Source organism: Clostridium sp. CTA-19 (genome assembly GCF_054767855.1).
Genome location: NZ_BAAABH010000014.1, coordinates 1 through 96,401, shown reverse-complemented (window position 1 = coordinate 96,401; position 96,401 = coordinate 1). Strand labels below are relative to the sequence as shown.

The following is a 96,401-nucleotide window of genomic DNA, read 5'->3' as shown; positions in this document are numbered from 1 at the left end:
CAAGCTCCAATTTAAACTTATTCAATAACTTTAAAATATTTTCATACAAGATTCAGCATTGAATTCTAGGTGATTCGGAACATGTCTCACTATTTTAGGTATACAAGTTTTGGAATGGATAATTTTAAGAGTCAACTTGGAACCCTATATAACAATATATCTTTCTCTAACTAATTATTTATTATAAACTAAGTGATTTAATATATACTTTATATTAAACCACTTAAAGATTTTACAGAACTGTTTAAATAAAAAAAGGTTGTCTCAACCTTTTTTAAGTTAAAAACAACCTTATTATTTACAATCTATAATTAAGCAACATTCTTTCCAGAACCTGTTTCTTTTGTGTCCTTTTTCTTTAAGTATAAGAATACTGGTAATCCTACTAATGTTAAAACTGTTCCTACAACAGCGTTAGTAAAGCTTGAAGTTAAACAGCTTATTACTATATATATACCTCCAATTATACCTACTAATGGTATTATTGGGAATAAAGGCACTTTATAACTTGCGTTCATTTTTCTCTTTCTTACTAAGAATACTCCAAATACTCCCATTACGAAGAATACCCATAATACGAATACTATCATATCAGTTAATGCTTGGAATGATCCACTTGCAACATATACTAATGCTATTACACTTAGTAATATTATTGAATTTATTGGAGTACCAAATTTAGGATTAATTTGTTCTAAAACAGCACTAGCTGGTAATTTTCTTTCTTTAGCCATAGCTACTGGCATTCTTGATCCAGCCATCATGTTTCCATTTAGAGCTCCAAAAACAGAAATCAACATACCAAGTGAAATAATAACTCCACCAATTGAACCAAATAACACTGATGCTGTATCAGCTGCAACTGCACTTGAACCTATAACCTGATCCATCGGTAATGTTTTTATTATACCAACACTGAATAGTACGTACACAGCCATAACTATTGTCAATCCGCCAATTATAGCTTTTGGTAAGTTCTTTTCTGGCTCTTTTATTTCACCAGCTAAAGTACCAACACTTATCCAACCATCATAAGCCCATAAACATCCTATTAACGCAGCTCCAAATCCGCCTGCTGTAAATCCGTTAAATGAAATTGTAGAAAGTTCTCCACTTTTACCGTTGATAATACCAAATATTATAATAGCTGCTAATGGTAAAAGTTTTCCAACTGTTGCTATAACTTGAACTTTACCTACTAACTTAGTTGACACCATATGTACTAATGCCATAAAAATTATTAAACCAACTGCTAATAATTTTTGTTGTGTTGCGCTTAATCCACCTAATAATGGTGATGCAGTTTCTGCTAAAACAATTGCGCTAGCTGCAATTACTGCTGGGAAATATATAACAACTTGAACCCATCCATACAAGAATCCAACAACGTCGCCATATAATTCTGTTAAATAAGCGTAAAGCCCACCTTCTTTTGGTATTGCTGATGCTATTTCTGCAACAGTTAATCCTGCACAAATAGTTATAAGACCAGCAATTAACCATGCTAAGATACCTAACAATGGTGATCCAGCTTCTTTAAAAACTACAGATGCTTTAAAGAACACACCTGAACCGATAACTACCCCTACAACAATTGAGATAGCTTCTTTTAAGCCCATACTTCTTTTGTTTTCTTGTGACATTAATTTCTCTCCATTTCTGTAAAAGATTTTTGAATAATTTTTTGACTAATTTGATTAATTAGTTATTTTGAATTGCAATGTTATTGTACTCGAAAATTGTCGATGATGCAACACATTTTTCAAAAAAATAATGATTTTTTGTTATTTTTTTATCTAACTTTTTAATGAAATTATCAAAATATTTATTCTTTATCTGTAGCGTTCTTAACCCCATATTCTATTTTATAAATAACATCTTTCTTTAGTAATAAATTTCTTAATAATGAAAATTTTAAATTAAATTTAAATGTTTATTATATTTTTTTTGCATATTTTTATTATTTTGAAATTTTGAAGTGGATATAAGAAAATTTTTAATTTTGTTTTTAGAACTTTATTCTATTTATTTTTTGTTTTTTCTTAGTTATTACTATTTTATATTGTTTCCATAAAAAATATAACAAGGTATTTACCCCATTAAAGTCAATAAATTTTTAACATACATATTTTTGACGTTTTTTGAAATTATTACACTATTATTGTCTTTTATTATTCTTACATAATTACTATTAAAAATTTATTTTAATAGTAATTATGTATTTTTTATACTTTTATAATCAACTCAAAATACTTCCAATATACAATTGCAATGATATTATCTTTTCATATTATTTTTCTGAATATTTCTTTTCAAAATTTAAATTTTTAATTTTTATCTTCACATATAAATCTATATAATAATTTTATTATTTTTGTAAACAATAAGAGTACAAAATTAAACTATACATTTTTAAACTGAACTTCAATCACTATATAAAGATTATTAAAATATAATACAGAAAGGAGATTGTTAGTACTCTAAGATAAAAATTATAACTTTAATTTTATTTTAAAGCATTAACATGTGTTTTATTATGGATAATAATAAAAATAGAATGAAAGAGGATTGGAAAACTCAATCTGAACTTAGAAAAATGTATCCTAAAGATGGTGCTGATGTTGGTATAATAAATGGTCATAAAATATCAAATCCTAAAGGCAAAAAAACAAATCAATAAAATTAAATTTAAAAAGAATATCTTAACTAGTTTAGATATTCTTTTTTAATTTAATTCCTACATTTATATAACACTTAAATAACAAGCTTTTTACACCTATTGAAAATTTAAAATAATATATTTAAACTCTAATTCTATTAAATAGTTTTATACATTTTCACTTGAAATTTAATGATAAATTGTACATAATAGTATTGATTATTATTTTCATCTACAAAGAAAGGACATTTTAATATGTGTAATATAAATAAAGGAATACTATTTATAATTTTATCTGCATTTGGTTTTGCAATGATGTCAGCTTTTGTTAAACTATCAGGCGACCTACCATCTTTTCAAAAAACTTTTTTCAGAAATTTAATTTCTTGTATAATATCTTTTTTTATAATCATAAAAAATAAGGAAAGTTTTTTTGGAAAAAAGGAAAACCAAAAAACTCTTTTATTAAGATCTGCATTTGGAACTATTGGAATAGTTTTAAACTTTTATGCAATTGATCATCTAATACTTTCAGATGCAAACATGCTTAACAAACTTAGTCCATTTTTTGTTATAATTTTTTCTGCTATATTTTTAAAGGAAAAAATTAAAACTAATCAAATACTAGCAGTTATTATTGCATTTTTAGGTGCACTATTTATTATAAGACCTGCATTAAGCATAGATTTGATTCCATATATTATAGGTATATTTTCAGCTATATCTGCTGCAGCCGCCTATACCTGTGTAAGATTCCTTGGTGGAAAAGAAAAATACTATACTGTAGTATTTTATTTTTCCTTCTTTTCTTTAATAGTACTTTTCCCCTTTTTAGTCTTAAGTTATAAACCTATGACAGTTATTCAACTTTTTTATTTATTGATGGCTGGTACTTTTGCAACTATAGGTCAATTCGGAATAACTCTTGCTTATAAATATGCACCTGCCAAAGAAATTTCTATATTTGATTATTCAAATATAGTATTTTCAGCTATAATTAGCATGATTGTATTTAATCAAACTCCAGATAAGTTCAGTTTGTTTGGTTATATAATAATATTTATATCATCATTTTATATGTTTCTATATAGTAAGAAGCTAGACAAATTAAATATTAAATAAAAAAACAGAGGTATACCTCTGTTTTTTCCCTTTAAAATAGCTACTATTCATATAATTTTATTTTAATGACTATGATTTTCACCATGATGGTTGCATATAACTTTTTTATCTTTAAGGTTTCCTAATATAAAAGATGCTATAACATCATTTACATTGCCATTAACTCCTCTTATAACTTCTAATCCCTTTTCTTTTAAAGCATTATAGGCACCTTGTCCAATTCCACCTGTTATAACAACTGAAACTCCTTCATTTACAAGTAGTTCAGATAAGCCACCATGATTATGTTGCAAGTCTTTTGAAGATATTTCTTTACATTCTTTAATATTAGAACCATCTAAATCTGCTATAAAAAAACTTTCACTTTTACCAAAATGCTGATTTATATATTCTCCATTCTTAGGCATAGCAATTTTCATAAATTCTTCCCCCTAACTAAAATCGTATACATAATCTAATTTATAATACACACAATTTATATAATATCATGTTACTTTACTCTAACTCCAACTTCATTACACACTTTTTCAGTTTGTATTTTAATATATCCTACCAATTAACCGTATTATATATATTAACCGTATATTATCTAAACTTTTCTAAGAAATTCTTTTATATCTATCATATCTACACTTCTATACTACAAACTAAAACTTTAACATTCTTTTTATTCTCTAGTAGAATTGTCAACTTCTCAGTTTTATCATTTTTTATTACTATGGCATTATATTTTTCTAATATTATGGAACTCTCGTTGATTTTTATAACAACGTTATCATCTATGGTATAAAGTACAAATACTTGTGCTGTATTAGGTTTACTTATTAGAATATTCTCTTCATTTCCTTTTAAAACACTTATATCTCCACTAGCATCACCCATTAACATCAAATTAAAATCTGTGACTTTACCAAAACTTTTAATTTTTAATTCTCCTGAAAACCTATAAATCTCATATGGTTTTAAATTTATAATAGCCCCATCTTCATGAAGTAATTTTAAATCATTATCTAATGTTGTTATTAATCTTTTTACATTTTTTAATTTCGTAAATGTAGATGTTTCTAGCTCGATAGTAGCTGAGCTTACCCTAAATTTAAAATTTCTTTCTTTATAGTCCCCATTTTCAGGATAAATATATATTTCTTTAGTTTTACCACCGCTCCAATTAGATATGTTTTGTTTATGTGGTTTTATAATTTTAATATCCACTTCTATACCTCGCCTCTTAACTAAGCTATATTTATGATAGAACTAATTATATAATTAGTTCTATCTTTTTTAATAAAATTCTATATTTTTAAAATTTAAAAAAATTTATATAAAAACAAAATTCTTGCATATATAACTTAAGAAGTAATTTTTACTCCTTATAATTTAATATCATCTACTTTTTCTAGCCAATCTCCTATTTCTTCTATTATAGAACTTACACAACCCTCTTCAAATGGAGATTTTAAATTAGCATACTTTACAAGATTTAAAAATGATTTAGTCCCCCCTATGTTACAAAGTCTTACATAATCTTTCCATGCGCTTTTTCTATCTTCTATCATTTTTTTCCAAAATTGAAGAGCACATATTTGTGCTAAAGTATAATCTATATAATAAAATGGCGTTTGGAATATATGACCCTGTTGCATCCACCAGCCACCTCTCTCTAAAAAATCACATTTTTCATAGTTTTTGTGTGGCAAATATTTTTTCTCTATATTTCGCCAAGCTTCTTTTCTTTCCCTTGGTGTTGCATTTGGATTTTCATATACATAATGTTGAAATTCATCTACTGTTATTCCATATGGTATAAATTTAATTGCTCCACCTAAATGAATAAACTTATATTTTTCTGTATCTTCTTTAAAAAACAATTCCATCCAAGGCCAAGTAAAAAACTCCATACTCATAGAATGTATTTCACAACTTTCATAAGTTGGAAAAGTACACTCTGGCATTTCAATCCATCTTGATTGATAAACTTGGAAAGCGTGACCTGCTTCATGTGTTAAAACATCTACATCACCAGAAGTACCATTAAAATTCGAAAAAATAAACGGTGCCTTATAATCTGGTATATAAGTACAGTATCCACCACTTTTTTTATGTTTTTTTGTAACAAGATTTAAAAGATTACCCTCTACCATAAAATCAAAAAATTCTTTTGTTTCATCTGAAAGCTCTGAGTACATTTTCATTCCATTGTGTATTATCCATTGTGGGTCCCCTTTTGGTGTTGCATTTCCACTTAGAAACTCAAATTTTTCATCAAAATATTCAAGTTTATTAATACCTAATCTCTTTCTTTGCCTTTCATAAAGCTTATTAGCAACAGGAACTATATAATCTAGTACTTGTTTTCTAAAAACTTTAACCATTTCTGGATTATAATCACTTCTCATCATTCTAATATATCCAAGTTCTACAAAATTTTTAAACCCCAATTTTTTGGCAATCTTATTTCTAACTTTAACTAACTTATCATATATGGCATCAAATTCTTCCTCGTGCTCTACAAAAAAATTATATTTTGATTTTCCAGCTCTTTCTCTAATATCTCTATCTTTTGAAATTAAGAATGGCCCCATAGATGACAAGTTTCTTTCTTCACCCTCAAAATTTATTTTACAAGATGCAATAAGCTTTGCATATTTTGAGCTTAATTTATTTTCAAGTTGTAAGTCTTCTATAATTTCACTCGAAAAAGCTTTTAATGAAAACTCTGCTAAATTTAAAAATTGAGTTCCAAATTCCTTTTCTAATTCTACTCTAAACTTAGAATTAACTATAGCTTCATAGAAACTTGAATTTATTTCTTCATATAACGGACCATAACTATCCCAATAATCTCGCTCTTCATCATAAAATTTATCCTTAGTATTAACATCATGTCTTATAGATGCTATAGTACTCATACTTTCCAAATTATTTCTCATTTTATTTATTTTTCTTACTATATTTAACTGATTGTCACTATTTTTTTCAATTTTAAATTTTTCTATTAAATTCAAAATATTATTTTTATACATTTCGTAATTAGGTCGTTCATATTTGTATTGTTCAAATTTCATAAAATTACCTCCAAACTTTACTTTTGATATAAACTGCTAAATCATTACTAAATAAACTTCTTTTATTATATAATACTCTAAATTTTATATAATTCAAATTTTATTTTATAAATTTTTTAAATATTTTATTAATTCAGTTAATTGTTAAACCTATTCAAATGCACTTTATTCTAGAAGCTACAAAACCCTCTTTCAACTTATATATTGTAAATTTAAAATAAATTTTTTTAAAATTCATAGATAAATTTAAATTGGTGTTGTTTAACTATATTTTTAAGATTCATGTTAAAATGGTATTAATTTATTATTTATAGTATTTTAAGGAGGTATATTAATGTATTTTGAAAAAACAGGAAAAGAAAACACAATAAAAACACTAGAATTAGCTCTTGAAACTGCTCGAAGCAGGAATATAAAACATATAGTTTTGGCATCAAGTAGTGGTGAGACCGCTTCTCTTCTTTCAAATGTAAAAGATATAAACATAATTTGTGTAACCCATGCTTATGGATTTAAAAATGGCGGAGAAAATGATATGTCTGACGATGTTAGAAAAAACTTAATCAAAAAAGGTGTAAAAGTTCTTTCTACTACACATGTTTTAAGTGGTGCTGAAAGAGGAATTTCTAAAAAATTTGGTGGCATATCTCCAGTTGAAATAATAGCATCTACTTTAAGAATGTTTGGTCAAGGAACAAAAGTTGCTGTAGAAGTTGCCATTATGGCTGCAGATAGTGGTTTAATCCCTTATGCAGAACCAATTATTTCTATAGGTGGTACTCATTATGGTGCAGATACTGCAATTATTATTAAACCAGACCATGCTAATAATATATTAGATACTAAAATAGAAGAAATAATTTGCAAACCTAGTTCTATCTAAATAATAAAGTATAAAAAATACAAGACATATGAAATAAAATAATGATCAAATTACTTGATCATTATTTTATTTCATATGTCTAATCTATATTAAAAGTTATTTATAACCTTTAATCTTTTTTACTATTTTTTATTATTTCTTGTTTCAAAACTTCCAAATCATCTTTTGTGTATTCATAAAATTCAGATTTTTCTGTTTCCAGTATAATTTTTTCAGCTTCCTCATACTCTCCACTAACGCAAAATTTTTTTGCTCTAATATATCCATTAGTTACATGCCATAATCCTTTTGCTATGTCTTTATCATCTTGTTTTTTCAATCTATTTGATGCTATAGCAAAAGATTCTAATGCTTCAACATAGTTATCCTCTTTTAAATATTTTTTCCCCTTATTTAAAGTTTCCATCCCTTCATCTGAAAAACACCCTGTTAAAAAAACACTTAAAAGAATGCATAAAGAAAGAAAAAAATTCTTCAAAGAACTCCCCCCTATCCATCTTTCTTAATATCTCATACTATAATTTTACAATATATATAATAAAAGTTAAAGCAAACTTTCTTTTAACTATTATTTCTAAAGTAACAATTCTATAGTAAATACATAAATTAAAGTATAGAAAGTGAAAGAAAATAATTGTTTTCTTTCACTAAAGCAACGAAATTGAATGAAAACTTTGAAATTTATTTCTAAATTGACTTATTCATATGTTTATACTTCAAGAAAAAAAAAGGGGGAACTATAAATGTCAATACCAGAAAATATATTATTAATAAGTAGAAAAGCAAGTGAAATTACAGATTTATTATATGAAAAAATGTGTGCTAAAACTGAAGAAGATAAAAATGAAATAGCTAAAAAAATAGAACTGGCTAAAGAAGATTTGGAGATCATAAAGAATAAAAGAGGGTAAATTTACCCTCTTTACTTTTTTTACATCATTCCTGGCCCACGTCTACATTGGTCAGCACAATCCATATCACAATGTGCTTTGCATCCTCTACCACATTCATAGCTGCATGATTGCATACAATAAGATTGACAATCTGATCCTAACGGTTGATCTTTTTTATTTTCTTCAAATAAATAATTCATAAAAAATCCTCCTTTTAATTTGAATCTTTTTATATAAAAACTAATTTTACTTTTGTTTTTAATAATAAATTTGTCCAAAGTTACAAATTAAGTTTTACTACTTACCTGATCACCTCCTTTAATAAATATAAAGAATATTTAAGTTATTGCTTTTCTATTAAAAATACTTCATTCGTAATAAAGTCTATTGTCCAATTACTGTTTTTACATGATTCCCATTTATATTTATCTATTTTTTCACTCCACCATATATTATATTTAGAATTCGCTTTTTCCTTTTCTATATCTATTTTATTTTGAAAACCTTTCTTTTCATAATCTGTTATTTTAAATGTATCTAAAGTTAAACTAAGTTCTTTTAATCCCATTATTCTTTCATATATAATTAGAATTTCTCTTTTTTCATCTTCATTTATATTTCCTAATTTTATCATTTTGCTAAACTCCTTTTTTAGATATTTTCTCTAACGGATCTAAATAATTTATTTTAGGTATAAGATTACAATCCTTTAAAACCCCAAGACTAACAAGCTCATTTTGTATTTCTCTTGACATGTTTCTTTCTAAATGACTTATTGTGCACTGGATTTTAGATGGAATGTTATATTCATTAGTTAATTTTTTATTTAAGTATTTACAATTTCTACACTGATAGGCATCGCATTGCTGACATATTCCTGCAGTTTCAGATTTCATTAAATGATTATTTTTAATATTTATCCCCTTTTCTAGATCACCAATAAAATTTTCTGGATTATCATAATAAAATGCTGGGCATATATATATTTTCCCATTTGGTGCTAATGCAAAAGTATCCTCTCCAGCTGTACAATTACACATATCTTCTCTATTCATTCTATCTGTTAATATATTCAACTTAGGCTCTAATCCATCTTTATATTGTATAATTATATTTTCTTTTAGCTTTTCTAATTCCATTTTGTATTTTTCTAACTCCACCTTACCCCATTCCTCTATATTTTCAAGTATTAAATTTATTCTTTTGTAACCTTCACATAATTCCGAAAACATATTGTTTATATTATCAATATTATCTTTATTTACAAGTAAAATAGCTATATCACCACAATCATTTTTCACTTTAGAATTATTATCATATACTATTATGTTATATCCTTGATTTTTCTTTTCCTCACTTCCAATAATAGATAATGCTTGCATATTACTCTTACTCTTACCTAAAATCACCGTATCAAAATCATTTTCTTTAGCAAATTTAAAAGCTTTATTTAATGTTTCATCGCTTGTAAATTTATTTTCTGATTTTAAATTTCTATATCCACAATGTGGCGTTACATTATCTGACATCATTATTTGTAAATATTTTGGCTTTCTATAGTATGTTCTATTAGCTTTTTTACGTTCTGATTCTATTCCTGTAGTATTTTCAAATTTTTTCCAAAAGTACTTATTTGCTCTTACATTAGCTTTATGCATTTTGCATATAAACGTAGCCCTTTGATAAACTGTATTAGTATCTGCACTATCATAATTAAACCCTGTACACCATGCACATCCACTAGCTACATCACAATCTACACATTCCTTAGGACTTTGTGATTCTAATGATAGTACACTAAATGGTCTTAATTTATCATAATTTATACCACTATCAACATCACCTATGCATAATCCGGTTTTATTATTAAGTGTAAAATCTACAAATCTTATACAGGGATAATATTTTCCATCAGCACTTATAGCTAACATCTTTCCCGCACCACAAAAGTTAGATTTTTTAGCTTCTTTATCTATAGGAAACCCTATCTTAGGATCAAAAAATCTTACTGAATATTCATTCCAAAGCTTATTTTCAATAATATAATCGGCAAGTTCTTTAAGTTGAGCTTCAAAAATATCATCATCACCTTGTTCCCAAACATCTTCAAATATAACATTTGCAGACACTGTTTTAATTCCTAAATTCCAAAGACTTATCACACTATCTTTTATATACGGCAAATCATCATGGGCAAAAGTAGCCTTAGTTTCTGATTTTGGAAACTGTTTTAACCATAATGGAACTCTCTTTACAACCTCATCATAAGAACCAGTATCGTTTGGAAAAACTCTTTGCATATCGTGTTTTGTTTTGTTTCCATCTACACTTATTCCTATAGATATGTGATTTCTGTTTTTTTCTATATATCTTTGAACCTCTGAAGAGTCATATAATAAACCATTTGTGGAAATACTAAATCTATATGAATTAAACCATGGATGGTCTAATAAAAACATTTGTTGCTTTATATAATCTGAAATTTTGTCAATCAAGTTTATTTCCAAAAGAGGTTCCCCCCCTATAAAATCCCAAACTACTGAACTAGAATTAAAATTTTTTCTATCATTTAATATATAGTCTACGGCTTTTTTTGCAGTATCAAAAGACATTTTCTTGAAGTTGTTTTTTTTAGACATATAACAATATTTACATCTTAAATTGCAATCCTCAGTTACAGAAAAGGTTATAGTTTTTGCATTTCCATCAAACCCTCTCCATGCTTTTTCTAATTGACCCATCTTAATTGATGAATTCTCCATTTCCATCACTCCCCATTTTTTTATTTAACTGTTTTAATAACAACTATGCTTACTACTTTGAACTACGTATTATATTAAGTAATTGCATTAATATTTTTTATTTCATCATCGTAAAGTTTTTTATAATAAATATTTTCATTTATTAGCTGTTTATGATTACCACATCCAACAACCCTTCCATTACTTAAAACAATTATTTCATCACAATCTATGATTGTTGATAATCTATGAGCTACAATTATTATTGTTCTATTTTCACTTAGTACATCTATAGTTTTTTTTATAAATTGTTGTGATTGATTATCTAATGATGACGTAGCCTCATCAAATAATAAAATTTTTGACTTTTTTATAATTGCTCTTGCTATAGCCAACCTTTGTTTTTGTCCGCCTGATAAATTAACTCCATTTTCTCCAACTATAGAATCATATTGATTGGGTAAACTCATTATAAAGTCATGAATATACGCCAATTTACAAGCATTGTATATTTCATCTTCTGTACAATTTAAAATTCCTATTTTTATATTTTCTTTTATAGACATATTAAATAGAAAGGGCTCCTGCCTAACTATTGAAATATTAGTTGTTATTGAATCTTCATCTAATTCTTTAATACTTATACCATCTATCTTTATATCTCCATTATCATAATCATACAATCTTAAAATTAAACTTAATATAGTGCTTTTTCCAGAGCCACTTTTACCTACAATTGCTAGTTTTTTATTAGGTTCAGTCTTAAACGTAATATTATCTATAACAGTATTTATATCATCATAGCTAAAGATTACATTTTCAAAATTTATATTTCCTTCTACAGTATTTAATTTCACTTGTCCAAATTTCTGTATTTTATAATTAAAGTTATCCATCAAACTAAATATTCTTTCTAAAGAAGCTAACCCTTGTTGAATTTTAGAGTTCATCCTCGTTACATTCATAAGCGCTGCTGAAAATTGTTTAGAATAAGCTATAAAGGCTATAAATAGTTCTAATGATAATTTATTTTTTAAAACAAACCAACTTCCAATTCCAATTACCGCCATTGATGTTCCTATATTAATCGCTAATGATATATTTTGTGATTTAGCGTTTAACTTTGCCATTTCAATGTCTTTAACTTTTATTTTTTCAGTAATATTATTAAATTGAGTTAAATTATATTTTTTTAATCCTAATGCTCTTATTTCTCTAATTCCCGAAAAAGACTGATTTATATTAGATATATATACATCTCCTATTTTTTTTAGTTCTCTGCTTTTATTTTTTAATTTTTTTCCAAAATATAAAAAAACATAATATGAAATAGGAAAAGCTACCATAACTATTATTCCTAACGTTATATTAATACTAAATACAATAACTCCTATAATTAATCCATTTAAAACATCAATTATTACACCGATAAAATCACCAGTTATTATATTTGTTAATGTAAAACAATCATTTTGCAATCTCGATATAAACTCACCTATAGGAATCTCATCAAAAGCTTTTATAGGAAAGTTAATTATTTTTTTATACATATCATTTTGTAAGTTTTTAACTATATTTGAATTTATATATGTTTCTTGAACTAATTGAAAATAACTTACCACTAGCTGTACACAAGATGTAACTATTAAAATACTAATATATTTAAATATATTTTTACCTTCATTTTTAGCTATTGCGGATATTATAAGACCATACATATATGGACTTATAAGTCCTAATAATATTATTGCTACAATAGACAAAAATAATATTATTAATGAATTTCTATATGGGTTTGAATAAACAAATGCTTTTTTCAATAAGTTAATATCATTTTTATCTAAATTTTTTAGCTTCATATGATCTCCTTTCCATGCTTTTGTCTATCTTCTTTGTCAGCTATTTTTACTATATGAGAGTTTTTTTTATTTTATAACTTTTACTTTTCACAAAATTTTTACATAAAATAAGTTAGATTCATAAACTTTTAAATTTTTTAATATCACTGTTAGTCATATACAATTAAGCAATATTATATTTTTCCTAATTGTTAACAGGATTTCACAATAATAAAAAGGCATTATTTCATGTAAGAAATAATGCCTTTTTATTTTAATTTAATACTCTTTCTAACCCAATTAAAGCAGCACCTATAGCTCCGCATATTTGTGCTTCTTTAGGTACTATTAATTTACTGTTTAATTTTTCTTCTATAGCCAAAACTACACCATAATTTTTAGAAACTCCTCCAGTTATCATAAATAAATCATTTAATCCAATCCTTTTTACAAGTGATAATACTTTACAGGCCACAGATTTATTTATACTATGCACTATATCCTCTATATTTTCATTTTGAGCTATTAACGCTATAACCTCCGATTCAGCAAACACACTACACATACTAGAAATTGTAAGTTCTTTATTCCATTTAACTCCCACTTCACTCATATAATTTAAATCCAAATCTAGAGTTCTTGCCATTAATTCCAAAAATCGTCCTGTTCCTGCAGCACATTTATCATTCATTACAAATTCTTCTACATCTCCATTACTATTTATTCTTATAGCCTTGCTATCTTGCCCTCCTATATCAATTACAGTTCTTATATTTTTGTTTAAAAAATTTGCACCCTTTCCATGACAAGTTATCTCAGTTACTTTTTCATCTGCAAATGGAACTGAGATTCTCCCATATCCAGTAGCCACAATAAAACTTAATTGGCTTTTTTTTAAGTTTGCATTTTTCAAAACATCTTCTAGTGCCATATTAATACTGTTTAAGGATTTTGCCCCTGTTTTTAAAATAGTTTCTCCTAAAATTTCTTTCTTCTCATTTAATATAACTGCATTTGTAGATGTTGATCCACTATCTATTCCACATACATAAATATCACTTTTTATTTTTTTCTCACTAACTTCTTCTTTTTTAATGTGCATACTTTCCATCAATCCCTCAATCCTCGTTGATATTTGTCCATGACAACTTTTAGTATAGTCTGTTTCTATTTTAACTATAGGAACATCAACTTTTTCTTTAATATCAACATATTCAAAATTATAATAGTCGCAAAATTTAACTGTATTATATATAATCCCTTTAATATTAGGTTCCTTTAAAAGATTTTTTCTTTTTTCTATATTCTCCATTCTCATACAAGGATTTTTATTTAAAATTTCTTTGCTATATAAATAAATTATTTCATCTAATTTGCTTATATTTTTAATCTTTAAATAAAAATTTTCCGTCTGTGAGCATGTACAATTTCTTACATTTAAAGATGAAATTTTTTTTATATAGTTTTCATCTTCTTTACTCAATCTATTTCCTAATATAGTTACACATGAATCATCTTCATCTTTTGCTTTAACTTCTTTAAACTGATTTTTGAATTTTTCAATATTAAAATCCTTCTTAGAAAAATCCTCATATGCTTTTATAAACTTTAACAGTTCATCTTTAAATAAATTTATAGAATATTCATTTATTTTTTTAGGTAAATCTATAATATAACAAAACTCTACTTTTTTATCCTTATCTAATATATCTTTTGTTCTTCTTAATGAATCACAACAATTCATAAAAACTATTTCTTTTATCTTAAGTAATTTTATATTTTCCATTATAGCTTTAGAATAACTACATAAATTATTATGACCTACTGTATGTGCTGTTTCAAAATCATTCACAGAAGAATTTAATTCCGTGCAATGCATATCAAAACCTTCAAATATTTCTTTAGGTGTATATTTACAAACATATCCTATCATTCTATTTTTTCACCGCCTTTACTATATCTAGAAAAGCCTCAACTCTTGTTCTTATCTGTTCTTCTTGAGAATTACGTTTGTCTATACCATCTCCATCTAAAATTAATGTTTTAATATTATTTTCCTCAAGTTTAGACTTTAATAAATTAGCTCCACCTAAAGATTGCTTACATCCCATATGACAAAAATTTATAACTCCATCTATATCTAATTTGTTACAAAAGTCTAATATATTACCAGCCCTTCTTTCATATGCACCGTTAAACTTATTTAAAATCAATTTTTTTGCAATTGATTCGTAAGGTTTATTGCTATCTAATTTTATAATATTATTAAAGTTAAAATCACATATTACAAGTTGGTTACTTAAATTAAAGTTAAATATATCTTTTAATGGTTTTGAGTAAATCGGAATTAAATGTGTCCAAAGAATTCTGTTTCCACTACATTTTTCACATCTAAATTTTATGTCATCCACAAGCATTTTATAATATTTTAGTGATTTTGAATGTCCTAAAAAAACATGTGTTACAAATATTCTATACATCTCTAATGTTAATGTATTTGGATAATACTTCATTTTAAGTTCTTTTAAAAATTCATCATAATATTCTAAACATTTATTTTCTCTAACAATAACTTCTTTAAGTTTTTCCTCATTTAATTTACGTTTAAAATTATCTTCTAAAAAAGTAACTAGCTCTTTCAATTGAATGATTACGTATTCTATACTTTCATTTGAATAATTATAAGGTACATCTATAATATATTTAGGAATATCATAACTTTTAGATATCCTCCTAAAAGTATTTATATTAGCATCACAAGCAATAGTTGTAGTTATAGCACATTTGGGCTTTTTTAAAACCTTAGACTCACTAGCTCCTAAAAAGGTCTTATGATATGAACAATAACTTTCGCTTAGCCCTGCATTTTCTATAAATTCAATAAACCCTCTTTCACAATCTGCGCCTGAAATATATGATGAAATTCCCTCTATAAACATAGGTGTTATATTCATAGCATGTAGGAATTCACATGGTGTAAATATATTTACTATGGCAGAATTATCATTATCATTCATAGCTTGCAAGATAAAGTCCATTGATATCTTTGTTAAATATTTTTGAGATGGTAAAAAACTTTTCTCTTTAAATTTACTTAAAATATTTCCTTCTACCCAATATCCTAATTTAAGAACATCAAAGCTTTTTCTCGGGTTATTTTCTATATTATCGCAAACTAAATTGCTGTAAGTTTCAAATAAATTCATAATATCCCCTCATAAATAAAATAATAATATATATATTATATTCTTTACACTTAACCTTTCCCCTTCTTGATATAAAATTTTTTACACTTAATAATTTCTAAATTCCATATTACTTCTACTCTAATTTTTCATAACAAAAAGGCAATTTTAAAATTGCCTTTTACTTTTCTAATTTTATTTTTCTTTTTTTCTGTCTTCATAGAACGGCTTAAAATCTGGATCTACTTTTCCTATACCTAAATATCTAGCCTTATAATCCTTTAATAATTCAAAAAATCTCTTACTTAAAATCAATATTACTATAACATTTATAAATGTAGGTATAGCAGATGTAAAATCACCAAATAACCATACTATTTGTCCTGGCAATCCTTTCACTACCGCCATCACAACCATTAAAAATCCTGGTATTGGATAACAATATTTATAAAATTTTAATATAGCTTTTTTCGCTTTTACATTATCCTTACTTGCGTGTCTTAAAAGAATTTCATAATATGTGTACCATCCTGTTGTAGTTGTTATTCCAAACAAAAATACCCCTATACTTAAAATCACTCTGCCTAAGTATCCCATTCCAGATTCAAAAGCTGAAAGTGTTAATGTAGCACTTGTTGCACCGGAACACCAATTTCCAGTTATTATTATTATCAATGCCGTTATAGTACATACTATCCCTGTATCAACAAAGACTTCAAAAGCGCCCCAAAAGCCTTGTCTTATCGGATGATCTGTTTTTGCTGTTGAATGTATCATAGGAGATGTTCCCCATCCAGCTTCATTGCTGTAAACCGATCTTGACATACCTATTTTTAAAACCTGCATAAAAGCAGCCCCTGCAAATCCACCTACAGCTGCAGTGCCTGTAAATGCACCTTCAAATATTAATGCTATTGTTTCTGGTAAAAACGTTATATTTTTTAAAATTATAAATAACCCTGAAACTATATAAAATAAACACATAAATGGAATTGTTTTACTAGCTATTTTCCCAAGTCCTGGTATACCACCATTAATCATTATATAAACTAAAATTGCATAAATAAATGCCACTAATATCATACTAACATCAAAAGTACTTGATATAGCCTCAGATACTGTATAATTCTGAAGTGTTATAAAAAATGTTGATAATATTCCTCCACCAAATAATATTGCAGGAACAATCCATAACTTGAGTTTTTTTTCTTCTCCTAGACCTTTTTCCATATAAAAAGATGGACCTCCATAAGGATTCCCCTCTTCATCAATAGTTCTATAATGAACAGCTAATGTAACCTCTACCATTTTTATTATAGTACCTAAAAGTGCAGCTACCCACAGCCAAAATACAGCACCTGGTCCACCTACAGCTATTGCTGTAGCTACACCACCAATATTACCTACTCCTACACTTCCTCCTATGGCTATGCTTATTGCTTCAAATGGTGATAGAATTCCCTTCTCACCTTTACTTGTTTTGTCTTTTTTAATTAATTTTCCAAAAGTTTCTTTCATTATGTGTTTAAAAAACCTAATTTGAAAAAAACCTGAAGCTACAGTAAAAAATAGCCCTGTACCTAGAATTGTTACTATTAAAGGAGTTCCCCACAATAAGCTTACAGCCTTTTGAATAAATTCCTCCATTTAATCCCCACCTTTGCACTATTCAACCATAAAATTATTAGACATTATACTAATTATCATCTTTAAACTCTATAATAAGAATAATTCTAGTAACTAAATTGTTCTTATTATGAAGTTATATTAATTTTACAGCTTAATAAATCTATATTCCGAAAATTGTGATTTTATTTAAAACATTTTTTATATTTTATAAAACTTTATTAAAATATATTAATAATTTTAAATAGCGAATATTTTTATAGATTTAGTTGTTTTCCTTCGATTTTTTCTTTGTTTTTAATGCATTTTTATATGATTGTTTTTATTTTAAATATTTCATTTTTCACTCATTTCTAGAAGATGAAAAAGTTTTAAATTGAAATAAATAGACCAATGAGAAATTTTACTTTTTTTTCATTCATTTTATATGTTTTTTTAATTAAAATAAATATTTTTTCCTTTTTGTATTTACTTTTTATATTTCGTGTTTTATAATTATTAAAAATATTGTAAAGGCTAATTTCCTATTTATTTCAAATTTTACTTTTGAGAATATAGTCCAAGCACTTAAATTAAATATCAATTATACAATTTAAATTTTAAATATTGTTTATATTTAAATAATATTTAATTGTCGGAACATTTTTCTATGTTCTCTTTTTTATAAATAAATTTTGAGTAAATAATATAATTTATTTTTTATTAGCAATTAACAATTTTAATACGGAGGTTTTTTTATGAAAAATAATTTAATTTATACAATACCAAAGGAAATGCACAGCAAACAAAACATCAAAAATATTCTTTTGGCTCACCCAGAAATAAAATTTGTTTCTTTATGTGGAATTGATTTACTTTTTAATGATATAGATGAAAAAATACCTGTAAATTTATTTTTAAATGATTTAGACAAATTTCTAGATGGAATCGCTGTAAAAACTGATGGTTCTTCAGTTAATCTGCCTGGCATAGCTACTCTTAACAACGCACAAGTAGATATAAAAGTTGATTTAAATTGCAGTTGGTACATAGACTATAATTATGAACATATTGATGAAATTACAAATCTTCCTGTAGGAACACTAACAATACCATCTCTTCTATTCCATGAAGGTGTTGCTGTTGACTCAAGAAGCGTTTTAAAAAGCACTTTAAAACATTTTAAAAATTCTTTAATAAGTTTATTTGAAACTTCTAATGTTCTTGATTGTTTTGGAATAAAATTTTATGATATAGCAGATGTAAACATTACATTGGCTACAGAATTAGAGTTTTGGGTTAAAACACCAAATGAACTTGCAGATGTTGAAGAACTTTGTACTTCTGAAGTTCTGAAAGAACAATATTGGAAAAGAACTAAAGGTTCTGTAAGAACATCACTTGAAAAATCTCTTTTACTTCTTGAGAAATATGGACTTAACCCTGAAATGGGACATAAAGAAGTTGGCGGTGTAAAAGCTCAACTTACAACCACAGGATCTTTAACTCACATAATGGAACAATTAGAGATTGATTGGACCTATAGTGATGCTATAAGTTGTTGTGATAATGATCTTTTAGTTAGAAATTTAGTAAAAGAAACTTTCAGAAAAAATGGATTAGATGTTACATTTATGGCAAAACCAATTGATAATATTGCTGGTAGTGGTAAGCATCTTCATATTGGTGTACTATTACATTTAAAAAATGGAGAAAAAATAAACTTATTCCATAGTAATAAAGATTTTATGAGTGTCCTTGGTTATGGAGCTTTAATGGGAATTTTAAAAAATTATGATATAATAAATCCATTTGTATCTAACTCTATTGATTCTATAAAAAGATTACAACCTGGATTTGAAGCCCCTGTTTGTACATGTACTTCATTAGGTTTAAACAAAGATATGCCATCTAGAAATAGAACGGTTCTTTTAGCTCTTATTCGAGAGGAAGACAATCCTTATAGCACAAGATTTGAACTAAGATCTCCATGCCCTCACACTAATAGTTATTTAACTACAAGTGCATCAATTTTATCTATGTTAGATGGATTAACATATGTTATTAAAAATAATAAAACTACTGAAGATTTATTGATGGAAATTTCAAAAGAATATGGTGAAGAGGCATCTTATTTAGAAAATAACCGTAAATATAGAAGTGAAAATAACATCTTTACAGATTACTCAAAAGAAGAACTTGAAAAATACTTTGGCAAAGCACCAAAAACAGTATTGGAAAACTTAAAATCTTTTGATAATAAAAGTAAAGTTTCAACAATTAATTGTGGTACTATACTAAATGATAAAATTATTAATAGTTATAGAATGGGTGTTACAGAAAGATACTTAAATGAGCTTACTGGACGACTAATTCCTCAATATATAAAGGTAGTACGTAACTGTAAAAAACTAAATCATAATGAAGATTCTAAGATTGATGTTACTAATTGGGAAAATATTCAAAGCTTAAGAAATTACATTATGAAAGATAATGATGAAAATTCCTCATTATTTACTAAAATTAAAACTTCAATTAATGATTATGATTTAGATGAGGTTTCTAATTTACAAATAGAATTAGATGAAAAAATTTCACTTTTAAAAAGTTTATATAATAAATATAAACAAAATTTAATTGAACTATAAAGAAATTTATTTTAAATATTATAATAGGGAAGCAAAAATAGCATGCTATTTTTGCTTCCCTATAGTTATTTCTTATTTTGATTTTCATTTTTAAATTCTTCTAAAATTATTTCTATTTCCTCATCTGTCTCTAATGACAATACTTTTTTACAAAGCTTTTCACATTGATATATATCATATCTGGACATGTATCGTTTAACTCTACATACATATGATGGGTTTACACTAAATTCATCCAGTCCCATTGCCATAAATATTGGTATTAAATTAACATCTCTAGCAGCCTCACCGCACATACCAACATATATTCCATTCTTATGTCCATTTTCTATAACCATTTTTATGAGTCTCAAAACTGCTAAATTGTAATTACTATACAAGTCTGAAACATTATTGTTTAACCTATCTACTGCAACAGTATATTGAATTAAATCATTAGTACCTATACTAAAGAAATCAACCTCTTTTGCTAAAATATCAGAAATTATTGCTGCTGATGGTACTTCTATCATAATTCCTATTTCTATATCTTCATCATATTTTATTTTTTCGTAATCTAACTCTTTTTTACACTCCTGAAGTAAATTTTTAGCCTCTCTTATTTCCTTTAAAGATGAAATCATAGGAAACATTATCTTTACTTTTCCAAAATTACTAGCCCTTAAAATTGCTCTTAATTGGGTTTTAAAGAATTTTTTTTCTTTTAAACAATACCTTGTAGCTCTAAGTCCTAAAAACGGATTTTCCTCTTTAGGTATATTAAGATACGAAATTTCTTTATCTCCCCCTACATCCAATGTTCTGATAATAACAGGTTTTTCTTTCATTTGTACAGCTATATCTTTATATATTTCAAATTGAATATCTTCTGTAGGTGCATTTTTTCTATCCATATATATGAATTCGCTTCGTAAAAGCCCTATTCCTTCACCATTATTCTTTACTATTTCATCTAATTGAGTAGGAACTTGAAGGTTACACGCTACTTGAAATCTTTTCATATCTTTAGATAAAGGTATTTTATCTAAAAAATCTTTGTCTAAATTTTCTTCAATGTGCATTATTTTTTTCTTTTCGTTAAAACTTTCTATATCATATTGAGTTGGATTTATTATAAATTGTCCATTACCTCCATCCATAGCTATAATAGACTGATTATCTACCATACTTAAAATATTTTTTGCCCCAACAATAGCAGGTATACCTAACATTCTTGCTACTATAGCAACATGAGAAGTTTTCCCACCAATCTCTGTTATAAATCCTATTATTTTATTTTTATCAATCTTTACTGTTTCAGATGGTGTTAAATCATGAGCTACAAGAACAAATTTACCTTCAATTTTTTCATAGTTTAATTCTTCTTTTTTTAACAACTTATTTGTAGCTCTATTAATTATATCTATAAGGTCAATACTTCGTTCTTTAAAGTATTCATTATCAAATGAATTAAAAAGCTCAACAAAAAACTGTTTTCCTTTTTCTAATGCCCATTCGCTATTTATTTTATCTGTTTTTATTTTTTCTTCAACAAATCGTAAAAACTCTTCATCTTTAAGCATACATATATGTGCATCAAAAATTTCCATCTCTTCTTTAGCTAATTTTTCATTTAATATTAGATTTTCTATATCTTTTATGCTGTCTTCCACAGCAGACTTAAACCTTAATATTTCAGCACTTATATCTTCTATACTATATCTAGGTATTTCTTCTTTTACATCTTTTATTAAAACTTTACTAATTTCAATACCGTTAGATACTCCTATACCCTCCATAATATCACCACCTAATAATTATGAGCATTTTATAAAAATTTTGCACCTTTTTTATCCACTATAACAGTAACATTTGGATGTAATTGAAGTACAGATGCAGGAACACTCTCTGTTACATTTCCATATACAGTTTCATAGATAGCTTTACTTTTATCTTCACCTGACACTAAAAGTAATATCTCTTTAGCATTCATTATAGTTTTTATTCCCATAGTAATAGCTTTTTTAGGCACTTCTTCTATATTTCTAAAAAATCTAGCATTAGCTCTTCTTGTATCTCCATCTAGTGATACAACATGAGTTGTAGATCCAAATTTACAATGAGGTTCATTGAATCCAATATGTCCATTTCTTCCTATTCCTAAAATCTGAATATCTACTCCTCCACAACTTTCAATTTTACTTTCATAGCTCTCACATTCTTTTTCTAAACTTTCTGCTAATCCGCTTGGAATATTGATATTTTCTTTTTTTATATCAATGCTACTAAAAAGATTCTTGTTCATAAAATAATGATAGCTATTAACATTTTCATAGTCTAAATCATAATACTCATCTAAGTTAAAAGTTATGGTTTCATTAAAACTAATAATTTTTTCGTTGTATAATCTAATAAGCTCTTTATATGTTCCTATAGGAGTTGACCCAGTAGCCAACCCAAGAATTGATTTAGGCTTTAAAATCAATTTGCTAGCTATTATCTTAGCTGCCTTTTCACTTAACTCATTATAATCTTCTGTTGTAATAATTTTCATATTTTCCAACCTTTCTGTCACTTTGTTTTGCCTCTTCTAATTTAATGCCCATTGAAAATTCACCTATCTAGCATATAATTAGCTTTCTTCAAATTTAAACTTTTGCCATGGCCTTATATAATCTAAAAGGTATATTTCCTCTTCTGCTATTCTACCAACTACACTAGTTTTGCCGCTATTTTCCATATCTTTCAATGCAATTTGAAGTTCGCCACTATATCTTTTATAAAGAGAACTCTCTATTAATATATCTCCTTTTTTTATTTCTCTAATATTTAAAGGCTCAAAGTACTCATTTCTATATTTAACTCTACTTTGAGTAGATCTTATCATATATTCTGAAACATCTCCTCTATTAAAATGTTCTTCATCTAATAGGATTTTCCTTTGAATATAAGATATATTTTCATATAAATTTACTTTTAAACTTACCAAATTTCTATTTAAGTTAGATAACTTTTTAAGTTCTTCCTCTGTTGCAAAACAATTTCCTATTATTACATCATCTATAAATTCAGTGTTAAATAAATCTTTTGCTTGAACTTCTATTGGTAAAAATCTATGTTCTTCCAGCGTACAAAGTCCTTCATTTACAGGCCATGGTCCAAATTCTCCATTTTGGGAAGTTACAAAAGCTGCTGTCCTTACTCCATTTTCTTTAAAAACCTTTGAACAATTGATAAAATATTTTCTTGAAAGCCCTGTATATCTGTGAGGGTAAAAATTATGGCATCCTATTATATTTTCTTTATTAGGTTGAAAAGCTAATATATTTTCTATCTGCTTTGTTCCATTACTCATATTAATTTCTATTTTAAAATTTTCTTTATTAAAACTCATTAAGGATTCTTCAACACCACCGAATCCTTCATCTAATCTTATACCAGTTAAATTCAATTCATGTAGTTGTTCCAGATTTTTATAGTTTATACCTATCTTTTTTAATGCATCCTTATTTACATCTGCAATAACTTCCATACCAAGTTTTGTTGCCACCTTAGTTATTTCTTTAAATTGAAGTATATGACTATCATCTGTAGAAATAAGACATGTAAAGACCCTTGAAAATCCATAACTAGATGCTAATTCTAAGTACTCTATATATCTATCTATAGTTGCATTTCCAGGATATACAGATATCCCCAAACTTCTCATTTAATTCACCCTTCCATTATTTCAAGTAAATCTTTTCATATAAATCAATAAATTCTTCAGCCATATCTTTAACAGTTATTGCATTCATTAAATGATCTTGAGCATGAACCATAAGTAAGGATACTTCTATTTTATTATTTTGAGCTTCACTTTGTATAAGTTTTGTTTGTTGAACATGAGCTTTTGTTAGACTTTCTTCTGCACTTTTCAATGCTTCTTTAGCTTTTTCAAATTCCCCTTCCTTAGCATAGCTTATAGCTTCCATGGAAAAGCTTTTTGCTTCTCCACCACAGGATATTAAATTTATTATAATTTCTTCCATAACAGTCCTCCTAATTTTGAATAATTATATATTAAATCCTTGTAAATATTTCTTATTTTCTAAAAATATATCTTCTAATACAGCTTTAGACTTCTCTATAGAACCTACTAACGGATTATTTATAAGTGCAAGCAGTGCACAATCATAATCTTTTTCCACTGCAGCTTTTATAGTAAACCTTTCATAATTTTTTATAGATATTATTAACCCCTTTATTTTTTCATCTAATTCTCCAACATCTAAAGGTATTGCACCATCCTTATTTATTATTGAATTCACTTCTATAACAGAGTCCTTTGGTAGCTCTTTAATAGCCCCATTATTTTTTACATTTACTGTATGAATTTCATTCTTATCATTATATATAGCATTTATAAGTGAAATAGCTACAGTAGAATAATATGCACCACCTCTATATTCTAATTCTTTAGGTTTTTCTTTTGTATTTTCCATCATATATATATCAAATAACTTATTTTCAATCTCCATAACCTGTATAGCCCTGGTACTTTTGTTTTTCTTGAAACTACTTAATTCTTCTTCTAACATTCTATCTTTCATATAAAAATATCTATGATAAGGACATGGCACCATACCCATCGCTCTTAAAAAACTTTCATCCCATTTTAAATCTGGTATATTGCTTATATTTATACTTTTACCGCTACATAAAATTTCAACTACTTTTTTTGTTATATCCATATTGTCTAAATATACTTTTTTGCCAAAAACCAAGTGATTGAGCCCTATAAAATCTATATTTAATCTTTCATTTTCAACTTCAAGTATTTTGCTAATGTTGATTTTCATATTATATGGAACATTACAAAGCCCAATAACTTTGACCTTTGTATATTGCATAATTGCCTCAGTTATAATTCCAGCGGGATTTGTAAAATTAATCAACCAGCTATTTGGAGCTACCTGTTCAATATCTTTACATATATCTAGCATAACTGGTATCGTTCTCAGTGCATTGGCAAATCCACCTGCACCTGTGGTTTCTTGACCTATTAAATTATTTTTCAATGATATTAATTCATCTTTTTCTCTAGCCCTTAGTCCTCCAACTCTTATTTGACTAATTATAAAATCTGAATTTTTTATTCCTTCCTTCCTATTACAGGTTGTCCAAACTTTTATATTTATAGTGCTTTTTTTTAGCATTCTTTTTGTAAGGTTAAATATTATATCTAATTTTTTTCTACCTGTTTCTATGTCAATCAAAACTATTTCTGTTATTGGTAATTCATCTATTTTATTAATAATCCCTTCTATAAGTTCTGGTGTATAACTACTACCTGCTCCTATTATTGACATTTTTATGCCCTTCATTTTCTCACTTCCATCTAATTCTTATTGTATTAACAAATATTTAATCCTCTTTTCAATATTTCTACATTTTACTATATAGAGTTCTAAACTAAATTCTAAAGTTATTCATTTATCAAATGAATAATTAAGAATTGTTGTGATTATCAATCACTATGTTCCTAATACTAAACTTTATTTTTTAAATTTGGAGTATAAAGAAATAACAGCCTTATACTCCAAATTAATAATATTTAAATTTCTAATTTTTTGTCTTTAGAATTTTCAATTTTTGCAGTATTGGTTAAGGATTTTTTTGCATCTATTCTTTCTGCCATTATTATAAATGGATAATATATTAATAAACCAATTGTTAAATTTATTATTTGAAGTAATACACCCATTAAAGATCCACCAGTAACAAGCCATCCACTGATAATTGGTGGTGTTATCCAAGGAACCATCGCTACTGTTGGTGGTACTATTCCACTTGCTATAGCTAAATAACTAATAATAGTTAAAACTAACGGTGCTAATATAAATGGTACTAAGAATATAGGATTTAAAACTATTGGCAATCCATAAATTATAGGTTCATTTATATTAAATATGCCTGGTGCTGCTGATATATTAGCCATACTTTGGTAAGCTTTGTTTTTGCTTTTTCTTCTATAAGAAGCTATAAAAATTGCACCTATTAAGCAAATAGTTACACCTGATCCACCCATATATACAAAACAATCAAAGAAAGGTTTTGTAACTATATTAGGTATAGCTGCACCTGTTTGGAAAGCTTTTATATTTGCATCAAGTGCTGGAAGATATATCGCTTGCATAACTGGCTCTAATATATTGGAACCATGAAGTCCAAAGAACCATGCGATATGATTAAATAATACAATAGCTATTGCTGACCCTAAAGTATTTGCTACTCCTGCAAGAGGTTTTTGAAGCACATCATAAATTAATGCTTGAATATCAGTAATACCAACTAAACCTAGTAATACTTTTATCATTGATATAACTGCAACTGTAATCATCACTGGGAATAAAGCTGCAAATGATTTAGAAACTGCTGGTGGTACTCCATCTGGCATTTTTATTATTAATTTTTCGGATTTAGAGAACTTAACAAATATTTCTGTAACTACTAAAGCTACTATAATTGCTACAAATAAACCAGTTCCGCCAGCCCATTTAAATGGTATACCTGAACCATCTTCTGTTGGATTTGTTAACATTATTAAAGAGCCTAAAGCCATTACTGCAGCAATTACTCCATCTGCATCATAAGATTTAGCTAAATGATAACTTATTGTTATTACTACTAATAAAGACATTATTGCAAAAGATGCAGTCCATATATTTCCTCCAAACACAGTCCATGTTTCGCCAAATACACTAGCCATAAATTTTTGATATACTGGTATAGGTAATCCATTTATTAAAACTGCAAAAGCTCCAGCAATTACCAACGGCATTATAGATACAAATCCATCCCTTATTGCTACTAAGTGTCTTTGCGAGCCTAACTTACCTGCAATAGGTACAAAATATTTTTCCATTTTATTTAAAAAACTGTTCATAGTGAACCTCCTATTTCAACCTATTTACTATTATTTATTAATTCCATAGCTTTTTTTAATACTTTTTCACCATTCATGGTGCCATACATCATACTATCGATTACATCCACTGGTATTCCTTTTGGCTCCATAGTTTTTCTAATTTTATTTAAAAGATATCTTACCTGTGGTCCTAATAAAACAACGTCTACATCCATATGATTTTTAAGGTCTATTTCCCCTACAGCAAATATCTTAACATTAATATTATCTTTTGCCGCAGCCTTTTCCATTTTTTCTACTAATAAACTAGTAGACATTCCAGCACAACATACCAGCATGATTTTTTTCATATTTCTCCCCCCCAAATTTTAACTATTTTCAAGTGCTAATATTAAAGCTCCGTATGCCCCATCGTTATAAGAATCATGAATTACTATTTGAGGCAACTCTTTTTTTATTCTTTTTTCTAATAATTCTCTTATTAAAGGTGATTTTAATAACACACTACCACTAAAACTTAAAGGAAAGTTATCACAATTCATTTTTTCAGAAAGAGTTTTAACAATAATAAATAAATCTTCTACAGCTTTATCTATTATTTCTTTTGCCACATCATCTTCTAGATAAGAATTAATTACAATAACTGCAATTTCTGCTATGTTATTTTTATTAGTTTTAGGATTATATATATAAGAAATAAGTTCATCATGAGACTTTATCTGTAATTTTGTACTAACCTTTTCCCAAAGTATAGTTTGTTTACGCCTTCCATCATAACTCTCCATTATTTTAGATAATGCATCTTTTCCAATTGCAAATCCACTTCCTAAATCGTCTATAAAATGTCCCCATCCACCTACTCTAATAGGATTGTTATCTAAATCTATTCCATAAGCTACTGATCCTGTTCCGCTAATTAAAATTGCACCCTTTTTCCCACCATTTGCACCAACCAAAGTTGTAACTGAATCATTATAAATTAAAATTTTATTTTTATATCCTAAGGAATAGAAAATGTTTTTTAAAATTTCTTTATCTTTTTCAAAGTCCACTCCTGCACCACCTAGACATAGTGATTTAATTTCTTTTAGTGACACTTTATCCCTTGAAAAAAAGTATTTAAACATACTCCAAAATTCATCCTTTGTTTTTTCAATTCCTACTCCTTTATAATTAGTAGGTCCCATTCTCGCTGTATCAACAATTGTTCCATCATCTTTACTAAGTATTGCAACAGTTTTTGTTCCTCCACCATCGATTCCTAGATAATAACTCATACCACCCTCCCTTTATTTTAAATTTTAATATTTTATAGCAAATAAACTCTGAATTGTTTTTAAATATTTTAAATTTTCAAAATATTCAAAGCCTAGTTTACCCAGTTTAAAATAAAATTTTTTAATTATAAAATAGTTCTTTTAAAGAATCATATGCTTCTAATTCATCTTCACCTTCTATAATAAATGAAATAGTTTCTCCCATAGATGCACCTATACTTAATATTCCAATTATACTTTTACAATTAGCTTTCACTCCATTTTTTTCTATATCTATATTAGATTTAAAGTTTTGAGCCACTTTCACTAAATTAGTTGCCGGTCTAGCATGAAGCCCAACTTTATCTTTTATAACAATATCTAATTTTTTCATTATTTTCTCCTTTCATTTATCAAAACAAACTTTTATTTACACTTATATATAAAGCAATATGCATGCCAACTTTTAAATTAGAAATATTATCCATACCCCTTTTATTGTGCTAATAACTAAATAAAAACTGTGTAATTAGTGTGTATTTTTACCTGCACACTATATTACACAGTTTTTATTGTGTAATATTTTTTAAAAAACATTACACTTAAAGTTAATTTTTCTCCCTAAATCCATTATATTAATTATTCTAAACCCTTTCTATTTTAATATATTAATTAAGTTGTTGATAATGAAAAAGGACTTTCTTTGCTATTGCACAAAAACATTTTACAAATATATGCTAATTCATTCATTCCAATTTTTATCTCATAAATTTCTTCTAATGGTTTTATAGCTTCTTCTATAAGTACTAATTCTCTACTATATTGTTTTTTAAACTCATCAATCAATTCAAATTTAGTTTCATTATAACCTTTTATTAATTTATCAACCAAAAAACATATATGAAGAACAACACCTAACTCTACTTCCTTCATGATTTCTATTGATAAATCACATTTTATTTTATCAATAACACTTTTTACAATATTTAAAAGTTGATGACAATCTTTAACTACCAAATGTTCTTTTAATGTTTCACTAATATTGTTATAAATATTTTCTTCTTTTAAGCGAGTCTCTAACTTTTTAATACCCTCTTTTTGCAATATTTCAATAGCAGATATAAACAATATATCCTTAATGTAAATAGGTATTGTTCCTACAATAGCAATTATATTATAATTTTCTTTATAATAATCTATAGCAGTTAAAAACTCTATTCTATTTATTATATTCATTGAAATTATATCTACGTTTTTATCTATATGGATCTTATCTTTAATGATTCTTTTTAATCTTTCTGCTGCACCATCGCCAGTAAAACATGCTGTTATTATAATGTTTTCTTTATTTAAATTCATTTTAGTATCCATGTTGTTATCATAAATTGTTTTATTTACAATGGCTTTATAAATACTATCTAAAGACTCACAAAAGATAGCTTTTCTGCATGTTTCTATAACTGTTGATGTAGTAACACCATCTATAGATTTTACAATTATGCCTGTTTCCTCATATATCATATCTGCAAAATTTACTAAGGGACCCATATCAACTAACAATAATGTTCCTTTGTCATTTGCTATTTTTTCCACGATTCCCTTTACAATACTATATATTCTCTCACCTTCCATATTTAATGGCATATCTATAGGTATTATGTGATTTACCCCTATTAGTTCATTTACAACATTTGCCATACTTGTAGCAGTACTTTCTCCATGCAATACTAAAACTATATTTACCTTTTCATCTGCAGCTTGCTCTAAATATAAATAGTTTTTAACTAAAAATAATGTAATATATCCTATTTCATCTAATGGTAATTGAATTTTAAAATTACATTCTATTTTTTTAGTAATTTCCATAGCAACTAAAAATTCATTATTATAATTAGCCCTTATAAAATCTAATTTAGGATTGTAGATTTTCTTGCCTTTATTTATTCTTTTTATTGTTTCATTAATATGCAATGCAAATGCAACATATATATTTTCACCATAATTTCTTTTTAATTTTTTTTCTGCAAAATTTAGGATATAATCTACTAAATTTAATATTTCTTCACCTACTATTTTTTTTACACTGCTTTTCTCTGCCTCTTTAGGAACTTGTCCAACATAGCTTTTAAAGTGACTTTCTATACCTATATTTATTATTTCATTTATTTCATCTTCATCAAGTCCTTTGTTTTTCAATTCAATAAATTTTCTTTCTATTCCATCATAGAAATCTATATCATCTTCTATTTTTATATAATTTTCAATAGTCTCTTCATCATTTTCTTTATAATAAAAACTAATAACATCCCCTTTAATTTTCAAAACGTCATATACTTTTTTTATATAATTATTAGTATCTAACAATTCTTTTTTTACTTCACTTGAAACATCTTCTTGAGTTATCAATACATATTTCTTTTTATTTAGTTTATAATTCAAAAAACTTTTTGCACATGCTAACTGTATATCGCTTTTTAATTGCCCTATATTACTTAAACACTGATAACTTAAAAATGCAGCTAATGCCTTATGAGTTATATAAATATTTTTATTAATTCGCTTTGATTCCTCTTTTATAAATAACTCTATAAGCTTATATCTCTCATTTACCCCTCTATTTTTTAACGTTGGTAAAGTAATAGTCATAGGTATTCTTCGCACAAAAGTTTTAAGTAGATTAGAGCTTGGGTCTTCTGTGGTAGCTGCTATAATTTGAACTGATGCTTTAATAACTTTTTCTGTTTCTCCTAAAGGTCTAAAATAACCTTTATCCATAAATGTAAAAAGCAATTCTTGACCTTGTGGTGGTAATCTATGAACTTCATCTAAGAATATTATTCCTCCATCTGCTTTTTTAAGTAATCCTTCCCTATCATTATTAGCTCCAGTATATGCTCCTTTTTTTACTCCAAAAACGTTACTTATAAGTAACTGAGGATTATCTGCGTAATCAGCACAATTAAATGTTATAAATGGTGACTTATTATTAAACCTCTTACTTTCAATCCCATAAGTATACATAAGTTCTGCAAAATAAGATTTTCCTACACCAGTTTCTCCTAATATTAAAGTATGCAGTCCATTAGGTGGATATATAATTGCTGCTTTAGCCTGTTGTAACGATAATTTCAAACTGCCAGTTGCTCCTATTATTTCATCAATAGAAGAATTTTTATTTTCTACATTATAATTGTAAGTTTTCTTCAATTCATCTTTAAACTTAAACAAAACAGGTCTTCCATGAATTTTTTCAAGCTTATCTTCTTCTACTAATTCATTCAAGTATCTACTAACATTCGCCCTATTCATTTTTAAACTATTACTTATATCTATTGCCGATACTCCTACATTGTTTTTCTTATAATTATTAACTACTGCGCTTAGTACAATTTCCTTTACCCCAAAATAACTCCCCCTATCTATATTAAAAAGGCAAAGCTAAATTTTAAATTCAACTTTACCACTACTTCTATAAATTTAATTTTTCACCTTATAATTATATTATATCTCTTTTAATAAAAATATAATTTGATATAGTATAGCAAATCACTATCCACAAAATAGAAATTATTGTGAAACACTCAATTGTTGCTATTGGATTCAACATACTTTTAGCTAATTGTCCCGTAAAAATAGAAAAAGTGTCATAATATGATCCAAACACATACGGTAATATTTTTTGGATTATACTTGGGCGTAAACGGGATGAAAATATGTCTGTCGAATTAAAAGTTACTATAAATGATATAACTAGTAAAAAAAAGCCTATTGATGTTGATGCTATACTATTTTTGCATATAGTTGATATTAAAAAACAAAAACTTATGGTTGCCGTTACTAAAATACTTTGAGCTAAAATCATGCTTATAATAATTTTCCATGCCGGCATTATATAGCTACTTCCTATAATTGATGATATTGCCCTTTTTCCATTAGAAATTAAATTATAATCTATACTATATTTACCTCCTACTAAAAATGGTGTACTTAAATCACCAAAACCATATAAAACTCCAAACACCAAAAACCCCAAAAATTGTATTCCTATAATAATCATGTTCGTAACTAATATTGCAGTGAAAAACTTTGATAACAATATCTTACTCCTTGAAACTGGTTTTGATAAAAGTACTTTTATTGTCATTGCATCCATTTCATTTGAAACTATGTCACAAACAAATATTGCTACTATTAAAAGTAAAAATATTCTTTGAACATAATATATAACAGAAGGATAATTATAAAATGCTGTCGGTTTTTTATCTATTTCATATTTTACATTCCTATTTAGGCAATAATCTTTATAGAGAAATTCTCTATTTACTTCCTCAATAACGTCATTTACTCCTTCTTTTTCAACTAATATTTTCTTTTCTTTTATAAGTTCTAAATCATTTTCTAAAAGCTCTCTCCACTTAATTTTTGAACATTTCATATCATTAGCTATACTCTGTTGCTTTTCCAATATTTCCATTTGTTTTTCTAAATTCTCTTTTTTATATAAATTTTCTTCTCTATTTTGAATCTTACTTACCTCATCTATTCTAAACTGAGTATCCATCATTTGTTGTTTTATTGATGGTTCATTTATATATAATTTTATCTTATCAGAATTTGTATTTTTAACTGATGCATATAAAGCAAGAATTTCCAGTATAAATATTAATAATATAACTATAATGAATTTTTTCTTACATTTCATTTTATTAAATTCATTTAAAATTAATCCACCCATAACTTATCACCTCTTTAAATAAATTTTTATAAATTATAAAATATCTTCTTTTGTAAACACCCTATATCCTATAACAAATGAAACTATTATCCAAATGGTCATAACTATAATGCTTAAATTTAAATTAATGCTATTATTTAGTAATATAGCTTTTAATTCTCCAGTCAATATATACATTCCATTACTATAAGTTGTAAAAATTGCAAGTAATATCTTTCGTATAAAAGGCAGTGGTATATAAAATGTAATAAGTGAAATCAATGCTACCGCTATGGAACTTACACTTAAAGAAGTTACAGTACTTTTTAAAAATGTTGAAACCATCATTTGAACTGAAACAATAGTTAATATAAAAATAATTTGTATAATCCATACTAAAACTATAACTTTCCATGCTTCAATTATATTTGTACTTCCAATTTGTTTTTCTAAAATATCATTAACTAATTCATATTTTGTTCCTACTAAAATTGGATATTTATAACTTCCAAACCCCAGCTTTAATCCTATCAATATAAAATTAACTATTTCTATAAACGTTACAGTTCCTATAATAGCTATACTCGTACTTATAAACTTTGAAATAAATATCTTACCTCTAGGTACTGGTTTAGCTAAGAGTTGCTTTATTGTCAGGTTATCATACTCTGAAGATATACAATCACAACTTGCAAGAATTATAAGTATAGGTAACAATATTATACTTACCTTTCCAATTATTTTAGTTATATCACCAAATGCAGTAATCTCATAATTTTTTTGTAAAAGCAAATCATTTGATAATATATATTCATAATATTTTAACTCTGATTTTATATCCTCTTTTTCTGTATTCGATAAATTCATTATGTCATTACTTTTTAATAAATCTATTTTTCCTTTAATATATTCTCTATTTTCAGTAAATTCATTAGCACTTTCTATTTCTAATGCTCTATTTTCTTCCTCTAACTTTTCTATAGCTACATTTAATTCATCTTCTCTATGTTTTGATATATTTTCATTTTTCAGTTCATCTTTAATTGAAAATATTACCCTTGTATTTTCATCTATCTTAACATCTGGCCTATTTTTTTTTGCATCATTCAATACAATAAAAGTTCCATAAAAAAATATTATTATGAGAGAAATGCAAAAAATAATGAATCTTTTACTTTTAAAAAACTTCAACCATTCATTTTGTAATAGCCCTAACATAATTATTTATCTCCTTCTATAATTTTCATAAATTTTTCTTCTAAAGTATCATGCACTTTATACACGCCGTCTAAATAAATTTCACCTTCAAGCAATTTTGAAATTATATTTAAAAAATTATCTTTTTCTACAACAATAGTTAATCCATCTTTTTTTTCGCTAAACTCCTTAATATATACTTCCTTTGAAAAAAGTTTTTTACAAGCTTCTATTTCATGTGTCTTTATAAAGATTTTTTCTATATTATTCATAGTATCTTCCTTATTTAATTCATCTATAGATTTAATAATTCCATTCTGTATAAATGCAACCCTATCACAAACTTGTTCTATCTCAGCCAATATGTGTGAAGATATAAAAATAGTAGTATTGTTTCCTTTTGCTAATTTTTTTAATGTATTTCTAAATTCATAAATTCCAACAGGATCTAATCCATTAGTTGGTTCATCTAAAATTAGCAATTTAGGTTTACAAAGTAATGCTTGACCAACACCTAAACGCTGTTTCATGCCTAAAGAATACTTTCTAACCTTGTCATCTATTCTATCTTTAAGTCCTATCATTTCAATAACATCTTCCATATATTCTTTAGAAACATTTCTATACATCCTTGAAAATATTTTTAAATTTTCTCTTCCAGTAAGGTCTTTGTATAAATCTGGATTTTCTACAATTGATCCCACTCTTCCTAATGCATTAACTAAGTCGTTTTGAATATTATGACCCATTATTAATATTTTTCCTTTATCTGGTTTAATAAGTCCTACAAGCATTCTTATAGTGGTAGTTTTACCAGCACCATTTGCACCTAGAAAACCAAATATTTCTCCTTCCTTAACATCAAAGTTTATACCCTTTATTATTTCTCTTCCGCCTAAACTTTTATAAACATTTTCAACTCTAAGAACGGTTTCCATTTAAAATCACTCCCACATTAATATTTAGTAAAAATGACAAATTAGTTTAAACTAATTTGTCATTTTTTATAAATTGCAATATATTTTTTATTAACTATTACTTTATTTAATTATTAAAATACAAGCCTTCCACAAACACTTCTGCAACTATATGCACAGCTGGTTGCACATGCTGCTGTACAATCACTCGTACAACTTGCGAAACAGTATCCTTCACAATCATGTGTATACCCACTTACATCTTTTCTATTCTTTTTATTTATTGTAGATTTAAAATAAAAATTTTTCATACTTTATCCTCTCCTTTTAACTAATCTAGTTAATAAAAATATAATGTATTTTTAAATTAATGAAACTATGTTAGTTTCAAAATTTAAACTCCATTTCTTATCTTTATTATTTTCCCAATTATATTTCTCAGATGTTATTTTCCACCACTTTTCCATCATTTCTTCATTTTTATAGTAATCTTTTTCCATTTTTTCCTTAATTTTAATTAAACTATTAACATCTAAATTACAATCATTAATTGTTATATCATTTATAGAATAACTTAATTCCTCTATTGCTAATCTTTTTTCATACATTCTAAGTAATTCGTTCTTTTCAAATTCATTTACAATACCTATTTTTAACATAAGTTCCCCCCAGAAATTAAATTTAATGGATCCATATAATCTAATTCCTTAATTAAATTATTATTTTCTATAATCCCAGCATCTATTAGTTTCCTTTGTAACTTTATAGTATATTTTCTTTCATAATTACTAATTAAACATTGCATTTTAGACGGTGTATTATATTCACAAGTTAATTTTTTATTTAAATATAAGCACCTTTTACAATGATATGCATCACATTTTTTACAGATTGGAGCATTATCTAATGAAAAATATTTTGTTTTTTCTTTATTTATACCTTGTATCAAATCTCCTATATTAGATTTAACATCGTCAAAATAAAATGCAGGACATGGATATAATTTTCCATTTGGAGCTAATGTTATAGTATCTATTCCTGCTCCACAATCACAAATTTTTTCTAAATATAATCTATCCGTAAGAACATTTATCTCTAAATTTCTATTTTTTACATTCATATCAGTTATTAAATTTACTAATAACTCCAATTCATTTTTATATTTTTCAAGTTCATTTTCTGTCCAAATTTCAATATCTTGTAATATTAAATTTATTCTCTTAGTTTTATATTTTAAACTTTCTATATATGCTGTTATATTCTCTATATTAAATTTATCTATTAAAAGTATAGAATTTTCAGACTTTTTTATCGTATTTACATTATTATCATATATTATCATATTATCTTTATTCCAAATATATGATGAATTTTTCTTTATTTTAGATGAAAAACTTATTTTATCTGTTATGTCACCAATGAATACTATTTCTAAATCATTTTCATTAGCAAATTTTAATGCTAAATCAATTATTTCTGTACTAATAATATTTTCCTGTTTACTTACGTTCTTATATGAACAAATAGGAATGTGTTTATCATTTAAAATAATTTGCATATATTTCTTTTTTAGTGGATTTTCAAATTCTCTTCGTGGTGATAGATCTCCTGTTTTTTTCTCATACTTTTTCCAAAATTTCTTATTAGATCTAACAGTAGCCTTATGCATTTTACAATTAAATGTAGCCCTTTCATAAATAGTATCATCATCTGAATTATCATAATTAAATCCAGTACACCAAGCACATCCTGATGCTATATCGCATTCTAAACACTCTTTTTTACTTTGATTTTCTAAATTCAAAGCTAAAAAGGGCCTTATTTTATCTTTATCTATCCCCACATCTATATTACCTATGTTTCTTCCCATTTTCTTATCTAGACTAAAATCTAAAAATCTAATACATGGATAGAAGTTCCCTTCGCAATCTATTGCAAGCATATTTCCTGCACCACAAAAATTTTTTTTTTTATCTTCTTCTTCTAAGGGATGTCCAATTGATGGGTCAAAAAATCTTACTGAATAATCATTATATAAATTATTTTCTAATATATACTCTCCTAACTCATCTAATTGGTTCTCTAGGATCAATTCATCACCTTGTACCCAAACATCTTCGAAAACTACGTTTGCTGCAACATTTTTTATCCCTAAATTCCATAAATTTATTATACTATCTTTTAGATATGGTAAATCTTCATGTGAAAAAGTAGCCTTAGTCTCTTTACCCTTAAACTGTTCTAACCACAATGGTACATTTTTTACAACATCTTCATAAGATCCTCTTCCATTAGGGTATACTCTTTGTAAATCATGTTTTACTTTATTACCATCTACACTTATACCAATTGATAAATGTCCTTTATTCTTCTTTATAAAATTCTGCACTTTATCAGTACAATACAATATTCCATTTGTAGAGAAACTAAATCTATACGCCTCAAACCATGGGTGATCTAATATATACATCTGCAATTTTATATAATCACAAATCCTATCAATTAAATCTATTTCTAAAAAAGGTTCTCCCCCTATAAAATCCCAAACTACAGCACCTTCATAAAAGATGTCTTTGTTTTTTAAAATATAGTCCACAGATTTTTTAGCAGTTTCAAACGTCATTTTTTTTAAGTTATTTTTTCCTTTCATATAACAATACTTACATTTTAGATTACAATCCTCTGTAACACATAAGGTTATTGACTTAGTCCCCTTATCACTTCCGTTCCATGATAAATTAAGTTTTCCCATACTAATTTCATCTTGTAACATTATTTTCCTCCTTTTAAAATTTCATTATCTTTTTGAAAATTAAATATAAATTTATGTTTTTTATATATGTTTATTTTCTTACATACTTGCCCAGTTACATATGCTGCTGCAATACTATTTCCATTAATATTTTTATATTGTGGATTTGTATTCAAAATTTTTTGTGACAAATACGTAGGAGCATAAAAAAAATTATTTTTATAATATACTCCTCCATCCATAATTTTGCTATCTCCCTTTACTCCAATAACATATTTCAGATGAGATGGATAACTTTTTTCTCCATAATTACTTGCAGCAGCAATAATTAAAATATGTTTTTTTCTAAAATATTTTATAGCCTTTTTTAGTTTAAAAATATATTTTATTTTTTTAGTTCCTAAACTTAAATGTACAATATCTATATTTACATCTAAGTTTTTTACATAATTCAACGCTTCTATTAATACTTTACCATTAGTGCTTAAATTTTCATCTAATATATTTATATCTATAAAATTTATATTTTCATATATAGATTTTATACATAATGCTATTGCAGTCCCATGATTATTCTCTACCTTTATATTATCTAAATATTTGATTTTTCCTAAATTATCTTGTCTGATTCCAATAGTCTTAATTACATTTTTATGTAAACATTCTATATTTCTATTAATTCCACTATCAATTATTGCTATATTAACCATTCTCACTTTATTCCTTTTTAAATAATACATTTTATATTTCATCATATTTTTAGTAAATTATTAATTTTAATTAAAATGATGTTAATTATTGATAACATTTTATTATATATAAACTTTTAATTACTTATATTATATAAACAATTAAAGTTTAAAAAATTTGAAATTATAAGCTAACTATATTATCAGCTATTTCTAGTAAAGATGAATCATGCGTTATAATTAAAAGTGTTTTATCTTTGCCTATATCTATCATTATCTTATTAAATAATTCTTTTATTTTTGCATCTAAAGCTGAAGTAGGCTCATCTAATAAAATTATTTTTGTATTTTTACATAAACACATTGCCAAACTCAATAATTGCTTTTGCCCACCTGATAAATTTTTACCGCATTCACTTACACTTGTATCATATCCTTCTTTCAAATTTATTATATAATTATGAATAAAAACCTTTTTGCATATACTTTCAATCTCTATATTAGAAATACTAGGACATATGTATTTAAAATTTTCTCTTATGCTTCCTTTAAATACCATAGGTTGTTGATCTAATATGCTTATATTTTTTCTTAAGGTATATTCATCAAAATTTTCTATATCTAAATCATCGACTAAAATTCTTCCACCTTGTGGATTATATAATTTTAAAATAAGGTTAAATATTGTACTCTTACCAGATCCATTATTTCCCGTTATTACTGTTATACTTTTTTCTCTAATAGTTAAATTAAAATTTTCTAATATAGTTTTATTATTATATTTAAAAAATATATTTTCAAACTTAATCTTTCCTGATATTGAATCTTTTGTAATTATTCCAAATTTCTCTTCTTCAAAATCAACATTATCAATTATTGAAAAAACTCTTTCTATAGAAACTAACATTTGATGAAATATAGTATTTATTTCACTTAATTCAGTCAAACATTGATAAAATTGAGATGCATATGACATTATAACTATAAAATTTTTTATACTTATAATTTTATTTTTTATTGAATATACTCCTAAAAATATTAATATAATTGTATTAATACAATTTAATATTACAATTCCATTTTTCACCAAAACATTTATCATAGAAACTTTTATTTGTTTAAATTTAAAATTTAAAGCTAACTGTGAAAATTTATTTATATTTTGATTCTTCATTCCTAGGCTTTTAATATATTTTATATTATTAAAAGTTTGTTGAATAAAAGAGAAATACCTATCATTTAACTTTTTTAATTGAATACTTTGATATTTTATTTTTTTTCCTATAATTAAGAATAAATAATATACAAACGGAAATATTATTGTAATAAAAATAGCCATATATATATTTATGTTAAATATTAAAATACATATAATAAACATTTTTATTATATTTATAAACATATTTAATATATGGTTCGTAAAACTATATGCTATTAAATTAACATCACCTTCTAAGCGAGAAATCAGTTCTCCTATTGTTAAATTATTAAATTCTTTCATTTTAAAATTTAATATTTTTACATATAAATTTTTTTTAATATTATATATAATATCATTGTTTAATTTAATCTCTAAATATGATTTAAATGAATTAATCCCCCCCTGTAAAATATATATAAATAAAAGAAGAAGAATATTATTATTAATAATTTCAAATTTTTGTTCAGAAATATTTTGAATTATGCTTCCTACTAATAAAGGTTGCAACATACTTAATATTATAGTTAATATTAAAAAAAATAATAAAAAATATATTTTTTTTCTATAAATTTTTATATACCTTAAAGTTTTTCGTAATAAAATTTTATCTTCATTAGACATAATTTTAATACATCTCCCTTTACATATTTTTCAAATGCACCTATATATTAACATTTTATATTTTATATATCAATATTATATATAAATTTTTTTATATTTTGCATGTAATAATTTATATTTTTCTTATTAGTATATTTTTCTTTAAAACATTAATGATAAAAATTGTATTAACAAAATATAGCACTTAACAATAAACTAATTATGAGAATAGTTTATTATGGAGGTTAAGGTATGCTTTGTATTTTTGGTGGTTTACTTTTTATTTTTATAGGAATTATATTTTGCCTGTATCCTTCAAAAGAAGAAATTTCTAAATCAAATATTTCTAAATTCACTGAAAATAGCTTTCCATATGTAAAAGAAAAAACCTATGGTAAGTTTTTAATATATTTAGGTTTACTTCTTATAATTTTGGGAGGTTTTCTATTTTATTTTATAGATAATAAGTTTGTTATATATATGGAATTTGTGATTTTCATAATTGGAATAATATCAGCTATTTTATTTTGGGATAAATATTTAAAAATGCTTATAAAAAATTTAAATAACAATAATCAAAAATAATAGTATTCAATTTTAAATACTATGTTAGGAGGTTTTTATGCTTTCCATAGTTCTTTCTATTATCTGTTTTTTTCTTGGCATAATTTTTATTATACAGAGTCCTAAAAAAGAATCTAACTATATAAAGTCTAATAAAAATCATGTTTATGAAGAAATTCAAAGATATTGTGGAAAACATCTAATCTATCTATCCTTATTTTTAGGATTAGTTGGATTGTTTTTTTATTTTTACAGAAATCCATACTTTTTTATTTATGAATTAACATTAATCGGTATATCTATACTGTTTTTTATAGTTTCTCTAAAAAAGTATATATCTAAATTGTAAAACAAATAGGGATTACCCCCTATTTGTTTTTAATTTAATTTCATAGTCTTTACATATACAACTTAAATAATCATAGTTTTTTAAGTATAGGATTTAAAAGTTAACAATTTCTTTAACAAATAGCCTTTTAATACCAATAAATTGTTTATTTATTCTATTTATTTTTAAGATTATTTATATTATTTTTTTTAAATTATGAAATTTTGTTTTTAACTGTACTTTAAAACAAATTAAATTTTTCTTTTAATTCATCATGTTATTCTTAATTCTACAGCTTTGTGTAGAATTATATAAATAATTATTGTATTGTGAATTTTTTATATAAAATTTTATTTTTTGTCACTTTATGTTAAAATTTTAATCTATTTTACAAATTTGCAGTTATTTTTTTGAGTTATGAATATTATATTAATACAACGTTTTCTTTTTTTTGCATTTTCATATTACAGTTGTATGACAATTTTTAATTATTAAAATTCGTGATATAATAAGCAAAAACAAATACGGATAGCCTTGCTATACTGTAATATAAATTTTATGAGGTGAGAGTTAATATGAAAAAAGTATCCCCAAAAGATTTTATAGTTATAGGTTTTGCACTCTTTGCAATGTTCTTTGGAGCAGGAAATTTAATATTTCCACCATACATAGGTAAATTAGCAGGAGACCAAACCCCACTTGCAATTATCGGGTTTTTAATTACAGGAGTAGGACTTCCTTTAAGTGGTATTATAGCTTGTGCTAAAATAAATGGATCTTTTACAGATATGTCTAGAAGAGTTGGAAAAATATTTTCTATTATAGCTACAACAGCATTGGTTTTAGCTATAGGTCCAATGCTTGCTATACCAAGAACTGCGGCTACTACTTACGAATTAGCAATACATCCTATTTTCCCATCTGTAAGTCCTGTTATAGGCGTTATAATTTACTTTGGTATTTGTTTAGCCTTTGTACTAAGACCATCAGGAATAATTGACAATATTGGTAAAATCTTAACTCCGATACTTTTAGTAATGTTAGGAATAATAATAGTTAAAGGCGTACTTGTACCATTAGGACCAGTAGTAGAAACTAATTATCAAGGGGCTTTCTCAAATTCATTACTTGAAGGATATCAAACAATGGATGCTATGGCCTCAGTAATATTTGCTTCTATAGTTTTAACTTCTGTAAAAGCAAAAGGATATACAGATAAAAAAGATATAATAAACGCTACTATTAAATCTGGTCTTGTGGCAGTTGTTGGTTTAACTTTTGTTTACGGTGGACTTATGATTTTAGGTAGCCAAGTATCTACAATAATAACTGAGGATATTGGAAGATCAGCTTTAGTTGTTGAAATAGTAGGAAGACATCTTGGTTCTTTAGGTACTGTTGTATTAGGACTTTCAGTTGGACTAGCATGCCTTACTACTGCAATAGGTCTTATATCTACTGGTGCAGAATACTTTAGTGGCTTAACTAAAGGAAAAGTATCTTATAATATTTTTGCTATTATAATAAGTACAGTTAGTGCTTTACTTGGAACTGGTGGAGTTGAAAAAATAGTACAATTTGCTGGTCCTGTATTACAAATATTGTACCCAATAGTAATAGTATTAATAATAATTACTTTAGCTGGAAAATTTGTTTCAAATAATAATACTGTAAAAATTACTATTTATACTACACTTATAATAAGTATATTAGATACAGTAAATGGATTAACAAATGGAAGTATAACTTCCTTGAATAAATTAGTATCAACAATACCACTTGCTAGCTTAGGGTTTGCTTGGGTAATTCCAACATTTATAGCTTTTATAATAGGTATGATGCTATTTAAAAATAAATCTTTAAATAATGAGTCTGAAACTTTAGAAATTAATTAACAATTTAAAATAAAAAAAGCTATTACATAACTTATAAAAGTTATGTAATAGCTTTTTTCCGTATAAGAAATTTAGTTCATATAAAAATATATTTATTTTAATTTTAGCCTTTATTTCCATGTTAATGTTAAGAAAATTTTTTAGTTTTCTCTCTCATTTAAAATTAAAGTAACGTATCAATTGATTTTGCTATTATAATTATATTTTTACTATTTTTGTAAATTTTTTATTAAATGCCACACTTTATTATTTAGTTTATATATACTATGTTAAAGGCATATTTTAAGTTTATAAAATATCTGTACAGCAAAATCGTTAAATAATTATAGTGAAACAAGCTGGAATTTTAGGAAAGCTTCATTCTAAATTTATTATAGAATTTAATGTATTTTTCAGCATATACTTACTCTTTTATGAATCAAAATATTTTAGTTATAGGTTAAGGAGTAATTTAAAATTTCTACAGTAACTTATTATATGTAGTATTCTTTAGAGGTGAGTTTTCATGAAAAAAATATTTAAACAAGACTTTATAGTTATTGGCTTTGCTCTTTTTGCAATGTTTTTCGGTGCAGGAAATTTAATATTTCCTCCTTACATTGGAAATTTGGTTGGTAATAAAGTTCCTTTAGCTATTATTGGATTTTTAATTACAGGAGTAGGACTTCCTTTAAGTGGTATTATAGCTTGTGCTAAAATTAATGGTTCCTTTAGTGATATTTCAAGTAGATGCGGTAAAGTATTTTCCATCATAACCACTACTGCATTAGTTTTATCTATAGGCCCAATGCTAGCAATTCCAAGAACTGGAGCTACTACTTATGAGTTAGCAGTTAAACCTATATTCCCATCTGTAAATTCATATGTAGTTCTTATAGTTTATTTTTCTATCTCTTTAGCCTTCGTATTGAAACCGTCTAAGATAGTAGATAATATAGGAAAATTTTTAACACCTTTACTTTTGCTTATTCTAGCTATAATAATTATTAAAGGTTTAATATTTCCAATAGGATCAATAGTTAATACTAATTTTAAAAATACACTTTCTTATTCCCTACTTGAAGGTTATCAAACAATGGATGGCATGGGCTCGGTAATAATGGCCTCTATTGTCCTAACTGGAGTAAGATTAAAGGGATACACTAAAAAAGAAGATATAATGAAAGTTACAATAAAATCAGCACTAGTTGCAATAATAGGTTTGGGTTTGGTCTATGGTGGGCTTATGATTTTAGGCAGCCAATCCTCTACCATAATATCTAAAGACATAGGCCGTTCTGCATTAATTATTGAAATAGTTAATAAAGATTTAGGTTCTTTAGGATCTATATTTCTTGCATTAGCTGTTGCCCTTGCTTGTCTTACTACATCAATTGGACTTACATCTACTGCAGCACAATATTTTAATAAACTATCTAAGGATAAAATTTCCTATAATACATTTTCAATTCTAATAAGTATTACCAGTATTTTTCTTGGAAGTGGCGGAGTGGAAAAAATAGTTAATTTTGCTATACCTATACTTCAAATACTATATCCAATAGTTATAATACTTATATTAATAACTTTAGCTGGAAAATATGTTTCAAATAATAAAACTGTTAAAATTACTGTGTATACTTGCTTAGTAATGAGCATATTAGACACTATAAATAAGTTAACAAATCATAGCATTACTTTTATAAATAACTTTATAAAAATAATACCACTTTCTAACGTAGGTTTTTCTTGGATAATTCCATCACTAATTGCTTTTGTTATAGGTATGTTTCTATTTAAAAAAGATTTATCAAGTAAAATTAATATATAATCTATAAAAAAAATCCTACACTCAAAATTATTTTTATTCATAAGAGAAAGCTATTTAAATATTCACACTTTATATTTAAATAGCTTTCTCTTATGAAATTAATTATTTTATTAAATTTTTTATTTTTTTTATATATATATTTTGAAAATTTTTATTTTCCCCTAATCCCTTCAAATAAGTATTTACTTTAAATCCTTCCTTTTCTAATATGGATTTCCATGAGTCTTCATCATCCGATGCCATATCATTTTTTGCATGATCTCCTGCTACAAGCATTAATGGCATTAATGTAACTTCTTTCAATTCTTTTGCTTTTAAATCATCAATTACATCTTCTATTAATGGATATCCTTCTACTGTAGCAAATAAAAGTCTATCAAGTCCCATTTTTTTTGCTACATACTCAAATTGGAAGTATGCAGAGTTTGCTTTATGTACAGTTCCATGAGCCATTAATAATACTGATTGATTTTCTGGAATTTGAGCTTTTAGTGCTTTTACTGCTTCAAAGTAATCTTCATTATTATATAAAAGTGGTGTTCCAAGTTCTAACTCTTCAAAGCATTCTTTATAAATATTCATACCATTTTTTATTTTATCATACTCTTCACCATATATTATATGTAATGGTTGTACATAGACTTCTTTAAAATTATCTTCTTTTAATTTGTCCAATGCTTCCTTTACCGTATCTATTTCAATATTATCTCTATCTTTTAATTTCTTTATTATCATATTTGAAGTGAATGCTCGTCTTACTTCAAATTCTTTAAAAGTATCTTTTATTTTATTCTCTGTTTCTTCTATGCAACTTTTTAATTGACATTGAAAGCTTGTACCAAAACTTACTACTAAAATTGCCTTTTTATTCATAAAGCTTAACCTCTCTTTTCTGTTTATATAAAATATTTTTTAGGTAGTACTTTTTCTAATATTAAAGCTAATAATATATTTCCTAACGCCGCTACTGCTAAAGGTGGTATCATTGCTAGAATTCCTTTTCCTGCTACAGGAATTAACATCACTGTTGATATTGGTGCATTTAATACAACCCCAACTAGAATAACCACAATATCTCTAAACTTTAAATTTCCTTTTGAAAACCATTTGTAAGTATAACCAACACCTATCATTGTTATTGCCATATTTATAGCAACAATTAAATGTACTATAATTGTTAGTGGAAATCCACTAGTAGCTGCAGTTATTAAATGTCCTATAAAACCTATTACTGCACCATATATAGGTCCTAATATCATAGATGCTAAAAAAGCTGGCATAGAATCAAAAGCTATTGTTGTTCCTGGCAATTTTATATTAGCCCCTATAAAACTTAAAGCTATAAATAATGCCATTGTAACTAATTTTCTTGTTTTATTATTCATTATAATTTCCTCTTTCTTTTGTTAAGTATTGTACAAGTTTTTCCTCATTGTCGAATACTACATCATACTTTATATTTTTTCGACCAATAACTACTCCAAGTATACCTCTTTCTTTAATAGCCTCTAGCTTTTCCATTGTTCCACCATTTACACCACTGTCCTTTAAAAGCATAACCTTTATATGAAATTCATCTATAAAGCTTAAATTTAATTCTTTAGAAAAAGGTCCCTTCATAGCTATTATATCCTCTACTTTAACTTTTAACCCTTCACATTCTTGAAGAACTTTTAAAGTAGGAAGTACTCTATGAATTATTCTGTTTTCTAAATGTAAATTTAATATTTTCTCAATATTTCTACTACCTGTTGTATTTAATATTGTACCTTTTATACCTTTTAAAATACTATATAATTCCTCGTAACTTTCAACTTCAATTATATTTTCTACATCACAATAGCTTTTTATAATTGACTTTCTTTCAAATCTTATATAATCAATTTTTAACTCATCGCAAACTTCCATTGCATTTTTTGTTATTTCTAAAGCATAAGGATGAGATGCATCTACAAGTTTTGTTACATTGTTTTTTAATAATATTTCTTTTAATTCTTCCTTTTTTAATGGTTTATCATTTAAAATCTTAAATTTTCCACTTGAAAGTATAGTCGCACCATAGCTACTTGCAACTGATATAAATAAATCATCCGTATATTTATTAAGTTTTTCTACTATAATCTTTCCTTCACTAGTTCCTAAAATAAGACCTATCATTTACAACACCACTCTTTCTAAATTATTCAACTCATAATGATGATACTCACTACTGGTTTTTCTCCTAGTAGTATTAAAGATATCTTTTAGTAAAGATTCAATGCATAAATTGAAATGTCATTTTAGAATCCTATTAAACGTTATATCCTCTAGGAGTTATAAATTTATCTCCTTTATAGAAACTTTTTGTGTTTCCTATTATTACAATTGACATCATATCAACCTTTTCATCTGTAAAATTTCCTAATGTATATAGATTAACTTCTTGGCCTTCTCTTAGTGCATGTTTTACAACAGCTATTGGAGTATTTTCTCCTCTAAATTCTTTTATTGTTTCTATAGCTTCTTTTAAATAATGTGGTCTTCCATTACTTTTAGGATTATAAAGAGATATTATAAAATCTCCTTCTGCTGCAAGCTTTATTCTTTTTTTAATTAAATCATATGGTGTTAATAAATCACTTAAACTTATATTACAGTTATCGTGCATAAGTGGAGCTCCAATTATAGATGCTGCTGAACTTGATGCTGTAACTCCTGGAATTACCTCAACTTCTTGATTTTCTTGAAGTTGTAATATAAGTCCTGCCATTCCATATATTCCTGAATCTCCAGTACTTATAACTGCAACAGTTTTATTTTTTGCAAGCTCTAATGCTTTTTTGCATCTGTCCTCTTCTCCACGCATTCCAGTTGCAAAAACTTCTTTATCTTTCAAAAGTGGTTTTATCATTTCTAAGTATTTAGTATACCCTACAATTATATCTACATCTTCAATTACTTGTTTTGCTTTTAAAGTCATATATTCAAGACCACCTGGCCCAATTCCTACTACATATAATTTTCCCATTAATTTCCCTCCAATTTTTCTCCTATAGAAAGTGTCATTCCTTCTAATTTCAATTTTTCTATTAAAACTCTTGCATTACTTAATTCTACAGCAGGTGCAGATACCGCACCTACCCCTATAGTTTTCCTCACAAATTCACTTGTTTCATATTTATTTTCTACTTTTTTTATATCTTCTATTGAGAATATATTTAACTTACAATTTAACCTTTCTTTCAAAGAAAGTATAGCCTTTTCCTTTGCTTTAATTTCTACCGTACTTATTTCTTTTATACTTCTTATATCAATATTAAGCTTTTCTAATTCTTTCAAAACATTCGCTTCCATATTTTTTACATCATAATCTTTTCTACAGCCAATTCCTAAAACTATATCCTTTCTTATAAGTTTTAAAGTTTTTATATTCTCATTTATTCTCATTTTATTCGTTACATATACCATAGCTGAAACTTCGTTTAAATTATTATAATACCCTTTTGGAGCATGTAAAAAATTTTTATCATCATAAAATCCAACTTTTTTTCCTTCAACTAAAAATGCCGCTATATCCTTACACTTTTTCAAACTATCTATTACTAAATTATTTTCCATTGCAAATACATCTGGTGCTATTATATTTAAATTATCTGTTGCTGTTGTTATTACTGCTTCACATTTTAATATATTAGCAACTTTTTCTGTAAGATTATTAGCACCACCTAAATGTCCACTTAAAAGACTTATTGCATATTTACAAGAATTATCAACTACAACTATCGCTGGATCTATATCCTTTGATTTTATAAATGGAGCTATTCCTCTTACTGCAATTCCAGTAGAACTTATAAATATTATATTATTATATTTTCCCATAGCTTCTTTACATGTGTTTTGAAGTCCACTTTTCTTTAATTTTTCTTTTAAACATATGTCTACTTTATAATTTAAAATTTCTAGCTTTTCTTTTAATAATGTTGATGTTGCATCTCCATTTTTAGTTGCACTAATTATTAGTGTTTTCATCTTTTGCAACTCTATATTCATGTGAAAAAGTTTTATCATAAAGAAGACTCTTATCATAGTCACAATCTATGAAATCTCCAACTAAAATTTGTGCTGTTTTTGTTATTTTAGCTTCTTTTACCTTCTCCGCTATATCATCTAATGTTCCTGTAACATACTTTTCATCACCCCAAGTTGCCCTTTGAATAACAGCTACTGGTACATTTCTTCCATAACCTCTTCTTAATTTTTCAACAACCTTTTCAATCATTCCTACAGATAAAAATAATGCCATTGATGCTCCAATTCCAGCAAGTCTTTCTAAATCTTCTTTTTCTGGAACAGGTGTTCTTCCTTCCATTCTTGTAAGTATTACAGTTTGTGAAACACTTGGAAGTGTAAACTCTTTTTTTATTGCAGCAGCTGCTGCTGTAAATGAACTTACCCCTGGAACTACTTCATATTTTATATTTAATTTATCAAGTTCATCCATTTGCTCTTTTATCGCTCCATATATTGCAGGATCTCCAGTGTGAAGTCTTACAACTTTTTTACCTTCACTATGTGATTTTTTCACTACATCTATAACCTCTTCTAATGTCATAGAAGCAGAATTATGTATTTCAACAGTTTCTTTACAATATTCAAAGTGATCTTTACTAACTAACGAACCAGCAAATATTATTACATCTGCCTCTTCTATTATCTTTCTACCTTTAACCGTTATTAAATCTGCATCCCCAGGACCTGCTCCTATAAAGTAAAGTTTATTTTCCATTTTCTTACCTCCAAAATTACTATTAATCCTTTTTCCTATTTCTAAAATTCACTATCTCTATGTGCTATTATAAGTGACATATAATCTTTATTATTTAAGATTTCTTCTCTTGTATTTAAAATCTTTTCCCCTTCTCTATATGCTCTTTGAACACAAACATAATCAAATCCTTTTTCATCTAAATAATTCAATACATTTTCTTCTTGATTATAGAATTTCATTATAACAACATATTTTTCATCTTTTATGCAATCTATTCTGCATCCTGGAACTATTAATAATGGCTCATCACCTATTACAAGTATTTTATCTGCAACTGTTGCACTAGCACAAAATGATGTTATTCCAGGTATTGTTTCTGTTTTATAATCTTGCTCTTTTATGTATTTTAATAAATATATGTAAGTACTATAAACGAAAGCATCTCCTATAGTCAAAAACGCAACATCTTTTCCATCTTTTAAATATTTTTCTATAGTTTTAAATGCATCAAAAACCTTTTTTTCCTTATCTGGTTTTCCCATTGGGAAATGACTTATAACAACTTCTTGATTTTCTTTTATAAAATTTTTACAAGTCTCATATGCTATGCTTACCCCACCATTCATAGCACTTGGAGCTATTATCACATCACATTTTTCTATAGTTCTTATTGCTTTTAATGTTAAAAGTTCCTCTCCGCCTGGTCCAACACCTATTCCATATAAAGTTCCTAATTTACTCATTTCCCATTCTCCTTTAATTACATTTTTTAATGATTTAATTTTATCCAACAAGTACTATCTAAAACCACTTATTTATTTCATATGCTTCATTTGTTTTTTTACTGCTTTTCCCCTACAACTATAAATATTGGGTTATTTGCCATAAGCATCATAGATTTCCCCTTAGCTTTGGCTACAGTTATTTGAGATATATCAACTTTATAATTTAAATTTTTCAAAGTCTCTACAGCCTTATATAAATTAGCTACTGTTATAAAATTTAATACTATTTTTTTATTTGGTTTAAGCATATTGCCATAAAGTTCTATAATTTTATCTATATTTCCACCACTTCCACCTATAAAAATACCATCGAAAGTTCCATCTATATAATCTAAAGCCTCTAATGCTTCTTTCTCTATTAATATCATATTTTCAACATTAAATTTCTTAATATTCTCTTTAGTTGTTTCTATAGCATCTTTATTCATTTCCACGGAAATAACTTGTCCCTTATTGCAAATTTTACTCATTTGTACAGAAACTGAACCAGTACCTGCTCCTATATCTAAAATTCTATAATTTTCTTCAAGTTCCAGTTTACTAACACTTAAAACTCTTACTTCCTCTTTTGTCATCGGACAATTGCCACGAATAAACTCTTCATCTTTTATAAATTTCATTATTATTCACCACCATATATCCCTATAATAATTTTAAATTTTCTCTATATATATAATGGAAATTCCATTAAATTCTACATTTATGAATTCTTTTGGTTCACCTTGAAAGATCTGTTCATCTTCATATGATAAATTTTCCCCTATATATACCTTACTTTCAAAATTATTTTCATATAGTAATTTACATAACTTTTTAGGTGAATTATTTTTATCTGTAAGAAATATTCCTGATCCTTTTTCTTCTATAGTTGTTAGAAATTCTTCTTCTCTACCATGTAGACTTCCTAAATGAACCCCATTCCAACATTTGCAAAGTTTGGACATAAAGTACTGAAACGAACTTATTCCTGGTATGACTCTTATTTCTCCATTAAAATTTTTCTTTATATAGTTTGTTATTCCATAAAAGCAAGGATCTCCTGATGCAATTATTGATATTTCTTTTTCTTTATTTTTATCAATATATTCTAGTATGGAATTTAAACTATTTAATGGCATTTTTTCTTTTTTTATATGATCAATACTTTCAATAGCTCTACTAAACCCTAATATAACATCACATTTTCCCATAGTTTGGGTTGCTACTGGTAATATATAATCTTTATTTCCTGGTCCAAGACCAACTATATAAACCATACTCTACTCCCTACTTTCTTTTAAGGAACTAAATAATACTCCTCTTTTCATAGAATACATTATTGCATCTACTTTAACCTCACCATATGTATACATTTCCATTCGTTTTATAACTTTATTTCCTATACTTTCATATAGATTTTCAAAACCATCACCTAAAAGTTCAACAGCACCTTCTGTGGTTTTTTCATTATATACATTAGTTACTAATTCTTTATCATAGCCCATAAGAGCAAGTTCTAAAGCTAAAGTCTCTAACCTTACATCACATACCCTACTATGTGTATTAAATGCACCACTAGCGATTTTGCATAACTTACCTATATGCCCTACTATTGTTACTTTCTTAATTTTTTTAGCTACAACAGTTTCTAAAGCCTTCCCAACATAGTTAGACATAATAACCATATCCTTAGTGCTTAAATTAAACTTTTTAGCAAAATCTTCCCCCATATTACCAAACAATAATATAAGTTCACTGCTTCCACTTTCAACCTTTTGATTTATCTCTAACTTTACTGATTCAATAAGGGCATCTTCCGACATAGGCATTACTATTCCTGTAGTTCCTAGAACAGATATCCCTCCAACTATATTCAATCTTGGATTAAAAGTTTTCTTTGCTATTTCTTCTCCTTTAGGTATAAATATAGTTATCTCAACTCCAACATTTTCTGGAAGTACCGCTTTTACTTCTTTTTCTATCATAGTTCTTGGTACAGGGTTTATTGCAGGTTCTCCTTTTTTTATATAAAGCCCTTCTCCCATTACCTTTCCTACACCTTTTCCGCCTTTTAGTTTATATCCATGTTCTTTTTTAGTTGCTCTTGCAAAAATTTTAATTCCATTGGTAACATCTATATCATCTCCACCGTCTTTGATGACAGAACACTCAACAAAATCATTTCCAAATTTTACATCATGGATGTCTAATGAAAGCTTAATTCCCTTTGGAGTTATTATTTCTATATTCTCAATAATTTGTCTTTCTATATCATAAAGCATCTTAGTTGCTGCTTTAGCTGCCGCTGTAGCACAAGATCCGGTAGTATATCCACACCTTAACTTTTTACCATTTGCTTCTACGTATAAATCTAACATAATATTCCTTCTATCTTTCAACCATCATATACATTATTGCATTCATAATTGAAGCGGCTACTGCACTTCCACCTTTTCTTCCTCTAATAGTTATATAAGGTATATCATATTTTTCTAAAAGTTCTTTACTTTCTTTAGCTCCTACAAATCCAACTGGTGCACCTACAACAAACTTTGGTTTTACTTTTCCTGCATCAACAAGTTCTAAAAGTTTAAATATAGCTGTTGGTGCATTTCCAAAGACAAAGAATTCTACCCCTTCTTCTACAGCTTTCTCTACACCTGCCATTGAACGTGTTATTCCTTTTTCTTTTGCCTCTAATTTAACATCTTCTCTAGCTACAAAACATTCTACGTTACAATTCAATTTTTTTAATGCAGGCTTACTTATTCCTGATAATGCCATATTAGTATCTGTATAAATCATCTTTCCTTCTTTTAATATTGACTTAGCTTTGTTTATAGCATCCTCACTAAAATGTATTATATTTTGATAATCAAAATCTGCTGTTGTATGTATAACTCTTTTTACTACTTTTAATTGTTCTTCTGTAAAATTATGTGGAGCCATTTCTTCTCCAATTATCTCAAAACTTTTTTCTTCTATTCCCATAGGACTTTTCACGTAATCTCTCATAATCTATATTCCTCACTTCACCTAATTTTTTAATAAACTTTATGTTTTTAATATAATTTATTTGTTAATTATCATTTTCCATTAAAAAATTCAAAAAATCCATATTAGAAAAGAAATGTGTATGACAGTAACCTGCTAAAGTATTCTTTTTTAAATATCCACAAGTCCATTTTTTTATTTTTCCATCAAATCCACTTTTGGTAACATTATAAACTGTTTTTTCATTTAAACTAACTTTTGATTTATGAAACTCATGTCCGTTTATAGATTTTTTCAAGCCATCTATTTCATTAGTACAATATCCAAAATTTTGAAGTCTTGTTGTCATTTCAGTTTTTCCTTTAAAGAAACCAACCATTTCATAGTAATTCCCATTTAAATCTTCTATTCCTTCAGTAAGATACATAAGTCCTCCACATTCTGCATAACATTTCAAACCCTTTTCTAATGCATCTTTTATAGAATTTCTCATAGTAATATTGTCACAAAGTTCTTTTCCAAAAACTTCAGGATACCCTCCACCTATATATATAAAGTCTATATTTTGTGGTAATCTCTTATCCTTCAATGGACTAAAATATATTATGTTTCCACACTCCTGTAGTAGCTCTAGATTCTCTCTATAATAAAAACTAAAGGCTTCATCCTTCGCTACTGCTATGTTAAAGTTCCTATTTTTCACATGATATTTATCATCATATGTATCACACTGCTTTAAATCAGCCATGAGACTATTTATATTTATATTTTCTAATATATGGTTACTACACTTATCAATTTTATAATCTATATCATCAGTTTCGCTACATTGAACTAAACCTAAATGTCTAGATTCTAATGTTAACTCTTTATCCTTCGGAATATATCCATAAACTTTTATTTTACAATGGGTTTCTATTATGGTTTTTAAAAGATTATAATATCCTGGTGCTATATTATTTAAAATTACACCTTTTATGTTAGTATTTTTGATAAACTCATCTTTATAATTTAAAATACCTTGTATTTCTGCTGCTAAAGTAGCACTTTGAGCTTTTGGACTTAAAATTAAAATTATCGGTAAGTTTAAAACTTTAGCTACGTGCGCTGTTGAAAACTCACTGTTTATTCCTTTACCATCATAAAGACCCATAACTCCTTCAACTATAGCAACATCTCCAATACCTCTAGAAAAAGAAGCTTTTACACCTTCTTCACCCATTAAAAATAAATCTAAATTTCTACTTGGTTTTTTCGTTATGTGCTTGTGAAAAGCTGAATCAATATAATCTGGTCCCACTTTGTACCCTTGAACATCATAACCTTTTTTCATTAGTGCTTTCATTATTCCAAGTGTAGTAGTGGTTTTTCCACCACCACTACAATTAGAAGCTAATACTATACCTTTCATAAAAATCACACTCACTAATTTTCATTTAGCCATTGAGAAGCTTGAATTGCATAATATGTTATTATCAGTTTTGCACCTGCTCTTTTTATAGAAGTTAACATTTCAAGGGCTGATGCTCTTTCATCTAATAATCCATTTTCACTTGCACATTTTATCATTGCATATTCACCACTTACATTGTATGCAGCTATTGGAATGTTAAAAGTATCGTATGCTGCCTTTACTACATCTAAATAAATCATCGCTGGTTTAACCATTATAATATCAGCACCTTCTATTATATCTGCTTCTATTTCTCTTAATGCTTCACGACCATTTGCTGGATCCATTTGATAAGTTTTTCTATCACCAAATTGTGGTGATGAATTAGCTGCTGCTCTAAATGGGCCATACATTGCTGAACAATATTTAGCACTATATGCCATTATTGAAACATAATCAAATCCATTAGCATCTAAAATATCTCTTATAGCACCAATTCTTCCATCCATCATATCAGAAGGTGCTACCATATCAGCTCCTGCTTTTGCATGAGATAAAGCTATTTTAGAAATAATTTCTACTGATTTATCATTAACTACTCTTTCACCTTCTATAATTCCACAATGTCCATGGCTTGTATATTGGCACATGCATACATCGGTAATTACAAATAAATTTTTATCTAATTCTTTTATTTTTCTAACTGCTCTTTGAACAATTCCATTTTCCTCAAAAGCAGAAGTTCCAACTTCATCTTTATGATCTGGAATTCCAAAAACTATAACACCTCTTACTTTTGCTTTTTTAACTTCCTCAATTATTTCTGGTAATCTATCTAAAGACCAATGATAATTCCCTTTTAATGATGAAATTTCTTCTTTTATATTTTCACCTTCAACTGCAAATATAGGGAATATGAAATCATTTGTATTTAAGATAGTTTCTCTAACCATTGATCTTATTGCATCATTTTCTCTTAATCTTCTTAACCCTGTTAACATTTAAAACACTCCTTATGTTTTTTATTCTTGGATCTTATTTGTTATATATTTCTATAAGTTTATCTATCATTCCATCATTACTACTTTTATCACATACAATATGTTCTATATTGTTTTTATTAAGTTCTACTGAAGTTATAGGTCCTATAGATAATACAGTCTTATTTCTTATTTCTTCAATACTTACAAGTTCTATCATATTAATTACGGTGCTTGGACTTGTAAATACTACTACATCACATTCTTTAAATCTATTTAAACCAACAGCATCCCCAAGTTCTGGTTCATATATATGACACTCATCTACTATACATCCTTTACTTTCTAATGCCTCTACTAAAAATGTTCTTGCTTTTTTAGATCTTGGAAGAAGTATTTTGTCATTTTCTTTTATAAACTCCTTCATATGTTCAAAAAGATTTTCTGCAACATATTCTTTAGCACATAAAATTGGAACTACTCCAAATTTTCTTATAGCTTTATCGCTAGCTGGTCCAATAGTTATGAATTTCGCTTTTATATTTCTTATATCTATTTCTTTTTCTATTAGATAGTTAAAGAAAATATTAGCTGCATTTGCACTTGTTATTACGACGTAGTCATAGTGACTTAATTTTTCTATGTATGGAGTTAATTTTTCACTAGTTGGCTTAATTTTTATTGAATTTATTTCTGTTACTTCTCCACCTAAATCTACAAGTTTTTCTCGTATTTCTCTACTTTGATTCTTAGTTCTTGTTATACAAATATTTTTTCCAAATAGTGGTTTTCTCTCAAACCAATTAAGCTTATCATGGAATTTAACAACATCACCAACAACAATTATACTTGGATTTGCAAGTCCATTTTCTAGAGCTTTCTCTTTTATATTTTCTAATGTTCCTACTGCCTTTTTTTGTTTTGATGTTGTACCCCTCATCACTACAGCACATGGAGTATTTTTATCCATTCCATTTTCAATTAGGTTATTAGTAATCAAACCTAATTTTTCAAAACCCATCATAAATATCAATGTACCTTTTAACCTAGATATAACAGGAAAATCTAAATCCATATTATCTTTGCTTTTAGCAGTAAATATATGAAATCCTCTTGCAATGCCTCTATGAGTAACAGGAATTCCACCATAGTTTAAAACAGATATTGGTGATGTCACACCAGGAACTACTTCAAATTCTATATCTTCTTCTAAAAGTCTAAGTGCTTCTTCTCCACCACGGCCAAATATATATGGATCTCCACCTTTTACTCTTCCTACTGTATGACCTTTTTTAGCAAGTGACACTATCATATCATTTATTTCTTCTTGTGTTTTATAGTGACATCCCGGCTCTTTTCCACAATAATAAATCTTTGCGTCACTATTTACATATTTCAAAAAGCTTTCCCCACAAAGTCTATCATACATTATTGCACTACAATTTTTTAAAACATTTACAGCTCTTAATGTTATAAGTTCTTCATGTCCAGGCCCTGCACCAATTAAATATACTTTACTCATTGCTTCTCCTCCTATTATTAAGATAGGACTTTCTATCTGTCTTCTAAAATTAATTTTGCTAATTCTTCACCAAGTTTTATATTATCTTCTATATTACCTTCTACTTTTCTTTTTACTAATTTTTCATTAACCTCATATACACCTATGACTTTCAATTTGCTATCACAGATTTTTGCATATGCACCTATTGTTGAATGACAATCCCCTTTTAGTGCTTTCATAAAGCTTCTTTCTGCATCAACACAAATTCTTACGTTTTCATCATTTAAAGAAGTAAATACTTCTTTATTATCTAAATTCTTAGCTATCTCTATGGCTAAAGCTCCTTGTGCTACAGCTGGAACCATATCATTTGGATCAAAATAATCTGTTATTATATTTTCCATTCCTAATCTTTTAAGCCCTGCAGCTGCTAATATAATACCGTCCAAATTTTCTTTTTCTATTTTTTCTATTCTTGTTTGAACATTTCCCCTTATAGGCACTATATCAATATCTGGTCTTAATATTTTTAATTGAGTTGCCCTTCTTTTGCTACTAGTTCCAACTCTAGCTCCTATTTTTAAATCTTTAAATTTAACACCTTTTAAAGACACAAAAGCATCTCTAACATCTTCACGACACGGTGTAGCTGCTATTTCAAATCCTTCTGGTAATTCATAAGGCATGTCCTTCATACTATGTACTGCTGCATCTGCAAGTCTTTCAATCATCAAAACTTCTAGTTCTTTTATAAATAAACCCTTTCCCCCTATTTTATCTAAAGTTACATCTAATCTTCTGTCACCTAAAGTATCCGTTAGCACTTTTTCACTTTTTATCCCATGTTTTTTTTCTAAGAGCTCCATTACATATTCTGTTTGTACCTGTGCCAATTTACTTTTTCTTGTTGCTAATTTCAAGGTTATTACCTCCATAAAATAAATTTAAAATTTCTTCTCCATATCCTTTGTTGAAAAAATATAAAAAGTCCTTTGAAGCTATAAAATTCATAACTTCCTTTTTCTTGTTTATATCTTTTATAGAATTTCTTATTTTTACAGTAAATTCTATATAATTGTCATACTCCATTAATTTTTCCCTTAATATATCCTTCATAAATAAAGTTGTTTTAGGACTTTTTCCTTTAGTTTGAAGGGCAAAAGTCATATTTTCTGTCTCACCTATAACTGGCATCGTACAAAGACTTTTACTAACTTCTGTAGTATCTATATAAAACTTAAAGTTCTCCTCACAATCATGCCTTATTTTGTCATTTAATTCTTTATCTCCAGTAGCTATAACTACTATATGGGCCTTATTTATTAACTCATCATTATACTCTTCATTGCTTAGTTCAAAGTTTTTTTCGCTATTGTAATTTATAATATCTTTACAAAACTCTTTAGATACTACTTTTACACTAGCGCCCTTCTCTGTAAAAGATTTCAGTTTTATAAAACCGGCCTTACCTCCACCTATTATTAATACCTTTAAGCTGTTTGTTCTAAGTGACAAATATGCTACATTACCTTTCAACAACATCACCTTATTTTTTTGTAATTTACAAACTATTTATAGCTTCTAATAGCTTTAAATTTAATTTTCTATCTTTTATTGCAACTCTCACAAATTCTTCATTTAAGCCTTTATAATTATCACATTTCCTAATTATTATCCCTTTTTCTTTTAATTTTTCATAAAATTTATGACAATTTATATCTTTTAATTTAAGTAATATGTAGTTTCCATAAGTATTATACACCCTATTTACAAATTTTGTTTTCTCTAATTCTTCTAACATTAATTTTCTTTCTATTTTTATCCAATCTATAGACTCTAATATGTATTTTTTATCTTTTAAGCCATATTTAACTGCTACTTCTGCAAAACAGTTTATATTCCATGGATTTTGCATAAGGTTAAAATAATTTATGATTTTTTCATTTGTAGTCAATGCAAAACCAAACCTCACTCCTGGTAACCCATAAAATTTTGTTATAGCTCGTATGATTACTAAACATTTATACTTATTAATTAAATCTACAAAACTTAAATTTAAATTTAATGTGAATTCAATAAATGCCTCATCTATTAAAATTATTTTATTATTTAATTCACAGTAATTTAAAATAGTTTTAAATTTTTCTTTATCAATTACACATCCATTAGGATTATTCGGATTACCTATTATTAATCCTTCACTACCTTTAACCTTATCTAATATATCCTCATAATCATATGTAAAGTCTTCTTTTAGATATGAATACTTTATATCTACACCATGTTTTATTGCATTATCTTCATATTCAACAAATGATGGAACTATTATTGTTATAGACTTTAAAGCTCCTATAGCTAAATCTAAAATTTCTGATGCTCCATTTCCTAATAATACATTATCATGTGTCACTTTAATTTCTCTTTTTTCCATTCCAAAATACTCATATGATTCACTTACATAATCTATTATGTTATCTTTTAAAATTCTATATTTTATATCTGGATATACATTAAGCATATCTACTGCTTCACTAATATTGTTTATAATTGAATTTGGAACCCCTAAAGGATTTATATTAGAACTAAAATCTATTAATTTTTTCCCCTTTAATATTCCATCACTATATATGTCTCCTCCATGTTTCAAAAGTAACACCTCACCTTTGTCAATTTATCATTAGTTTATTAAATTAAACTTCTATATATTATTAAAGCTAAAATCATTATTAAAACAAATAAAATCTCACTTGCATACATAAGTTTAACTGACTTTTTTATATGTTTATAATCTAACTTTGTTATATCATCACCGATGGTTGGTTTATAAGTGACTTGTCCGAAATACACATTTGTTCCACCTAATTGAACTTTTAAAGCTCCTGCTGTAGCAGCTTCTGGATATGCACAGTTGGGACTTTTATGATTTTTTCTATCTCTTATCATTATTTTGAAACTTTCTGTTATACTTCCATTTACTACAAAAGCAGATAAACACATAAGAACCCCTGTTATTCTAGCCGGAATATAATTAAATATATCATCTACATTAGCAGGAAAAAATCCTATATTTTTATATTTTTCATTTAAATATCCTACCATAGAGTCCATTGTGTTTACACCTTTATACATCATTGCAAGCGGTGCCCCTCCAATAAGCGCATAAAATATAGGTGCTATTATTCCATCAGATGCATTTTCAGCAACAGTTTCTACATCTGCTCTTATTATCTCATGGGCTGCTAGTTCCTTTGTATCTCTACCAACTATGTAAGAAAGTTTTACTCTTGCATCTTCTATGTCCTCTTTTTTTAATGAATTATATACTTCCATTGCTGCATTATCTAAACTTTTAGCTGCAATAGTCGTCCAAATTATTATTACATTTAATATGTGAAAAATAACTTTATTTATAAGTGCAAATCTTAATAATATATATGGTATACAGTAAGTCAACATACAAACTATAACTACCATTAATGCTCCTGCTCTTTTTAATTTATAATTATTTTCAAATTTACTTCTAAGTTTTTTTTCAATAATATTTATAAGTTTTCCTATATAAATTATTGGGTGTGGAATCCAATTTGGATCTCCTAATATAAAATCTATAATTATAGCTATAAATATATATATAATATTTTGTTTCAAATCAAAATTAAACATATTTTCACCTCCCTAGAAAAATAATTCTATATAATTTTCTTAGGTTAATTAAGAATTAAGATTAACCCTTACAACTCATTTTTTGATGATTCTAAATGTTTTGTGTAATATCTATTTATATATTTAAAATTCATAACATACAAGTAATAATTTCTTAATTCTTAATTCCTAAGCACTGATTATTTTAATTTAAGAATACGTTTAAATATCATATTCTTTAAGAACAGTTTAAAATGAGTAATCAGTTCCTATTTTTTTAAACCAACTATTTCGTATACTTTATCCATATCTAAAGAACTTCTTACTAAATCAGCTAGTCTATCAAGCTCTTTTTCTCTAAGATTTTCATATGGTTGTGCTTTTTTGCATTCTATGCCTTTTTTACTTCTTAATTCATTAATTATAACTTCTCTAAAATCTATATTATCAAATACTCCATGAAGATAAGTTCCTATTACAGTTCTTTCTTTATTAATAACGCCATCAATATGATCACATTTTTCACCATTTTCTTTTGTTATTCTAAATAATGGATCTGCATTTTCGCCTAATTCTGATACTCCCATATGAATTTCATATCCATAAACATTTATATCTTCTTTTGTTGTATTAAATAAATCTTTATTGATTACAGTTCCTTCTACCCTAGTAGTTACTTTTTTATTTTCAAAAACTGTTTCAATATCTAAAAGACCTAACCCTTCTGTTTCTAAATTATTACTTTCAACTTTATATGGATCTTTTATTTTTTTGCCTAGCATTTGGTATCCACCACATATACCTATAACATTTCCTTTTTTACTATATTCTTTTATTTTGTCAAATAATCCACTTGTTTTTAGAACATTTAAGTCCTCTATGGTATTTTTTGTACCTGGTATAATTAACAAATCAGGATTTTTAAATTCTTCTAAAGATGTTATATATCTAACGGAAACATCTTCTTCAATTTTAAGTGCATCTAAATCAGTAAAATTAGATACTCTTGGAAGTTTTATAACTGCTATATCTATTTTATCTGTAATATTTTTATTTAATTCTACTGCACCATCTTCATCTTCTAAAGCTAATGTAAAATGTGGAACAACCCCCAAGCATTGTTTTTTAGATATATCTTCAAGCATATCTATTCCTGGTTTTAATATATCTACGTCACCTCTAAATTTATTAATTACAGTTCCTTTAACTCTTTCTTTCTCATTATCTTCTAAAAGCATTAATGTTCCCACTAAAGATGCAAATACTCCACCTTTATCAATATCTCCAACTAAGATTACAGGAGCATCTACAAGTTCTGCCATTCCCATATTAACTATATCTCTGTCTCTTAAGTTAATCTCTGCTGGACTTCCTGCACCTTCCATAACAATTATGTCAAACTTTTTTTCTAATTCATCAAATTGATTTTTTAACATATCTCTAAATTTTAATTTAAGATTATGATATTCCATAGCAGAGCTATTTCCATAAACTTCACCATTAACAATTATTTGACACTTTTGATCACTAGTTGGTTTTAACAAAATAGGATTCATATATGCTTCTGGTTCTAATCCTGATGCATACGCTTGAAGTACTTGCGCTCTCCCCATTTCCTTTCCATCTAATGTTATGTACGAGTTTAAAGACATATTCTGTGCCTTGTAAGGACACACCTTATACCCATCTTGAGTAAATATCCTACAAAGTGCCGTAACTAAAATACTTTTTCCAACAGAAGACGCTGTTCCTTGTACCATTATTTTTGCCATCTTAAAAACACCCTTTCCAACTACAATTATTTCTAAAATCAAAATATAATATATAGTTTCAATTAATTGAAAAAACTATAATTTATAATTTAAATTTCATATTGAATTTTCTTAAAAATCACAAAATAAAAATAGATGCACCTGAAAGGGTGCATCTATTTGTTGTAAATAAACTATTTGAAATTTAAACAAAATAAATAGTCCTTTCCCTCCGAAAGCTTTTTAAAATTAGGCAGGTCTCCTGGCTCATGAATCATCCTTCTCTTTGCCTTCCCCTCTTATTTTTAAAAAAGTGGCAATTTTAAAGAGTTGTCATCAATTACAGTAGCGGGGGCTGCTGTGGAATTTAACCACATTCCCTTTTCACTTATTCTAAGCACCTAACTTGTTCTATATTCTTTTTAAATTAAATTACTTGTAAATTTTTTATCAGTTATTTTCGACTTATTTCAATTATGATTATAAAATTAAACAAACTCTATGTCAAGTTTTATCAAAAATTAATGAACTTTGGTATATTTCATTAATTTTAGAAATATATCAAGATTCAATATATCAACAATGAAATTATTAGCAATTTTAAATATAATCTATAAAATTAACTTCTTAGTTTATGCATTTAAAATTCTAATATAAAAAAGTTGTATAATATTAAAACTCAACTTTAATTTGAAAATATATTATAGAGTAAATCTTTATACAGTTTACAAATAAGTTATAATTTAATTAAATAATTCAATTTAAAAAGTTGTTTTTAAAAAGAAAGTAATCCATTTAAAAACAACTTTATCATTATAATTATTTATATAATTTTTAGTTCTTTTATTATATCTCCATTTAATTTTTTTATATAAAAAATACCCTTATCTAAAATCCCATAACTATTAGGACTATCTTTTTTCGGATATGCTACTGAACCTGGATTCAATATATATATACCATCTTCTTTCTTTGCTACTGGTACATGGGTATGTCCATATACTAACACATCACCATTACATATATTAGGATGTTTTTCTTCATCATAAATATGTCCATGGGTTAAGAAAAATCTTTTATTATCATATAAAATGGTGCTATAATCCATCATACAGGGATATTTAAGCAACATTTGATCCACATCTGCATCACAATTTCCTCTTACACTTATTATTCTATTGCTATAATTATTAAGTAGCTTTGCAACTTCTTTAGGATTGTATTCCTCTGGCAATGGATTTCTTGGTCCGTGGTATAAAACATCTCCTAATATTATTATATAATCAGCATTTTCTTTTATAAAAGCATCAATTGCTAATTTACAATATTTAAGAGATCCATGAATATCAGATATAAAAAATAACTTCATAAACATTTTGTTTAGCACCCTAGTTATAACTATAAAACTACATTTACTAAACAAAACACCTCACTTTCTTTAGTTTATTACCTCTTTATTATAATAGCTACTACTTTATTGCTCCACCATTTTATTAAAATTTTCTTTTGTCATTCTAAATAATACTTCTTTTCCCTTTTCTTCAAGCACTTCAAATTTCCATGTTTTAAGAGCTTCTATTCCATTTTCATTAGCAACGGTGTCAAAAATAACTTCCCCACCATAACTATTAAAATAATATTCTAATAATAGCATAACTGCCTCATTGCCATAATTATTCCCTCTATATTTATTTTCAACTTTAACATTTAAATCAGCAGTTTTAGTATTTCTATCATATCCATGAAAACTCACTTCCCCAATAGGTGTGTTTTCCATATTATATATTAAACAATAAAAATTCTTTCCGTTTCCAGGGTCAACCATTCTTTTGTACCAATTCTCCCATTTATATTCACTATAATGAATTGCGCCTCCCACATCTCTCATTGTATCTTCATCGCTCCAAAGCTTTTTTATATAATCAATTTCTTCAAAGTCAGGCTTTCTTATATAAACTAAATTGCCTCTTTTTACAAATTTATCCATAAGAATGTCCCCCTTAATTATTTTTTTAAAGTATGTATATCTAAATACTTTATATATACTTTTTCAAATTATATTTACATAACCTACATCATAAAAGAATATACTTTCTCTTTTACATATGAAAAACTCATCATATTAATTAATATTATACTTTTGTACATTATAACTTATTTATATATTATCAAACTTTTCATTTTAACGCTAATATTTTAAATTTTTTTAATTTTAAATATCAAAAAATAAAGGGCTTTCGCCCTTTTCAAAAAATCATTATTTTGTTTCACTTTCTTTTATAAAATCATCTAATTTTTTTTCTTCTTTATCTTTTATAAGTAAAGCGATAACTTCTTTTATAACTTCATCTTTTTCTTCTTCTGTGTTCTCATTATTAATTTGAACTTTTTCTATATACAATTCATATTCCCATATATTCTCATTTTTTTCATCTTTTTCTATAATTTTGTAAAAATCTTTTTCTTTATATTTCACTTCTTCTATAATTATATTTTTCTCGTCTTTAATCCAATTTAATTTTTTTATTTTTTCTAAAGACTCACTGATTTCTTTTCTATTTTTTAAATACTCACTTTTATTTTTTTCAATATTTTCTTTTTCCTTTAATAAATCAGAATCCTCTTTATTTAGTAAAAAACCTTTTTCTAGTTCAACTATAGCATTTTCTATATCACCTAAAGATAATAATTCATTACATTTCTTTAATGACCATTCTTTAGATTTGGCACTCATTTTTTCAGCCATAGTTTGAGCTTCATTATACTGTTTATAATTTGAAGTTACTTTTTCAAACTCCTCTTTTGCTTTTACAAAGTCTTTTTTATCATAAGCTTCCAATCCATTTTTATAATGATTATAGTCCTCAACATAAAACTGCATTTTAGTATACTCTTCTTTGACTTTTTCTGACTTTTCAGAATAAAATTCAAAATAGCTTAACTCTTTAGTGGCATCATCAATATGACTATTTTCAATAGAATCATTTTCTAAATTATATTTAAATGCATCTAATTGATCTAATATGTATACATCAACCTTCTCCTTATGAGATTGTTTTTTTATATCAATATAAATCCCATGTGCACTTTCTTCATTTCTTTCTGTAAAATATTTCTTAAAATCGTTAAAGTTTTTTATAAATTCCTTCTCATTATAATAGATTTGTCCTATAAATATAATTGCAATAATTAATAATATTGTTAAAGCAATAGACGTTTTTGATTGCTTTTTTAGCTTTTCCTTAAAAAAATCCATATATATCCTCCTATTTAATACATATATTAACATTTTATATCTTTTTACTATCAAATTAATCCTATATTATTATAATGATATATTATTCAATTGTAAAATTAGCTAATTTTACAATTTATCTTAATAGTCTTTATTTTTTAATTATACATGTTTTTTTCTTGATTTGTCGTAATTTTGTATTTTTTTTAATTATAATCTTTCAAAATTGTTTTTATTGTGTTATAATTTGCTTGTACAATTTTAAATTTAATACTTTTTATGGTACTTTTAATAGTTTAATAGGGAAAGTGGTGTAAACCCACTACAGCCCCCGCTACTGTAACGGAGACGAATTTTAACCACTGAAGCTTTGCTTTGGGAAGGTAAAAGGAGATTGACCCGTAAGTCAGGAGACCTGCCGTAAATCTAACCACAAACCTTCGGGCGGAAGGAAAGTGTTGTTTATATAAAATATTTATGTATTTTTTGATTATAAACTCACTTTTGTGAGTTTTTTTATTGCCTATATTTAGGTAAATATATAAAACTTTAGTGCAATATAATAATAATTAATATATTTACACATTTACTTTATTTATAAGTATATAATACTAAAGTATTGTTATTTTAAAACTTAAATATTTTGTTCTTGTAATTAGGAGATGGTTTATACATGGTTAGGTTAATAGGGTTAAATAAAGATGTAACTTTAGATGTTCGTAGTAGATTTAGTATTAATTCTTCAGATTTAGAGAGTAACTTACTAAACCTTAAAAATTTTCTTGATGAAGTTATTATAATTTCTACTTGTAATAGAACAGAAGTATATTTTTCTTCTCAAGAAAGTAATAATGATTTATTAGTTGAGAAAATCTTCTTAACTTTAAATTGGGATATTAATGATATAAAATATACTTTTATTTCTACAGGGGAAAATGCTGTAAGACATATCATGGAATTATGTTGTGGATTTCATTCTAAAATATTAGGGGAAGATCAAATATTAGGTCAAGTTAAAGATGGATATTTTAAATCTTTAGAGCTTAATGTTATAAAAGGTCCACTTGAAAGACTATTTATTAATGCAATTGGATGTGGAAAAGAATTTAAAACAGAAACTATGCTTTACAAAATTCCTGTTTCTTCTTCTTCTATTGCAATAAAGGAAGCTATAAATAAGCAAAAACGTATCTTTATGATTATAGGCTTTGGTGATGTAGGTAAATTATGTTTTAAAAACTTACTTGTCAATGATAATAATTTTGATAGATTATATATAGCTTGTAGGGACATAGAAAAAGTTAAGAATGATGATTTAATTAAAAATTCTAATGATAAAGTTGAGATAATTCATGTAAACGATAAAAATAAATATTTACATAAAATTGATGTACTTATAAGTTGCACTTCGTCAAAGAATTTTATAATTGAAAAAAATGATGTTGAGGACATAAAAAATCTTTTAATTTTTGATTTAGCTGTACCTAGAGATGTTTGTAATTCTATAGATAATTTACTTAATATAACTGTTTATGATATAGATGAAATTCATACTATAGATGCTGAAAATAAAAAATTAAGAAAAACTTTAATGGAAGAACATTATTACATAGTAAAAAAATACATGTATGAGTATTTAGAATGGGTTAAGCTTAGATCCCTATCCCCTCATATTATGAAAATGATTAAAAAAAGCAACATAATATATAGCACCAGATTTAAAACATATACTCAAAAAAAATTTACAAAAGATAATGATAAGTTAGTGGAAACTCTTATCAAAAGCACTAGTAATGCATACGTTAATAGAGCTATTGAAGTTTTAAAAGAAGAAACTTTAAATGGTAAAGGCAAAGAAGCATTATCAATTATTGAAAAGATTTTTTGCGATATTTAATAAACATTGCATATAACTTAAGGAGGTTTTATTTATGAATTTAGAAAAAAGCAATCAAATTTTTAAAGAATCAGAAAAGTACATACCTGGCGGTGTAAATAGCCCTGTTAGAGCATTAAAAGATATGGGAATTACCCCTCCAGTAATTAAAAGTGGTAATGGTGCAACAATAACTGATGAAGATGGAAATACATATATTGATTTTATTGGTGCTTGGGGACCTATGATTCTTGGTCATAACGATGAAGATATAGTTAATTCTATAAAAACATGTTGTAGTGAATCTATAGCTTTTGGTGCACCAACTAATTTAGAATTAAAGCTTGCAAAACATCTATGCGAAACACTAGACAATATAGATTTAATAAGAATGGTCAATTCTGGAACAGAGGCTACTATGAGTGCTGTTAAGTTAGCACGTGGTTATACTGGAAAAAATAAAATTATAAAATTTGCTGGATGTTACCACGGTCATTTTGATGGGTTCCTTGTAAGTGCCGGTTCTGGTGTTATGACTGAAGGTATACCTGGAAGTGCAGGAGTTCCTCAAGAAAGTATAAAAAATACATTAATAGCTAATTACAATAGCATTGAAAGTATAACAGAAATTTTTAAAAAGTATGGACATGATATAGCTGGTGTCATTATAGAACCTGTTGCTGGAAATATGGGTGTCATAAAAGCATCTAATGAGTTTATGAAAAAGCTTGAAAGTCTTTGTAGAGAATATGGTGCACTTTTAATTTTTGATGAAGTTATGTGTGGATTCAGAGTTGCATATAAAGGTGCACAAACATTATTTGATGTAACTCCTGATATAGTTTGTTATGCAAAAATAATGGGTGGTGGACTTCCATGTGGTGCTTATGGTGGGAAAAGAGAGATAATGGAAAAGCTATCACCAGTAGGTCCTGTTTATCAAGCTGGAACCATGTCTGGAAATCCAGTAGTTATGGCAGCAGGTCTTTCAGCTGTAACAAAACTTTATAATCATCCTGAATACTATACACATCTTGAAAGACTAGGATCAAAATTAGAAAATGGTATGCTTAAAATTGCAAAAGAGAAAGGTATACCTATGACAATAAATAGATGTGGTGCAATGATGACTATATTCTTTACTGATATAGCTCAAGTAACTAATTATGATGATGCCAAAACTTGTGATACTAAATTATTTTCAAAACTTTATCTTCATTTGTTAAAAAATGGAATATACATTGCTCCATCTCAATTTGAAGCTTTATTCTTATCTGTAAAACATACGGATGAGCATATTGATAAATTCTTAGATGTATTTAAGAATTTTGAATTTTAAAAGTAATATTTAACTAATGTTTATTTTTAGTAGGGAACTATTAGGTTATTTTTAACTTAAAGTCCATTCCCTCGTAGTTCCCCTACTTTTTTTATATACATATATTTGTACTTAAAATAATTTGAGAATGATTTTTAATATCATATCTTAAAGTTAAATTTTTTTAATTTTTCAAATCAACAAAATTAATTTTAAAAGTTTATTATTAAAAATATTATAAAATTTATTATTAAAATATGGAGGGATTTTTTATGAGAAAAAAACATACTTTACTTTTAGCACTATTTTTATGCTTATTTATACCATATACCGCTTCTGCAATGCATATAGCTGAAGGATTTTTAAGCCCTGGTTGGTGCATTACTTATTTTGTACTTTGTATACCTTTTGTTATTATAGGTATAAAACAAATCAAAACTAAGACAAGCACTAACAAAGATTTAAAAATGCTTTTAGCTTTAGTTGCAGCCTTTTGCTTTGTTATATCAGCACTAAAATTACCATCTGTTTCAGGTAGTAGCTCACATGCTACAGGAACTGCTTTAGGTGCACTTATTTTTGGACCATTTGCTATGAGCGTTGTTGGATCTCTAGTTCTTTTATTTCAAGCGCTTTTACTTGCTCATGGTGGACTAACAACTCTAGGAGCTAATGTTTTTTCAATGGGTATAGTAGGACCATTTGTTTCATTCTTTATATACAAAATTTTTAAAAATTCAAATAAAAAAGTTGCTATATTTTTAGCCGCATTTTTAGGTGATTTATCAACTTATTTAATAACATCTATACAAATGGCTCTTGCTCATTCTGGCAGCGGAAGTGTAATAGCTGCATTTGGAAAATTCTTTGCAATATTTGCAGTGACTCAAATTCCACTTGCTATTGTTGAAGGAATATTTACTGTTATAATATTTGAGTTTATTGAAAAACACTCAAAAGAGGAATTACATACATTGGAGGAAATGATATAAGATGAAAAAGAAAAATATTATTATCTTAATAATTTTAAGTGCATTTCTTATAATTGCACCACTAGCTTATTATGGTTCTACAAGTGAATTTGTAGGTGGAGATGATCAAATGGAAGAAGTTATAGCTGAAATTGATGGTAATTATGAACCTTGGTTTAGCCATATCTGGGAACCACCATCTGGAGAAATAGAAACACTATTATTCTGTTTACAAGCAGCTATAGGAGCAGGTTTTATTGGCTATTATGTAGGTAGAAAGACTCAATGCTCAAAACAATCATAGCTTATTCAAAAATAAGCAAAGAAAGTCATAGGCATCCCTTGGAAAAGTTATGCCTATGCATTTTTCCTATGATTATTCTGGGATTTGTACATAAACCTCTTCCACTTATATTAAACATATTTATTTTTTTAATTCTTCACATAAAAGCTAATAATCCTAAAGACATAGTTTTAAAATTCAATATAGGTATATTATCCTTTTCCCTATTATCTTCAATAACATTGTTATTTGTCTATAATTTTAATTACATACTTGTAATTATTTTAAAAGGTGTTTCTGGTGGTATGTGCATATCTTATTTAACACTTACAACACCACTTGATCATATACTTTCATTAGTATCCAAAATAACTCCATTACAAGATATTTGCGATATAGCTAAATCAATGGAACTTTACATATTATTAATTAACGATGAAGCCTCAAATATATACAATGCAATGAGTTGTAGACATGGCTTTCATAGCTTTAAAAGTAAAATTAAAAACATGTCTAAACTAGCAGGACTTTTATTTTTAAATACACTTAAACGCTGGCCAGAAATCCAAGATGGATTATACAATCGTTGTTATTCAGGACGTCATTATTATGCTCAATGTACATCTAAATTATCTTATAAGTTTATGTTTATGATGTTTATGTATAATAGCATATTATTGGCTTTATGTTTTATCTAATGTAATATATGGAAGCAAAACTTAAATAAATTATTTTGATTTTATTTAAGCTTTGCTTTTTTATTTATATTCTTTCATAATAATATTAAATTTTCTATCTATCATTTTGAATCTAATTATGATTTTTTATGTATTATTGTCATAGATTTTTATTTTTTGCAAATGATATACATATATAATAAAAATTTTATTACATATGTTATATTAAGGAGTGATTTCATGAACACTAGAAATAATAATGATTTTGTCAATGAATTAAATGATTTTTTAAAAGGATTATATATGGGTATTGATTCCTTTGATAGTTATATTAAAAAAGCAGAAAATTTAGACGTAAAACATGCTTTTTTAAACATACAAAATGATTATAAAACCCAAGCCCAATGGTTTAGTAATAAAATACAAAGTATTGGTGGAACACCTTCATACTCTGTTGGCATTATTGGTAAAGCTTCTGAACTATTTAATGAATTTAAAAACGAAATTACAATTCATTCAACACAAGATCTTTTAGAAGAAGTATATAATGCTTGTAATATTGGATATACAATGACTGAAAAACATTTTAATGAATGTAATTCTCTTGATAAAGATACTATAAATAAAATCAATTCCATGCTCATAGACTATAAGAACCATCTTGACATTATAAAATCATTATCTACTGGAAACTATTAATTTAATTATACATTTACATAAATACAATCAAAACATATGGAAGAATATTGTATGGTTTTCATACAATATTCCTTCATATGTTATTCATATGTTCCTATATTTTATGTTAACTATTTAAATTAACTATTTTGTAACAAAAATGCCATTTAAATTGGTATAATATATTATATAGGGAAGATTTTAAAATTATATTTTTTAATACATAACTTGTCTTAAGGACAAGTTTAATACTTAAATGATTATTTATAAATATAGTAAAAATCTTTATTTATAAATAATTATTTAAATTAGGCATAAATAAAACTATAAATTTATTTTTAATGCCTTAATTGGAGGATGATTACATGAATATTGCTTTTTTCCTTACTCCTAAAAGTCAAGTAGTACATGAAAAAGTTACTGCTTCGATGAGAAGAGCCATGGAGCGAATGGAATATCATAGATATACTGCAATTCCTTTAGTTGATGAAAAAGGCAGATATGTTGGCACCTTAACTGAAGGGGATATTCTTTGGAAATTAAAAAATGATACTGATATTAATTTGAAAAATAGCGAAAAGGTTTTAATAAAAGAAATTCCTAGACATGTTCAAAATAAAGCTGTTTCAATAAACTCTAATATAGAAAATTTAATTTTAACAGCAAAATCTCAGAACTTTGTGCCTGTAGTTGATGATTCAAACATTTTTATAGGTATAATAAAAAGAAGTGATATAATATCTTATTGTTATGAACGTATTTTTAACGAAAATAAATATAAAACTTCGCCACATTATCAAATTTTAGAAAATGTAGCAAATAATTAAATAGCTATGGCTTTAGCCTAGCTATTTTCTCTGTTTTTTAGTAATTTTAATTTTTAAACTTAAAACCTAAAATATTGAGACATACTCCCAAACACTTCAAATTTAACTTGGAACCATATAAGTTAAGAGGTAATCTAAAATTTGACTACCTCTCATTATTGTTATAAATTAATAATTTAATATAACAAAACCCAAATTGAAAATAATAGTAAAAAACTTTGTTATTAATCAAATTTTTAATTAATTATAATTAGACTTTTTAAGAAAATTTTCAACTAATTAATACTTATTTTTATAATCCTGAAGCATTATTTAAAGTTTCTTTTAAAGTTTCTGCAGATTTAACTAGACTATCCGCTTCTAATTCACTTAAATCCATATTTAATACTTTTTCAACACCTGTCCCACCTACTACACATGGTAATCCCAAATAAACATCTTTAATTCCATAGTAGTTTTCTACTAAAGTTGAAACTGGTAGTATAGTCTTTTCATCTCCTAATATAGCTTTTACAATACGTGTTACTGCTAAAGCCACAGCATAGAAAGTAGCACCTTTTCTATTAATAACTTCATAAGCTGCATTTTTAACATTCTCATAAACTTCTTCTTTGAATTTATCATTATATTCAAAATTTTCTTTATCGGCATATTCATCAATTTTGATATTTTGAATATTAGTTATATTCCAAGTAGCTATCTCTGAGTCACCATGTTCGCCTATGATATAAGTGTTCACATTTCTTGGATCTATATTATACCTTTTACCTATTTCGTACTTAAGTCTTGATGTATCTAAAACCGTACCTGATCCTATAACTCTTTCTTTAGGAAATCCAGATAGCTTATAAGTTAAATAACTTAATATATCTACTGGATTTGAAACTATTAATAAGATAGCATCTTTATTATATTTTACTACCTCTGGAATTATTGATTTAAATATATTAATATTTTTATTTACCAATTGCAGTCTTGTTTCACCTGGCTTTTGTGCCGATCCAGCTGTAATTACAACAATATCTGAGTCTTTTGTATCTTTATACTCTCCGCTTATTATATTTACAGGTTTTACAAAATCTGCTCCATGTGATAAATCCATAGCTTCGCCTTCTGTTTTTGCTTTGTTAACATCTACTAATACTAATTCCGTAGCAACTCCTAATAACATTAATGAATATGCAGTAGTTGCCCCCACTGCACCTGACCCTATAATTGATATCTTAGTAGAATTTCTTTTTTTTATCATTTTTAAACTACCTCCTAAAGATTTAAAATTAATATAAATTAATTCTAGTAAACAATCAAAATGTGGCTTAATGGTTTATTGGTTTATTGGTATTACCAGTAAGTTTATAATTATATTACCATATAATTTCATTAATCTCAATAATAGTTAATTAATTAACAGTTTTTAAAAACACTCAAATTTATTTATCTACATAATTCTTACATATTCCCTATACTTGACATAATTTTGGAGCTTAGTGTATAATTTTAGTGAAAGTAATTATTATTTTGCCAATAATATAATTTTTTTATATTATTGGCAAAATAATAATTTTGATTAAAAAAGAAAAACTTACATATAAGTTTTTCTTTTATATTTGAAGGGATGAATAATTATGTTTAGTCCTATAAAAAATACAAGAGTCTATGAAAAAGTTATAGAACAAATCAAAGAGATGATTATTACAGGTACTTTTAAAAAAGGAGATAAACTTCCTTCTGAAAGAGAAATGGCAGAAAGTCTACAAGTTAGTAGAACTTCCATAAGAGAAGCCCTTAGAGAATTAGAAATTATGGGACTTATAGAGTCAAGACAAGGGGAAGGAAACTTTATAAAAAATAGCTTTGAAAATACCTTGTTAAAACCTTTATCTACTATATTTTTATTAAAAGAAAGTAATTCTGATGAAATATTAGAGCTTAGGAACATTATTGAAAGAGGATCCGTTGTATTAGCTGCTGAAAGAATAACTGATGAAGAATTGGCAGAAATGGAACTTCTTTTTGATGAATCTCTAAAGTCTGATTTAAAAGATACATTGGTAGATGTAGATATAGACTTTCATTATAAGATAGCTCAAGCTTCTAAAAACTTTCTTATACTAAGTATATTAAATGCTATATCATTTTTAATTGAAGCTTTTATCAAAGACATAAGAAGAAATGTGATAACAAAAGAAGAAAATATTAATATGCTTATTCAGCAACATAGAGATATTTTATCAGCATTAAAAAATCATGATCCAGTAGTTGCTGAAAAAGCTATGTTAGATCATTTACAATATGTTAACACTCAAATGAAAAAAGAAATAGAAATTATTCCTTAAAGTACTATAATATATAGTACTTTTTTTATATTTTAAACTATAAAATTTAAAATAAAGAAATAGCCTAAATTGAGGCTATTTCTTTATTTTATTTATATATATTTTAAATATTATATTTTGAATTTATTTAATATTTCTTCCAATTCACATGATATTTCTTTTAGTTTATTAGATGCTTTTAATACATCTTTTAATCTATTTTTTTGTTCTTCACTAGATGCATTTACCTCTTCTGTAGACGCCGCTGATTCTTGTGAAACAGCTGATATATCTTGAAGTTTATCAATAAATGAATCTTTTGCACCATTTACTTTTACCATTGTATTATTGCTTGTTTCAATCTTCTCTTTTAACATATCTATAGATTTATTAATTTTTTCAAAATTTTCAAATGTATTTTCAACTTTTTTAGATGTCTTTAATATAATTTCCTTTGAAAAACTAATTTCTTCACTTACTAAATTTATATCACTTATATTAGATTTTATAACTTCTTCAATTTCATCAGCGGATAAACTTGACTGTTCTGCAAGTTTTCTTACTTCATCTGCAACTACTGCAAATCCTTTGCCAGCTTCACCAGCTCTAGCTGCCTCTATACTAGCATTCAATGCTAACAAGTTGGTTTGACTAGTTATTGCTTTTATAGTATCTAAAATCATAGTTATCTTCTTTGAATTTGCTTCTAAAGTTTTTGAAGTTTTAACTACATTCATTATTGACTTATTATTTTCTTCATACATATCTTTAAGTTCTTGCACTGCATTCTTACCATCACTAGTAGAACGTTCAGCATCATCACATTGTAAAAATATCTCATTTGTGCATTTAGATATATAATCCACAGATTCCCCTAATTCTAAAGATATATTAACTCCTTCTTCTAGCATAGATGATTGATTAATAGCACCCTCTGATACCTGTCTGATTGCTGTAGTAATATCATCGTTAGATATATCCGCTGTATCTACAACCTCATTAAGTTTTAAGGCCGTACTAGATAAATACGTTGTTATATCTGAAGTCTTTTTTAATATAGCTGTAATATCTTCTATCATTAGATTCACAGAATCTCCAATTTGGAAAAATTCTTCTGTCTTTATAGTTTCCACTTCTATACGTTTACTAAAGTCCCCTTCTTTACATTTTAAAACTACTGATTTTACCTTTTTGATAGTTTTTTCAAATGACCTAGCAAATAAAGTAATTATTACTATTGCCACTATAAAGTTTATTATAATAATTAATATAGAAGCTATACTTGCCTTAATTAAATTATTATTTATTTCATCAATAGATACAAATCCATAAGTTGAATAACCAAGTTCAGGCATTATATGGGTCTTTAACATATATTTTTTGTTATTAACTGAAAGTTGTAAATCCCTTTCCCCAGCATTTAAATTTTTTGCCCATTGCTCTTCGTTTAAAGACTTTCCTAAAAATTCTTCCTTGCTACTTGCTATAACATCATTACTATCATGAACTACTAAGGTAAACCCCTCATTACCAATCTTAGACTTAGATACTAATTCAGACAACGTTTTTAATTCTATATCACAAGCTAAAACCCCTAAAAATTTTCCTTTTTCATCTATAACCTTTTTAGATAAAGTTATTATTTTACTATTAGTAGCCGCATCATCGTATGGCTTAGAAACTATAACTGCTGTAGATTTTTCAGCTTCTATATACCAAGGTCTTTCTTTATGATTAAAATTTCCACTTGGTGGCTTGGGATAGGCTACATATTTTCCGTCTTCACCACCAAAAAATACTGTTAACATATCCTCATTATTTCCCAATATATTTTTAAAACAATCATTTATTTTATCTAACTCATTATTTTCTATAGTTGCAATTAAGTTTTTATCTCCAGAAAAAATATTTATAAGCTCAATATTTTTCAAATTCAAATTTTCTATTTCCTTAGATATTTGCATAGTTGTATTAGCTGCACTTTCCATATAAATATTTTTTGTATCTTTATAAGTGTTTATTATACTATTGCATCCTAAAATTATAATAGGAATTACAGATGTTAATATAACCATTGTAATTAGCCCTGTTTTTAGACTTAATCTCCTTATTCTTTTATCTTTTTTAGATTTATTTATACTATTCTTTTGTTTTTTAGATATTCTCATAAAATCAACCCCTTAATAACCCTTTCTATTAGTTATCGAAATTAACAAAAATTTCTTTAATACTTTTTATTACATATATATTAAAATAAGGTATTTTTAAATAAATTTAATTTATTTAAAAATACCTTATTTTTTATTTAATTAACATTTCTATTCCTTAACATGTAATAATGCTTTATCAAATATATATTTAACGTGATCATCGTCTAGAGAATAATAAACTACTTTTCCATCTTTTCTAAATTTTACAAGTCTAGCAGACTTAAGAACCCTTAGTTGATGTGATATTGCTGATTGTGACATTTGCAGTGTTTCTGCAATATCACATACACACATTTCCTTTTGGAATAGTACATAAATTATTTTTATACGTGTCATATCCCCAAAAGCTTTAAAAAGTTCAGATAAACTATTTAATATTTCTTCCGATGGTATATTTTCTTTTACATCTTTAACTATATCCTTATGTACTTGTGTACACTTACAAAACTCCAAATTTTTCTCCATATCGTCACTCCCTATTTGCCTATAATTTACTCTAGACACATAATATAATCGTTGAATTTATATTAATCCTATCTTTTTTATGAATCATCTTCATTTATTATAGTATTTATTCTATTAAATCACAAAATGAACTTTTAAAATAAATTTATTATATAAACTAACCTTTTATCTATTATACCATAAAGATTATATTGCAAAATTCATTTAATATTATTTCCAATATTCTTCATTATCAAACAAAAAAAACTTTGTATTATATTTGCTTAACAAAACAAACATATACAAAGCATAAAGTTTATATATTGATTATATATAATTTATTAAATTATAACCTATCTAGGTAATTGTATGTTCTTTATTTCTTGAATATTTATATGAAAATATTCATCCCCTGTATATAGTGGCTTTATTTGAGATACTACATATTCATCTCTAAATAATGTTAATATTTTTTCACTATTTTCCTTTTCTTTTGGAGTAATTATAAAAAAATCCTGTGATACTAACATATTTTCTTCTTCTACTAGCGCAACACAAAGTTCATTTTCTCTAAAATTTTGTTTTAATGAAATTATTATATCTCCTTTATTAGCAATAATTACATCATCATCAATGTCTTCACTAGTAATTTCTCCATTATTAACTATCTTTTGCATTTTGCAATCCACACAATCTGGATTAACAAGCTTATACTTTTTAATATTTTTGTTTATTAAGTTTTTTTTATATGGACTTACTTCTGCTATTTGATAAAGATAACATGTTTCACTATTAATCTCCATTACAATCCCCCTAAGGTAAAATTTTGTATTATACTATATATTATATAAGAGTATTCCTAAATATTTAATATGTTTTTCAAAATTCTTTATAAATTTTTAATAATTATTTTTTTAAATCCTATTACTTTTCAACTGCATTTGTAAATTTTCTTTTAAGATAATGAATTTTTAAAGGATAATTTGAACTTTCATATAATAATTATATTATATATGTTTTATTTCTTAATTCTATAGGAAAATAATCTCTCATTTAAGTTTATTCAATAACTTTTAAAAGTCAACTTGGAACACTATATAAAACTACCAATTAAATTTTATATAATTTGAATCATTACACTAATTACTATTTTAAAAGGATGTGACCAAATGAAAAATATTAAAAACAAAAGCTTAATTTCTGATTTATCTCTTTTTCTAGTTGCAATAATCTGGGGTGGTGGATTCATAGCCGTTAAAGATTCCGTAACATTAATTCCACCTTTTTATCAAATGGCTGTACGATTTTCCTTATCAACAATATTGATGGCAATAATATTTTTTAAATATATTAAAAATATAAAAAAATCAGATCTCAAAATGGGATTTATAATTGGGTTCTTTTTATTTTTAGGCTTTGCATTCCAAACTGTAGGTATTGTTTATACAACAGCTAGTAAAAGTGCCTTTTTAACCGCGACTTATGTTGTATTAGTCCCATTTTTCAATTGGTTTATATTTAAAGATAAACCTGATAAATATTCTATAATTGGAGCTATTTTATGTTTAATAGGAATTGCACTTTTAACTCTTCAAAGTTCTACTTCTATTAATATGGGTGATTTACTAACTTTGCTTTGTGGTATAGGTTTTGCAGGCCAAATAATAACTACAGGTATTTACACTAAAAAGAGTGATCCTATTATTCTTACTATAATACAATTTGCTACTGCAGCAATACTATCTTTTATAGCTGCATTTCTTTTAGAAACACCTCCTAATATTTTAAATAAAGCTCTAGTACCATCTATATTATATCTAGTATTTTTTAGTACTATGCTATGCTTTATTATTCAAAATATTGCTCAAAAATATACTAGTTCAACTCATGCAGCAATAATTTTGTCTTTGGAAAGTGTATTTGGTTCATTATTATCTATAATAATATTTAAAGACAATTTTACTATTACTATGTTTTTAGGATGCATATTTATATTTATGTCAATATTAACTACTGAAACTAAATTAAGTTTTATTAAAAAAAGTAGCACTAATAAATGTAGTTTATCAGAAGACTAGTATTATAAAGAATTAATCCATTAGGAAAATACCTAATGGATTAATTTTTGTTAAATCTCTTTTTCTAACATATCTAGTAATTCATTAAATCTATCTATAGTATCCTGTAATGGTTTTGGTGTTGTCATATCAACACCTGCTTTTTTCAGTATATTTATAGGATAATCACTGCAACCTGATTTCAAGAAATTCTTATACTTTTCTATATCATTATTTTCTCCATTTAATATTATATTATAAAATGAATTAGCTGCTGCAAAACCTGTAACATATTGATATACATAAAAATCACTATAGAAATGAGGAATTCTAGCCCATTCCATGTCTATTTCTTCATCAATAATCATATCTTTTCCAAAATACTTTTTATTTAAATTATGATAAATTCCACATAAATCCTCTGTAGATAAACTTTCACCATTTTCCATCTTTTCATGAGTTGTAAGTTCAAATTCTGCAAACATTGTTTGTCTAAACACTGTAGTTCTTATGCTTTCTAATTGTTCATTCATTAAATATAAACGTTTATTTTTATCAGTTTCATTTTTCATTAAATAATCCATAAATAAACATTCATTAGTTATAGACGCTACCTCTGCACAAAATAAAACATAGTCGGCATATATATATGGTTGATTTTTTCTTGAATAGTAAGAATGAATTGAGTGCCCCATCTCATGTGCAAGTGTTGATGCATCATTAACTTGATTGGTATAATTTAAAAGTACATAAGGCATACTTGTATAACTTCCACTTGAGTATGCTCCTCCTCTTTTCCCTTTGTTTTCATAAACATCTACCCATCCATCATTTATACCACTCTTAAATATTTCTAAATACTCATCTCCTAATGGTTTTAATGCTTTTAAGCATAGATCTATTGCACTTTCATATGGTATATCAAATTTAGGTGCTTCTATATTAGGAACATATAAATCATACATATGAATATCATCTAATTTTAATAATCTTTTCTTTATGTTAACGTATCTATGCAGTGATGGTAAATTTTCATTTACTGTATTAACTACATTATGATATACTTCTAATGGAATTTTATTTGGCTTTAAAGAACTTTCTAATGAAGAATTATATTTTCTTGTCTTCGAATTAAATATAAAATTCTTATGTGCTGCTGTATAAGTAGATGCAAATGTATTTTTAAACTTTCCATAAGTTCGAAACAATACTTTAAATGCACTCTCTCTAACTTTTCTATTTTTACTTCTTATAAATACTGAATAATTGCCTTCTGTAAGCTCTACTTCTTTATCATCTTCGTCTATTATCTTAGGGAAAGTCATATCTGCATTACTTAGCATACTAAATGTATTATACGGCGCATCTAAACAGTTGCTTACAGAAGCTAGTATCCTCTCTTCCTCTTCACTTAAAACATGTGGCTTTTCTTCTAATATATCCTTTAGATACTTTTCATATAATTTCAATCCACTTTCATCTGATATAATTTCATTTATTTCATCTTCTGAAAAACTTAATATTTCTGGTATAAAAAACGAATTCATACTAGCAAACTCAGAATAATATGTTTTTATCTTATCTAATATAACTTGATATTTAGGATTTGCTTGATTTTCATCATTTCTTAAATGAGCATATACATATAAATTTTCCATAAGCATTGATGCATCCATATAGCTGTTTAAATAATTTAGCAATTCTTTACTATTTTTCAATTTCCCTTTATAATTCAGAAGTTTAGGACAAATTTCCTTTGCTTTTTTAAAATCCATTTCCCACAATTCATCATTTGCATACATTTTTGATACATTCCACTTATATTTTTCAGGTATTTCTTCTCTTGTTTTCACTTTATTTATATTATCCATATTTCCCCTCCACTTTTATATTTTAATATATCTACACATATATTGTGTAATTCTTTAGATATTTATATGTTTTATATAAATCTTTATTCTATATAAACATTTAGAATCCTTCATAATAAAAATAGTATATTTCTTTTATGATAAAAGTTTTTTAATCACTAAAAAAAGTAGTCCTAATAATAATTTATTAGAGCTACCTTTTCTATTATAATATTTAACATATTAATTTTCTATATTTATCTGTGGTTTTTATGCTTCTTTTTATTATGTTTGTCTTTGCTCTTATTCTTGCTTTTAGTTTTTACTCTGCTCTTATCACTACTAGTGTCTTCATACCAATATTTATATTGTGAATCCTCAACTTCATTAATATTCTTCTTCATAGGTCTATTCTTCTCTTTATTACTTAACCATTTATAATCATATAAATCGTCATATTCTTCATAGACATTTTTTCTTCTTGGCAGATCATCACATTCATTTTTAATTTTATAACTGCATTCTTTTGCATACTCTTTATCTAATTCTTGATGAACCTTATTATAATCTGATTTAGAATCTAAATTTCTATATTCTTTATCATCATAGTGTCCGTCAAATTTATAATTTTCTTTATAATTACTATAAAATTCTTTATCATCCTTGTAATCATATTTATTTGCATATTCTTCATCTAGTTCCCATTGTAATTTATTATAATCTGTAGTTAAATTGCTCAGGTCTTTCTCAGGACAATATTCACTAAGATTATGCTTATCTTCAATATCTTCATTATAAATATGATTTTTATAACTATATTCATTGTCTAAATTTCGTTGTATTTGACTATAATCTGGTGCTGAATTATCATAATTTTCATACTCACTTGAATCATTCATATTACTTTTTTCTATATTTAAATCATCTACCATGTTATTTTCATCCAAATTATATTTAAAAAGCACCTCATCCTCGTCACCACGGCTCATTGTACTTTCATATTCATATGGATGACTTATTTTTACTGGATAATAATATAAATCATCATCTTCATCATAATACACCATAGTATTTTCCTTTATCCTAGGACTAAAGTATCCTGGTTTTTGACTACTGCTATATTTTCCTATACTATAATCTTTATTTTGTAATATGTTATGATTGAAGCTATTTAAATTCTCTAAATCTTCCCTTGTATTTGATACTATAACTTTAGCTCTACTTGGTGAAAAATCTCCACCTAAATCAAATGCTTCTATAGAAACTTCATATTTAGCATTTGGATTAAATGGTTTATCTAATTTTATATTAAATTCTACAGAATCTCTCCCAACTGTAGCCACATATTCAGAATTTAAAAATAAATTATAACCATTTAAATCTTTATCTGTATTTCTACTCCATGTAACATATATATTATTTTTTCCGGCATATGCTTTTAAATTCTTTACAACCCTAGGTTGAGTTAAATAATCTAAATGTTTAGGTCCATAGTTTAAATCTACTGGTGGGTTTATACCTTTCATGTTTCCATTTTCTGTGAATTGCCATATTGTCCATCTAGTCCATCCACCTTGATCTTTAGGATATAATGGATTACCAGGTATTTCTGGATACATAGCTATCCAAAGGGGCATATCTGCTAATATATAGCCTTTTTTAGAATGATTGAAATTATTATAAAGATCTATAAAAAAAGCTCCAGTATATAACATAAGCACCCTTCTAGTCTTCTTTTCAAAACGCTTTCTGAATCTATCTACCCAGTCTAACAGAGCATCTGTAGATATAGATTTATCTATTGGTGTTTCAATATCAATTACAGGAAATAATTCTCCGTATTTTCCATCACCATAAGCTTGTTGTAGTAATTTAATGAAGTCATCACATTGAGAATCTGCAGTAGTTAAATCATAGGATGGTACAGCATAATGGTACCCTCCACTTAAAATCCCAACAGATTTAAGCCCATTAACATACTCTATAAACTTTTTATCAACTCTAAATCTACCTGTACCAGAACCGGAGGCCCTAGCATATACATACGGTGTTTGTGTTGCTAAAAGTTTATAATCAATATTGCCTCTATATTCATTTATATCTGGACCTATTATATTTTCTGGACTTTTATTTTGCATAAATTCCTCCATAAAATAGTAATTCTCTTATATAATATTATTATATGGTATATTTTGTTACATATGAGTTAAAATAAAAGCCTAATTAATTTATAAAATAAAATTTCAATCTACGTTTTCATATAAATTTATGCTTCTAAATATGCTTTTACTTTTAATAAATGATTATAATCTTCGTCTTTTATAATTTCAAATATTTGCTCTGCTAATTCTTCATGAAAACTTTCTAAATGAACATTTTCAACGTATTTTATCTCAGTAGCATTTTCCTTTTCTATGAAATTATATCTATAGCTTACTTTTGCTCCATTTTTTTTATTTAATATTGAGAAATATTGATTTTTCTCAATATCCATAACCATTAATTCTAAATCTATTTTATTTTTATTATTTAATAATGCAAATTTAACTTTTAATCCTTCTTTAAGATTTGTATAATCTTTTCTTTCATCTAAAATATAATCCCAAATTACACTTAAAAACTTTAAATTTGAAAAAATATTGAAAACTTCATCAATACTTTTATTTATAAGTATAGAATTATAAAATTTGTACATTTGTTCATCCCCTCAATTTTAATTTATTTTAAATACATTAAACTTTTTCATTATTATATCATAAATTACTTTTTTTGGTAATAAAATATATATTTATTTATTAAAATTATATATTTTACAAATATAAAAAGTGAATTCTTTTGAATTCACTTTTTATTTAGCCTTTAAAAATTTCATTAACATTATCACCAAATTTATTTAAAGGAATATAAAATTTTACATTTCCAAAATCTTTATCTAATATATCGCCAGCATTAAACATTATAACTAAATTTCCTCTATAAATAAAATACTGTTGATTTTTATTTATAGTTGTAAATTTATAATCATATTTGTAATCTGATGTAGATTTTATATTTTTAATTTGTGAATCTATAATTGAATTTATTTCTTCTACATAATTAAAATTTTTCTTAAAAACACTTTCTAAGTTATAATTTTGTCCAGAGTTCAAATCAAAATTATATCCTCTATCATAAAGTATACTATTAAGTGTTGTTCCATCATTTGCTGAATAAGTTATATCTAAACTTATAATATTGTCATTTAAAAAATAATCTATACTAGATACAGATAGACCTATCTTTTTACCTTTTCCACCTAATTTAATAGCTTCATTTTTAAAATCATCTATATCTCTTTCTATTATAGTATTAATTTTTTTCTCAATTATAGGATTCGGTAGATTTATTATTTCTGGATAATATATATATTCATTATAGTTCACATTGTCTTTTATAATTTTATCTTTTTTTATCATTATATTATCGGTCTTTACACTAAAATCTGATTTTAATCCATATTTAAATATATTGTATGGTATTTTAAAGTCTCTTATCCCTGCTACATATGGAGCTATATCGTATAAATCATAAAATACAACTATTCCCTCGCTTGTTAAATAAAAATTTTGATCAATGGGTATACCATTTAAAGATGATATTATATTATCATAATACATTTCTGGATGAGTATTTATTTCCTTTTTTATTTCATCAAGTATTATCTTTTTATAATCTTCTTTTTTATCAAAGAAATTTTTCAGATAAGCTATTTTGCCTGTGTTTGTATCAAAAACATATGGTTTTTTTATTGTCATACCATGTGCTCCACCAGTATAATAATATATTGTATTTACGATGCTTAATATATTATTTTTATCATAAGTTACCTCAAATTCTGAATCAAAAGAATACTTCCTAAAATCTCCATTCCCAGGGAACTCCTTATAAGTCTTTTCTCCATCTTTCTCTATTTCATCTTTTAATGCCAATATATCCTTAGAAATCATATTATTCATAATCTTGTCAGTAATTTTATTATTAGTTGTTATTTTTGGTAATTTTATATTTACATCAATAAATTCATTACTATATTTTATATCTTCACTTTCTACGATGCTATTATATTTATTTGCATTTACTAGTCTAGGAGGGTTAACTTCCACATTTGAAGGTTTATTTGAAGACAAAGCTGTTGCATTAAAATTTAATAAAATACATATTATAATTCCTATTGTTATGCTTTTCATAGAATCACCCCTTAATATATTCAGTGTAACTTGACGTTAATCTATTTATGTTGCTATTTTTACAATTTTCAACATAATAAAAGTTAAATTTTTATAATTAATTTTTAATTTTTTATAAATCCTTAATTCTATTATTTCCAATAATACTTTCAATACTCTAAAGCTTTATAATTAATTAAATGAAATTTATAGTATTTTATAAATAATTAGTTAAATTTAAATTACATTTTTAAATTTTAAATTAAAATATCAAATATATTTTCAAATTTTTTTAAACTTTATTTAAGTTTTATTTTAAACTTAATATAGGGTTCCAAGTTGACTCTTAAAATTATCCATTCCAAAACTTGAATACCTAAAATAGTGAAACATGCTCCGAATCACTTAGAATTCAACACTGCATATTGTATGAAAATATTTTAAAGTTATTAAATAAATTTAAATTGGAGCTTGTTTCCTTATATTTTTAAATATAAAAAGCATATTCTCTAATCCTAAAGGATTATAAAATATGCTTTTTATATAAAATAATTTTAATTTTAATTATTTTACAACTATTCCATTATTATTTAAATAGTCATCAGAAATTATTGTTGAAGATCCTAATATATAAGTATCATTTATTTTTTCATAATTATTTCCTATAGCATCTATAATTGTATAATTTGTTGTATTACTTGTATCACCTAATATAATTATATTTCCTTCTTTAGCTGCTAACGGTGCTACTGATAATGCATCTGGATAATTATTTCCAACTGCAACATATACTTTTGAGAAATCTATACTATTTGAAAATGTTGAAATTACATTTTTATTAGTTTCATATCTATTATTTCCATTAATTCTTGTTGCATTTGGTAATTGCTTTACAAGTTCATCTGAAATAACAGTAGTTCCTCCAACTACATATGATTTAGTAAATTTTTTATTCTCTATAAAAGATTTTACATTACTGTTTAGTGAAGATTTTTCTGTTAATATTATAGGCATATTATTAGTAGCCGCTATTGATGCTATTGATAATGCATCTGGATAATTTAATCCATTAGCTACTGTTACAGCACCATTGTTATCTATTTTATTACCTACTAGAACAGATGTTTCATATCTAGTAACTCCACCTAATCTTTCTATATCTATCCCCATAGATTTTATGCTTTGCTCAACGTCTTTAGATATTACAGTTTCCCCTCCAATTATAAATACTTTTTTAGTATCTAATCTTGTAAGTTCGTCTTTAAGTCCTTGTTCAAAGCTATTTTTTCTTGTTAATAATATAGGTGCTGAGCATTGTTTTGCAAGAGGTACTGCACAAAGTGCATCTGGATAATCTTCGCCACTTGCTAGCACAACATTAGCTCCCTGTCCATCTTTCCATCCTTGTTTGGAAACTTCATAGGATGTTGCATATCTATCACTACCAAATAATCTATGTCCATTTATTCCTTTAATTACTTTTACATTTGAATAAGCTTTAAATCCACCGCTTTCTGTTGTAGCTGTTATTACTGCTTCACCTTCTGATATAGCCTTAACATTTCCATTACTATCAACAGTAGCTATATTAATATCGCTACTTGTCCACGTAACGTTCTTATCACTTGCATTTGCAGGTTGAACATTTGCAGTTATTTTTTTATTATAACCTTCAATTAAATATAAATCTTTATCACTTAAAGTTATGCCTTCAGTTGGCACTGAATTTCCAGGAGTTAAATTAAAGTAATTAATTATACTATCATATAAAGCTTGTGCACATATTTCTCTATATTCAGGAGTTTTCATTTTAACTTCAATTGTAGGATTATTTATAAAATCTAACTCTGCTAAAATTGCAGGCATATAAGTTTCTCTTAGTACACAGTAATTAAAAGTTTTAACTCCTCTATCTACAGAACCAAGATTATTTACTAAACTATTTTGAACTTTTGTTGCTAAATCTCTTGCCTCATCAATTCCCGGTCCAAAACTATCATGTATATAAGTCTCAGTTCCCTTTACATTTGAAGTTATTGAAGAATTATTATGTATTGAAACAAATATATCCCCACCAAACTTATTTCCCATATTAGCTCTTGCCATTAAATCTTCTCTTTCAGTTGGTCCTAACTCAACATCAGTTGTTCTACTCATTTCTACAATTATGCCTTTAGCTTCTAATTTTGATCTTAGCCTTAATCCGACATCTAAAGTCATTTCTTTTTCATTATATCCAGTTGGTCCTATTGCTCCTGAATCTGTTCCACCATGTCCTGGATCTACAAAAACTTTTAACTTACCACTTGCAGCTCTCAGTTTTGGATTATCATTTAACCTCGGAAAATTAGTAATTAAATTATTTTTATTATAATCCTTTATTATTATGGTAAAAACAACCTTAGCATCTCCTACTATGCAATAAATCTTTGCCGTACCATTTTGTTTTGCTGTAACATTTCCAACAGCATCTACAACTACCATATCACTATCTGAACTTAACCAAATAAATTCATCTTTTTCATCTCCACCTAATGATATAACATGATCTCTAAGGCTTATAGTTTCCCCAATTTCCAATCCTAACGGCTCTGTTGTTACCTCATAATTATCATTATATTTGCTGATTTCAGTTTCAAATTCATAACAATGATTCTCTTTTGCAATTGCTACTGTTGAAAATATAGAACCAATTATTAAAGTTAAAACTACTGATAATACTGAAGCTTTTTTTAACTTTTTATAGTTTAATTTTTCTCTAATCTTCAAATTATCCCCCCCTTTAATTAAATACCCTTAAATTTTAAAATGGATAATAATAATGGATAATAATATTTGTATTCGTCATCTTTTTGTAAAACCCTTTATTTTAAACCATTTTATTACAAAATATAGTGTTTTATCCTAATTTAAATAAATAAAAAGGCATACCCTTTAAACTTATAGGATATACCTTTTTATATGAAAATAACTTTAAATTAAATTATTTAACAGCTATTCCATTATTATTTAGATAACCATCAGAAATCATAGATGAAGAACCTAATATATAAGCATTATTTACTTTATTATAATTACTTCCCAAAGCATTTATAATTGTGTTATTTGTTGTATTACTTGTATCACCTAATATAACTATATTTCCTTCTTTAGCAGCTAACGGCGCTACTGATAATGCATCTGGATAATTATTTCCAACTGCAATATACACTTTTGAGAAATCTATACTATTTGAAAATGTTGAAATTACATTTTTATTAGTTTCATATCTATCATTTCCACTAATTCTTGTTGCATTTGGTAATTGTTTTATAAGTTCATCTGAAATAACAGTAGTTCCTCCAACTACATATGATTTAGTAAATCCTTTATTTTTTATAAAAGATTTTACACTATCATTTATTGAAGACTTATCTGTTAATAATATAGGCATATTTTTATTTGCTGCTATTGCCGCTACTGACAATGCATCTGGGTAATTTAGACCATTAGCTATTGTTACCTCTCCATTACTATCTATTTTATTACCTACTAAAACAGATGTTTCATATCTAGTATCTCCACCTAATCTTTCCACATCTATACCCATATCTTTTATGCTCTGCTCGACGCTTTTAGATATTACAGTTTCCCCTCCAATTATAAATACTTTTTTAGTATCTAATCTTGTAAGTTCATCTTTAAGTCCTTGTTCAACGCTATTTTTTCTTGTTAATAATATAGGTGCTGAATATTTTCTTGCAAGAGGTACTGCACAAAGTGCATCTGGGTAATCTTCTCCACTTGCTAAAACAACATTAGCTCCTTGTCCATCTTTCCATCCTTGTTTAGAAATTTCAAAAGATGTTTCATATCTATCACTACCAAATAATCTCTGTCCATTTATTTCTTTAACTACTTTTACATTTGTAGAAGCTTTAAATCCACCATTTTCTGTTGTAGCTGTTATTACTGCTTCGCCTTCTGCTATAGCCTTAACCTTTCCATTACTATCAACAGTTGCTATATTATTATCACTGCTTGTCCATGCAACATTCTTATTACTTGCATTAGCAGGCTGAACATTAGCAGTTACTATTTTAGTATAACCTTCAGTTAAATATATATCATTATCACTTAAATTTATACCTTGAACTGGTATTGGATTTCCAGGAGTTAAATCAAAATAATTAATTATACCATCATATAACGCCTGTGCGCACATTTCTCTGTATTCAGGAGTTTTCATTTTAGCTTCAATTGTAGGATTACTTATAAAATCTAATTCTGCTAAAATAGCAGGCATAGATGTTTCTCTTAAAACAGCAAAATCTGCAGTTTTAACTCCTCTATCTACAGAATTAAGTTTACTTATTAAATTCTTTTGAACTTTTGTTGCTAAATCTCTTGCTTCATCAATTCCAGGTCCAAAACTATCATGTATAAAAGTCTCTGTTCCTAATGCTGCAGGAGTTGCTGAGTTATTATGTATTGAAACAAATATGTCTGCACCAAATGAATTTCCCATATTAGCTCTTGCCATTAAATCTTCTGTTTCATTTGCACCTAAAGCAACATCAGTAGTTCTACTCATTTGTACAATTATACCTTCAGCTTCTAATTTTGACTTTAATCTTAATCCAACATCTAAAGCCATTTGTTTTTCTTGATAGCCAGTCGGTCCTGTTGCACCAGGATCTACTCCTCCATGTCCTGGATCTACAAAAACTTTTAACTTACCACTTGCAGCTCGCAACTTTGGATTGTCATTTAGTTTTGGGAAATTAGTAATTACATTGTTTTTGCTATAGTCTTTTATTATTATAGTAAAAACAAAATTAATCCCCTCTGACACTCCATAAATTTTCACTGTACCATTTTGTTTTGCTGTAACATTTCCCACAGCATCTACAACTGCCATATCACTATCTGAACTTAACCAAATAAATTCACTATTCTCATCTCCACCTAATGATACAACATATTTCATAAGGCTTGTACTTTCTCCAACCTCTAAGCCTAATGGTTCTGTACTAACCTTATAATTTTCACTATACTTGCTAATTTCTTTTTCAAAATCATAAGAATTATCATCTATTGCTAAAGCCATAGATGGAATAATAGCTGCAACAATAAATGTTAATACAAGTATTAATGATGAAAATCTTTTTACTTTTAAATATTTTAAAAGTTTTTTATTCTCCACATATATCTCCTCCTTTTAATTTTAATAGTTAAATAAAAAAATTGAAAATTAAACTCATTATCATTTTAAAAATAAAATAATTTTCATAAGTATTTTCAAATTAAATTAATTATATAACATATATCGTAAAAAATCCAAATTATTTTACATATTTTTTCTATTATTGATTAAATATGATATATTATCTATATATTAAAACATTATTTTAGATATGAACAATTGTTAGAATGTTAAAATAATTAGTTGATTATATTCATATGATTTCATATTATATATATATCATAATATATAGAGGTGATTTCATGCCAAATCTTGACCCCAATAATTATACAAGATATCAGGAAGAAAAAAATAAGCATAATACAAATGGATTAGATAAAAAACTCAATTCTTTACCAATAAAAACTACTATAATATCTGCTTCAATTATATTTCTAATATATTTATTTCTACTTTTCTTTATAAATTAAAAGACAGTCTCAAAATAAAATCATACTTTTATTTTGAGACTGATATAGGGAAACAAGCTCAAATTTAAATTTATTCAATAACTTTAAAATATTTTTATACAAAATATAGTGTTGAGTTCCAAGTAATTCAGAGCATGTCTCACTATTTAGGGTATCCAAATCTTGAAATGGATAACTTTATGAGTCAACTTGGAACCCTATACAATATTCTTAACTCATGCATTTATCAAATGAGAAAATTTAAGATTAAACAGCTTAGTTAATAGTTCTTAACTTTTAACTAACTATAGTTATACTTATTTTTTCTTAACTGATAACAAAAATTTGGTATATAGCTTTAAATCTAAAATTGTTTTCCTATATACAATAATTAGAATTTGAACTTATTTACTTCTCCCATCATATCTAATGATTTAGTTGTTAACATTTGCGCACTTCCTGCCACTTCTGTACTTGAATTATTTAGTTCTTCTACAGAAGCAGAAATCTCCTCTGAAGAAGCTGATATTTCTTGTGATATAGCTGATATTTCTTCAATTGTATTAATTATATTGTTTTTATTTTCACTTATACCATCAAAAGAAGTGTTTATATCAGTTATCTTTGGAACTATATATTCAACCAATGCTGAAATTTCCTCAAAGGATTCCATTGATATTTCAACATTATCTTGTTGTTTTTCCAAATCACCATTTATTACTACAGTTTTATTTACTATTTCTTTAGTATTCAATAGTAATTTATTTATTATTCTATATATATTTGCAGAAGATTCTTTGCTCTTTTCAGCAAGTTTTTTTATTTCATCTGCTACAACCGCAAATCCTTTTCCTGATTCACCAGCTCTAGCTGCTTCAATTGCTGCATTCAATGCTAATAAATTTGTTTGTTCTGCAATACTATTTATTAAATCAATAATTTCGTTAACTGTTTTTATATCACTATCCATCGATGATATATTGATACTAAAATTTTTAAATTCTTCATTAAAATTTTTCATAGATGAAACAACAAAATTCATATCCTTTGTACTTTTTCCAGAACTTTCTTTTATGTTTAATGCCATATCATTTATGCTCTTAATATGCTTAGTTATTTCATTTATATCTAAACTAAAATCCTCTAACTTATTAACTATACCTGTTAAATCATTAGATTGTTTAGTTGTTCCTCTTGTAACTTCTATTATAGCTTCCGATATGTTAGTCGTTAGTGCCGCAACCTCTTCAGATATAGATGCTAAATTTGATGCACTACAGTCTATTTCTTCCCCTGAATTTTTTATTTCCTTTACCATTGATGATATTGAATTTTGAGTATATATCATAGTTTTACATATATCTCCAACTTCATCATTATTATTTAAATACTTCTTTTCAATTTCTCTAGTAAAATCACCTTTTGAAAGTCCTAACATGTGATTTTTTATTTTTATAAGTCCTTCTGTTATTCTATTGCTAAATATTATTACAAATATTGAAAATAAAATTATTATCATTAAAACTATTCCTATTATAGTATTTTTAAGACTGCTTAATCCATCTAATAAATCATCTTTATGTATAGCTACCCCTAAGGACCATTCTGTTCCCTCTATGGGACAATAAGCCATATACTTTCTATTACCTTCATATGTATATTCTCCTATACCGGTTTCATTTTGAATCATTTTATTTTCTAATACTATTAATTCTTTTGTATTTGGATCATCACTTCCATCTACAATTAAATTTTCTTGTCTATCAACTATTTCTTGAAATTTCGATGCTATTATTGTACCATCTTTATGAATTATAAAACTCTCACCGGTATTTAAAAATGTTATTTCATTTATTATATCACTTAAATAAGCAGCTGATTTTATACCAACTACAATTTCATCTATTCTATCATTTTCTTTTCTTGGTGCTGATATAGAAGCTATTAATCCACCATTTATCTCACTTTTATAAGGCTTAGATAAAATTCTTTCTCCTGCTATACTCCTTTTAAAAAACTCTTCATTACTAATATTTTCTTTTTTCCCATCATTATAAATAATATTACCAGATTTATCTGCAATTCCTATTCTTAAATAATTTTCTTTTTTAGCTATATAATCTAAAAATTTTAATCTTTCATCTATTTTTAAACTACTATTTAATGCATCGCTATTAGCAGTGCTATCTAGTGATGAACTTAAAGATAGAGCTTGATTACCTACATCACTTGATGCTATTCTGCTCATTTCTTTCATAAGGTTAGTTGTACTAGATATTAGCGTATTTTTTGATGATAAAAAAGAAAAACACCCTAAAGATATTCCTATAGCTACTACCATAACTAAAGTTATAATTAATAATTTAGTTCTTATACTTTTTAAACTAATTTTCTTTAATCTCATATAAAATTCTTCTCCTTAATATATACAATTTAATTTTTACAGAAATAACTTGCATATACTACATTTCGTGTAAATTTGATATATACTTTACACATTTTACATAAAAATATAATATTTTTATATAAAATAATTCTTTTTTAAATTTAAATTAATTTTAATTAAAAAAATTAAAAAATAAAAAGCATCTATTTTATCTTGATGCTTTTAAAACTTTTCATATTTATATACGTTGCATATCTTATAATTTATATGCAAAATATTAAATTTATTACATATTATTTTTCAGTATATAAAAATTGAAATAAGGGAGCACTATTTATTTTCGAAACTCCCCTATTGCCCATTTTTTCAAATAGATCTATCTCCTCTACATAGGCTTAATAGTTAACTAATATAAATTAATAAATCCCTATTAACCAATCCGCTTAAAATTAAAACTATTAAAACTTGTCTTCTACATCATCATAAACCTTAAGATTTTAATTATAATAATCTAACTTAATGTTAAATATGAATTGTTTTGTAATTTATTAATTTCATTCTTTAATAAACATCTAACTTTCATTAAATCTTCAACTTATTTTTAATATAAGTCTATCTATTTTAAACTGCACATTGCAGTAATATAATTTATTCAAGCTTTTGAATAAACAATTTTAAAATTCAACTTGATATCTTATACAAAGTTAGATATTTATATGACAATTAAATGCAAAATATGCAACCCTATTAAATTATAGGAACTTAGTTAAACTTTTTTAATACCTATTCTAAAAATAATATAACATCGATGTTTTATTATGATTCTAATATATGTTTTCATAGACTATTTTATTACAATTATTTTTTATTATTTATATATGAAATAAATTTATTAATATCTTCACATTCTCCAAATTCAATCACAAAGGATTGTATTTTGCCCTTTAAAAATATTCTATAACCTAGTTTTTCTTCTGACACTTCTACATCCTCTATAACATTATATTCAATAATATCCTTGTATATTTTTAAAAATCTTTTGCTTATAAATCTAATTTTTTTATTTGTTGCAATTACTAAGCCTGCTCTAACGGTATTTTTCCCATTAATGTGTTTTTTCAAAGCTCCACTTACTATAGAAATTATTTCTTCATCTTTTTCAAAATCATCTTTTGCTAAGTTTATTAAAATATCTTTTGATGCCATATTCCCACCCCTATAATAAATCTTATTTCTTTTTAAAACTAGTTATGAAATATTTTATTTCATCTATTATTCCTTTTAATGTATATTGTAAGCTTTTTTTATTTAAATCACAACCACTTTTCCCATATACATCAGCATATTTTAATATAGAAGCTATATCTAAAATTTTGTTATAAATCCCTTCTTCTTCTGCATTAAATATTTCCTCTCTATCAACTATATGATATAAATAGTTGTATGATTTCTGCAAGTATGGGATATCCTTTAAATTTTCCACATTATCCAAAACTTCTAAAATGTAAACTGCACAAGCAATTGCATCTATTTCTCTAAATACACACCAATATTGAAATCCATTAATTATAAAATCTTCATTAATATTATTTATTTTTCTTTTTATGTATTTATAACTCTTTATGCTATCATTTGTTCTTAAAAATTTATCATAACTCATTTTATCACCCTTAAGCTATTTTTATAATGTATTTTAAACTAAATAAATATATTTATTCTCTATATATTTAATTTTATAAAATTTTTATTTTTAAAATCAAAAAAGCCGTAGTATAATTACTACGACTTGGTGGCTCACCGGGGAATCGAACCCCGGACACCATGATTAAAAGTCATGTGCTCTACCAACTGAGCTAGTGAACCATGTTACCTGGCAACAACCTACCCTCCCACACAGTCTCCCGTGCAGTACTCTCAGCGTTATAAGGCTTAACCGACCTGTTCGGAATGGAAAGGAGTGTTACCCTTAAAACTATAATTACCAGATAAATACATACATCAAACAATATTAAAAATCCACTGTTGACATTAACGGATATTATTTAATTAAAAATTTTAATATTGTTCTCTGAAAATTGCACAGTGATTATATTAGGTCAAGCCCTCGACTTATTAGTATGAGTCAGCTGAACATGTTACCATGCTTACACCCCTCACCTATCAACCTGATGTTCTTTCAGGAGTCTTACTAACTTACGTTATGGGAAAT

At 26.2% G+C, this 96,401-nt stretch carries 82 protein-coding genes, 1 tRNA gene, 2 rRNA genes, 1 pseudogene and 2 riboswitches; of the genes and pseudogenes, 18 read left to right on the top strand and 68 right to left on the bottom strand.

All coding sequences use genetic code 11. From position 1 onward, the window contains the following. Positions 1 to 311 precede the first annotated feature (311 nt). A complete protein-coding gene (locus ACYUE0_RS09670; protein ID WP_460270363.1) occupies positions 312 to 1,643 on the bottom strand; it encodes an APC family permease in 1,332 nt (443 codons plus the stop codon). An 893-nt stretch (positions 1,644 to 2,536) separates the two neighbouring features. Here ACYUE0_RS09670 and ACYUE0_RS09665 point away from each other — a divergent pair. Next, the gene (locus ACYUE0_RS09665; protein WP_164474736.1) at positions 2,537 to 2,680 is read left to right on the top strand and encodes a hypothetical protein; all 144 of its coding nucleotides are present in this window, start codon (positions 2,537 to 2,539) and stop codon (positions 2,678 to 2,680) included. 234 nt (positions 2,681 to 2,914) lie between these two features. After that, positions 2,915 to 3,781, top strand: a complete 867-nt coding sequence (locus ACYUE0_RS09660) for a DMT family transporter (protein ID WP_460270361.1) — start codon at positions 2,915 to 2,917, stop codon at positions 3,779 to 3,781. A 62-nt stretch (positions 3,782 to 3,843) separates the two neighbouring features. Here ACYUE0_RS09660 and ACYUE0_RS09655 read toward each other — a convergent pair whose 3' ends face one another. The 3 genes from ACYUE0_RS09655 to ACYUE0_RS09645 form a co-directional block, all read right to left on the bottom strand. After that, positions 3,844 to 4,200 carry a NifB/NifX family molybdenum-iron cluster-binding protein gene (locus ACYUE0_RS09655; RefSeq protein ID WP_061994502.1) on the bottom strand — a complete coding sequence of 119 codons (357 nt, stop codon included), beginning with the start codon at positions 4,198 to 4,200 and terminating at the stop codon, positions 3,844 to 3,846. Between the two features lie 208 nt (positions 4,201 to 4,408). Then, entirely contained in the window at positions 4,409 to 4,993 is a 585-nt protein-coding gene (locus tag ACYUE0_RS09650; protein ID WP_460270360.1) for a HutD family protein, read from the bottom strand. 158 nt (positions 4,994 to 5,151) lie between these two features. After that, positions 5,152 to 6,846 (bottom strand): M3 family oligoendopeptidase, encoded by a 1,695-nt coding sequence (locus ACYUE0_RS09645; protein WP_460270358.1) that lies wholly within the window; start codon positions 6,844 to 6,846, stop codon positions 5,152 to 5,154. A 334-nt stretch (positions 6,847 to 7,180) separates the two neighbouring features. Between ACYUE0_RS09645 and ACYUE0_RS09640 the strand changes: the two genes are divergently transcribed. Beyond that, positions 7,181 to 7,729, top strand: a complete 549-nt coding sequence (locus tag ACYUE0_RS09640; RefSeq protein WP_460270357.1) for a pyruvate kinase alpha/beta domain-containing protein — start codon at positions 7,181 to 7,183, stop codon at positions 7,727 to 7,729. Between the two features lie 109 nt (positions 7,730 to 7,838). Here the strand turns inward: ACYUE0_RS09640 and ACYUE0_RS09635 are convergent, their stop codons facing one another. Further along, positions 7,839 to 8,207: a hypothetical protein gene (locus tag ACYUE0_RS09635; RefSeq protein WP_061994506.1), complete on the bottom strand. Its 369-nt coding sequence runs from the start codon at positions 8,205 to 8,207 to the stop codon at positions 7,839 to 7,841. Positions 8,208 to 8,472: 265 nt separating this feature from the next. Here ACYUE0_RS09635 and ACYUE0_RS09630 point away from each other — a divergent pair, with 265 nt between their 5' ends. Then, positions 8,473 to 8,640 (top strand): hypothetical protein, encoded by a 168-nt coding sequence (locus tag ACYUE0_RS09630; protein ID WP_460270356.1) that lies wholly within the window; start codon positions 8,473 to 8,475, stop codon positions 8,638 to 8,640. A gap of 20 nt (positions 8,641 to 8,660) precedes the next feature. Here the strand turns inward: ACYUE0_RS09630 and ACYUE0_RS09625 are convergent, their stop codons facing one another. The 7 genes from ACYUE0_RS09625 to ACYUE0_RS09595 form a co-directional block, all read right to left on the bottom strand. Further along, positions 8,661 to 8,822: a hypothetical protein gene (locus tag ACYUE0_RS09625; protein ID WP_157450835.1), complete on the bottom strand. Its 162-nt coding sequence runs from the start codon at positions 8,820 to 8,822 to the stop codon at positions 8,661 to 8,663. A gap of 143 nt (positions 8,823 to 8,965) precedes the next feature. Continuing rightward, entirely contained in the window at positions 8,966 to 9,256 is a 291-nt protein-coding gene (locus ACYUE0_RS09620) for a CXXX repeat peptide modification system protein (protein WP_460270355.1), read from the bottom strand. A gap of 4 nt (positions 9,257 to 9,260) precedes the next feature. Further along, positions 9,261 to 11,384: a radical SAM peptide maturase, CXXX-repeat target family gene (locus tag ACYUE0_RS09615; protein WP_460270354.1), complete on the bottom strand. Its 2,124-nt coding sequence runs from the start codon at positions 11,382 to 11,384 to the stop codon at positions 9,261 to 9,263. Positions 11,385 to 11,458: 74 nt separating this feature from the next. Further along, positions 11,459 to 13,222 carry an ABC transporter ATP-binding protein gene (locus tag ACYUE0_RS09610; RefSeq protein ID WP_460270353.1) on the bottom strand — a complete coding sequence of 588 codons (1,764 nt, stop codon included), beginning with the start codon at positions 13,220 to 13,222 and terminating at the stop codon, positions 11,459 to 11,461. Between the two features lie 253 nt (positions 13,223 to 13,475). Next, entirely contained in the window at positions 13,476 to 15,134 is a 1,659-nt protein-coding gene (locus tag ACYUE0_RS09605) for an acyl-CoA dehydratase activase (RefSeq protein ID WP_199870026.1), read from the bottom strand. A 1-nt stretch (position 15,135) separates the two neighbouring features. Next, positions 15,136 to 16,407, bottom strand: coding sequence for a 2-hydroxyacyl-CoA dehydratase subunit D (locus tag ACYUE0_RS09600; protein ID WP_460270352.1), 1,272 nt, complete (start codon positions 16,405 to 16,407; stop codon positions 15,136 to 15,138). Positions 16,408 to 16,581: 174 nt separating this feature from the next. Then, entirely contained in the window at positions 16,582 to 18,033 is a 1,452-nt protein-coding gene (locus ACYUE0_RS09595) for an alanine/glycine:cation symporter family protein (protein ID WP_199870028.1), read from the bottom strand. Between the two features lie 716 nt (positions 18,034 to 18,749). Here ACYUE0_RS09595 and ACYUE0_RS09590 point away from each other — a divergent pair. Continuing rightward, on the top strand, positions 18,750 to 20,639 hold the full coding sequence (locus tag ACYUE0_RS09590; protein WP_061994513.1) for a type I glutamate--ammonia ligase: 1,890 nt from the start codon (positions 18,750 to 18,752) through the stop codon (positions 20,637 to 20,639). 65 nt (positions 20,640 to 20,704) lie between these two features. Here the strand turns inward: ACYUE0_RS09590 and ptsP are convergent, their stop codons facing one another. The 18 genes from ptsP to ACYUE0_RS09500 form a co-directional block, all read right to left on the bottom strand. Continuing rightward, complete coding sequence (ptsP, locus tag ACYUE0_RS09585; protein ID WP_460270351.1) at positions 20,705 to 22,417, bottom strand: phosphoenolpyruvate--protein phosphotransferase; 1,713 nt, start codon at positions 22,415 to 22,417, stop codon at positions 20,705 to 20,707. A gap of 29 nt (positions 22,418 to 22,446) precedes the next feature. Continuing rightward, positions 22,447 to 23,172 carry a glucosamine-6-phosphate deaminase gene (gene nagB / locus ACYUE0_RS09580; RefSeq protein WP_460270365.1) on the bottom strand — a complete coding sequence of 242 codons (726 nt, stop codon included), beginning with the start codon at positions 23,170 to 23,172 and terminating at the stop codon, positions 22,447 to 22,449. Positions 23,173 to 23,250: 78 nt separating this feature from the next. Next, positions 23,251 to 24,327, bottom strand: a complete 1,077-nt coding sequence (locus ACYUE0_RS09575) for a DUF871 domain-containing protein (RefSeq protein ID WP_460270350.1) — start codon at positions 24,325 to 24,327, stop codon at positions 23,251 to 23,253. A gap of 16 nt (positions 24,328 to 24,343) precedes the next feature. Further along, the gene (locus ACYUE0_RS09570; RefSeq protein WP_010296420.1) at positions 24,344 to 24,649 is read right to left on the bottom strand and encodes a PTS lactose/cellobiose transporter subunit IIA; all 306 of its coding nucleotides are present in this window, start codon (positions 24,647 to 24,649) and stop codon (positions 24,344 to 24,346) included. A 24-nt stretch (positions 24,650 to 24,673) separates the two neighbouring features. Beyond that, positions 24,674 to 25,984: a 6-phospho-beta-glucosidase gene (locus ACYUE0_RS09565; RefSeq protein WP_460270348.1), complete on the bottom strand. Its 1,311-nt coding sequence runs from the start codon at positions 25,982 to 25,984 to the stop codon at positions 24,674 to 24,676. A 230-nt stretch (positions 25,985 to 26,214) separates the two neighbouring features. Further along, on the bottom strand, positions 26,215 to 27,546 hold the full coding sequence (locus ACYUE0_RS09560; protein WP_199870033.1) for a PTS sugar transporter subunit IIC: 1,332 nt from the start codon (positions 27,544 to 27,546) through the stop codon (positions 26,215 to 26,217). Positions 27,547 to 27,566: 20 nt separating this feature from the next. Further along, a complete protein-coding gene (locus ACYUE0_RS09555; RefSeq protein ID WP_061994520.1) occupies positions 27,567 to 27,878 on the bottom strand; it encodes a PTS sugar transporter subunit IIB in 312 nt (103 codons plus the stop codon). 18 nt (positions 27,879 to 27,896) lie between these two features. Further along, positions 27,897 to 28,805, bottom strand: coding sequence for an N-acetylglucosamine kinase (locus tag ACYUE0_RS09550; protein ID WP_199870034.1), 909 nt, complete (start codon positions 28,803 to 28,805; stop codon positions 27,897 to 27,899). A gap of 121 nt (positions 28,806 to 28,926) precedes the next feature. After that, a complete protein-coding gene (locus ACYUE0_RS09545) occupies positions 28,927 to 29,178 on the bottom strand; it encodes an HPr family phosphocarrier protein (protein ID WP_061994522.1) in 252 nt (83 codons plus the stop codon). Between the two features lie 278 nt (positions 29,179 to 29,456). Beyond that, positions 29,457 to 32,066 carry a sigma 54-interacting transcriptional regulator gene (locus ACYUE0_RS09540; protein WP_460270347.1) on the bottom strand — a complete coding sequence of 870 codons (2,610 nt, stop codon included), beginning with the start codon at positions 32,064 to 32,066 and terminating at the stop codon, positions 29,457 to 29,459. Between the two features lie 214 nt (positions 32,067 to 32,280). Beyond that, positions 32,281 to 33,519, bottom strand: a complete 1,239-nt coding sequence (locus tag ACYUE0_RS09535; protein ID WP_460270346.1) for an ABC transporter permease subunit — start codon at positions 33,517 to 33,519, stop codon at positions 32,281 to 32,283. A 33-nt stretch (positions 33,520 to 33,552) separates the two neighbouring features. Next, positions 33,553 to 34,716, bottom strand: a complete 1,164-nt coding sequence (locus ACYUE0_RS09530) for an ABC transporter permease subunit (RefSeq protein WP_460270345.1) — start codon at positions 34,714 to 34,716, stop codon at positions 33,553 to 33,555. Between the two features lie 2 nt (positions 34,717 to 34,718). Further along, entirely contained in the window at positions 34,719 to 35,633 is a 915-nt protein-coding gene (locus tag ACYUE0_RS09525; protein WP_460270344.1) for an ABC transporter ATP-binding protein, read from the bottom strand. A 113-nt stretch (positions 35,634 to 35,746) separates the two neighbouring features. Next, entirely contained in the window at positions 35,747 to 35,923 is a 177-nt protein-coding gene (locus tag ACYUE0_RS09520) for a hypothetical protein (RefSeq protein ID WP_460270343.1), read from the bottom strand. A gap of 51 nt (positions 35,924 to 35,974) precedes the next feature. Continuing rightward, complete coding sequence (locus ACYUE0_RS09515; RefSeq protein WP_460270342.1) at positions 35,975 to 36,271, bottom strand: CXXX repeat peptide modification system protein; 297 nt, start codon at positions 36,269 to 36,271, stop codon at positions 35,975 to 35,977. Further along, the gene (locus ACYUE0_RS09510; protein WP_460270341.1) at positions 36,265 to 38,385 is read right to left on the bottom strand and encodes a radical SAM peptide maturase, CXXX-repeat target family; all 2,121 of its coding nucleotides are present in this window, start codon (positions 38,383 to 38,385) and stop codon (positions 36,265 to 36,267) included. Before ACYUE0_RS09510 ends, ACYUE0_RS09515 begins: the two co-directional genes overlap by 7 nt. Beyond that, positions 38,385 to 39,074, bottom strand: coding sequence for a S8 family serine peptidase (locus ACYUE0_RS09505; RefSeq protein ID WP_460270340.1), 690 nt, complete (start codon positions 39,072 to 39,074; stop codon positions 38,385 to 38,387). Before ACYUE0_RS09505 ends, ACYUE0_RS09510 begins: the two co-directional genes overlap by 1 nt. A 163-nt stretch (positions 39,075 to 39,237) precedes the next feature. Then, positions 39,238 to 40,875 (bottom strand): ABC transporter ATP-binding protein, encoded by a 1,638-nt coding sequence (locus ACYUE0_RS09500; RefSeq protein ID WP_460270339.1) that lies wholly within the window; start codon positions 40,873 to 40,875, stop codon positions 39,238 to 39,240. A gap of 231 nt (positions 40,876 to 41,106) precedes the next feature. Between ACYUE0_RS09500 and ACYUE0_RS09495 the strand changes: the two genes are divergently transcribed. The 4 genes from ACYUE0_RS09495 to brnQ (ACYUE0_RS09480) all read left to right on the top strand — a co-directional run bounded on the left by ACYUE0_RS09495 (position 41,107) and on the right by brnQ (ACYUE0_RS09480) (position 45,451). Next, complete coding sequence (locus tag ACYUE0_RS09495; protein WP_460270338.1) at positions 41,107 to 41,439, top strand: hypothetical protein; 333 nt, start codon at positions 41,107 to 41,109, stop codon at positions 41,437 to 41,439. Between the two features lie 37 nt (positions 41,440 to 41,476). Beyond that, entirely contained in the window at positions 41,477 to 41,767 is a 291-nt protein-coding gene (locus tag ACYUE0_RS09490) for a hypothetical protein (protein ID WP_061994525.1), read from the top strand. Positions 41,768 to 42,321: 554 nt separating this feature from the next. Continuing rightward, positions 42,322 to 43,641 carry a branched-chain amino acid transport system II carrier protein gene (brnQ, locus tag ACYUE0_RS09485; protein ID WP_199870036.1) on the top strand — a complete coding sequence of 440 codons (1,320 nt, stop codon included), beginning with the start codon at positions 42,322 to 42,324 and terminating at the stop codon, positions 43,639 to 43,641. 505 nt (positions 43,642 to 44,146) lie between these two features. After that, positions 44,147 to 45,451, top strand: coding sequence for a branched-chain amino acid transport system II carrier protein (gene brnQ, locus ACYUE0_RS09480; protein WP_061994527.1), 1,305 nt, complete (start codon positions 44,147 to 44,149; stop codon positions 45,449 to 45,451). Between the two features lie 102 nt (positions 45,452 to 45,553). Here the strand turns inward: brnQ (ACYUE0_RS09480) and ACYUE0_RS09475 are convergent, their stop codons facing one another. From ACYUE0_RS09475 to ACYUE0_RS09370, 22 genes are all read right to left on the bottom strand, one after another. Continuing rightward, complete coding sequence (locus ACYUE0_RS09475; protein ID WP_460270337.1) at positions 45,554 to 46,324, bottom strand: sirohydrochlorin cobaltochelatase; 771 nt, start codon at positions 46,322 to 46,324, stop codon at positions 45,554 to 45,556. A gap of 23 nt (positions 46,325 to 46,347) precedes the next feature. Next, entirely contained in the window at positions 46,348 to 46,836 is a 489-nt protein-coding gene (locus ACYUE0_RS09470) for an ECF transporter S component (RefSeq protein ID WP_061994529.1), read from the bottom strand. Continuing rightward, positions 46,829 to 47,608, bottom strand: coding sequence for a cobalt-precorrin-6A reductase (locus ACYUE0_RS09465; RefSeq protein WP_199870039.1), 780 nt, complete (start codon positions 47,606 to 47,608; stop codon positions 46,829 to 46,831). The genes ACYUE0_RS09470 and ACYUE0_RS09465 overlap by 8 nt, the downstream gene beginning before the upstream one ends. A gap of 133 nt (positions 47,609 to 47,741) precedes the next feature. Further along, positions 47,742 to 48,458: a precorrin-3B C(17)-methyltransferase gene (gene cobJ, locus ACYUE0_RS09460; RefSeq protein ID WP_460270335.1), complete on the bottom strand. Its 717-nt coding sequence runs from the start codon at positions 48,456 to 48,458 to the stop codon at positions 47,742 to 47,744. Next, entirely contained in the window at positions 48,458 to 49,459 is a 1,002-nt protein-coding gene (cbiG, locus tag ACYUE0_RS09455) for a cobalt-precorrin 5A hydrolase (protein ID WP_460270333.1), read from the bottom strand. Before cbiG ends, cobJ begins: the two co-directional genes overlap by 1 nt. Beyond that, entirely contained in the window at positions 49,440 to 50,216 is a 777-nt protein-coding gene (cobM, locus tag ACYUE0_RS09450; protein WP_010296452.1) for a precorrin-4 C(11)-methyltransferase, read from the bottom strand. The genes cbiG and cobM overlap by 20 nt, the downstream gene beginning before the upstream one ends. Before the next feature lie 41 nt (positions 50,217 to 50,257). Next, on the bottom strand, positions 50,258 to 50,941 hold the full coding sequence (locus ACYUE0_RS09445; RefSeq protein ID WP_157450836.1) for a cobalt-factor II C(20)-methyltransferase: 684 nt from the start codon (positions 50,939 to 50,941) through the stop codon (positions 50,258 to 50,260). Positions 50,942 to 51,039: 98 nt separating this feature from the next. Then, the gene (gene cbiT / locus ACYUE0_RS09440) at positions 51,040 to 51,603 is read right to left on the bottom strand and encodes a precorrin-6Y C5,15-methyltransferase (decarboxylating) subunit CbiT (protein ID WP_010296454.1); all 564 of its coding nucleotides are present in this window, start codon (positions 51,601 to 51,603) and stop codon (positions 51,040 to 51,042) included. 33 nt (positions 51,604 to 51,636) lie between these two features. Next, positions 51,637 to 52,239, bottom strand: a complete 603-nt coding sequence (cbiE, locus tag ACYUE0_RS09435; RefSeq protein ID WP_460270332.1) for a precorrin-6y C5,15-methyltransferase (decarboxylating) subunit CbiE — start codon at positions 52,237 to 52,239, stop codon at positions 51,637 to 51,639. A 3-nt stretch (positions 52,240 to 52,242) separates the two neighbouring features. After that, positions 52,243 to 53,340, bottom strand: coding sequence for a cobalt-precorrin-5B (C(1))-methyltransferase CbiD (gene cbiD / locus ACYUE0_RS09430; RefSeq protein ID WP_061994535.1), 1,098 nt, complete (start codon positions 53,338 to 53,340; stop codon positions 52,243 to 52,245). 10 nt (positions 53,341 to 53,350) lie between these two features. After that, complete coding sequence (locus ACYUE0_RS09425; RefSeq protein WP_010296461.1) at positions 53,351 to 53,977, bottom strand: precorrin-8X methylmutase; 627 nt, start codon at positions 53,975 to 53,977, stop codon at positions 53,351 to 53,353. A gap of 64 nt (positions 53,978 to 54,041) precedes the next feature. Then, positions 54,042 to 55,367: a cobyrinate a,c-diamide synthase gene (locus ACYUE0_RS09420; RefSeq protein WP_460270330.1), complete on the bottom strand. Its 1,326-nt coding sequence runs from the start codon at positions 55,365 to 55,367 to the stop codon at positions 54,042 to 54,044. A gap of 14 nt (positions 55,368 to 55,381) precedes the next feature. Continuing rightward, positions 55,382 to 56,350: a porphobilinogen synthase gene (gene hemB, locus ACYUE0_RS09415; RefSeq protein ID WP_010296464.1), complete on the bottom strand. Its 969-nt coding sequence runs from the start codon at positions 56,348 to 56,350 to the stop codon at positions 55,382 to 55,384. Between the two features lie 34 nt (positions 56,351 to 56,384). Further along, a complete protein-coding gene (cobA, locus tag ACYUE0_RS09410; protein WP_460270328.1) occupies positions 56,385 to 57,851 on the bottom strand; it encodes a uroporphyrinogen-III C-methyltransferase in 1,467 nt (488 codons plus the stop codon). A 32-nt stretch (positions 57,852 to 57,883) separates the two neighbouring features. After that, positions 57,884 to 58,759 carry a hydroxymethylbilane synthase gene (gene hemC, locus ACYUE0_RS09405; protein ID WP_162266732.1) on the bottom strand — a complete coding sequence of 292 codons (876 nt, stop codon included), beginning with the start codon at positions 58,757 to 58,759 and terminating at the stop codon, positions 57,884 to 57,886. Then, entirely contained in the window at positions 58,728 to 59,369 is a 642-nt protein-coding gene (locus ACYUE0_RS09400; RefSeq protein ID WP_460270326.1) for an NAD(P)-dependent oxidoreductase, read from the bottom strand. Before ACYUE0_RS09400 ends, hemC begins: the two co-directional genes overlap by 32 nt. 25 nt (positions 59,370 to 59,394) lie before the next feature. Then, entirely contained in the window at positions 59,395 to 60,480 is a 1,086-nt protein-coding gene (locus ACYUE0_RS09395) for a pyridoxal phosphate-dependent aminotransferase (protein WP_460270324.1), read from the bottom strand. Positions 60,481 to 60,518: 38 nt separating this feature from the next. After that, complete coding sequence (gene cbiB, locus ACYUE0_RS09390; RefSeq protein ID WP_061994542.1) at positions 60,519 to 61,496, bottom strand: adenosylcobinamide-phosphate synthase CbiB; 978 nt, start codon at positions 61,494 to 61,496, stop codon at positions 60,519 to 60,521. Positions 61,497 to 61,744: 248 nt separating this feature from the next. Then, complete coding sequence (locus tag ACYUE0_RS09385; protein WP_460270322.1) at positions 61,745 to 63,247, bottom strand: cobyric acid synthase; 1,503 nt, start codon at positions 63,245 to 63,247, stop codon at positions 61,745 to 61,747. A 214-nt stretch (positions 63,248 to 63,461) separates the two neighbouring features. Then, positions 63,462 to 63,646, bottom strand: a riboswitch (cobalamin riboswitch). 403 nt (positions 63,647 to 64,049) lie between these two features. After that, a complete protein-coding gene (gene yfcE, locus ACYUE0_RS09380) occupies positions 64,050 to 64,595 on the bottom strand; it encodes a phosphodiesterase (protein WP_460270364.1) in 546 nt (181 codons plus the stop codon). A 105-nt stretch (positions 64,596 to 64,700) separates the two neighbouring features. Next, a complete protein-coding gene (locus ACYUE0_RS09375; protein WP_061994544.1) occupies positions 64,701 to 65,213 on the bottom strand; it encodes a GNAT family N-acetyltransferase in 513 nt (170 codons plus the stop codon). Between the two features lie 270 nt (positions 65,214 to 65,483). Further along, entirely contained in the window at positions 65,484 to 66,482 is a 999-nt protein-coding gene (locus ACYUE0_RS09370; RefSeq protein WP_061994545.1) for a hypothetical protein, read from the bottom strand. A 242-nt stretch (positions 66,483 to 66,724) separates the two neighbouring features. Then, positions 66,725 to 66,898: riboswitch (cobalamin riboswitch) on the top strand. Positions 66,899 to 67,134: 236 nt separating this feature from the next. Between ACYUE0_RS09370 and hemA the strand changes: the two genes are divergently transcribed. The 7 genes from hemA to ACYUE0_RS09335 all read left to right on the top strand — a co-directional run bounded on the left by hemA (position 67,135) and on the right by ACYUE0_RS09335 (position 73,091). After that, positions 67,135 to 68,358 carry a glutamyl-tRNA reductase gene (gene hemA, locus ACYUE0_RS09365; RefSeq protein ID WP_460270320.1) on the top strand — a complete coding sequence of 408 codons (1,224 nt, stop codon included), beginning with the start codon at positions 67,135 to 67,137 and terminating at the stop codon, positions 68,356 to 68,358. 34 nt (positions 68,359 to 68,392) lie between these two features. Further along, positions 68,393 to 69,676: a glutamate-1-semialdehyde 2,1-aminomutase gene (gene hemL / locus ACYUE0_RS09360; protein WP_199870748.1), complete on the top strand. Its 1,284-nt coding sequence runs from the start codon at positions 68,393 to 68,395 to the stop codon at positions 69,674 to 69,676. A 251-nt stretch (positions 69,677 to 69,927) separates the two neighbouring features. Beyond that, positions 69,928 to 70,647 carry an energy-coupling factor ABC transporter permease gene (locus ACYUE0_RS09355; RefSeq protein WP_061994548.1) on the top strand — a complete coding sequence of 240 codons (720 nt, stop codon included), beginning with the start codon at positions 69,928 to 69,930 and terminating at the stop codon, positions 70,645 to 70,647. A 1-nt stretch (position 70,648) separates the two neighbouring features. Continuing rightward, the gene (locus ACYUE0_RS09350) at positions 70,649 to 70,930 is read left to right on the top strand and encodes an energy-coupling factor ABC transporter substrate-binding protein (RefSeq protein WP_061994549.1); all 282 of its coding nucleotides are present in this window, start codon (positions 70,649 to 70,651) and stop codon (positions 70,928 to 70,930) included. Continuing rightward, positions 70,912 to 71,607 (top strand): CbiQ family ECF transporter T component, encoded by a 696-nt coding sequence (locus ACYUE0_RS09345; RefSeq protein ID WP_061994550.1) that lies wholly within the window; start codon positions 70,912 to 70,914, stop codon positions 71,605 to 71,607. The genes ACYUE0_RS09350 and ACYUE0_RS09345 overlap by 19 nt, the downstream gene beginning before the upstream one ends. Before the next feature lie 219 nt (positions 71,608 to 71,826). After that, positions 71,827 to 72,285, top strand: a complete 459-nt coding sequence (locus tag ACYUE0_RS09340) for a DUF2383 domain-containing protein (RefSeq protein ID WP_061994551.1) — start codon at positions 71,827 to 71,829, stop codon at positions 72,283 to 72,285. Between the two features lie 344 nt (positions 72,286 to 72,629). Next, the gene (locus ACYUE0_RS09335; RefSeq protein WP_010296496.1) at positions 72,630 to 73,091 is read left to right on the top strand and encodes a CBS domain-containing protein; all 462 of its coding nucleotides are present in this window, start codon (positions 72,630 to 72,632) and stop codon (positions 73,089 to 73,091) included. A gap of 292 nt (positions 73,092 to 73,383) precedes the next feature. On the opposite strand, the gene ACYUE0_RS09330 is transcribed toward ACYUE0_RS09335, so the two are convergent. Next, positions 73,384 to 74,340 (bottom strand): L-lactate dehydrogenase, encoded by a 957-nt coding sequence (locus ACYUE0_RS09330; protein ID WP_460270319.1) that lies wholly within the window; start codon positions 74,338 to 74,340, stop codon positions 73,384 to 73,386. A gap of 376 nt (positions 74,341 to 74,716) precedes the next feature. On the opposite strand from ACYUE0_RS09330, the gene ACYUE0_RS09325 reads away from it, so the two are divergent. Beyond that, positions 74,717 to 75,427 carry a FadR/GntR family transcriptional regulator gene (locus tag ACYUE0_RS09325; RefSeq protein ID WP_460270318.1) on the top strand — a complete coding sequence of 237 codons (711 nt, stop codon included), beginning with the start codon at positions 74,717 to 74,719 and terminating at the stop codon, positions 75,425 to 75,427. 110 nt (positions 75,428 to 75,537) lie between these two features. On the opposite strand, the gene ACYUE0_RS09320 is transcribed toward ACYUE0_RS09325, so the two are convergent. The 3 genes from ACYUE0_RS09320 to ACYUE0_RS09310 all read right to left on the bottom strand — a co-directional run bounded on the left by ACYUE0_RS09320 (position 75,538) and on the right by ACYUE0_RS09310 (position 78,863). Then, positions 75,538 to 77,574 carry a methyl-accepting chemotaxis protein gene (locus ACYUE0_RS09320; protein WP_460270317.1) on the bottom strand — a complete coding sequence of 679 codons (2,037 nt, stop codon included), beginning with the start codon at positions 77,572 to 77,574 and terminating at the stop codon, positions 75,538 to 75,540. Between the two features lie 150 nt (positions 77,575 to 77,724). After that, on the bottom strand, positions 77,725 to 78,081 hold the full coding sequence (locus ACYUE0_RS09315) for an ArsR/SmtB family transcription factor (RefSeq protein WP_061994555.1): 357 nt from the start codon (positions 78,079 to 78,081) through the stop codon (positions 77,725 to 77,727). Between the two features lie 332 nt (positions 78,082 to 78,413). Then, positions 78,414 to 78,863 (bottom strand): restriction endonuclease subunit S domain-containing protein, encoded by a 450-nt coding sequence (locus tag ACYUE0_RS09310; RefSeq protein WP_061994556.1) that lies wholly within the window; start codon positions 78,861 to 78,863, stop codon positions 78,414 to 78,416. 366 nt (positions 78,864 to 79,229) lie between these two features. Between ACYUE0_RS09310 and ACYUE0_RS09305 the strand changes: the two genes are divergently transcribed. After that, the gene (locus ACYUE0_RS09305; protein WP_061994557.1) at positions 79,230 to 80,138 is read left to right on the top strand and encodes a DMT family transporter; all 909 of its coding nucleotides are present in this window, start codon (positions 79,230 to 79,232) and stop codon (positions 80,136 to 80,138) included. 50 nt (positions 80,139 to 80,188) lie between these two features. Here the strand turns inward: ACYUE0_RS09305 and pepF are convergent, their stop codons facing one another. The 12 genes and pseudogenes from pepF to ACYUE0_RS09245 form a co-directional block, all read right to left on the bottom strand. Then, on the bottom strand, positions 80,189 to 81,988 hold the full coding sequence (gene pepF / locus ACYUE0_RS09300) for an oligoendopeptidase F (protein WP_460270315.1): 1,800 nt from the start codon (positions 81,986 to 81,988) through the stop codon (positions 80,189 to 80,191). 1,181 nt (positions 81,989 to 83,169) lie between these two features. Then, positions 83,170 to 84,105: pseudogene (locus ACYUE0_RS09295) on the bottom strand (glycoside hydrolase family 25 protein); the annotation flags it as partial. Between the two features lie 128 nt (positions 84,106 to 84,233). Further along, positions 84,234 to 84,662: a hypothetical protein gene (locus tag ACYUE0_RS09290; protein ID WP_460270314.1), complete on the bottom strand. Its 429-nt coding sequence runs from the start codon at positions 84,660 to 84,662 to the stop codon at positions 84,234 to 84,236. Positions 84,663 to 84,819: 157 nt separating this feature from the next. Continuing rightward, on the bottom strand, positions 84,820 to 86,193 hold the full coding sequence (locus ACYUE0_RS09285) for a DUF3298 and DUF4163 domain-containing protein (RefSeq protein ID WP_460270312.1): 1,374 nt from the start codon (positions 86,191 to 86,193) through the stop codon (positions 84,820 to 84,822). Positions 86,194 to 86,736: 543 nt separating this feature from the next. Beyond that, positions 86,737 to 88,941, bottom strand: a complete 2,205-nt coding sequence (locus ACYUE0_RS09280; RefSeq protein WP_460270311.1) for a cell wall-binding repeat-containing protein — start codon at positions 88,939 to 88,941, stop codon at positions 86,737 to 86,739. Between the two features lie 214 nt (positions 88,942 to 89,155). After that, positions 89,156 to 91,357, bottom strand: a complete 2,202-nt coding sequence (locus tag ACYUE0_RS09275) for a cell wall-binding repeat-containing protein (RefSeq protein ID WP_460270309.1) — start codon at positions 91,355 to 91,357, stop codon at positions 89,156 to 89,158. Between the two features lie 840 nt (positions 91,358 to 92,197). Further along, positions 92,198 to 94,210, bottom strand: coding sequence for a methyl-accepting chemotaxis protein (locus ACYUE0_RS09270; RefSeq protein WP_460270308.1), 2,013 nt, complete (start codon positions 94,208 to 94,210; stop codon positions 92,198 to 92,200). Between the two features lie 840 nt (positions 94,211 to 95,050). Continuing rightward, entirely contained in the window at positions 95,051 to 95,398 is a 348-nt protein-coding gene (locus ACYUE0_RS09265) for a PH domain-containing protein (protein ID WP_460270307.1), read from the bottom strand. A 22-nt stretch (positions 95,399 to 95,420) separates the two neighbouring features. After that, on the bottom strand, positions 95,421 to 95,852 hold the full coding sequence (locus ACYUE0_RS09260) for a hypothetical protein (protein WP_061996877.1): 432 nt from the start codon (positions 95,850 to 95,852) through the stop codon (positions 95,421 to 95,423). Positions 95,853 to 95,979: 127 nt separating this feature from the next. Then, a tRNA-Lys gene (locus ACYUE0_RS09255) sits at positions 95,980 to 96,055 on the bottom strand. 5 nt (positions 96,056 to 96,060) lie between these two features. Next, positions 96,061 to 96,178, bottom strand: a 5S ribosomal RNA gene (gene rrf / locus ACYUE0_RS09250). 106 nt (positions 96,179 to 96,284) lie between these two features. After that, positions 96,285 to 96,401: ribosomal RNA gene (locus tag ACYUE0_RS09245) — 23S ribosomal RNA — on the bottom strand; the annotation flags it as partial.

Bases quoted from the DNA above. Each gene is read 5' to 3' on its own strand.
- ACYUE0_RS09645 (WP_460270358.1), bottom strand. From the start codon at position 6,846: ATGAAATTTGAACAATACAAATATGAACGACCTAATTACGAAATGTAT.
- ACYUE0_RS09510 (WP_460270341.1), bottom strand. From the start codon at position 38,385: ATGTTACAAGATGAAATTAGTATGGGAAAACTTAATTTATCATGGAAC.
- ACYUE0_RS09335 (WP_010296496.1), top strand. From the start codon at position 72,630: ATGAATATTGCTTTTTTCCTTACTCCTAAAAGTCAAGTAGTACATGAA.
- brnQ (WP_199870036.1), top strand. From the start codon at position 42,322: ATGAAAAAAGTATCCCCAAAAGATTTTATAGTTATAGGTTTTGCACTC.
- ACYUE0_RS09350 (WP_061994549.1), top strand. From the start codon at position 70,649: ATGAAAAAGAAAAATATTATTATCTTAATAATTTTAAGTGCATTTCTT.
- ACYUE0_RS09630 (WP_460270356.1), top strand. From the start codon at position 8,473: ATGTCAATACCAGAAAATATATTATTAATAAGTAGAAAAGCAAGTGAA.
- pepF (WP_460270315.1), bottom strand. From the start codon at position 81,988: ATGGATAATATAAATAAAGTGAAAACAAGAGAAGAAATACCTGAAAAA.
- ACYUE0_RS09550 (WP_199870034.1), bottom strand. From the start codon at position 28,805: ATGAGTTATTATCTAGGAATCGATGGTGGAGGAACAAAAACTGTTGCA.
- cbiT (WP_010296454.1), bottom strand. From the start codon at position 51,603: ATGAAATTTATAAAAGATGAAGAGTTTATTCGTGGCAATTGTCCGATG.
- ACYUE0_RS09375 (WP_061994544.1), bottom strand. From the start codon at position 65,213: ATGGATAAATTTGTAAAAAGAGGCAATTTAGTTTATATAAGAAAGCCT.
- ptsP (WP_460270351.1), bottom strand. From the start codon at position 22,417: ATGGAGGGTATAGGAGTATCTAACGGTATTGAAATTAGTAAAGTTTTA.
- ACYUE0_RS09640 (WP_460270357.1), top strand. From the start codon at position 7,181: ATGTATTTTGAAAAAACAGGAAAAGAAAACACAATAAAAACACTAGAA.
- ACYUE0_RS09495 (WP_460270338.1), top strand. From the start codon at position 41,107: ATGCTTTGTATTTTTGGTGGTTTACTTTTTATTTTTATAGGAATTATA.
- ACYUE0_RS09355 (WP_061994548.1), top strand. From the start codon at position 69,928: ATGAGAAAAAAACATACTTTACTTTTAGCACTATTTTTATGCTTATTT.
- ACYUE0_RS09260 (WP_061996877.1), bottom strand. From the start codon at position 95,852: ATGAGTTATGATAAATTTTTAAGAACAAATGATAGCATAAAGAGTTAT.
- nagB (WP_460270365.1), bottom strand. From the start codon at position 23,172: ATGAAAATTATTACAACAGAAGATTATAATGAGTTAAGTGAAAAGGCA.
- ACYUE0_RS09325 (WP_460270318.1), top strand. From the start codon at position 74,717: ATGTTTAGTCCTATAAAAAATACAAGAGTCTATGAAAAAGTTATAGAA.
- ACYUE0_RS09560 (WP_199870033.1), bottom strand. From the start codon at position 27,546: ATGAACAGTTTTTTAAATAAAATGGAAAAATATTTTGTACCTATTGCA.
- ACYUE0_RS09420 (WP_460270330.1), bottom strand. From the start codon at position 55,367: ATGAAAGGTATAGTATTAGCTTCTAATTGTAGTGGTGGTGGAAAAACC.
- ACYUE0_RS09595 (WP_199870028.1), bottom strand. From the start codon at position 18,033: ATGGAGGAATTTATTCAAAAGGCTGTAAGCTTATTGTGGGGAACTCCT.
- cbiD (WP_061994535.1), bottom strand. From the start codon at position 53,340: ATGTTAGATTTATACGTAGAAGCAAATGGTAAAAAGTTAAGGTGTGGA.
- hemA (WP_460270320.1), top strand. From the start codon at position 67,135: ATGGTTAGGTTAATAGGGTTAAATAAAGATGTAACTTTAGATGTTCGT.
- ACYUE0_RS09505 (WP_460270340.1), bottom strand. From the start codon at position 39,074: ATGGTTAATATAGCAATAATTGATAGTGGAATTAATAGAAATATAGAA.
- ACYUE0_RS09340 (WP_061994551.1), top strand. From the start codon at position 71,827: ATGAACACTAGAAATAATAATGATTTTGTCAATGAATTAAATGATTTT.
- brnQ (WP_061994527.1), top strand. From the start codon at position 44,147: ATGAAAAAAATATTTAAACAAGACTTTATAGTTATTGGCTTTGCTCTT.
- ACYUE0_RS09555 (WP_061994520.1), bottom strand. From the start codon at position 27,878: ATGAAAAAAATCATGCTGGTATGTTGTGCTGGAATGTCTACTAGTTTA.
- ACYUE0_RS09490 (WP_061994525.1), top strand. From the start codon at position 41,477: ATGCTTTCCATAGTTCTTTCTATTATCTGTTTTTTTCTTGGCATAATT.
- ACYUE0_RS09605 (WP_199870026.1), bottom strand. From the start codon at position 15,134: ATGATAGGATATGTTTGTAAATATACACCTAAAGAAATATTTGAAGGT.
- ACYUE0_RS09345 (WP_061994550.1), top strand. From the start codon at position 70,912: ATGCTCAAAACAATCATAGCTTATTCAAAAATAAGCAAAGAAAGTCAT.
- ACYUE0_RS09610 (WP_460270353.1), bottom strand. From the start codon at position 13,222: ATGAAGCTAAAAAATTTAGATAAAAATGATATTAACTTATTGAAAAAA.
- ACYUE0_RS09270 (WP_460270308.1), bottom strand. From the start codon at position 94,210: ATGAGATTAAAGAAAATTAGTTTAAAAAGTATAAGAACTAAATTATTA.
- ACYUE0_RS09615 (WP_460270354.1), bottom strand. From the start codon at position 11,384: ATGGAGAATTCATCAATTAAGATGGGTCAATTAGAAAAAGCATGGAGA.
- cobA (WP_460270328.1), bottom strand. From the start codon at position 57,851: ATGAGTAAAGTATATTTAATTGGTGCAGGGCCTGGACATGAAGAACTT.
- ACYUE0_RS09320 (WP_460270317.1), bottom strand. From the start codon at position 77,574: ATGAGAATATCTAAAAAACAAAAGAATAGTATAAATAAATCTAAAAAA.
- ACYUE0_RS09545 (WP_061994522.1), bottom strand. From the start codon at position 29,178: ATGAAAAAATTAGATATTGTTATAAAAGATAAAGTTGGGCTTCATGCT.
- ACYUE0_RS09315 (WP_061994555.1), bottom strand. From the start codon at position 78,081: ATGGAGAAAAATTTGGAGTTTTGTAAGTGTACACAAGTACATAAGGAT.
- hemB (WP_010296464.1), bottom strand. From the start codon at position 56,350: ATGTTAACAGGGTTAAGAAGATTAAGAGAAAATGATGCAATAAGATCA.
- ACYUE0_RS09670 (WP_460270363.1), bottom strand. From the start codon at position 1,643: ATGTCACAAGAAAACAAAAGAAGTATGGGCTTAAAAGAAGCTATCTCA.
- ACYUE0_RS09575 (WP_460270350.1), bottom strand. From the start codon at position 24,327: ATGAGAAGTTTGGGGATATCTGTATATCCTGGAAATGCAACTATAGAT.
- ACYUE0_RS09305 (WP_061994557.1), top strand. From the start codon at position 79,230: ATGAAAAATATTAAAAACAAAAGCTTAATTTCTGATTTATCTCTTTTT.
- ACYUE0_RS09475 (WP_460270337.1), bottom strand. From the start codon at position 46,324: ATGAATAAAAAGGCAATTTTAGTAGTAAGTTTTGGTACAAGCTTTCAA.
- ACYUE0_RS09445 (WP_157450836.1), bottom strand. From the start codon at position 50,941: ATGAGTAAATTAGGAACTTTATATGGAATAGGTGTTGGACCAGGCGGA.
- ACYUE0_RS09500 (WP_460270339.1), bottom strand. From the start codon at position 40,875: ATGTCTAATGAAGATAAAATTTTATTACGAAAAACTTTAAGGTATATA.
- ACYUE0_RS09655 (WP_061994502.1), bottom strand. From the start codon at position 4,200: ATGAAAATTGCTATGCCTAAGAATGGAGAATATATAAATCAGCATTTT.
- ACYUE0_RS09620 (WP_460270355.1), bottom strand. From the start codon at position 9,256: ATGATAAAATTAGGAAATATAAATGAAGATGAAAAAAGAGAAATTCTA.
- ACYUE0_RS09470 (WP_061994529.1), bottom strand. From the start codon at position 46,836: ATGAATAATAAAACAAGAAAATTAGTTACAATGGCATTATTTATAGCT.
- ACYUE0_RS09330 (WP_460270319.1), bottom strand. From the start codon at position 74,340: ATGATAAAAAAAAGAAATTCTACTAAGATATCAATTATAGGGTCAGGT.
- ACYUE0_RS09290 (WP_460270314.1), bottom strand. From the start codon at position 84,662: ATGTACAAATTTTATAATTCTATACTTATAAATAAAAGTATTGATGAA.
- ACYUE0_RS09530 (WP_460270345.1), bottom strand. From the start codon at position 34,716: ATGTTAGGGCTATTACAAAATGAATGGTTGAAGTTTTTTAAAAGTAAA.
- cobM (WP_010296452.1), bottom strand. From the start codon at position 50,216: ATGGAAAATAAACTTTACTTTATAGGAGCAGGTCCTGGGGATGCAGAT.
- ACYUE0_RS09370 (WP_061994545.1), bottom strand. From the start codon at position 66,482: ATGGATTTTTTTAAGGAAAAGCTAAAAAAGCAATCAAAAACGTCTATT.
- ACYUE0_RS09590 (WP_061994513.1), top strand. From the start codon at position 18,750: ATGAAAAATAATTTAATTTATACAATACCAAAGGAAATGCACAGCAAA.
- cobJ (WP_460270335.1), bottom strand. From the start codon at position 48,458: ATGGGAAAATTATATGTAGTAGGAATTGGGCCAGGTGGTCTTGAATAT.
- ACYUE0_RS09525 (WP_460270344.1), bottom strand. From the start codon at position 35,633: ATGGAAACCGTTCTTAGAGTTGAAAATGTTTATAAAAGTTTAGGCGGA.
- ACYUE0_RS09310 (WP_061994556.1), bottom strand. From the start codon at position 78,863: ATGGAGATTAATAGTGAAACATGTTATCTTTATCAAATAGCAGAAGTA.
- ACYUE0_RS09565 (WP_460270348.1), bottom strand. From the start codon at position 25,984: ATGAAGGGCATAAAAATGTCAATAATAGGAGCAGGTAGTAGTTATACA.
- cbiE (WP_460270332.1), bottom strand. From the start codon at position 52,239: ATGGTTTATATAGTTGGTCTTGGACCAGGAAATAAAGATTATATATTA.
- ACYUE0_RS09515 (WP_460270342.1), bottom strand. From the start codon at position 36,271: ATGTTAAAAATAGGTATTGTAAATGAATTTGAAAAGAACGAATTACTT.
- ACYUE0_RS09385 (WP_460270322.1), bottom strand. From the start codon at position 63,247: ATGGCAAAAATAATGGTACAAGGAACAGCGTCTTCTGTTGGAAAAAGT.
- ACYUE0_RS09265 (WP_460270307.1), bottom strand. From the start codon at position 95,398: ATGGCATCAAAAGATATTTTAATAAACTTAGCAAAAGATGATTTTGAA.
- ACYUE0_RS09285 (WP_460270312.1), bottom strand. From the start codon at position 86,193: ATGAAAAGCATAACAATAGGAATTATAATATGTATTTTATTAAATTTT.
- ACYUE0_RS09520 (WP_460270343.1), bottom strand. From the start codon at position 35,923: ATGAAAAATTTTTATTTTAAATCTACAATAAATAAAAAGAATAGAAAA.
- yfcE (WP_460270364.1), bottom strand. From the start codon at position 64,595: ATGAAGTTATTTTTTATATCTGATATTCATGGATCTCTTAAATATTGT.
- cbiB (WP_061994542.1), bottom strand. From the start codon at position 61,496: ATGTTTAATTTTGATTTGAAACAAAATATTATATATATATTTATAGCT.
- ACYUE0_RS09535 (WP_460270346.1), bottom strand. From the start codon at position 33,519: ATGGGTGGATTAATTTTAAATGAATTTAATAAAATGAAATGTAAGAAA.
- ACYUE0_RS09465 (WP_199870039.1), bottom strand. From the start codon at position 47,608: ATGATAGGTCTTATTTTAGGAACTAGTGAAGGAAAGATTATAGTAGAA.
- hemL (WP_199870748.1), top strand. From the start codon at position 68,393: ATGAATTTAGAAAAAAGCAATCAAATTTTTAAAGAATCAGAAAAGTAC.
- ACYUE0_RS09570 (WP_010296420.1), bottom strand. From the start codon at position 24,649: ATGGAAGAAATTATAATAAATTTAATATCCTGTGGTGGAGAAGCAAAA.
- cbiG (WP_460270333.1), bottom strand. From the start codon at position 49,459: ATGAAAACACTAATAATTAGTGCAACTAAAAATGGAGATGCAACATCA.
- ACYUE0_RS09425 (WP_010296461.1), bottom strand. From the start codon at position 53,977: ATGAGAGATTACGTGAAAAGTCCTATGGGAATAGAAGAAAAAAGTTTT.
- ACYUE0_RS09625 (WP_157450835.1), bottom strand. From the start codon at position 8,822: ATGAATTATTTATTTGAAGAAAATAAAAAAGATCAACCGTTAGGATCA.
- ACYUE0_RS09660 (WP_460270361.1), top strand. From the start codon at position 2,915: ATGTGTAATATAAATAAAGGAATACTATTTATAATTTTATCTGCATTT.
- ACYUE0_RS09600 (WP_460270352.1), bottom strand. From the start codon at position 16,407: ATGAATTTATTTGAAACTTACAGCAATTTAGTTTGCGATAATATAGAA.
- ACYUE0_RS09665 (WP_164474736.1), top strand. From the start codon at position 2,537: ATGGATAATAATAAAAATAGAATGAAAGAGGATTGGAAAACTCAATCT.